This is a genomic window from Bradyrhizobium sp., from assembly GCF_004799405.1.
Classification (GTDB): domain Bacteria; phylum Pseudomonadota; class Alphaproteobacteria; order Rhizobiales; family Xanthobacteraceae; genus Bradyrhizobium.
In genome coordinates this window covers 1-100876 of sequence record NZ_SSMW01000158.1, presented here as the reverse complement: position 1 = coordinate 100876, position 100876 = coordinate 1, and the positions used below count along the sequence as shown (strand labels likewise).

The window sequence follows — 100876 nt, the reverse complement described above, 5'->3', positions numbered from 1 at the left end:
CAAGGACGTGCGTTTGGCGCTTGCCGAGGCAGAGAACGCAGGCGTTCCGATGCCGTCGGTGGGTGTGGTCCGAGACCGGCTGATCACGGGAATCGCGCGCGGTTACGGCGAGCTCGACTGGACGGCCCTCGGGCTGGTCGCCGAGGAGGAAGCGGGACTCTACGCCGTGCACCCGGTCGCTGCCGATTGAGGTCGGACTTGTCCGCCATCCAGAGTCTCAAGGCGCACGCATACAAGGAAAGAACAGGATCATGGCACGTCAAGCAGAAGCGATCAAAATGAACATGGAACGTACCGAGATCCCCGGGACGTCGCTCAGGGTGTCTCCCGTCGCCATCGGCACCTGGGCCATCGGCGGGTGGATGTGGGGTGGAACCGACGAAGCTGAATCCATCGCCACCATCCAGGCCGCCTTCGAGCATGGCATCAACGTTGTCGACACGGCCCCGGTCTACGGTTTCGGCCGCTCCGAAGAGATCGTTGGCAAAGCGATTGCCGAAGCCCGGCTGCGCTCCCAAGTGATTATCGCCACTAAGGTCGGACTTCAGTGGCTGGGTGAACGAGTTTCACGCAATGCCAGTCGCGCCCGCATCATGCGCGAGGTCGACGATTCCTTGTGCAGACTTCAAACCGATTACATTGATATCTATCAGGTTCATTGGCCCGATCCGCTGATTACGATCGAGGAGACCGCGGACGCAATGTACACGCTGCTTGCGCAGGGAAAAATCCGCGCCATCGGGGTGAGTAACTTTTCAGTCGGCCAGATGGAACGGTTTCGCCGCGTCGCGCCACTGCATGTGCTGCAGCCGCCCTACAATCTGTTCGAACGTGGCGTCGAGGCCGATCTTCTGCCCTACTGCCGAAAAAATGGAATTGCGATGCTGGGATATGGAGCGCTGTGCCGGGGTCTGCTGTCCGGACGAATGCGACCGGATACGGCATTCGATGGTGACGATCTGAGGCGCACCGACCCGAAATTTCGCGAGCCGCGGTTCGCCCAATATTTGGCCGCCGTGGGCAAGCTCGATCGGCTCGCGCAACGTTTCGGCAAACGCGTTATTCACCTGGCGATCCGCTGGATGCTCGACCAGGGCGTCACCACGGCATTGTGGGGAGCCCGTCATCCCGGACAATTGCAGCCAGTCAACGAGGTGACGGGCTGGTCGCTGGATGCCTCGACCAAGGCCGAGATCGACCGGATCCTGCGCGAGACCATCAGCGAACCGGTCGGCCCCGAATTCATGGCGCCGCCGGCACGAAGCGTCGCAGCGTAACGCAAAACGGCGCCGAAAAGTTGCTGTTCGATGATGCTCTTGATCCGATCGTCGTAATGTTGGATCGCGCGACCAGCCTGGTTTGCGTTTAGATCCTAACGGCGAATTTAATGGCCGGCGGTTGTCCCGTTGTTACTTTTGCATAATGGCTCTCGTCTCCACGATCGATTTCAAGAGCCAGTGTCATCCAGTTATTGCGACGGGTCCAGGCCAGGAGAATTGCAATGGAAATGACGGCACTTTTCCTGTCGCGAATTCAATTTGCCTTTACGATCACCTTCCATATCATCTTTCCATCCTTCACGATCGGCTTGGCAGCCTGGCTCACCGTTCTCGAAGCCATGTACCTTGCCACCGGCCGTGCGGCCTATCGCGTGATCTTCGAATTCTGGCTGAGGATATTCGGTATTGCATTTGGATTGGGTGTCGTTTCCGGGATCGTCATGGGCTTCCAACTCGGCACGAACTGGAGCGTACTCTCCAGAATGTCCGGACCGATCCAGGGTCCGCTCCTGATGTACGAGACCTTCACGGCCTTCATGCTCGAGGCCACGTTCTTTGGCGTCCTCATCTTTGGCCGCAGCCGCGTGCCGCCATGGTTCTATTTGTTTTCAACTGCGATGGTCGGGCTGGGGACCACGTTTTCGGCGTTCTGGATCATGGTCAATAACAGTTGGATGCAGGTACCAACCGGCTATGTCCTGGAAAACGGCGTCTTCGCTCCCAACGACTGGACCAAGATCCTGTTCAATTCGGTGGTCTGGTCACGATTTCCCCATATGTTGTTTGCTTCCTACCTTACCGGTGCTTTCTGCGTTGCAGCGACCGGTGCATGGTATCTGCTGCGGAAGGAATATCACGCCGAGGCGCGTATCATGCTGCGCATGGGTCTTGGTCTCGCGGCCGTGCTGATGCCGATTCAGCTCCTGTTTGGGCACCTGACCGGTGAATACGTCAACACCTACCAACCGTCCAAGATGGCCGCGATCGAAGGTCGCTGGAACGACGAGAAACCGGCTTCCGAAGTGCTGTTCGCGTGGCCGGACGTGGCGAACCGTCGCAACCTGTTCGAGATCAAGCTGCCGCCGCCCTTTGGTAGTCTGATCGATGCCGATAGCCTCACCGCGGGGGAAACCGGACTCAACAGCATCCCTCCGGAGAACTGGCCACCGGTGCTTATCCCGTTCCTCAGCTTCCGGATCATGGTGGGATGCGGACTGGTGATGCTGGGGCTCGCATGGTTCGGTACCTATATGAGTTACAGGCACCGCCTTGCGTACAATCGCCCAATGCTTTGGCTGACGTTCTTCAGCTTTCCGCTGCCCTTCATAGCGATCATTACCGGCTGGTTCACCGCTGAAGTTGGCCGTCAGCCCTGGGTGGTCTTTGGCGTGTTGCGAACCGCTGACGCCGTGACGCCATTCCTGACGACGCGCGAAGCGACGATCTCGCTCGTGATCTTCTGCGCGGTCTACGCCTTCATCTTCCTGTTTGGCACATTCTACATCTACCGGCTCATCCGCAACGGTCCGGCGCGAAGGCTGCTCGAGACACCGCATCTCGCGGTTCCGAACCGGCCGATGTCGCTGGCCGACGAAGAAACAATTCAGGAGCCGAGCTACGGCATCGCTGGAGAATAGTCATGTTCATGCTCTGGCTATCGCTTTTTGCCGCCAGCATTTTGTTCTACGTCATCTCAGGAGTCTAACCGTGGTCATGTTCTGGGTCTCCCTTTTGGCCGTCAGTATTCTGCTCTACGTGCTGCTCGACGGTGTCGATCTTGGCGTCGGTTTGCTGTTCGGACTGGCGAACGGCGAAGCCAGGCGGGGCGCGATGCTGAGCGCTGTCGCGCCGATCTGGGACGGCAACGAGACCTGGCTGGTAGTCACCGCGGTGATTTTGTGGGGAGCTTTTCCGCTCGTTTATGCGACGTTGCTGTCGGCATTCTACCTCCCTGTCATCGTCATGCTGCTGGGTTTGATCTTGCGAGGCGTGGCGTTCGAGTTTCGTTACAAGACGCAACGGCTGCGGTGGATCTGGGATTTCAGCTTTGCCGGCGGATCGCTGATCGCGACCTTCATACAGGGAATGACGGTCGGTGGCCTCGTGGAAGGACTGCAGTTCACCAACGGCGAATACTCCGGCGGTGAGGTCGGCTGGCTGACGCCGTTTGCGGTCCTTTGCGGCATCGGCCTGTGCCTTGGCTATGCGCTTCTTGGCGCCTGCTGGCTGGTCAGAAAATGCGAAGCCGAGGTTCGCGACGTGGCGCGCCGCCAGATCCCCGTACTTGCGGTCGGCGTATTGGCATTCCTCGTGCTTGTGTTCGCTTACGCGCTGGCCGAACACCTTCCGATCCTGCATCGCTGGATCGATCGACCATATTTATTCGCCTTTCCGGCGGTCGGAGCGGTCGCGGCAACAGTGCTCGCGATCAGCATTCTGAACCACAACGACTACTGGCCGTTTCACATGGTCGGACTGATCTTTGTATCGGCATTTGGCACTCTGGCGCTGTCCTTCTGGCCTTACATGATCCCCTTCCAAATCACCGTCGACCAGGCTGCCGCGCCGCAGTCCAGCCTGATGTTCATGTTCTGGGGTGGCGTCGTCGTCTTCCCGCTGATGCTGCTTTACACGGTCGTCAGCTACCGCGTTTTCAGGGGGAAAGTTAGGGCTTCCGCCGGATATGGACACTAACAAATTCCGCGGGTTTTTGCGCTATATCAGGAGCAGGGGCCATGACCGTGCCGCACGCCGAGCTTTGGTGTGTGCCACGGCGCCTTTCCGCAGAGCACGGTGCGGACTATGTCAGAGATAGTTGAACGCCGGACGCCCCGGGTCCGGGCGCACTTGGTGTTGAGCTCACTCAATGCGAAAATGCTTCCGGCCGTGCTCAGCGTTATCGCGGGAAGCGTGGATGCCATCGGCTTTCTCGGGCTTGGCGGTCTGTTTACGGCCCACATTACAGGCAATCTTGTCATCCTTCTCGCGCATCTTGTCACCGGCAGCGGCGCGCCTGCAGCCGCGATACTCGCGCTCCCGGTGTTCGTGACTGCGCTCGGGCTGACGCGAATGCTGGCCGGTGCCCTGGAGAACGTCGGAGTTGCCTCGCTACGGCCGTTGCTTCTGCTGCAGCTACTATTGCTCACCGGGTTCTTTGTCTTGTGCGCCTCCGCCGGTGCGCGCATGGATCCGGACGCAACGAAGGCGATTCTTGCGGGTATGCTCGGCGTCTCGGCGATGGCCGTGCAAAACGCACTCGTACAGATCTCGATGAAAGGAGTGCCGTCAACCGCGGCCATGACGGCCAACATCACGCGCGTCATGATGGATATATGTGAGATGATGCTCGGGCGCGGCCCGGCTGACATGGCCAAGGCGCGCGACCGCGCGATGCGAACCCGGCCGGCGATCGTCGGCTTTGCTGTTGGTTGCTGCCTGGGAGCAACCTGCGAGACGGCAATCGGCCTGAGGGCCCTGGCCTTGCCTGCAGGGCTCGCTCTGCTCGCGGTTGCGATGGGAACGACCGCCAATGTCGAGGGAGTCCGGGATTGATGATCCGGACTGGACTTTGGGCCACCGATTCCTGGGTTGTCTCACCGAGTCGTTGCGGGGTGCGGTAGCGATCGTGGTCCTGACCGCGATGCGTTGTCGGGATTAGACCAATCCAGGCTCATCGTCAGCCGCTTCACCCCGAAGCGCTTCTCGAACTCGACGAAGTTGACGATGCCGCGTCGGTGGGTGCCGTCACCGATCTTGCGGTCGCCGTCCCAGGCCTCGACCTCGAACAGCACGCTCTTGCCGTCGATCTGGATAACGCGAGCAATCGCGCGGACAGTACGACCCTCCGGGGTTGCGGCGAGGTGCCGGACCTTCACGTCCATGCCGACGCTGACGAATCCCTCCGGTAGATGCGAAGCGATGGCGGACCCCGACGCCATTTCCATGTGCAGGATCATCATCGGCGTGGCATAGACCTGCGGCATGTTTGCCACAAAATGATCGACCGTCATCGCATAGCTCACTCTGACGGCCTTCGTGGCGGTCATGCCAATCGTGACGTTATCGAGCGTATCCATTTCTTCCTCGTCTGACCTGTTGCGAACTAACTGCTGTCTCTGGCGTCGCGTGTAACTTTGTCTATGAGGGGCTGAATCGTTGACTCCGCGATCTACGATCCGGGCAGCGGATACGATAGCCTCTCCTATCCAAAATCGATTCGGACTATGTGAGAGATAGGTTCACGATTGTCGTGAGCCATTAAATTAGCGTTCAGAACGTCTTGCGGATCGAAGGGTGCGAGGTCCAGAGCCGCGGTGCGTCAATTCCGCGACGCGCTGTTGGTGTTGAGGTCCGACGCGGATGTCCGGTTCGGTGCACGGATTTCGATCACTCCGTGGTTGAGCGCCTGATGACATGAATTGCATGCGTCAGTCAGGTCGGCATAGGCCTTGTCGAATGCGGGACTGTCTTTGGACCGGATCGCGCTTTCGAGCTCCTTGAACGGTTGCTCAGTCACGGAAGCGATCATGTTGGGAAAGGAGATGTCGTGCTCAGTTGGATGAGCGCGCCCGATGCGACCGAATGCACCGTGTAGATTGCCAAGCTCGTAGGCGGCAAAGTCCCAGTTTCCATCTTGCGCGGCCCGCCAGAGCAGCTCGTGCCGCGGTTGTATCGTCGCGATCATCAGGTCGCTGATGCTTGGCAGATATTCGGTGGCTTGAGGCGAGGGCACCACTTCTGGCCCTGCGGCCACGCTGCGCGTCGTCGCAAAGCCGACCGCCAGGATGGCGGTCGCGGCAATAGTGATCGCACTAGCTATGATCGGGCGGCACCGGATGCCCGCGGCCTCCGCCCCGCTCATGCGCGCACCGGCAGGCTGGAAAGCAGTTTGTCGAGCGTGATCGGGTAGTCCCGTATGCGCGCACCACAAGCGTTATAGATCGCATTGGCGATCGAGGCGCCGGCGCCGCAAATCCCGAGTTCGCCGATGCCCTTGCTCTTTAGCGGGTTGGATCTGTCGTCCAGCTCGGCCAGAAAGATGGCGTCGATGGCCGGAATGTCGGCATGCACCGGCACGTGGTATTCGGCGAGATCGTGGTTGACGAAATAGCCGAAGCGCGGATCGAGGGTCATCGCTTCATGCAGCGCCGCGCCAATGCCGAACACCATTCCACCGATCGCCTGCGACCGTGCCGTCTTGGCGTTCAGGACGCGGCCGGCGGTGAATACGCCGAGCATGCGCCGCACACGCACTTCGCCAGTATCCGCGTCGACGCCGACTTCGGCGAAATGCGCGCCGTAAGATTGTTGCGAGAACTCCTTGTTGTTGCGGCCCGGGCGAATTTCGCCGTCGGCTTCCATCCCGGCGCCCACCAGGTCCGTTAGTTTTCTGGACAGTTCGCCGGATGCGATGCTGCCGTCATCGAAGCGCGCGGTTGCCGGATCCATACCGGCGGTCCGTGCCAGCTTTTCACGTAGCGCATTGCAGGCCTCGAAAAGGGCCGAGCCCGAACTCCCGGCGCCCCAAGATCCACCTGAACCCGCTGCCTGTGGAAAGTCGGTATCGCCGAGTTCGACCCGGATGCGTTCAGTCGGCAGGCCAAGCATCTCGGCGGCGATCTGCGCCAGGATGGTATAAGTGCCAGTGCCGATGTCGGTCATCGCCATCTTGACGGTCGCGGTACCATCAGGATCCAACCGGACATTCGCCTTGGAGAGCAAAAGCGGGTTGCCGCGCGTTGCCGCGGCCATGCCCATTCCTACCAGCCAGTGCCCGTCACGAACCTGCCCCGGCTTAGCATTGCGCTTGTCCCATCCGAACCGGCGCGCGCCTTCGTGCATGCAGGCGATCAAATGGCGGCTGGAATAGGGGATATGTTTTTCCGGGTCCTCGCTCGGCTCGTTTCGGACGCGCAATTCGACCGGGTTTAGATCGAGTTTTTCGGCGAGTTCATCCATTGCGCATTCGAGTGCCATCAACCCGACAGATTCGCCGGGGGCCCGCATCGACGACGCGACAGGAATGTCCAGTGGCGCCAGACGGTGCCGTGTCAGCCGATTGGGTCCGGCATAGAGGGTACGGGTCTGGAGCGCGGCGCCTTCGTAGGTTTGCTCACTGGGTAAATTTCCCGAAAACACATCGTGGCCGATCGCGAGGATACGGCCGTCACGATCGCTTCCCAGGCGCAGGCGCTGAATCGTGTCTGAACGGTGCGTCGTGACGTGAAAGATCTGTTGCCGCGTCAGCGCAACCTTCACCGGTTGCTTGAGCTCTCGCGAAGCGATCGCCGCCAGGATAGCGTCGGCATTGACCCAGAGCTTGCCGCCGAATCCGCCGCCGATGAACGGACTGATCAGGCGTATGTTTTCGGCAGGAATCTTGAGGGTTGTCGCGATGGCCCGCTGACCCTGGTTCAGCATCTGGTTTGCGGTGTGCAGGATCAATTTGTCGCCGTCCCACATTGCAATCGTGGCATGGGGTTCCATCATCGCGTGACTTTGCAAGGGGGTGGTATAAGTCACATCAATCCGCACCGGGGCGCTTTCGAACGCACCTGCGAAATCACCCACCGCGCTGTCAGCCGCCGGCGCATCGTTTGGTTTGGGAACGCGCACCTCCTTGAGGTTGCTGCGGAGCGCGTATTTTCCGTCCGAACGGTGATATTTCAAATCGACCAGATAGGCCGCCGCTCGGGCCTGCTCGAAAGTCTCGGCAACCACGAAGGCGACCGGTTGCCCGTAAGCCATCACCTGCGAGCCGGTGAGCACCGGGTGCGCTTCACGGTGATTGCCGGTGCCCTGCGCCGGCGCGTTGCGATGGGTGAGAACCAGCACGACACCCGGCGCCTTCTCCGCAGCACGGGTGTCAATCGATCTGATCGTTCCCTTTGCGATCGAGGCTTCGACCACAAAGCCATACAGCACGCCCTCCTGCTGCATCTCATAGGCGTAGCGCGCGCCGCCGGTAACCTTCAATCGGCCGTCCACGCGGTCGAGTGGTTTCCCGACAACACCCGGTTTATCAAGAGCGTTAGGGCCGATGGGTGAGTTCATTTCCATGAGTTCGCTTCCTCAGGTCCGGGTGATCTCTGCCAGCACGCTATGCAGGGTGCGCCGCGTCAGCGGTATCTTGAAATCGTTGCCGCCGAACCCGCGCGCGCCTTCGAGGACGGCATTTGCGGCTGCATTGAAGGTGGCAGTGTCCGCAGAGGCGTCGGACAATATCTGATCCGCCTTTGCCACACGCCACGGCTTATGCGCCAGACCGCCAAAGGCGAGCCGGGCCGAACGGATCCGGCCGCGCGTGCTATCGAAGATCGCGGCGACGGAAACCAGCGCAAAGGCATAGGAAGCGCGGTCACGGACCTTGCGGTAGACCTGCACGCCCGGCGGCGGTGGCGGCAGCGTTACCGCGGTGATGATTTCACCCGGTTTGAGCGACGTCTCGATCTCGGGAGTGTTGCCTGGAAGATAATGAAACTCTGCGATCGAAGTGACTTTGGTTTTGCCCTCACCATCGACTGTCTCCACATTGGCGTCGAGCGCCCGCATCGCCACCGCCATATCCGACGGATGTGTCGCGATGCAGTGCTCGCTGGTGCCCAGGATGGCATGAATGCGGTTGAAGCCGGCGATCGCCGCGCAGCCGGAGCCGGGGCTGCGCTTGTTGCAGGGTTTTGTGACGTCGTAGAAATAGTAGCAGCGGGTTCGCTGCAGCAGATTGCCGCCGGTCGTGGCCTTGTTGCGCAACTGGGCGCTGGCGCCGGCCAGCAATGCGCGGCTAAGGACGCCATAACGCTGGCGTACCCGCGGGTCGGCGGCAAGATCACTGTTGCGAACCAGCGCGCCGATACGCAGACCCCCCTCGGCCGTCTCTTCGATCTTGTCGAGCGGCAGGCGGTTGATATCGACCAGATCGGATGGCGTCTCGACCTGCAATTTCATCAGGTCGAGCAAATTTGTGCCGCCGGCAATGATTTTTGAGCCGGGCTTGATGGCAGCGGCGGCCGCGTGCGTGACGGAGTCGGCGCGTTGATAGGTGAAAGCCCTCATGTCGGCGCCCCCGCGGCTTGTTTGATGGCTGCGACGATATTGGGGTAGGCCGCGCAGCGGCAGATGTTTCCGCTCATCCGTTCGCGAATTTCGGTATCGGTAAGTTCAGCAGCCGGTTGCGTCAGGTCGTCCGTCACATAGCTCGGCATACCCTGCCGGCTTTCCGCCAGCATTCCGGCGGCGGAGCATATCTGGCCGGACGTGCAGTACCCGCACTGAAAGCCGTCATGCTCGATGAAGGCCGCCTGAAGCGGATGCAGATCATCGCCTGTTGCGAGCCCCTCGATCGTGGTGATGGATTGGCCATCGTGCATCACTGCAAGGGTGAGACAGGAGTTGATACGGCGTCCTTCAATCAAAACCGTGCAGGCGCCGCACTGGCCGTGATCGCAACCCTTCTTCGAGCCAGTCAGCGCGATGTGTTCACGTAAAGCGTCCAGCAATGTCGTGCGCGGATCCAGCGCCAGTGACTGGACATGACCGTTAATCTGAAGTTCGACCGTTACGGGGAGCGGAGGCGATTCGTCGTCATCGACGGGGCCGGCCGCAAAAGCGGCGCGTGGCAGTGTGGTCAGCAGCAGCGCGGTAGTGCCAATCTCGATCACGGTGCGGCGGCTCACCTCAAACGTGTTCGGCTCCGTATTCGATTCAAGCTCGTCCATGATTGCTCCGTGTTCGCGTAGTCCGTACAGGCAGTCTCGAAGAAGGACATCAGGCTTGCGGCCAGGTATCGTCCGAAAGGTTGACAACGATGGGTGTCGCGGTGCTTCGCACCACTACCCATCGGAATGGCTCCTGTTCCGAAGGGTTGATTTCCAAGTGCGGCAGGAAGGCGGGGACATGAATGAAATCGCCGGCCTTTGCGCGCGCGGCCGATTCGCCTCTTTCGCCCCAGCGGACTTCGCAGATACCCGAGAGGACGTAGGCGATGGTCTCCTGCTCGCCATGATGATGAATTCCGGTCCGCGATCCCGGTGCCACATCGAACAGGCCGCCCCAGATCGCTGACGTTATACCGAGCGCCGGCGCGATAGCGGCGCGACGTTCGGAGCCCGGCGTCTGCGCAGTTCCCCGATCGAATTCAGTTGGGCTGACGATGTGGACTGCTACTGAGGAACTCATGGCATCCCGGATCAATTTGGATCTTCAACCCCAAAGTTATGCAGCCGTTGATTGGAGAGCCACTAAATTGGAGTTTAGTGATCCGCGCCGAATTGAGGCGGAGTCATTCGGGAAGGTGAACGCAGCATGCTCCTCGCCAAGTCGTGATGATCGCTCAAGCCGATGCAGGTCGCGCGCTCATCGAGAGCGCGGAGCCGCGCGTGTCCAGGAATGTTCATTCGGCAGGCGCGGGCTCCGCTTGTGTCGTCGCAGCTTGCTTCTTTTTCCCGAACAGCCAGCTCTGTAAGCGGTCGAGATAGATATAGACGACCGGCGTCGTATAGAGGGTGAGAATCTGTGAGAGGGCGAGGCCGCCGACGATGGCGTAGCCGAGCGGTTGGCGAAGCTCCGACCCAACTCCGCTGCCGAGCATCATCGGAACGCCGCCAAGCAGCGCCGCCATCGTGGTCATCAGGATCGGCCTGAAACGCATGATACAGGCCTGATAGATCGAGTCCTCCGCCGTCAAGCCCTGTTCATGCTCGACGTGCTGGGCAAAATCCACCAGCATGATGCCGTTTTTCTTGACGATACCAATGAGCAGGATAATGCCGACGATCGCGATCACGCTGAGATCGTAGTGAACCGCCATCAGGAGTAACAGTGCGCCCAGGCCGGCCGATGGCAGCGTCGAGATGATGGTGATTGGGTGGATGACGCTCTCGTACAGCACTCCGAGGATCAGGTAGATGACGAAGAGCGCGGCGGCTATCAGAATCGGCGTGCTCGACAGCGACGCTCCGAATGCTTGGGCGTTGCCCTGAAAGCCGGTCTGAAGCGAGAGCGGCTTGCCGAGGTCTTTTTCAATCTGCTGGATGGAGCTAACCGCCTGGCCGATTGCAGTGCCCGGCAGGAGGTTGAAGGAGATCGTGACCGACGGGAACTGGCCCTGATGGTTGACCACGAGCGGCGCGACTTTCACCACCGAGTCGACCAGCGTAGACAACGGTACCTGCTGCCCGCTCGAGGATTTGACATAGATGCCGTTGAGCGCTTCGGGCCCATACTGGAACTTGGGGTCGACTTCCAGGACCACATGGTACTGGTTCAGGGTCGTGTACATCGTCGAGACGATTCGTTGGCCGAAGGCATCGTCGAGCGTGTTGTCGATCGTGTAGGGCAGAATACCGTAGCTGGAGGCGACTTCGCGCTTGATGGTGATATCGAGCAGCGGCCCCGCATTGAGCTGATCGGTAGCGACGTCGGCAATGGCCGGGATGACCTTAATCCTGTCGAGGAACAGCGCCGCCCAATGATTGAGTTCGCCGGGATCGGCGTCGTTCAATGTGTATTGATACATCGTTTTGGAGACACGCCCGCCGATGGTGATGTCCTGCGCGGCCTGCATATAGAGCGTGATGCCCTGGAGTTTGGCGAGGTTTGTCCGCAGCCGTGCGAGCACCTGGTCCATGGTGCCGCGCTGGCTTTTGGGCTTCAGCGCGATGTAAACGCGGCCGTTATTGACCGTGGTGTTGCCGCCGCCGGCGCCGACCGCCGCGCCGATCGAAGCAACGGCAGGATCCCGCATCAGCGCATCGAGCAGAGCTTGCTGGCGCTCGGCCATGGCCTGAAAGGAGATATCCTGCGCAGCCTCGGACAGGCCGATGATCAACCCGGTGTCCTGTTCGGGAAAGAAACCTTTTGGGATCATCACGTAGAGATACCCGGTCAGCGCGATGGTACCGAACATGGTCATCAGCGTGACAAAGCGGTGTCGCAGCACGATCTTGAGGCCGGTCTCATAGAGGTTAAGCAGGCCTTCGAAGCCACGTTCGGACAGTCGGTAGAGCCATCCGTGCTGCTTGCTCTCCGGCTTGAGAAGGTATGCGCACATCATCGGCGTGAGCGTCAGCGAGATCAGCAGCGACAGCACCAGCGCAACGCTGACAGTGATGGCGAATTCACGAAACAACAGACCGACATAACCGCTCATCAGGAACAGCGGAATGAACACTGCGATCAGCGATAGCGTAATCGACGCGATGGTGAAGCCGATCTCGCCGGCGCCCTTCAGCGACGCTTCGAACGGCGCCGCGCCTTCCTCCATGTGCCGCACGATGTTCTCGATCACGACGACGGCGTCATCGACCACAAAGCCGACCGCGATCGACAAGGCCATCAGCGAGAGGTTGTCGAGACTGTAGCCGAGCTCGTAGAGAACAGCGAAGGTTCCGATCAGCGACAGCGGCACGGTCACAGCCGGAATAACGGTCGCCCAGAAATTGCGCAGGAACATGAAGATGACCATAACCACCAGCGCAACCGTCAGCATCAACGTGAACTGCACGTCGCTGACCGAAGCGCGGATGGTCTCGGTACGGTCGGAGATGATATTGACCTTGATCGCGGGCGGGATCGATGCCTGAAGCACCGGCATCATCGCCTTGATCCGGTTTACCGTGTTGATGACGTTGGCGCCGGGCTGGCGCTGGATCGCCAGGATGACTGCTCGCTTCTGGTTGTACCAGCCCGCGATCAGATCATTCTCGGGCGCACTGACGGCGCGGCCGACGTCACGGATGCGAACCGGCGCCCCGTTGCGATAGGCGATTACCAGATTGGCGTAGTCGTCGGCCTTCAGCAGTTGGTCGTTGGTGTTGAGCGTGTAGGTCTGGCGCGGGCTGTTGAGCGTGCCTTTCGGCAAATCGACATTGGCCTGGCCGAGCGCCGTCCGCACGTCCTCGAGATTGATGCCGCGGGCTGCCAGAGCCTGCGGATCGAGCTGTACCCGGACAGCGGGCTTCTGCTGTCCGCCGATGCCCACAAGACCGACGCCGGATATCTGCGATATTTTTTGCAGCAAGATGTTTTCTGCATAGGCATCGACAGTGGTGAGCGGCAGGGTGTCCGATGTCAGACCAAGCACCAGGATCGGCGTATCAGCCGGATTGACCTTCCGGATCGTCGGCGGATACGGCATGCCCACCGGCAAATACGGGGTCGCAGCATTGATCGCCGACAGCGTATCACTTACTGTCCCGTCGATCTGACGATTCAAATCGAACTGCAGGGTGATCTGGGTGTAGCCGAGTGCGCTCGCCGAGGTCATCTGGGACAGGCCCGGGATCTCGCCGAACTGCAGTTCGAGCGGCGTCGCCACCGAAGACGCCATCGTCTGCGGATCGGCCCCTGGCAGCTGGGCAGTAACCTGAAGGGTCGGGAAGTTGACGTTCGGCAGCGCCGCCACCGGCAACAGCGGATAACTGACCAGGCCGCCGACCAGCAATCCGACCATCAGCAGGGCGGTCGCGATCGGCCGATGGATGAACGGCGCAGATATGTTCATGGGATTGGCGCCTGCAGCGCACTTTGTGCGATGGCTTCCTGCGCTGCCTTGCCGTGCAGCATCGTAACACGCGTGCCCGGCTGGAGCTTGTATTGTCCATCGACCACGACCTGCTCGTTGGCTTTCAGACCGGAATCGATGAGCGCCTGACCCGCGCTGATCTGCGCGACCTTGACCGGTCGATTCTCGACCGTGTTGTCGGGATTGACGACGTAGGCGTAGGCTCCACTCGGGCCCTGCTGGACAGCCGATGCAGCGACGGTCAACCCGTTATGCCTTGTATCGACGAGCAGCCGCGCGTTAACGAGTTGGCCGGGCCATAACCGGTGCGCTTTGTTCGAAAAATTAGCTTTGAGCTGAATCGAGCCAGTTGTTTGTAGAATCTCGTTGTTGACGAGGCCAAGCACGCCTTGACCCAGCAGGGTCGTAGCGTCCTGGCTGTAGGCGAGAGCCGCCAGCGGGGCCTTGGTCTTTTCCTGTTGCTGCTGGATTTGAGGCAGATCGGTTTCGGGGAGAGTGAAGATTAGCGAAATCGGGTCGATCTGCGTCACGACGACGAGGCCGTTCGTACTCGACGGGCTAATGATGTTGCCGACGTCGATCTGACGAATTCCGGCCACGCCCTCGATCGGTGACGTCAGGCGCGTGAAGCTGAGCTGCACTTTGGCAGCGTCGATCAGCGCCTGGTCGGCCTTGACCGTCGCCAGCAGCTGTCCCACCTGTGCCTTTTGGGTTTCGAGCAATTGCGGAGTGGCCCAGCCCTTCTCCCCCAATGTGGTGTAGCGAGTGAGATTGGCTTGCGCATTGATGAGCTGGGCCTGATCGCGCTCCAGGTTTCCAGTGTACTGATCGATCAGGGCTCGATAGGGCCGTGGATCGATCTGCGCGAGCAGGTCGCCGGCGTGCACGGTCTGGCCTTCCGTGAAGTTGATGCTGATAATTTGTCCCTGGATCTGGGCGCGCACCACGTCGGTATTGTACGCAATCACCGTGCCGACACCGCTAAGATAAATCGGCACGTCATGCTGGGTGACCACCCCGGCGACGACTGATACCGCGGGTGGTGGGGCTGGCGCGGCAGCGGCCTTGTCCAGTGGGTGCGCATGCGTGAAGTACAAAAGACCGCCGGCCGCTATCACGGCAATCAGTAGCGCCGAGGGGATGATCATTCTCTTTTTCATGGCCGGTCCAGCTCACAGATGAAGGTTGTTTCAGCAGCCGCCCGGAGTGTTCGACGTCCCCGTGAGCCCGGTGGTTGGGCATGGGAAAGTGCTTGTCGTCGCAGATGAAACGGTGGGCGCAGAGGTAATGGCGGGCATCGTTGACAGCGGTCCGACCGTACCCAAAGTGGGCGACACGCTTATCGTCGGTACGGCCGCCGCGGAGCTGACCCCAAGACTGCCAATCTCGGTAGATCCCAACGGAATTCCGGTTCGAGCGACGCCGCCCGGTGTTGTCGGCGTCGTTGGCGTCGACGATGAAGCAATGCTGCTCGAACCGGAACCGCACATTCCCGACATGCCTGAGGTTTGCAGTATCCCTGACGTGGTTGACGTTCCCGATGATGTCGACATTCCCGATGTTGCCATCGTGCCTGACGTTGCCGCGGTGGCGGGTGCGGCGGTTCCCATTGCCATTCCGCCGCCGTCGTAGGTCGCGGTGGATCCGAACATTGACGATGGCGCGGTCCCGATGGTCGAGCATGTCGTGCTGCTGCTCGGCATTGCGATCGTGCCCGTCGCATCGCCGGGAGCCGGACTGACGCCAGGGGACGCAATTTCGGTAGAGCCAAGGGGAATGCCAGTCGGGGAAACCGCCGAACCGGTTCCCATACCAAGCGGCGAAGTAGTACCAAGGGTGGGAGTCGGGCTGGCCATTCCGCTCACTTGCGCCATGGCAACGTTGCAGACGAGGATTGTCGGGAAGATCGCAGCGATCAACGAGATTCTCATGAGCCTTCTCCTCTTGAAGCGACGTTGCCGAAACCGGAGCCTTGGCGGCGGGATTTGCAGATCGGATCTCAATTCAGGCGCCCCACGCCGCCTGCATGGCTGCCGGCGATTTTACGGCGAGGTTCCTGGCTGCTTTTCGTACTTTCTCGAACGCGCGCACTTCGATTTGCCGGATGCGTTCACGTGACACGTTGAATTGTGCGGCAAGATCTTCGAGTGTCAGTGGATTGTCAGCCAGATGTCGCGCCTCAAAAATGCGACGCTCGCGGCCTTGCAGTACATCGATCGCAGCGATCAGCGACTTATGCTGGTGCTCCTTCTCGTCCTGTTCGACGACGATGGCTTCCGGTGAAGGAGACTGATCGACGAGATGGTCTTGCCATTCGCCGGTTTCACCGTCTTCACGAAGTGGCGCGTTGATCGATTTATCGCCGCCGAGCCGTCGATTCATGTCGACGACATCCTGGTTGGTGACATCCAAGCTCTTTGCGATCGATGCAACCTGATCGGGGTGCAGGTCCCCGCTGTCCAAAGCGGCAATCTTGCTCTTTGCCGAGCGCAATTTGAAGAAAAGCTTCTTCTGATTCGCGGTAGTGCCGATTTTTACAAGCGACCACGAACGCAGAATGTAATCCTGTATGGAAGCCCTGATCCACCAAATCGCGTAAGTGGAGAAGCGAAAACCTTTTTCGGGTTCGAAGCGGTTCAACGCCTGCATCAGTCCGATGTTGCCTTCGGAAATGATTTCCGAAACGGGTAGACCGTAGCCGCGGTAGCCCATGGCGACTTTGGCGGCGAGACGCAGATGACTTGTGACGAGCTGGTTCGCGGCATCGCGGTCGCCGCGCTCGCGCCAACGCTTGGCGAGTTCATACTCCTGGCGCCTTTCGAGCATGGCAAAACGCCGGATGTCGTCGAGATAGCCTTTACCGCGTCCGTCTTTGGGAAACGCCGGTTGACGCTGTGTTGGAACTGTAAGGCCTGCGAATTGTCCCTCAATGCCCATGTCAGTCGCTCCCATAGCTTCCTCCGTTCGAAACTCGAACGGATGGCTAGAGGATAGGGACAGCGCAGGGGGGAGCCATTAAATTGAGGTTTAGGAGATTAAATTCGAATTCAGGAAAGCGTCTCGTTGTATGCGGTAACACGGTGCTTCTCGTTGCTTCCGAGAGGCTGCGGGTACTTCCCGCTGGGGCAGCGGAAGCCGCGCGCTCGCGGCTTCCGGATCGATCCGCCAATCAGTAGGCGCAGTTGTACGGCCACATCGATGAGGTGTAATCGTAATACGGGCAACCGAGGCCATCGTCGTAAAGGCCGCCGCCGACGAAACGGCGCCGTCCAGCTCCATAGTGCTCGTGGCCGACATGCGCCAACTGGCCTGCACCAAAACCACCGATGCGATCTCCACCAAGGCCTCCCATGCGGCCGCCGCCAAAGCCGCCCATATGACCGCCGCCAAAGCCGCCGCCCATGTGGCCTCCGCCAAACCCGCCCATACCCCCGCCACCGCCACCACCGCCGCCGCGGGCCTGTGCACCCGTGGCAAGAAGGTTGCCGGCAAGCAGTGCGGTTGCCAAAATCATCATCACTCGTCCTCTCATGACATTCTCCGTTGGGATGGGCGGACTTTCCGCCACAGGTCGTTGCCAAACGCTGGCGTCCTAAGAAGGCAAACGCCAACGTCGCGATCGACTGGACATGGGAATGCTTATTTGTCGTCTCCACTAAATTCGCATTCATCCAGATTGAATACAGGGCGCTCGGAATTCCGGCCCGGAATGAAAAGAAAAAATGGCTGGGCAGAATTGACGCAATAGTGGCTCCATTGATCAGCAAGAGCGTCCGCCGCCGCTATCTCGTGGACATACAGGCGGGCTGGCGAGGCCCACGATCCGCCCGCGCTGCTGCGCATGTATCAGATCAACTGAGACCATCCAAAGGAGACTACAATGCGAAAGACGTTTCTAACCATCCTTGTCGCGTCCGATGACCAGGATGCGGCTTCGGGCAGAGCTTCTCGACGAGGAGGATCGCGCTATGTGGCTGAACGATTTGGAGGAGTTGGATTACATTGCGGACAGCGCGATGCAGCTTGTGCCGAAGAAGCCCAACGGGAAACCAGCCAATTGCTCCGTGTCGATGAAATCATCAGCGAGATCTGTCGGGACCTCGCATCCATGAAGGCATCTGTGACGATCTTCAAGATGGACGTGGTGAAAATTTCATCGGCACCCTTGGCGCTGACGCGGGCCATCAGAAATCTGGCTATCAATGCGGTAACTCACGGCGGCGGTGCCTTTGTCACCGTCGGCCTGGAAGACCGCACCGCCTTGATCACTATCGATGATGAGGGACCGGGCATTCCCGAGCAAAGCATGTCACGCGTATTCGAGCCTTTCTTCCAGGTTGATCCGGCGCGTCGTAAGTCCATGCCCGGTGCAGGCCTCGGCCTCGCGATTGCCAAGGAGATTGTTGAACGTCATGGCGGGAAACTAACGCTGCAAAACCGCTCGGCCAGGGCACTTCGGCAAGAAATAGTATTTCCAGCATTGCTTGATGGTCATTCGACGGCACAGGGCGTGAGAGCGGGCGGTGCCGCCCGCGCTTCCAGCTAGGCCGCGGCCTTCCGGCGGTTCTTGTCGAGCAGTTCGTCGACCAGCGTGACGTTGGCGTCGATCACCGGGTGGCTCAAGCCCTTCTGCTTTGCGATTAGCTGCACCAGCTTGTCGCAGCGTTCGATATTGGGCGCGCCGTTGAACAGCGCGCGCGCGGCGGACGCCGGACGCGACAGGCTATCCGCTGCGGCAGCGTATTTCTCGAAGGGCACCAGCTCGTTCGGATTGGCACCGAGCTTGACGCATAGGTCGAACACGAAATTGTACACCGAGCGAGATTCCTCGATGTTGCTGTACACCGCTTCCTTGGCGGTGCGCATGCCGTCCTTGGTGATGCAGCGATAGTTGCCGGCCAGCAGCATCGACCACTTGGCGAGCGGCACGAAAATCGAATCGTGCACCTTGAGCTTCACCGGCAACTCGATCTTGCCTTCCGGCGTGTCGTAGCGCACCGTCTCGATGTCGGTCTGCAGTTCGCGCAGGATTGCGGTGTATTTGTCATTGTCGAACCTGGCGACCTTGAAATTGGTCGGCAGCGTGACCTGCAGCATGTTGACCTTTTCATCCGGCGGCCGGATCGCCTGCGGGTCGGGGCTGCACAGCGTGAGCAGGCCGGGCTCGAAATTGTGCCACACGGTCGGATCGGTATAGGCCGGCTTGAGCGCGTCGTAATTCAGGCCGGGAATGCGCTTGACGTAAGGCAACGGCGGCATGTTCATGATCGACATGCACGGAACCTTGGACGTCGCCACCAGGTCCAGCAGTTCGCGCACACCGGGCGAGCCGTATTGCGGCTCCTGCATGGCGAGCCCGACCAGGTCGTAATCCTTCGGATTGACGCCCGCGGCGGGGCCGGCCGTCACCTTGCCCGGGAGCTTGCGCGAGTCGAGTTCGATCGGATCCTTGCGGCCCTTCACCGGCAGGCGCACGCGGAAGCCTTCCGAGTTGATCAGATTGGCTTCCGCCGGCAGGCAGACAAGGTGCAGCGAATGCCCGCCGAACATGATCTTCGAGGCCAGCAGCGACCCGTAGGACGCGCCCATGAGGAGGATTTTGTACGATGCCATGCGAGGATTCCTTCCAAAAAAGCCGCGCTCTTCTTGTTTGGTTTACGAAAGCGCATGCATTATGTAAGGCATGTTGAAAGAAAATGCATTCAAAAAATGGCGAGTTCTAAAAGATGGCGTCTTCTAAAAGCGCCCTAGGCTCAGAATCCTCCGTTTGCTGGTCCCGCAAATACTCGCATACGGCCTCGCATTTGCCCTGCATATGCTGAAACATTAGCAACCCGAGCTCGTTAGCAGACCGTCGTTTGAGGGCGTCCATGATCTGCTCATGCTCACGCATTGCATCGCCGAGGCGGTCTCGATTGACCAAATTCGCTGAATATCGGAGGCGACGGACTATCGAATTGAAGCTTGCAAAGTTTGCACTAAGGACGGGGTTTGCGGCCGCATCGACGATCGCCTGATGGATCTTTTGGTTGATTCGAAAGTAGTCGACCAGTTCGCGACGCAGGTAATGCGCATACATTTCGAGATGCATCTTCTCGATCGCAGCAATCGCATCATCGGTAATTCGAGCGCATGCCATTTGACCGGCGACAAAATCCAGGCCTGACAGGACTTCGAACAGGTTTCGAATGTCTGCCTCGGAAAATTGCCGCACGCGGGCGCCGCGGTTGGGCAACAGCTCAATAAGCCCTTCTGCCGCAATAGCTTTCAGCGCCTCCCGAAGAGGGGTGCGCGAAATACCGAATTTTTCGCAGAGTTCGCGTTCGGGAATTCGGCTGCCCGGGGCCAGGTGCCCTTCGACGATGAAATCGCGAAGTTGACTGACGATATCGGCATGCAACGAGGCCGACTCGTGTTCCCCGCGCTTTAGACCGCCGGCGGCCAAGAAATTGGTCAAAGTCGAGGTTCCCTGGTGTTGAAGGCGCCCGGATAGATCGTCGGTCTGTCCCGATGGGCCTTGGACCCAACCAGTTAGCTGTTTTTTCGATTGCAGGGTACTCAATTTTGTATTCAATAAGTCCTTTATTTCTGGATATAGCCAGAGTATATGAGTGCAAAATATCGAGGAGAAGGGTCCAATGGTTCATACAGGAAGGCATTTCTTACAAATTCCGGGCCCCACGAACGTGCCCGACCGGGTGTTGCGCGCGATGGACATGCCGACCATCGATCACCGGGGCCCCGAATTCGCGCAATTGGGACTCGATGTTCTAGAGGGCTGTAAGGCAGTCTTCCGGACTAAAAACCCCGTCGTGATTTACCCCTCGTCAGGCACTGGAGCCTGGGAAGCCGCGATTGTTAATGCGCTATCGCCCGGCGACAAGGTTCTGATGGCCGAGACCGGCCACTTTGCAACGCTCTGGAAGAACCTGGCCGAAAAATTCAAGTTGGAGGTGGATTTTCTGGCCGGCGATTGGCGCCGGGGCGCGCAGCCTGCCGAGATCGAGGCTCATCTGCTTGCGGATCGTGAGCGCCTCATCAAGGCGGTGATGGTGGTCCACAACGAAACGTCGACCGGCGTGACAAGCCGAATTCATGAAGTTCGAAAAGCCATCGATCGCGCAAAGCATCCTGCGTTGCTGCTCGTCGATACAATTTCGTCGCTCGGCTCGATCGAATATGAGCACGATGCGTGGGGCGTCGATGTCACCGTGTCTTGCTCGCAGAAAGGCCTCATGCTGCCCCCAGGCCTGGGTTTCAACGCGGTTTCCGAAAAAGCTCTGTTGGCCGCAAAGGCTAATCAGACCAGTCGCTCCTACTGGGATTGGCATGAAATCATTCAGCAGAACGAGAACGGATCCTGGCCGTACACGCCTGCCACCAATCTACTTTATGGGCTGAAGGAAGCGATCAAGATGTTGATGGAGGAGGGATTGGATAACGTGTTCGCCCGCCACCTGAAACTCGCTGCGGCGACTCGGGCTGCTGTTCGTGCGTGGAATCTGGAAATTCTGTGCCAAGACCCGAAAGAGCATTCCCCAATCCTAACTGCTGTCATGATGCCCGCAGGGCATGATGCGGATCATTTCCGTGATGTAGCGTTGAAGAACTATGACATGTCGCTCGGCGCGGGCCTGTCCAAGGTAAAGGGCAAGGTGTTTCGCATCGGCCATCTGGGCCACTTCAACGAATTGATGCTGATGGGAGCGCTGTCGGGAGTCGAAATGGCGCTCGGTGTCGCCAAAGTTCCGCATAAGACCGGTGGCGTGTTGGCCGCCATGGAAGTTCTCAAAGGAAAGGATGTCGTTCCGGTCTCCACTCACCGGGTTGCATAGAAACAGTCGTCAAAAAGATGATGGACGACGCGTACCTCGCCCGTCGCAAAGACACGGCATTGCCGTTGTAGTGCCGCCCGCATCAAGCAGATCAAGCAGCAAAGCTTGCAGCTCCAAGTTCAAAAAAACGAGGGACATCCCGCCGATCGCGGGCACCTCGATAAAAGAGGGAAACGCAACATGGAACCGGTAACTCGTCGAAGCAAGGGTCGTTGGTACATATTGGCACTGATCAGTCTGATGTACCTCATCACCTACCTTGATCGGGTGAACATCTCGACGGCGGCGCCGATTATCAGCAAGGAATTTGGCTTCGATAAAATAACGATGGGCGTGATCTTCAGCGCTTTCGGCTGGGCCTACGCCCTGTTTCAGGTTCCCGGCGGCTGGCTCGGCGATCGATTCGGTGCGCGAAATGTTCTGACAGTTATTGTCACTTACTGGTCGGCCATGACGGCTGCGACCGCCATGGCCAGCGGCGCAACGTCGTTTATGGTGCTCCGCTTTCTGTTTGGCATGGGCGAAGCTGGCGCGTTTCCGGGCGCAACACGTGCCATGCAGCTCTGGTATCCGCCGCACGAGCGCGGCTTTGTCCAGGGCGTCACTCACAGCGCGAGCCGCCTCGGCGCCGCCATTGCGCCGCCGATTGTCGTGCTGATCATGACTGCGCTCGACTGGCGATCCGTGTTCTATATTTGCGGTGCCGTCGGCATCCTTTGGTCGGTGCTATGGTACTTCGCCTACCGCAATCTTCCCGAAGAACATGCGCTTGTGAATGAGGCGGAGCTCAAATACATCCGCGGCGTCGACGAAAAGGGTAACGCCAAACTTGCCAACGTCGCCCAGAAACCCAACGTGCCGTGGAGCACGATGCTCAAATCCCCTAATATGTGGGCGGTCATGTTGGCCTATTTCACGTATGTTTACTGCCTATGGATATTTCTAAGCTGGTTACCTTCTTACCTCGTGGAATTCAGGCATTTCACTTTGCTCAAGGTCGGCTTCCTGGCTTCACTGCCGCTCGTAGCGGGCGTCGTCGGCGATACTGTCGGTGGCTTGACGACCGACTGGCTGTTGGCAAAAACCGGCAACATCAAGTTCGCTCGACGCGTGGTGGCAATTACGGGCATGTTGGGCTGCGCGGTGTTTATCGTGCCGGCCGCGTTGACCGAAGACGCCTACGTCGCCGTCTATTGCTTGACTGCTTCCATGTTCTTTCTTGAATGCACGATCGGACCTTCATGGGCCGTTCCCATGGATATTGGCGGCGAAGTCTCCGGTACCGTCTCAGGCATGATGAATATGGCGGGAAACTTTGGTGGCGCCCTGTCGCCAATTGTCTTTGGCGTCCTGGTTCAGTTCGGATCGTGGCAAGCACCATTCATTGTTGCAGCCAGCCTTCTCGTAGTCGGTGCCGCGATTTGGGGATTCTGGCTCGATCCAAGTGCCTCGGTTGTAGAGAAAAAGATTGCCTGAGCGCGGCAAGCGTCGCCGGCTTTCGGGTAGATGTTTTTCTCTCCCGGAATTATCCCGTGGCGAAACAATTAGAAAGCTCAAGCGCCGCTTTGCGGAGTCGCGACCACGCGCAGGACGCTCATCCCGCATCCTACCGCGGCGAACACCGCGCCAAGTATCAGTGCGAGCGTGGCTCCCTCGCGGCCGGCGAGACCAAAACAAAGTGCCGCGAGCGCTGCTCCAGTGGTCTGCCCCGTCAGGCGAGCCGTCGCAACCATGCCGCTCGCGCTTCCGCTGCGACCGGCAGGCGCGCTGGACATCAAGGCCTTCATGTTTGGCGCCTGGAAAAAGCCAAATCCACATCCACAGATGGCCATTCGCCAAACGATGTCGACGACATGCGGATTCGCCGGAAGCACTGCCAACAGGGCCATCCCCAGGCTGAGTAACGCGAGACCGATGCCGCCAAGAAACCCTGCGGAATGGCGGTCGGACAAACGTCCGGCGATCGGCGCCATGATGGCCACTACAAAAGGCCAGGGGGTCATGAAAAAGCCGGTCTCGACCTGCGACCGGCCAAGAATGTCCTCGAAGTAGAATGGCAGGGAGACGAAAGCCAGGCCCTGGACCGCGAACGAGCAGATCGCGGTGGCAGCAGACAGCGCGAAAACCGGCCTGCGAAACAGGTCGATCGGCAGCACAGGCGCCGGTGAATCTGCCTGTCTGCGGATCAGGGCCCAGCCAAGCAAAACGGCGGAGGCAAGCTCAGTCGATATAAGCCCGGGCCGCTCGTGATGGGCTGCGCTTCCGATCCCCAGAATGAAGAGGCCGAGACAGCCCGCAGCCATCAGCGCGCCAGGAGAATCGAAGGCATGCGTCGCTCTCGGGGTATGCGGTAATGTCTTCAGGCCGACCAGGATCGCAACAACGCCGAAGGGAATGTTGATCGCAAAAAGCCAGCTCCACGGCCCGATCGCGAGGATGCCGGAGGCGATTGTCGGGCCGAGGGTGAAAGCGGTCGCAACCACCAACGCGTTGTATCCGAAACCGAGGCCCTGGAAGCGGCCCGGATAGACGAACCGAACCAGCGCGGTATTCACGCTCATAATGCCACCGGCGCCGAGACCCTGCAGCGCGCGCGCCGTCAGCAGGGTGGGTAGTGACCAAGCACATGCGCAGAAAAGCGAGGCCAGCGTGAACAGCAGCAGGCCTCCAAGATAAATCCGATGGTGACCGACAACTTCGCCAAGCGCGGCGAGCGGCAAGAGCGTTGCCACCATGGCAATCTGGTAGACATTGACGACCCAGATGACATCCGCTGGGCCGGTATGAAGATCGGCGGCTATAGCAGGGAGAGCGATGTTTGCGATCGCCGTATCGAGCGATGCCATCGCAAGCGCGGTGAAAATGGCAGCGGCGGCCCATCTGCGGCGCTGAACCGGCAGACCATCGATTGCAACCGACCCATTCGCCGAAATTACATCCGTCGACATTTGAAAAGCTCTCCAACTGTCGCGACGTAGTGCGTATGCGGGTCAAGCGGCAGGCGAAACTCTGCATACCGCATATGCGAATTGATTAAATGCTTCGCGTATTGAAGAAGCAAGTTCGAGGCGGCCCCAAACGGTTCAGGCCGCGCGGCGAGGCGGATGACCCTGATCTTCTGCCAATTGGTTGTCGCGTAGCAAGTGTCGGTCGTCGGCGACAGCAAGGCAGTAAATGCTTCTTTATTCGATTTTGCGGTGGCGGCATTCCACATGAATCATGGGTGGCCCCAACCATCGGAGATAACCATGAAGACAATTCCCACGGGCTTCAGGCAGACCTCCGTGCAGAATATTGAGCGCCCCTTGAACGCCTCCCACTCGGACGACCGGTTCAATTTAAAAGGGGGTTTAGCCCCCTCAAGGCAGCTCACGATATATGTAGCCTCGCTGACACAAAGGTTAGTGAACCCGTTCCTGGGCCTTACGCAATGTTTCGATACATTTTTTCAGGCCGATACGCTCATCATTCGATAGTGGAGGGTCAAGAACCTTGAGGCAGCCGCCCCGACCGACGACACCGGGCAGCGAGAGCGTTACTCCAAGTTGTGAGTTATATACCCCGATCGGAATTACGGCGCGTTCGTCGCGCAGCACGATTTCGGCGATCCGCGCGCAAACCATTCCGATTCCGTATTGGCTGGCTCCGATACCCTCGATGATGGTTATATTTGCATAACGTACTTCATTCTCTATCGTCGCGCGAAAGCCGTCGTCGTGCTGAAGGCCGCATTGCCCGAGCGCATCCGAAATTGGGACGCCCCCTACGCGGGCACCGGACCAGTGAAAGATCTGGGACGTTCCGTGTTCGCCGAGGACCTGCGCTTCAATATCCGTGGGAGCTATCTTGAGTTTTCGCCCCAGATGCACCCGGAAGCGCAGACTGTCGAGCAATGTGCCGGTGCTGAGAACGCGATCATGCCCGGCGAGTTCGCGCGTTAGAAAGGCAAGTGGATCCGGAGGATCGGTTACGACGAGCAGCACGGCATCCGGCGCCGCGGCGATGATTTGCGGAATAACCTGGCGATAAACTTCGGCATTCTTGTCGAGAAGGCGCAGGCGCCCTGACGGATCGCTACGATCCGTTGCGCCGCCGGATTTCTCGTTGACGCCGACCGTGACCATGACGAGCGCAGCGCCAGCCAGATTCGCATAATCCCCATCCGTCACCCTGGTGGTGGATGACAGAGGAGCCCCGTAGCCCATGTCCGTAACCATTCCTTTTGCGCGACCACGACCTCGGTTGACGAGAACCAGTTCGCTGGCGCAACCTCTCATGAGAGTGGCCATAGCGCATGCGGCGCCGACTGCTCCCGCCCCAATTATTCCGATCTTCATGATGCGTCCTCGTCTGTGTTTTGGGGTCCTCATTAAAGCTTGGCGAGCGAACCCCGAGCAAGGGGGTCGCCAGGTGCTGGATTCAGAGGAGGAACACTCTCTTCCCGGTCGGAAGGGCGGAATCGTTCCGCGTCAATCGAAATTTACAGGGTGGGTAACGAAAGGCAATTCGCCGATGGATGTTCCTGCGCCGAACCTTATGCAACTAGCCGCCGCGAAAATTTTGAGTAATCGATAGCGGGTCACTGGCCGGGAAGGTGTGTCTGAGCGCTTCGTCGAGTCGTTCGTCTGCAAATTCCCATTCCGTACTTTGCACTCTCGTTTTCGCGGAACGGGTTGTTCCTTGAACCTTGATTGGGCGCTTAATAGCTGGCCGGTCGCTCCTGACATTCATCGGCGTCTCCTTTTTATCGCCTGCCGCACTCGAATAGGAACCAGGTTCGTTTCTCGGTTTCGTCAATCCAGTTCTCCAGCAGGCTTGCGGTGGCCACGTCCCCTGCTTCGTCACATAACGAATGCACCTCACGCATGTACTGCGTCAGGATCGCGTTGTCGTCGCGGAGTTCAGCTATCATGTCGAGCGGCTTAACATATTCAGCATCGTTGTCCACGATGCGCTGAAAACGCGAAATCTGTCCAATCGAGCGAACGGTTGTGCCTCCCAGCTTCCGTGCTCGCTCGGCAATGGCGTCCGTCATGGAGAAAATCTGGTCACTTTGATCGTCGAGCATCAAATGATAGTCCCGGAAATGCGAGCCAGACATATGCCAATGGAAGTTCTTTGTTTTCAGATACAACGCAAACACGTCGGAGAGCAGCACTATCAACGCTTGCGAAATGTCATGAACCGCTTTTTCCGAAAGTGTCGTAGGAGTCGTGAGCGGCGCTCTGTGCAACATATCGGTGACCTCGTTGATCATTGGTCGGGTGCCATGTAAGCACAGGACAAGGCTGTCCAAGCTGCTGTGGACCCAACGGATCACCCGCAAATCTTTCCCGGTCTCAAGGTTTTCAATTAAATAGTAATTTAGCTTTGGGGCCGGCTTCAGGCGAAGGCATGTGCCCATGGCATCGGCCGGCGCCATCGCGCCGAGCGCGGTAGGATTGATCGACATACACTCGGCGCGAGCTGATGCGTTCGGGGTCCGCACCACGGTCATGCCCCCGGGAATTCAATCGGGGGACGAATGACCACTTCTCGCGCAAAGCGCCCATTCGTCTAGTCTCACGGTGCACCATGCGATTTACAATTGATGGGCCGATGGAACAAGGTAACCGGAGAAGGGCATAACCTCTTCCCAAATCCGCTGATGTCGGGTGGTCCCGCCCGCTCTTTAGTCGCAAGTTGGGCTTGGTAATCTCGACCACAGATTGACCACTGAAACCCCGTCAATAAACGTAGATAAAGGTGGTCAAACGCAGGCAAAGGCCATTGTTTTTGTTGATCTTTTCGATTGCTATTTACGTTCGGGACGCAGGGGTCGCAGGTTCAAATCCTGCCACTCCGACCAGATATCATTAGCGTATTTCTTCTGATTTGGATCACTGGTCAAGTTGACCATTGTTTCGGTCGCCGAAAGGTGCCGCCACTTTTGGGTTATTGCTGTTGCCGCCCCGTGCAGCTAGCCGAGTGCGCGACGCATAGCGATCATTTGTAAACCCTAGGCTGTGTATACAAGCGCGCTCATGCGGCATGTCGCCGTCCGTGCACAGCGTTGAACACGCTGGTTGGATCGTTCTCACCTTCGACGATCTTGCCGATCTCTCACGTTTCGCTGCGCTACGATCGTCTCGCAAGGTCAAACGTGGCGTGGCTTCGCTGTCGCTACCACCTGTCGAGCCTTAGTTCCCGGATGGTGATCGGCATATTCCTTGCCGTCGATCGGCGCCACGTGCGGGGGATCCCTGCCGAGATAGGGCCTTCCAATTCCAAACTCTTTCCCGTGGGCATCGATCCATTTCCAGAACGTTTCGCTGGCGGTCAGTCGCTGCGCCCGTGTCGCGCCATTTACGCTCACGACATCCGCCGCAAGTCCGTGGCCGTAGCCGCCGCGGAGACTGCCTCCATGATAGGATCGTTCGTTGGCTGCCTTCAGGCCGCTTGCAATCGATTGGCGATAGTTATCGCGGAACGCACTGGTGATGCCGGGCGACAATCCCGCCTGCTCGGCCGCGTGCAGCAGATGAAATAGCCTCAGCTTGAAATCCCGATCCATCCCGCCGAGGACGTAGTCCACCAGCGGCATGCCGGCGGTTTCGGCGGCCTTGGGGTCCTTCCAGGAAAAATCCTCATCGGCAAGTTTCGCAAAGGTCCTGGTGACATTCACCAGTTTGCCCTTTCTCTTGACGGTCACTTTTCTCTGTTCCTGGGTCTTGACGGTGTCTTCCTTGGGCGTGCGCTGGTAGAGCGCCCAAAGATAGCGGTCGATGCAGGCATCGACGACGAGGCACTCATCGAGAACCTCGGTCGAGTCGAGCGCCGGATTGGCGCGGCCAGGCTCCCGAGTCGCCGGCGATTGAGCGGCCTGCTGCTCCGGCAAAGTCGGCGGCATTTCCGATGAATCCGTCAACGCGGCTGTAACGATCGGTTCGGGCTCCTGGGAAACCGGCGTTGGCCCGGCGGCGGTTGTATCCGCAGCGGCTGTCGCCGTCGCCGGAGCATCGGCAGCCACCGCATTGGCGGCCGCCAACGAGATCGGCGGTAGTTGGTCGGCCAATGTCGCGACGGCGGCAACGGACGGCGCGGGGCGTTCAACGATTGGCGCAGCGCCGGTGTTATCGATTCCCGCAGAACCAAACGCGACGAGCCACGCAAGAACCGAAACAGGTATGGCGACCTCTCGGCACAAAGCCGCCATTGCTGCGAACCGCGGATTCATGGTCACCCTTTCCAATCGGCCCGAAACTACATAGCCAAGAAAAACTGCATAGCCAAGAATCTGACGCCGGCGATTTTTGGAGTGGCGATGTGGACAAGCAATGGCGGAGACCCCGGATATTCAGCTTTTCAACAGGGGTGTTGCCTAAATGCAACTGGTCGTTTTTCGCGATTTCGTGCGGTTGACGGCCGGCGAGAAGTGCACGGATCGGGAATGGCATAAATGGAACCAGATCGGCGCGCCGCCTTATGGCGAAAGCTGTGCGGGGTCACCCGGCCGGCGCTCTTGAAGCCGGGGAACTTCGGAACCAAACCGGCGTTTCAGCTCCAAGGCAATTGATATTCACGGATCAGATCCATGGACCTGGAAACCCAAGAAGCGCCCAAGGGGCGCGAAATCGTCATCATCCTCCCAGACCGATCTCGTGACATCATTCGCCTGTTTGAAGAGCTACAGCGAAAACGCCGACAGGGCGGGCTTGGATCGACTGCAACGATCCTTGGCAACGATCGCTTGATCATAGCCGCGATTGTTTTCTCGATTGGCTTTGCCGGGCTGGCGGTCGCTGAACTGATCCGGCCAATGCCGCCCCAGAGGGCTGCCGTTAGCTTGGCTGCTGAAGGGCCCGTGCGTATCGTGGGGCCTGCCTTCGTCCCCAATATCAAACCAAGTGAACACTGAATCCTGACCGTAGGACAGGACCAAGGGCAAGACAGGAGCCGGAATATAATCGTCGACCGCGACGGTCTTTTATCCGTCCTTATTACCCGTCGATCTTTCGTAGCTTTTGTTCCGACCCGGCGATCAGCTCGTTTGTCCGCAAGCCAAGGCTTGTCGTCCGCAGGCGGCCTTTCGTGAGTTGTTTGTTCCTGATATTTGAAAAGATGTCCGAAATTTGAGGATCGAAGGCCGGTTCCGCATGCGACAGCGACGCGACGCCGCCCTCCGAAGCCTGTGGTTGATGCTCGTGGCGAGCATAGCGCTTCCGGGTCTGCTGTTTTGCTACGCAGCGTTCGCGAATTATCGCACGGCATATACTCTCGCCGACGAGCGCATCGATCGCGGCCTCGATGTCGCGTCGGAACAGGTGTTGCGGGTATTCCAATCGATCAACGTCATATTCGATAGCGTGGAACAGATCACGCAGGGCCGCACCAATCGATCGCTTCGCGCAAGCGAAGCCGAACTGAGCGAGCGACTCAAGCAATTCACCCTGGCTCTTCCAGACATTGCATCGATCTGGATCCTGGATGACCAGTCGGACGCGATGGTGTCGTCACTGTTCTTTCCGCTTCCGGCCGCGGCAAACGCCCCCGATCGTGCGTACCTGAAAGAGCAGCTTGCTACCGACGCCGGCGTCCACATCGGCGATGTGCTTCGTATCAACATGACGGGTCATGTGATATTTCCGGTCAGCAAGCGCCGTTCGGACAGCTCGGGTACGTTCGCCGGATTCACCGAAATCTCGGTCTCACCGCAGGTGTTCGAGAGGTTCTTTGCGCCGCTCGCCGCCAGGAGCAGCGCCAGTTTCGCGTTGATTCGGGCCGATGGCGAGATCTTGGCCCGCTATCCTTTGCCAGCGACGACTGGCGTGAGGCTCGACGCCTCGACCGCCTTTATCCAGCTAATTGCGCGTAGTCCGAATGGCGGCAAATACGCCACGGTCTCCAACGTCGATCAGCGCGAACGCCGGTTTTCCGCGCGCAAGCTGGCAGGGTTTCCGCTCTATGTTACGTCGAGCCTGGAGACCAGCGATATTGTGCAGGGCTGGTTATGGTACATGGCGGGTCATTTGATCTTCGGCATCCCGGCCACACTATTTTTCGTGGTCCTGATCCTGCTGACAATGCAAAGAACATCCGCGTTGTTTGCGGAAGCCGAGCGGCGGGAAATGCTGGAAGCCAGTTTGCGTCAGTCGCAGAAAATGGAATCGGTTGGGCAACTGACCGGGGGTGTCGCCCATGATTTCAACAATCTGCTGACGATCATCATTGGAAATCTGCAAATGGCGCTTCGCCGGGTGTCCGACGACAAGGTGAAGACGTGGCTTGCCAATGCTCAGCAGGGTGCGGAGCGCGCGTCGGAACTCACCAGGCGGCTGCTGGCTTTTTCGCGAAATCAGCCGCTCAATCCCCGGTCTATCGATGCCAATCAACTCGTCGCGGGCATGTCCGATCTGATCGATCGTACGCTAGGCGAGACGATCTCGGTCGAAACGGTGCGAAGCGGCGGACTTTGGCAGACCGAAGCCGATAGCGCCGAACTGGAATCGGCAATTCTCAATTTGGCAATCAATGCGCGCGATGCGATGCCAGCAGGAGGCAAACTTACCATCGAAACGGGTAACGCCGAACTGGATGAGCATTATTGCGAGACAGCCGAGGGCGTGAAGCCGGGCCAGTATGTGATGATTTCGGTGACCGACACCGGTTCCGGGATGCCGGGCGATGTCATCGAGAAGGCATTCGAGCCGTTCTTTACGACCAAACCGGCCGGTTCGGGCACCGGTCTCGGCCTCAGCCAGGTTTATGGATTTGTGAAGCAGTCCGGTGGACACATCCGCATCTACAGCGAAGTCGGTGAAGGCACGACCGTCAAGATCTATCTTCCCCGCAGCTTTGCCCCAGCGAAACCGGTTCCAGTCAGTCCGCCGGCGGAAAAAATCCCAACCGGAAGCCAGGAGACCGTTCTTGTGGTCGAAGACGACCCGGACGTTCGCGCCTACGTCGCCGAAACGCTGTCTAATCTCAATTACCGGGTCAAGCAGGCGGCGGATGCCGAAGCTGCGATCAACATCCTGGACGATGCCAGCCCGATAGACCTGCTTTTGACCGATGTTGTGATGCCGGGCATGAACGGACGCGTGCTTGCCGATCGAGCCATGCAGCGTCGTCCCGGACTAAAAGTGCTGTATATGACCGGCTATTCCCGCAATGCCATTGTCCATCAGGGCCGTCTTGATCCCGGCGTATCGCTGATTCAGAAGCCATTCTCGCAGAACGTGCTTGCCAAACGCATTCGCAAGATTCTAACGGATGCGTAGATCCCAGGCGAACCCATTTCCGGCGCGCCGCTATTCGGCGGCCTGGACCTGCCGGTCGATCTCGGCGGCGCCGGCCCTGACCAACGGGATCAAGTCGCGCCCGATCGCAATCGTGTCGTTCGGGTTTTCGAAGCCGCGCAGCAAAAACGAATGGATACCGAGACGGTAGTACCGCAATAAGGCGGCAGCGATTTGTTCGGGCGTTCCGACCAGGCACGATGTATTGCCGGGTGCGCCCGTGGCGCGCGCTATTCCCATCCACAATCGCTCGTCATGAACATCGCCGCGCGCGGCGAAGCCCATCAGCCGTTCGCTGGAATAATTGGTCGGTTGCGGCGCCGTGCCGGTCTTGCGTTCGATATCGGCCAGCAGGTTCCGGGCCTTGTCCCATGCCTCGCCCTCGCTGGCCGCCATGATCGGGCGCAGCGACATATTGAAGTTCGGCTTCCGCCCGAACCGGGCGGCACGCTTGCGGAAATCGTCGAGCCGGTCCTGCGTCTCGGCGAGAGGCTCGCCGAACAATGCAAACACGTCGCAGTGTTCGGCCCCCATTTGCAGCGCGCCGTCCGACGAGCCGCCGAAGAACAGCGGCGGGTAGGGTTGCTGATAGGGTTTGACGTCGGCATAGGCGCCTTCGAGGCGGTAGAATTGGCCATGGTGATCGAACGGGCGGTCGCTGGTCCATATCCTGCGCATGACGTCCAGGTATTCGCCGGCGCGCCGGTAGCGCTCCTGTTTCGGCAGGAAGTCACCCTCGCTCGCCTGATCCTGGTCGCTGGTCCCGGCAATGACGTGCAGCGACATGCGACCCTGCGTGAGCTGGTCGAAGGTGGCGATCTGTCGTGCCGCCAGCGCGGGTGCGACCGAGCCGGGCCGATGCGCGATCAGAAACTTGATCCGCTCGGTGTGGGTCGCGGCATAGAGGGCGATGCCAAATCCTTCGGCCGCCGCCGCGTAATAGCCGACCAGCACCGAATCGTAGTCCCACTGCTCGTGCAGGCGGGTAAACTCGACCACGAAGTCGCGGGATATTTTTCCCTTGATAAGGTGAACCGCGACGCCTTCCATCTGAGCGCCGATCATACCGATGATTTTTACGGGCATGGGTGCTCCCTCGATACTGGCCGTGGCGTCACACCAAACAACGTGCGTGAACATATCTCAAGTGTTTGGCGAATGGCATTGGCGCTATTCGCAAGCCGCGGCGAAATATGCCTTCGGACGTTGCAGCGCAGCACACGCTGGGAGGTCGGGTCTGCTGGAATTTTCGCCGCCGGCTTCCTAAATGACGGTTATTGACTTTCTTCGTATTTTGACGAGGCCACCCATGGTCCTGAAAAACGTGGTCCTGAAAAACATGGTCCTTAAAAATGTTCTCGCCGCCGTTGGCGCGGTGCTGCTGGCGTGCAGTGGTCCGTCGATGGCGGATCAATACCGGGCCGACGAGTTGTTCGGCCTCGATCTTTCAAAGGCGCTGCTTTCACCGAAGCCGCTGGGGCCGGCCACCCAATTCACGCCGGTTGCGGTCGGGGTGAATGCCGATCGCGAAAGCCATGCCACCCCGGCGCCCGCGGAACCGAAGACCGCTGCGAGGATCGTTACCCGCAAGACCCGCGTTGCGCATCTGCGTCCGGAGAAACCGCATGGCGCGGTTGGCATCAGGCTGGCGCGACGACACGGCAATCCGCTCGATGCCCAGGCGTTCGATACCCGGATTCAGGTCTGGCCGTGCAAGTCGGGTGGCATCTGCAATTGGCGGCGGAATTAAGCAGCGGCTCGCGCGCGCAGTTCGCGCGAGTCATCCGGCTGTCGCAAAACCTTCGGCCCGGAGTCAAGAAACTTTCGGCTGGCAGTCAAGTTGAGCGGGCACCCTTCGTCGTGATTCGACGAGGGTGCCGAAAATGGCGATCGCGGTTGGCGTAAAGCAAGGTCTGACCCGGCGCCACCTGCTGGTGCGCTCGGCATCCACGCTGGCGCTGGCAGGAATCGGAGGTCTCGCCAGGCCTTGTCTCAGCCGGGCCGCTGACCGTCCGCGGATTGCCGGCGGGCTTCAATCCGGCGACGTGTCGATCGATTCTGCGATGGTGTGGGCGAGGGCCGATCGGCCGGCGCGCATGCAGGTGGAATGTTCGACCGTCGAGAGCTTCAAGACCATCATTCGCGCCGCCTCATCGGATGCATTGCCGGAACACGACTTCACTTCGAAAATCCTGCTCGATGGTCTTCCGCCCGGGCAGGACATTTTCTATCGGGTCCGGTTTGATGATTTTGGCGAGGCCGGGACATCGGGAGAAATGCAAGTCGGCCATTTCCGGACGGCGCCGCAAGCGCGGCGCTCGATCTCGTTTGTCTGGTCGGGCGATACCGCCGGCCAAGGCTGGGGTATCGATCCGTCGCTCGGCGGCATGCGCACCTACCGGACCATGCTCGACAACCGTCCGGACTTTTTTATCCATTCCGGCGACCACATCTATGCCGATTGTCCGGTGCCTTCCGAGTTGAAGCTGCCGGACGGCAGGATCTGGCGGAACATCGTCACCGAAGAGAAATCCGCGGTCGCCCACAGCCTCGCGCAATTTCGCGGCAACTATAAATACAATTTGCTCGACGACAATCTGCGCGCCTTCAATGCGCAGGTGCCGATGTTCGCCCAGTGGGACGACCATGAAGTGACCGACGACTGGTCGCCGCTCGGTACCGCCGACGAGACGGGTTATGCCGAGGACGGCTCTTCGAGATTGGTGGCGCGCGCCCGGCAGGCGTTCCACGAATTCATGCCGATCCGCGCCATCCCGGGCCAGGCCGGCCGTATCTATCGCAAGGTCGGATATGGGCCGCTGCTCGATGTTTTCCTGATCGACATGCGCAGCTACCGCGATTCCACCTGGAACAAGCGCGACGACGATAGCGAAACCTGCATCCTGGGATCGGTCCAGTTGGCCTGGCTGAAGCGCGAACTCGCGGCGTCCGATGCGACCTGGAAAGTCATAGCCGCGGACCTGCCGATCGGGTTGATCAGCGAGGACGTCATCGCACTTGGCGACGGACCGCCGCAGCGGCGCGAGCACGAGATTGCCGATCTGCTGTCGTTCCTGAAACGCGCCGGCGTCAGGAACACCGTGTGGCTGACGGCCGACATGCACTATACGGCGGCGCATCGTTACGATCCGAACCGCGCGATATTCGACGATTTCGAGCCGTTCTGGGAATTCGTCTCCGGCCCGCTGCATGCGGGCACATGGAGTCCGGGCGAACTGGACAATACGTTCGGACCGGCGGCGATGTTTCAAAAGGGTTGCAGCGCGGAACAGGGCGAAAACCTGGCACCGTGTTTCGGACTGCAGTTCTTCGGCCGGGTCGATATCGATGGCCGGTCGGGGGTCATGACGGTGACCTTGAAGGATGTCGGTAACCGCGATTTGTGGTCGGTCGATATCGATCCGCGGCCGGACGCGCGACCGGGGCGAATGCTGGCTCAGCATATCTGAGCCGCGCGGGGACGCCGTTCCGACCCGATCTTGATTTGGACTCTGCGCTGAAAGCGGACTATCAAGCGGGCTGACCGCCGTACCCGCCTGTCCTCTCAACGGAACATCCGTACACGCGGCATGGTCTGGACCGATCCGGCGATTTACGCCTTCAGGAGTAACCATGGAAAATCTGCAAACCCAGGGCATCAGCATGCCGCGGCTTGGCCTCGGCACCTTTCGCATGCAGGGCGAGGTCTGCCGCGCCGCGGTGGAAAGCGCGCTAGGCCTCGGCTACCGGCATATCGACACCGCGGAAATGTACGCCAATGAGGAGGCCATTGGCGCCGCCATCGCGGCATCCGGCGTCGCGCGCAAGGATCTGCACGTCACCACCAAAGTCTGGAACGAGAACCTCGCGCCCGACGCGATGCGCCGGGCATTCGATACCAGCCTGAAAAAGCTGCGGCTCGACCGCATCGATCTCTATCTGGTGCACTGGCCGGCGCCAAGGATGAACCTGCCGGTTATGTTCGAGACCTTGATGAAACTGAAGGAAGAGGGCCGCACCCGCGCCATCGGCGTCGCCAATTTCAACATCGCGCTGCTCAAGACCGTGGTCGAACAGATCAAGGCCCCGATCGCCTGCAACCAGGTCGAGTACCATGTGATGCTGGACCAGACCCCGCTGCGAAAATATATGAGCTCGAAATCGATCCCGCTGGTGGCCTATTGCCCGCTGGCGCAGGGCCGGGCGGCGTCCGACGAGACCTTGATGGCGATCGGCCGCAAGCATGGCGCCAGCGCGGCCCAGGTGGCGCTGAAATGGCTGCTCGATCAGGACGGCGTCGCCGCGATCCCGAAGGCGTCGCGCCGCGAGAGCCAGCAGGCCAATCTCGGTGCGCTGCATGTCGGGCTCGACGACGAGGACGTCAAGGCCATCGCGGGGCTGCCGAAGAACAAGCGGTTTGTAAATCCGGGCTTCGCACCGGCATGGGATTAGGCCATACTGGCCACTTCAAAGGGAGAAAACAATGCGTGAAGCCGTTATCGTTTCGTATGCGCGTACCGGGCTGGCAAAATCCGGCCGCGGCGGGTTCAATATCACTCCGCCGATGTCGATGGCGGCCCATGCCATCAAGCACGCCGTGGAGCGTGCCGGCGTCGACAAGGATTACGTCGAGGATTGCTATCTCGGCAATTGCGCGCATGGCGCGTCCAACATCGGCCGCCAGGCAGCGTTGCTGGCCGGCATGCCGAAGTCGACCGCCGGGGTATCGGTGAACCGTTTCTGCTCGTCCGGATTGCAGACCATCGCGATGGCGGCCAACAGCATCCGCTCCGACGGCGCCGATTGCATCGTTGCCGGCGGCGTCGAGAGTATTTCGGTCGCCGGCGGCGGCGTGCCAAAGGAAGCGGTCGATCCGGCGCTGCTGAAAGTCGCACCCGACATCTTCATGGCGATGATCGACACCGCCGATATCGTCGCCGAGCGTTACAAGCTCAGCCGCGAATACCAGGACGAGTATTCGCTGGAATCGCAGCGCCGCATGGCTGCCGCCCAGCAGGCCAACAAGTTCAAGGACGAAATCGTCCCGATGAAGACCACGATGAAAGTGGTCGACAAGGCGACCAAGGCCGAGAGTTTCGTCGACTATGTGGTCGACCGCGACGAGTGCAACCGGCCTGATACGACCATAGAAGGCCTCGCCAAGCTCGAGCCGGTAAAAGGTCCGGGCAAATACGTCACCGCCGGCAACGCCAGCCAGCTATCGGATGGCGCGGCAGCCGTCGTGCTGATGGAAGCCAAGGACGCTGAAAAACGCGGCCTCGAGCCGCTTGGTCGCTTTGTCGCCTGGGCGGCGGCGGGTTGCGAGCCGGACGAGATGGGCATCGGCCCGGTATTCGCGGTGCCGAAGCTGCTGAAGCGCCACGGCCTGAAAATCGGCGACATCGATCTCTGGGAGCTCAATGAAGCCTTTGCCAGCCAATGCCTCTATTCGCGCGACCAGCTTGGCATCGACCCCGAAAAGTACAACGTCAATGGCGGCTCGATTGCCATCGGCCATCCCTTCGGCATGACCGGTGCACGGTTGACCGGCCACATCCTGCAGGAGGGTCGCCGGCGCAAGGCCAAGTGGGGCGTCGTCACCATGTGCATCGGCGGCGGCCAGGGTGGTGCAGGCCTGTTTGAAATCTATAACTGACCCTCGGTTCGGTTCGGCGTCAGCCAAACCCAAAAATGGCCCCTTACGGGGCCATTTTTGCGTCGGCATCGTCTCGCGCCCGCTTCTCCACATTGGCAATTCGCGCCGGCACGCCGAACTCCTTGCGGCATACTTCGGCGAGCACGGCGATGCCTTCGCGGATCTGCGCGTGCGAGGGGCTGGCGAAGCATAGCCGCAGCCGGCTCTTTCCGTAATTTTTGTCGGTGGACCATTCCGGCCCCGGATTGATGGCGACGCCGGCGGCAAGTGCTGCCTGGTTGAGCTTCAGCGTATCGACATTGTCGGGCAGCTTCACCCACAGGAAGATGCCGCCCTTGGGATCCTCGAACTCGGCCGAGGTGCCGAACTGTTCGTTGAGCGCTTCCATCAGCGTGTCGAGCTTGACGCGCAGGCCGCGCGTCAGCTTCGGCACGTGGGTGGCGAAATGCGGCGCGCAATATTCCGCCAGCACCATCTGTTCCAGTGCGCCGGAGCCGGCGTCGGTCTTCAGCGCCAGCATCCGCGACATGACATCCCATCCCGCGACGATGTAGCCCACCCGTAGCGCCGGCGCGATCGACTTGGAAAACGAGCCGATATGGATGACATTGCCGGTGTCGCTCATCGCGTGGAGCGCGGGCGGGCGCTTTCCGTCCCAGATCAGGTCGGCGTAGCAATCGTCTTCGAAGATCGGGACGCCATATTGCTGCGACAGCTTGAGAAGCTCGGCGCGGCGCGTCTCGGGCATGATGGTGCCGGTCGGGTTCTGCACGGTCGGAATGATGTAGATATATTTGGGCCTGATGCCGCGTGCCCTGAGATCGGCGAGTGCCGTCGCCAGCGCGTCCATTCGCATGCCGTCGCCATCGAGCGGGATGCCGACCATGTTGACGCCGAGCCGGGTCAGCCGGTTCAGCGCGCCCTGATAGCTGTCCCGCTCGATGATGACGGTATCGCCGCGGGCGAGCAGCGTCGCGTTGACGAGGTCGAGCGCCTGCAACGAGCCGGAGACGATCAGGATGTCGTCGGCGGTGCAGTTGATGCCGGCATCGGCCTTGAGCTTGGCGGTAAGGAACTCCCGCAACGGGCGGTAACCCTGCGGCCCGCTGGCGAGGCCGTAGGTGGCAAGCGTCCTGCCCTCGCGCCGCAGCACGGCATCGACCGCCTCGATCAGGCCTTCGACCGGCACCTGGTCCGGATCGTTGTTGCCGCCGATGAAGCTGTACTTCGCAAGTCCCGTCCATTTCGCCGCGGCCGCCGGCAGTCCCGCCGGGAACAGTGGTGCGAAGTCGAATGGCGTTGATGTCATGAACGGCGTCTCCCATATTCCTTGTTGGTTCTGACCATGGCGATTGAAACCGGACCTCGTCAACGATTTTTCCGCCTCCGGCCGCTCATGACACCGCCGCAGGGCGATGCCCCGCCAGCGACGTTCTGTCCTGCGTATTGAAGCTGGCGCGGCTTGCCGAGTCCGGCTAATGCTCCCTGCACCATGTGAGACCTCTTGATGGCCGATCCGATCCAGGAAGTATTGCAAGCCTTCGCCAACGGCGAACTCGTCGTCGTTACCGATGACGACGACCGTGAGGGCGAGGGCGATCTGATCGTGGCGGCGTCGCTGTGCACCGCAGAGAAGATGGCGTTCATCATCCGCCATACCTCAGGCATCGTCTGTGCGCCGATCACCACCGAAGATGCGCGCCGGCTGCGGCTCGATCCGATGGTGGCGCATAACGAGTCCAATCACACCACCGCCTTCACGGTGTCGATCGACTACAAGCCCGATGGCGGCACCGGGATTTCGGCGGATGAGCGGGCTTCCTGCTGCCGCGCGCTCGCCAATCCGAACGCCGGCGCCAGTGATTTCGCGCGGCCGGGCCATGTGTTTCCGCTGATCGCGCGCGACGGCGGCGTGCTGTTGCGCTCGGGCCATACCGAGGCCGCGGTCGATCTCTGCAAGCTGAGCGGCCTGCCGCCGGTCGGCGTCATCAGCGAATTGATGAACGACGACGGCACAGTGATGAAGGGCGAGCAGGTGGCGCGGTTCGCGAGCACCCACAAGCTCAAGCACGTCACCATCGCCGACATGATCGCGTACCGCCAGGCGCGCGAGAAACTGATCGAACGGGTCGCGACGTTCACCACGGACAGCCCGATCGGGCCGCTGCAGGGCTATGCCTATCGCTCTCCGTTCGATTCCATCGCGCATGTGGCGTTTGTCTACAACAGCATCGGCGACGGCAAGAACGTGCTGACCCGGTTCCACAAGCCCAATATCGTCAAGGACATCTTTACCGGGCCGCGACGCATGCAAACCGTGCTCGAGCATTTCCGGAAAGCGGGCAGCGGCGTGCTGGTGTATTTGCGTGATGGCGCGGCCGGCGTTCCGGTGGCGCCGCTGGGCGAGGAGAAAACCGCCGAAGCCGATCGCAACAAGCAATGGCGCGAAGTCGGCGTCGGCGCGCAGATCCTGCGCGATCTCGGCGTCACCTCGATCCGGCATCTCACCTCGTCGACGCATGACTACAAGGGACTGTCCGGATTCGGCATCGAGATCGTCTCCAACGAACAGCTTGAAGGCTGACGGCTGCCGACCTAATCTGTTCCTCGACAACATCCGTTGCGATCCGAAAGGAAATTCTCATGAGCGTGCGCCCTCAGACCAAGGACAAGCCGTCCCCGGTGAGTTTCCAGTGGGACGATCCGTTCATGCTGGACGAGCAGCTCACCGAAGACGAGCGCATGATCCGCGACACCGCGCGCGCCTATGCGCAGGACAAGCTGATGCCGCGCGTCACCAAGGCCTATATGGAAGAGAAGGTCGATCGCGACATCTTCCGCGAAATGGGCGAATTGGGCCTGATCGGCATCACGCTGCCGGAGGAATATGGCTGCGCCAATGCCAGCTACGTGGCTTACGGCCTGGTGGCGCGCGAGATCGAGCGCGTCGACTCCGGCTATCGCTCGATGAATTCGGTGCAGTCGTCGCTGGTGATGCACCCGATCTATGCCTATGGCGACGAGAACCAGCGCAAGAAATACCTGCCCAAGCTTGCGACCGGCGAATGGGTCGGCTGCTTCGGCCTCACCGAGCCCGATGCCGGCTCCGATCCCGGCGGCATGAAGACCCGCGCCGAAAAAACTTCCGACGGCTACCGGCTGACCGGCACCAAGATGTGGATTTCCAACGCCCCGATCGCCGACGTGTTCGTGATCTGGGCGAAATCGGCCGAACACAACAACCAGATTCGCGGCTTCATCCTGGAAAAAGGCATGAAGGGTCTTTCGGCGCCGAAGGTCGGGGGCAAGCTTTCGCTGCGCGCCTCGGTGACCGGCGAAGTCGTGATGGAAGGCGTCGAAGTGCCTGAAAGCGCGCTGTTGCCCAACGTCTCCGGACTGAAGGGACCGTTCGGCTGTCTCAACCGGGCACGCTACGGCATTTCCTGGGGCGCGATGGGCGCTGCCGAAGACTGCATGCATCGTGCGCGGCAATACACGCTGGACCGCAAGCAGTTCAATCGCCCGCTGGCAGCCACGCAACTGATCCAGAAGAAGCTTGCGGACATGCAGACCGACATCGCGCTCGGCCTGCAGGCCTCGTTGCGCGTGGGACGGCTGATGGACGAAGGCAAGATGGCACCCGAGATGATTTCCATCGTCAAGCGCAACAATTGCGGCAAGGCGCTCGACATCGCCCGCATGTCCCGCGACATGCACGGCGGCAACGGCATCCAGATCGAATATCACGTGATGCGTCACACCGCGAATTTGGAAACCGTGAACACCTATGAAGGCACCGCCGACGTTCATGCGCTGATCCTGGGCCGCGCCATCACGGGGATTCAGGCGTTTTCGTGAACTCGTCGGAAGGGCGCAGCCGTGACCATACCCCGCTGCCGTCATCGCCCGCGAAAGCGGGCGATCCAGTATTCCAGAGACGACAGATATCTATCGAGAGGCCGCGGCGTACCGGATACCCCGCTTTCGCGGGGTATGACAGTTGCGCGGTTTTGTCAGCCTGCGATCGACTTTGAGTAGGAGTTCCATGTCCGAGAACGACGACGTCCCGTTCAACCGCAACTTTTCGCTCACGCCCGGCGTGGTGGAGCAGGTCCGTCCCGGCGTGCGGCGAATTCTTTGCAACAATCCGAGCCCGTTCACCTTTACCGGCACGGTGAGCTACATCGTCGGCAGCGGCAAGGTCGCGATCATCGATCCCGGCCCCGACGATGAAGCCCATGCGGCGGCGCTACTCGACGCCGTGCGCGGGGAGACCGTGACGCATATCCTGGTCACCCACACCCACCGCGATCACTCGCCGAACACCGCGCGGATCAAGGCCGCCACCGGCGCCACCGTCTATGCCGAGGGGCCGCACCGCGCATCGCGACAGCGTTATGAGAACGATGAAATCCGGTCCGAATCCGGCGCCGATCGCGAGTTCAAGCCGGACGTGCAGGTGAGGGATGGCGATACCATCGAGGGTTCCGGCTGGGCGCTGCAGGCGGTGACGACCGCGGGCCACACCGCCAATCATACCGCGTTTGCCTGGCGCGAGCGCAAGACATTGTTCGCCGGCGATCATGTGATGGGCTGGTCGACCTCGATCGTGGCGCCGCCGGACGGATCGATGCCCGACTACATGGCTTCGCTCGAAAAATTGACGGCGCGGACCGAGGATTTGTATTTCTCCGGCCATGGACCGGAAATCTTGGATGCACGGCGCTATGTGAGCTTCCTGATCCGGCATCGCCAGGCGCGCGAAGCCTCGATCCTGCATCGCCTTGCCAAGGGCGAAGCGGACATTCCGACGCTGGTGCGCGCGATCTATATCGGCATCGACCCGCGGCTTACGGGCGCCGCCGGCTATTCGGTGCTGGCGCATCTGGAAGATCTGGTCGCGCGCGGGATCGTGGCGACCGAAGGCGATCCGGTGATCGGCGGCATGTACAGAATGGCGGCCGCTTCTTAACCTGTCCCCGCAAGCGCGGGGCGAGGGAGTGCACCTTCGCTATTCGCCCCTGTTACTTCTTGCCGCTCTTGGGCGGACCCTTGACCGGCACTTGCGGTTTCTTCACCGGCTTGAGGTTGGCGTTGTCGACGGCGGTGTTGATGTCGTCGATCAGCCGGGAGATGCGCGCGGCGTTACTGCCGAGATCGCTCTCGAAATAGCGTGACGACGAGCGGATATCGACACGCGAGCCGTCGTCGCCATCGGCCGTGATGCGGATCGAGACATCCTCGCGGAATCCCATGATCGGAGTCCGCGCCACCGCCTCGATGCGGCCGATCCGGCGCGGCGGCTGCGGGGCGCGTTCGTCGATCACCAGCCATTTGCGCTTGGTGACCAGTTGCGAGGTTACGTCGTAGGCGCGCTGGACCGGGACGTCGAGTTCCACCGTCTCGATATCGGGATAGGCCTGCCGCTGCTGTTCGGCCGAGTACAGCCCGGCATAGACGGCGGTATTGGCGCCGTCGCCGGTGCGCAACCGCGCCAGCGCCTCGAAGCGCGGCGGGTCGATCGGATCGGTGGTGATGTCGTGGATCGGCGGCAGCCTGCGATATTGCAGGCCGAGATAGGCCGGGTAGGCCAGCACCACCGCGTCGATCAGCATCGCCAGCAGGATGCGGCTCATGCCGCGCGATCCGTTCCGCCAGATCGCGACAAAGGCGGCAAGCCCGACCAGGATGGACAGGCCGGCGCAGGCCAGCGCGCCGAAGAACGTCGCCAGCGCCGGCCTCATCTCAAGGAAGCCGAAGCGGACGATGACGATCGAGACCAGCACCGCGACCACCGAGAACACCGCGAGATTGCGCGCCCATGACGCAAGGCTGGAGACGGGCTCCTTCTGATAGGGAGCGGAAAACCTGCGGGCCATCGCTTCAATTCTGCCGGGTTGGAACCTGGCCGGCGACACGCGCCGGGCTGCAAACTGGCCCGTTTGAGACCACGGACCTGCGGCGAATTCAAGGGACTTTGGCTGCCATGTTCGTGCCGTGGCGAAGGGTACCGGACGTTCTTCTCCCTCGCCCCGCTTTTGCGGAGAGAGGGTCGGGTGAGGGGCTGCATTCGTGAGTTCTGACGATGACGTGGGCGCGGTGCCCCCTCACCCGGATCGCGTCGCGATCCGCCCTCTCCCCGCAGGCGGGGAGAGGTTAAGGGCCCTACGCCGCGGCGTTGGGGAAACGATAGGCCTTGAACGTATCGCGCAGCGCGGTCTTGAGGATCTTGCCGGTGGCGGTGTGGGGAATGCCCTCGACGAACACGACGTCATCCGGCATCCACCATTTGGCGATCTTGCCGTCCATGAATTTCAGGATGTCTTCCCGTGTCGCGGTCTGGCCCGGCTTGAGCTGAACGATCAGGAGCGGCCGCTCGTCCCATTTGGGGTGATGGATGCCGATCACCGCGGCTTCGGCGACCGCGGGATGTCCGACCGCGAGATTTTCCAGATCAATCGACGAAATCCACTCGCCGCCGGACTTGATCACGTCCTTTGAGCGATCGGTGATCCGCATGTAGCCATACTGGTCGATGGTGGCGACGTCGCCGGTGTCGAAATAGCCGTCCTTGTCGAGAATCTCGGTATCGACGCGGAAGTAAGCCTTCGATACCGCCGGGCCTGCCACCTTCAGCCGGCCGAAGGTCTTGCCGTCCCATGGCAGGTCCTTGCCGGCATCGTCGGTGATCTTCATCTGAACGCCGAACGGCGGATAGCCCTGGGTCTGCAGGATATCGAGCCGGGCCTCGCCTTGCAGTTCGGCAAACGGCGGTTTCAGCGCGGCAAGCGTGCCGATCGGGCTCATCTCGGTCATGCCCCAGGCATGGCGCACCGTGACCCCCATGTCGACGAACGCCTTGATCATCGAGCGCGGCATGGCCGAGCCGCCGCACACCACGAATCTCAAGTGGGGCAGTTTCAGCCTGTTGGCGGCGATATGATTGAGCAGCATCAGCCACACCGTCGGAACCCCGGCGGTATGCGTCACCTTCTCGGTATCCAGCAGTTCGAACACCGACGCGCCGTCGAGCTTGGCGCCGGGCAGCACCAGCTTGGTGCCCATCGAAGGCGCCGAGAAGGCGATGCCCCAGCTATTGGCGTGGAACAGCGGAACCACCGGCAGCATGGTATCCCCGGCATTGGCGCCCAGCGAATCGCCGGTGTTGGCCATCAGCGCATGGAGTACGTTGGAGCGATGCGAATACAGCACGCCCTTCGGGTCGCCTGTGGTGCCCGAGGTGTAGCACATCGCGGCCGCGGTGTTTTCGTCGAAGGTCTTCCACTTGAAATTGCCGTCCGCCTGCGCGATCCAGTCCTCATAGGCGACCGCATTCTTCAGCGTGGTTTCCGGCATATGCGCCTTCTCGGTGAACACGATGTAGCGCTCCACGCTCGGCAGCTTGTCGGCGATCTTTTCCAGCATCGGCACGAAGGTGATGTCCACCATCACCACGCGGTCTTCGGCATGGTTGATGATCCAGGCAATCTGGTCGGGGAACAGCCGCGGGTTGACGGTGTGGCAAATGGCGCCGATGCCCATGATGCCGTACCATGCCTCGAGATGCCGCCAGGTGTTCCATGCGATGGTGGCGACGCGGTCACCGAGCTTGATGCCGTCGCGATCGAGCCGCTGCGAGACCTTCACGGCGCGGTCGCGGATTTCGGCGTAATTGGTGCGATGGATGGGACCTTCGACCGACCGCGTGACGACCTCTTGCGTGCCATGAACTGTCGCCGCGTGCTCGATAATCCGGTGGCAAAGCAAAGGCCAGTCTTGCATCAAACCGAGCATACGTACGTTCCTCCCGATGGTGTTATCGCTTGTCGCCGATCTCTTAGGAATTGCCATGAACTTTAGCGCGGGGAAAGCGAGCCGCAAATGGCCTTTTGACGTCCCGGCCTGCGGCGAAAGGGCAATGGTTACCGCCGGGGTCGCCCTGCTGCTGGTGTTCTGCGCGCCAGGCGACCCCGCGGTGGCGCGGAAGTCCGATCAGGGGGTGTGGAGCGACTTGTTCGGGCAGCGCCGGCCGAGGCTGCGCGGGGCCCTGTTGCCGGCATCGGTGCCACTGCCGAAGCCGCGGCCGGCGGATGCCCCGGCGATCGAAATCGACAAGCCCGCGGCGGCAAAACAGGCGTCCCCGGAAGCCGACAAGCCCGCCTCCGAGCAGGCCGCGCCCGCGCCGCCCTCTGCCTGCCGGCTGGCGCTGTCGGATGCCATTGCCGTCGCCCCCAGCATTCCCGACATCCATGGCCCCGGCGGTTGCGGCGGCGAGGACCTGGTCCGGCTGGAGGCGGTGCTGCTGCCGGACAAAAATCGGGTGGCGCTGAAGCCCGCGGCGATCCTGCGCTGCGCCATGGCGTCGGCGGTCGCCGACTGGATCCGCACCGACATGGCGCCGCTGGCGGCCAGCCTCGGCAGCACCATCAGCGACCTCGACAATTTCGACTCGTTCGAATGCCGCGGCCGCAACCGCGTTGCCGGCGCGTTATTGTCCGAGCACGGCCGGGCCAATGCGCTCGACGTTCGCGCCCTCAAACTGGCCGACGGCCGATCGGTTTCGTTCACCGACCGCAACGTGTCGCGCGAATTGCGCGAGAGCGTGCTGCATTCGGTGTGCGCAAGGTTTTCGACGGTGCTGGGACCGGGCTCGGACTGGTATCACGAGGACCACATCCACCTCGACCTGATGGAGCGGCACAACAACTACAAGATCTGCCAATGGAACGTGTGGGACCCGCTGCCGCAGGTCGCGCCGCTATTGCCGGCGGAGCGGCCGGCCGAGGCGCCGCCGAGCGAAGCTGCCGCCAAACCCGACGCTGCCGCAACGCCGCAGCCCAGCGATACCCCGCCGCCGCCAACAAAAAAGCGCCGGTAAACCGGCGCTTTTATTTATCGTGACGCGCTGTCGGTTACGAGATCACTGCACCGAGCTGCCGCCGCCCTGCAACGCCAGGGTCGAATTGAACGGCGAGTCGCCATGATGCGGCTCCAGCACCACGACAATGGTGCCCATCTTCACCCGGTTGTACAGATCGATCACGTCCTCGTTCGTCATCCGGATGCAGCCGGAGGAGATCGACGCGCCGATGTATTCCGGCTGGTTGGTGCCGTGAATCCGGAACAGGGTGTCCTTGCCGCCGGAGTAGAGATACAGCGCGCGCGACCCCATCGGATTGTCCGGTCCCGGCGGCACGAAAGTGGGAACGCCGAGCCGTTCGATTTCGCTCTTGGTCGGATGCCAGGGCGGCCACTCGGTCATGCTGCCGATCTTGGCGATGCCCGACCACGCCATCGCTTCCTCGCCGACGGTGATGCCGTAGCGGATCGCCTTGCCGTCATTGAGCACGTAATAAAGATAGTGATTGTCGGAATCGACCACGATCGAACCGGGCGCTTCCTTGCGATGATAGTCGACGATGGCGCGGCGGAACGGTTCGGCTACGGGAACGTTGGTGTAGCGAATCTTCGCCAGCAATTCCTTGTCGCGCGGCTTGAAGTTGGCCTGATTGGTCGCTTCATAGGTCGTGGCCTCCATGCAGCCCGATAGCAGCAAGGCGGCAGCGAGAACTCCCAGTTTTACTTTCAGCGACGACATTGCATACTTCCAATCGAAAGGCTTTGCGCTCGCGGCGTCGATATTACGCCCCAAGCACCACGATTCTGTTAAGCCCATTATCGCCGAAATCGGCCGCAATTCCAGTGTTTAGATGGCTGTCCCGCAATGCGGGATTGTCCCTGTGGCCTTTTTGCCTCAGGTCTTGCATTTACGGCTCATTTTTGGGCACGGCCACCCTGCCTGCCGAATCCAGGCCACGCGGCTGCCATTCGGTTGCCGCAAATGACACCTGCCGGGGCTGTCATGGCGATGAAGCGCTTGCCAGAATCGAGCTAATTCCTGTTGGGTAGGCTTCGCGCGCAATTTGCCGGAGTCCGCCATGTTCTCGGTGTTCGTCCCTGCCGAATCCTCGCTGAAGAAGGCCGGCTCCGTCGATCTTGCCGCCCTGCCGCCGAACGCGGTGTGGATCGACATGGTCAAGCCGACCGCGGCCGAGGATCAGGCCGTGGAGGGGCTTGCCGGCATCGCGGTGCCGACCCGCGAGGACATGCAGGAGATCGAGATTTCCAGCCGGCTCTATGTCGAGAACGGCGCCCGCTACATGACCGCCAGCCTGATGTGCGCGGCCGACACCGAATCGCCCCGGATCACGCCCGTCACCTTCATCCTGTCCGGCCATCGCTTGGTGACGGTGCGCTACGACGTGCCGAAACCGTTCACGCTGGTGGAGAACAAGCTGGCGCGCAGCGCTGCAGCCGGCATCAACGGCGAGACCGTGCTTCTGGAACTGCTGGATGCCGTGATCGACCGCTGTGCCGACATTCTGGAGCGCGCCGGCGCCGACGTCGACGCGGTCAGCCACGCCATCTTCGAGCCCGAGGGTGCCGCGCGCACCGGCCATGCCAAGCGCTATTCCGACATCCTGATCGCGATCGGGCGCAAGGGCGATTTGACCTCCAAGGTGCGCGAGAGCCTGGTCTCGATCGGCCGCCTCGTCACCTTCGTCACCGCCGAAGCCGACAGCGTCAAATGGTCGAAGGAGATGCGCGCGCAGCTCAAGACCATGCAACGCGACGTCGCCTCCCTTACCGACCACGCTTCCTATCTCTCCAACAAGATCACCTTCGTGCTGGACGCCATGCTCGGCGTCGTCAATCTCGAGCAGAACAACATCATCAAGCTGTTTTCGGTAATGGCGGTGGTGCTGATGCCGCCGACCCTGATCGCATCGATCTACGGCATGAATTTCAAGCTGATGCCGGAGCTGGAATGGGAGCACGGCTACCCGATTGCCCTGGTCATGATGCTGCTGGCCGCGGTCGGGCCTTATGTGTTTTTCAAGTGGAAGAAGTGGTTGTAGACCCGGTGCGGATACCCGCGACCGTCAACCGCTGCCTCAATTTCTCTGCTAAAATTTGAGCGTTGGGCTGAACCTTTACGCGACGCCTTTCTGCGATAACGCCGGCTCACGCGGCGAGGATACAATGGTTGAAAAAGTCATAACGCCCGGAAGAAATGTCGTGGTCGATTTCGCACGCTATCAGGCCGGACGCAACGCGGCCGGCAAGGCGCTTGCGATCTCGGCGCGGGCCTGCCGGTACTGCGGCGCGGCGCTATTGGAGGGCGAGAGCGAGGACGAATGCTCCAGCGCCTTCAATTTCAAGAATTTCAAGGCGCCGCCGCTGCGCGATATGCCACGCAAGTCTTACGCGGATTGAATTTCCAACGCCCGTCATTCCCGGATGCGCCGATTGGCGCAGGCCCGGAATGACGATTAAACGTGCTGGCCGCCGTTGATATGGATTTCGGCGCCGTTGACGTAAGAGCTCGTCTCCGTGCACAGCACATAGATGATCTTCGCCACCTCGTCCGGTGTGCCGAGCCGGTGCAGCGGAATCTGCTGCTCGACGATCTTCTCGGTCCCTGGCGACAGGATCGAGGTGTCGATCTCGCCCGGCGCGATCGAATTGACGCGGACGCCGACCCGGCCGAAATCCGACGCCATTTCGCGGGTGAGCGAGGCCAGCGCCGCCTTGGAAGTCGCATAGGCCGCGCCCGCGAACGGGTGCACCCGCGAACCCGCGATCGAGGTGACGTTGACCACCGAGCCCCTCGCGGCCTTCAATTCCTCGATCAGTCCGCGCGCCATCATGATGGGGGCGAAGAAATTCACCCGGAACACATGGCTCCAGGTGTCGATATCGGTATCGACCGAGCCGAGCCTTCCGCCGCCTTCGGCCTTGGGCGAAATCGCGGCGTTGTTGACCAGCGCGTGCAGTTCGCCGCTTTCCAGCCGCCGGCGGATTTCCGAAATCGCCCGCGTGGTGTCGGCATGGTCGGCAAGGTCGACCTGGATGTGATCCTCGGGGCCGGCGCCCCACGGGCATTCCTCAGGGAAGGGATGCCGCGAACAGGTGATGACGCGCCAGCCCGCGCTGGAGAACCGGATCACGGTGGCATGGCCGATGCCGCGGCTGGCTCCGGTCAGAAGCAACGTACGCCGCGGCGTATTGGCGGAAGTCGGCATGGCGGTCCTTCAGGCTTTCGGCATCAGGGATAAAGCCGCGTCTTGGCCCACGGCTGGTCGGGCGCGGCGCGGCGAAACTCGATGCGGTCGTGCAGGCGGAACGGGCGGTCGTGCCAGAATTCGAACTGCGCCGGCGCAACCCGCCAGCCGCTCCAGCCCGGAGGCCGCGGCACCTCGCCGACGATGTGTTTGGCGGCGACCTTTGCAATGGCTTGTTCGAACGCAAAACGGCTTTCCAGCGGCTGCGATTGCTTGCTGGCCCAGGCGCCGATCTGGGCCTGTTTCGGCCGGGTGGCGAAATAGGCGTCGGCTTCAGCCTCGGTTACCGGCGACACGTTGCCGCGGATGCGCACCTGCCGGCGCAGCGACTTCCAGTGAAACAGCAATGCCGCCTTGGGATTCGCGGCGAGTTCGCGGCCCTTGGGGCTGGCGATATGGCTGTAAAACACGAAACCATCGGCGTCATAGCCCTTCATCAGCACCATCCGCAGGTCCGGCAAGCCGTCGGCGTCGACGGTGGCGAGCGACATGGCGGTGGGATCGTTGGGTTCGGCCTTCACGGCTTCCGCGAACCACTCCTCGAACAGCGCAAACGGCTCCTCGGCCGCGGTGAAATCACCGGATGTTAACGATGTTGGGTGTTTGATGGAGGTCGTGTCGGTCATGTTGGAGTCCAAAGTTGCGTCCGCCCGCGGTCCAGTTGCGGCCCCAGTCCGGGCCCAGTCCGTATAGGCCCAGCCTATATAAGACATGGGGACGCGTTGGCCTATCGGCGATGCGGCCGGCGGGCGCCGTGATGACATTGATTCTAATCGGCCTGAGCTCGGGCGGTTGCAGCCTGTCCCGCACCGACAACTCCTTTGCCAGGATGGACGACAGGGACATTACGGGTTCGCTGGGCTCGGCGCCCGGACCTGCGCCCACCGAGGGCGATCTGGCCTTTGCCCGCAACGCCGCTTCCGACGTGCTGACCAAGGGCGACAAGGATTCCAGCCAGCCCTGGGAAAACCCCGAGACCGGCGCGCGGGGTTCGGTGACGCCACTGGCCCAGGCCTATGTCTCGGAGGGACGCACCTGCCGGGATTTTCTGGCAAGCTACGTCAACGGCCGTTCGGAGAGCTGGCTGCAGGGGGCGGCGTGCCAGTCCAGCCAGGGCCGATGGGAGATCCATACCCTGAAGCCGTGGCGGCAGAGCTGACTTTCCGGGGCACAGGCTGCCGTTGCAAAAATGCCACGAAGACCCCAGATGAAGGCCAAGGGCTGCAAGCCCACCCATTTTTGATTCCCTGAAGGAGACGTGACGGATGCGCGACCCCTATGAGGTCTTGGGGGTGCCGCGGGGCGCCAGCGCTGCGGCGATCAAGAGCGCCTATCGCAAGCTTGCCAAGAAGCATCACCCCGACAACAACAAGAACGATCCGAAATCCGCGGCGCGTTTTTCCGAGATCAATTCGGCCAACGAAATCATCGGCGACGAGGACAAGCGCAAGCAGTTCGATCGCGGCGAGATCGACGCCGAGGGCAAGCCGCGCTTTCAGGGCTTTCCCGGCGGCGACCCGCGGGCGCGGGGAGCATCCCCCGGCGGCGGCTTCGAGACCCATACCTTCCGGACCGGCAGCGGCGGTCCCGGCGGCTTCGGCGGGGGCGCCGGTTTCGAGGACATCCTCAACAGCATGTTCGGTGGCGCTGCACGTGGCGCGCGGCCGGGTGGCGGCACGACGTTCGAATTCGACCCCGGCGCCATCGCGCTCGATCTCGATCTTTCCGTCGCCATGACGGTGTCGCTGGAAGAGGCGGTCAAAGGCGGAGAGAAGCGAGTCCGGTTGCCGACCGGCAAAGAACTCAATGTCAAGATTCCCGCCGGCGTCACCGCCGGCCAGCAGATCCGCCTGAAGGGGCAGGGCGAAACCGCGCCCGGTCACCCGCCCGGCGATCTGCTGATCACCGTGAGCATCGCGCCGCACCCCTTCTTCAAGGTCGACGGCAGCGACCTGCGCGTCGATCTGCCGATCACGCTGTACGAAGCCGTACTCGGCGGCAAAGTCCGCGTGCCAACGGTCGGCAGCGCGGTCGAACTGTCGATTCCGAAGAACACTTCGAGCGGCCGCACTTTTCGCCTCAAGGGCAAGGGGCTGCCGAAAGCCGACGGAGCCGGCGACCTGTTCGTCACCACCCGCATCATGTTGCCGGACGGGAACGATGCCGAACTTGAGGCGTTGATGCAAAAGTGGCGCGACGGACACCCCTACAATCCGCGCAGCGATCTATAGCGCTTTCGAACGTAGTGGGTGTAACGAAAATCCCAAAAAGGTGCAGCCTCGACCGGGGGACCAGCGCGGTACCAAACCCCAGTCGAGGCCGCTTGCGCCGATCGGCGGATCGAACGCGCAGCATCTTCGACTCAGCACCCGGTGCGATAATGAGACGCGCCAATGTTCCAATTCCAGATTTTCAAAGTCCGAATTGGGGCGCGCGCCAAGGCACGATTTCACAGGCACAACTTCAAGGCGTGATCGCAGCCATCGATACAAGTCGCGGTTTAGCCGCCGGTTTTCTCGGTCTGGTCGTAGACCAGCCGCGCCACCTGGTTCAGCCGGTCCTTGTCGGTCGGGCCTGACAGCACGTAACCGACGCCGTCTTCGGACCAGTACATCGCGCCGCTGTTCTCCGCAGCGGTGTAGCGCATTTGCGCCGACTTGGTTTTCGCGCGCGACGTATAGAGCGTGAATCGTTCACCCGAGGCGCTCTCGTACATCAGGAACGATGCCGGTCCGGTGGGGCCGGGCAACAGCCGCCCTCCAACGAGTTTCAGGCCGGTTGCGTCCAATTCCGGCGCACGGACATCCCAGCCGCAGCGCTTGGTCAGCCATTGCTGCAGATGGGCGCGTTCGTTGCCCGGCACCTCGACCGGATGGCGAACCTCGACGACATAAAGCCGATGCGCGTCCAGCGCATCCACGGTCAAATTCTGGAACGCCGACGGCGAAGCCGCGACCCCGCGCGCTACCCAGCCGACGCCGCCGCCGGCGATGAACGCCACCAGCGTCGCTGCGATGGCGCCGTAGATCCATTTCCGGGGTTGTCGCACCAGCCGTTCGATCTCGAGACGTTTCGGCACCGGCTCGTCGGCGACGGAATCGTAGCGCGCGTGCAGGGCGTCCGCCATCGCGCGCCATGATTGCACCCGCCCGGCATCATCGGGATGCGCCGCCAGCCACGCCTCGACATCGCCGCGGCGCTCGGCCGGCAACTCATTGTCGACATAGGCGTGCAGTTCGTCTTCGGTGACGGGAATCCTGTGGTCGGTCATTGTCTCTGACTCTGTTGGGTCTCGATCGAAACGGTTGTCCGGCGGAGGCCGGGGTGAGGGGTGGTCAACACGCTGACGCGGTCACATCGCCACTCAAACTCGTTGAACGCATTCGTCACGCAGCCATGCATAATGCTTGCCATCATTTCACCCGCCGCAGCGCCGGGCGCTCGCCCTCAAGCGAGGCTTTGACATGGGCGCGCGCACGGGCGAGGCGGGACATCACGGTGCCGATCGGCACGCCCTGAATATCGGCGACCTCGCGGTAGCTCAATCCTTCCAGCATCACCAGCAGCAGCACCGCGCGCTGCTCCTCTACCAGCGTGGCCAGCGCACGCGCGATGTCGCGGCCTTCGGCCTCGGTCCCGCTGGCGTCGGGATTGTTGTCGAGCAGCGGCATGAATTGCGGCCGCCGCGCCAGCGATCGCCGCCTGTTCTTGTTGAGGTTGGTCAGGATGGTATAAAGCCAGCTCCTGACATCACCACCGAGAAACAGCCGTTCCGAGCGCAGCGCCCGCACCAGGGTGTCCTGCACCAGATCGTCGGCGACGTCGCTGTCACGCGCGAGCGCGCGGGCGTAGCGGCGCAGGGCCGGAATCATGGCTTCGACACTCTGGCGAAACGCGGTCATTCGGCTCGATCTTTGGCTCGATTTTCGGGTCTGTCCGGTAGGCGTCCCACGCCCATGCCTTACACCAGATAACACCGAAATGATGCGGCTATTCCGCCTGTTAAGGTTGTAAGGCAAACCCCGAAATCGCGGTGAATTTGGGCTGTACCGGCCGGGGGCGCTGGTGTACCTCCAGACCCGATCAACGCTGGATTGGAAACCGGATGCCGCAAACTTCAGGTCTGATGCAGGGCAAGCGCGGGGTGGTTCTCGGAGTTGCCAACAACCGCTCGATCGCCTGGGGCATCGCCAAGGCCTGCCGCGCGGCGGGTGCGGAAATCGCACTCACCTGGCAGGGCGATGCACTGAAGAAGCGGGTCGAACCGCTGGCGGCCGAACTCGGCGGTATCCTGCTCGGCCATTGCGACGTCACCGATCCCGCCACCATCGACGCGGTGTTCGAGGTGTTGAAGCAGAAATGGGGCAAGATCGACTTCGTGGTCCACGCCATCGCGTTCTCCGACAAGGACCAGCTCGACGGCCGCTATCTCGAAACCACTGCCGACAATTTTTCCAAAACCATGCTGATCAGTTGCTTCTCGCTGACCGCGATCGCCCAGCGCGCCGAAAAACTCTTGACCGACGGCGGCTCGATCCTGACGCTGACCTATTACGGCGCCGAGAAATGGATGCCGCATTATAACGTGATGGGCGTTGCCAAGGCGGCACTCGAGGCCAGCGTGCGCTATCTCGCCGCCGATCTCGGCGAGAAGAACATTCGCGTCAACGCCATTTCGGCCGGACCGATCAAGACGCTGGCGGCGTCGGGCATCGGCGATTTCCGCTACATCCTGAAATGGAACGAATACAACGCGCCGATGCGCCGCACCGTGTCTATCGAGGAAGTCGGCGACAGCGCGCTGTATCTGCTGTCGGAGCTGTCGCGCGGCGTCACCGGCGAGGTGCATCACGTCGATTCCGGTTATCACATCGTCGGCATGAAGCGCCCGGACGCGCCGGACATCGCGCTGAGCAATTCGCTGGCGAAAGAATGATAGATGAGCGGCTACAAAGATCGGCTCGTGAAGCTCTACAGGTTGTCCACGGACCTTATGGACAAGAAGCTCTGGGATGAAGCGGTCGAGGCCCTCGATCAGACGATCGAACTATCGGAGGAGATGCAAGATCCCTTCTTTCTAGAAGAATCCCGATTTAGAACAGCGCTCTGTTGCAAAATATTAGGCCGGCAAGCCGAGTTCCTGAAACAAAAGCAGATGATCTCCCCGGACAAGACCTTTTTCATCGAAGACAGAGCGTTAGGTCTTAAAGATTTGGGTTAAGTCATGCCCGCGCCCACCGTCTACTACATCCGCCACGGCGAAACCGAGTGGAACGCGGAAGGCAAGCTGCAGGGCGGGCAGGACATTCCGCTCAACGACCTCGGACGCAGGCAGGCCGCCGATGCCGGCGGCATCCTCGCGGACCTGTTTGCGCGCGACGGGCGCAGCGAACAATCCCTGGCATTCGTGGCAAGTCCGCTCGGCCGCGCGCGCGCGACGATGGAACTGGTGCGCGGCGCATTGAGATTGCCGGCGGGCGGCTATGCCATCGACGACCGGCTGCGCGAAATCGGCTATGGCGATTGGGAAGGCTCGACATTGGCGCAGATGCAGGCCGCCGACCCCGATGTCTTCGCCGCGCGCCAGGCCGAGAAATGGACGGTGCCGCCGCCTGGCGGCGAGAGCTATGCCGCGGTGCAGGCCCGGGTGCTCGACTGGTACGACCAGTTGACGGCGGACACGGTCGCGGTGGCCCATGGCGGGACCGCGCGGGCGCTGATGGTGGCGCTCGGCATCGAGACACCCGACAGCGCCGCCGACCTGACCATCGAGCAGGGCGCGGTCTACGTGTTCGGCGATAGCGGGCTGGAGAAGTATTGCTGATACTTTCTGTTCCCTCCCCCTTGTGGGGGAGGGTTAGGGAGGGGGCCCCCCACAAGGGGGAGAGAGCCGAGAACGCTTGTTGCAACAGCGTGGTTAACTCTCGTTATTTGACGCCTCGGACCTTGCGAGTTACGACACGTCGCCTTTTGGTACTAATGCTAATTGTCACCATAACCGGGCTCAGCGTCATGTCCTTCAACACCTTCGGCCACATGTTCCGGGTCACGACCTTCGGCGAGAGCCACGGGGTCGCGATCGGCTGCGTGGTCGATGGTTGTCCGCCGCTGCTGCCGCTGACGAGCGAAGACATCCAGCACGATCTCGATCGCCGCCGCCCCGGGCAATCGCGCTTCACCACCCAGCGCCAGGAACTGGATACGGTAAAGATCTTGTCCGGCACGATGGCGCATCCGGACACCGGCGTGCAGGTCACCACCGGCACGCCGATCGCGCTGTTGATCGAGAACACCGATCAGCGCTCCAAGGACTATTCCGACATCAAGGACAAGTTTCGCCCCGGCCACGCCGATTTCACCTATGAAGCCAAATACGGCCTGCGCGATTATCGCGGCGGTGGCCGCTCCTCGGCGCGCGAGACCGCATCGCGCGTCGCCGCCGGCGCCATCGCCCGCAAGATCGTGTCCGGCATGACCGTGCGCGGCGCGCTGGTGCAGATGGGTCCGCACCGGATCGACCGCAAGAAATGGGACTGGGACGAGATCGCGCGCAATCCGTTCTTCTGCCCGGACAAGGACAAGGCCGCGTTCTTCGAGAGTTATCTCGACGACATCCGCAAAAAAGGCTCGTCGATCGGAGCGGTGATCGAGGTCGTCGCCGAAGGCGTGCCGGCGGCCCTGGGCGCGCCGATCTATGCCAAGCTCGACGCCGAATTGGCCGCGGCTTTGATGAGCATCAATGCCGTGAAGGGCGTCGAAATCGGCGCGGGCTTTGGCGCCGCCGAACTGTCCGGCGAGGAAAACGCCGACGAGATGCGGATGGGCAATCAGGGCGTGAGCTTCCTGTCCAATCATGCCGGCGGCATTCTGGGCGGCATCTCCACCGGCCAGCCGGTGGTGGCGCGCTTTGCGGTCAAGCCGACGTCTTCAATCCTGTCGCCGCGCCGAACCGTGGATCGCGGCGGCGCCGACACCGACATCATGACCAAAGGCCGCCACGATCCCTGCGTCGGGATCCGCGCGGTGCCGGTCGGCGAGGCCATGATGGCCTGCGTGCTGGCGGATCATTTCCTGCGGCATCGCGGGCAGGTCGGCGGATAGAGTTTGTAGGACGGATCAGCGTTGGCGCGCCTTGACGTTTCCCGGCCTTGCACTGCAAATGCACATCCGATGAACGCACCCGAACTGCAGAAGCTGACCGACTGGCTGATCGACGGCGCAAGATCCGCCGGGCCGTTGCTGATGGCGCAGACGTGTGAGCGCCTGGTGCAGGCCGGCTTACCGCTCTGGCGCGTCGGTGTCTTCGTCCGGACATTGCATCCCGATATTTTCGGCCGCAATTTCATCTGGCGGCCGGGAGCCGAGGTTGTCGTCGGCAGTGTGGACTTCGATATTCAGAATTCTCCGGAATTTGTGAACAGCCCGCTCGCGATCGTGTTTGGCGAGGGGCGAGAGGTAAGAATCCGGGTCGACGATCCCGAGAGCAAGCGCTTTCCTTTTTTCGACGATATGCGCGCGGAAGGCGTCACCGACTATATCGCGCTGCCGCTGCTGTTTATCGACGGCACCATCAATGCTTCGAGCTGGACCACCAAACAGCCGGGCGGATTTAGCGATGACCAGTTGGCCGCATTGAGAGCGATAGTGCGGCCGCTGGCGCGGGTGATCGAGATCATCAGCCTGCGCCGCACCGCCTCAATCCTGCTCGACACCTATGTGGGTAACCGCGCCGGTGAACGCATTCTCGGTGGCCAGATTCGCCGCGGCCATGCCGAGACCATGCATGCGGCGATCTGGCTGTCGGACCTGCGCGGCTTTACCGCGCTGTCGGACCGGCTGTCGCCCGGAACCGTGGTGGAGATTCTCAACCTCTATTTCGATTGCCAGGTGGCGGCGATCCGCAAGCACGGCGGAGAAATTCTGAAATTCATGGGCGACGGGCTGCTCGCGGTGTTTCCGATCGCGGAGGACGACAGCAATATCGCCGAGGTTTGCGCCCGGGTACTGGAAGCCGCGCGCGAATCCCGCGCCGGCGTCGAGGCCTTGCATTATCCAAGCGGCGAGGCCGTCGAGCGTTTTCGCTTTGGCGTCGCGCTGCATGTCGGACCAATCCTGTTCGGCAATATCGGTGGCGGCAACCGGCTCGACTTCACCTGCATCGGTCCGGCCGTCAATCTCGCCGCGCGGCTGGAAAAGATTGCCGGCCGCCTGCATCGCATCGTCGTCGCATCCGAGCGATTTGCCGGAATTTGCGACGGCGGCTGGACAGATCTGGGCGAGTTTCCGATCGCGGGCTTCTCGAAGGCCGAACGCGTCTATGGCCTGGCGGACGAAGTGTCGATGCCGTCGCCCTGAGGCACGAGCATGACGGCGCATCCGGCCGGTCGTATTTGTTGTCATTGCGAGGAGCGAAGCGACGAAGCAATCCAGCTTTTATTTGGCAAAGCAAGTTGGATTGCTTCGCGGAGTTTATCATCGGGCGCGCATTCGCGCGACCCGTTGGCTCGCAATGACGGTTTTCCTATTCCTCAGGTTCGGTGGTGAACAATAGCGGATAGCCCTTGGCGCGGCCGGCGTCGGTGGCGCGTGTCGCCTTGGTCTCGGCAACGTCCTTGGTGAAGACGGCGACCACGCATACCCCGCGCCGGTGCGCGGTTATCATGACCTTGTGGGCCTGGTCTTCGGTCATGCGGAATTCCGCCTTCAGGACCGTGACCACGAACTCGCGCGGCGTGAAGTCGTCGTTGACCAGAATGACCTTGTGCAGGCGCGGGCGTTCGGTCTTGGTCTTGACCTTGGTGCGCGGCTTAGTGACGGTCTCGGGCATCGCGGCGGCGCCTCCTGACGTTCCGCTGGGCACATCGGCAGTTTATCGCCTATCGCACGCCAACGGAACTGGCAGTTTTGCGATGGCTTCGTTGCAGCCGCGGTACGTCGCGCAGACAGGCGGTGATATCGGCGAGGTCGACAGGTTTCAGTCCGGCACGCTGTGCCGCAGGCCAATCGAGGCGAGGCCACGGTCGCCAAAATTGAGGCAGCCGCGCCTGATTTGCGGCTAACTCGAATGTGAAGCGCGGACCGTGTTCCCGCTTTGCGCAATGCGGTTTGCGTGTCACCATCGCTGCAGACGGGAGAGTCCATGCGCTGGTGTGTCTCGATCGGAGCGGTGCTTGTCGCTGGCGCGTTGGCCGGAGGCGACGTTGCCAGTATTGCCGCGCCGAATCCCGGCCATCGATTGACCGATAAGGACGCCGCGCCATCCGTCGACATCGAATTGATTCTCGCCGTCGATGTCTCCTATTCCATGGACATGGACGAACTCGCGGTTCAGCGCGAGGGTTACGCGCAGGCCATCGTCTCGAAGGAGTTCCTGCAGGCGCTGAAGACCGGCCCGAACGGCAAGATTTCGGTGACCTATTTCGAGTGGGCCGCAAGCTACGACCAGAAGATCATCATTCCCTGGCGGGTGATCGATGGCCCGGAAACGGCGGATGCGGTCGCCGACGAGATCATGAAAACGCCGATCCGCCGGGCGTCGCGCACCTCGATCTCGGGCGCCATCAATTTCGCCATGCCGCTGTTCGACCAGAATCCGTATCGGGGCTTGAGGCGCGTGATCGATATTTCCGGCGACGGTCCCAACAACAACGGCTCGCCGGTCACGATCGCGCGCGACACCGCGGTCGAGAAGGGGATCACCATCAACGGGCTGCCGATCATGGTGAAGGAGCCGTCCTATTCGACCATGGACATCGAAAACCTCGATTTCTACTACGAGGATTGCGTGATCGGGGGGCCGGGTTCCTTCGTGGTGCCGATCAAGGATCGCGACAAGTTCAAGGAGGCGATCCGCAGCAAGCTTGTTCTCGAGGTCGCCGGCCGAACGCCCGGGCGCCGGATCGTTCCGGTGGCCGAAAAGCAGTCGCGCATTCCCTGCTTGATCGGCGAACAAATGTGGCAGGAGCGGCAGGAAAGGTGGGGGCGTTAGCGTCAGCGCACGAACCGCGCCACCAACTCGACATGAGGGGTGTGGCGGAACTGGTCGACCGGTGTCACGTTTGCGATTTTGTAGCCGCCATCGATCAGGATCCGCGCGTCGCGCGCAAACGTCGTCACGTTGCAGGACACCGCGACCACCAGCGGAATCCTGCTGGCCGCAAGCTGCTGCGCTTGCGCCTGCGCGCCCTGGCGCGGCGGATCGAACAGCACCGCGTCGTAGTCGCGCAACTCCTGCGCCATCAGCGGCCGCCGGAACAGGTCACGCGTCTCGGCCTTGACCGGTTTCAGTCCGGACGTCGAGGTCGCTGCCTTCTGCAGCGCCATCACCGCGCCCGCATCGCCGTCGAACGCCGAAATTTTCGAATTTGCCGCCAGCCGCAAGGCGAACGGCCCGACCCCGCAAAACAGATCGGCGATGTGCTTTGCGCGCCGGCAATGTTCCGATACCAGCGTCGCCAGCGCCGCCTCGCCGGCGGCGGTGGCCTGCAGGAATGAGCCCGGCGGCAGGGTGACCCGTGCGGTGCCGATCGTCACCGTCGGCGGGTTGCGCATCAGCACCAGTTCGCCGTGCCGCGTCAGCCGCGCCAGCCGATGCTGCTGTGCGACGCCGGACAACGTCGAGATCATTCCGGCCGGCAGCGGCCCCGAGCCGCGCACGTCGACATCGAGGCCACCCTCGGTGGCGGTGATCTGGATATCGAGCGGCTTTGCGGTTGGCGCCAGCGGCTCGGCGATCGCCCACGCCGCATCGAGCGCACCGGCGAGACCGGGATCGAGGATCGGGCAGCGGTCGACCGGAATGATGTCGTGCGAATTGGCGGCGGCAAAGCCCACCTTCAGCACCTCGTGGGTGCCCATCCCGGCGTGCAGGGTGATCCGCCGGCGGCCGAGGCCGTGGGCATCGATCAATGCCGCCACTTCACTATCGAGTTTCGCCTGCGCCAGCGTCTCGACCACGAGCCCGCGTTTCCATGCGCGATAGCGCCCGGCATCCCAGTGCTGGATCGCGCAGCCGCCGCAAACGCCAAAATGCTGGCAAAATGCCGTTATCCGCTCCGGGCTCGCGCGTTCGACCGCGAGCAGCCGGCGGCGGTCGGGATGATGGCCCGGCACGGCGGCAACTTCGACCGTCTCGCCGCCAAGCGTGTACGGCACATACACGTTCTCGCCGTCGACAATGGCGACGCCGTCGCCGCGATGGCCGACATGATCGATGACGAGGTGCTCAACCACGGCGCGCGCCGATGAAGAATTCGACATTGCCGTCGCCGCCCGTGATCGGCGAGGGGAACAGCTGGATGCCGCTGCATCCCAGCGAGGCTACGAATGCCGCGATGTCGTCGCACACCGCCTGATGCACCGCCGCGTCGCGGATGATGCCGCGCCTTGAATGTTTCCGCGGTGCTTCGAATTGCGGCTTTATCAACGCCAGTAGATGCATCGGCGCGGCGGCAAGCGAAAGCGCCACCGGCAGCACCGCCTTCAGCGAAATGAAACTGACATCGACGACCACGACATCGGGCCGCATCGGCAGGCGCTTGCCTTCGAGCTTGCGGATATCGGTCTCCTCCATCGACACGATCCTGGGATGGCCGCGCAGCGAGGCATGCAACTGCTCGCGCCCGACATCGATGGCGAATACCAGGTTGGCGCCGGCCGCGAGCAATACTTCGGTGAAGCCGCCGGTCGATGCGCCGACGTCGAGGCAGACGTGATCCTCGATCTCGATGGGATACCGTTCCAGCGCGCCGGTCAGCTTGACGCCGCCGCGCGAGACAAAGGGATGCGCAGGCTGCGCCTGCAGCGCCGCATCGGCGGCTATGCCCTCGGACGGCTTTGTGACCGGCTTGTTATCGGCCGTGACGAGGCCCGCTTCGATCGCGGCCTGCGCGCGGGCCCGGCTTTCGAACAGGCCACGCTCGACCAGCACGATATCCGCGCGCTTGCGGGCAGGGGGTGTGCTGCGCTCGCCCTTGGCCAAGTTCAACCCGGAGCGCGCGCGTGGAGCGCTGCCAGCCGCTCGGCCGCCATCCGCACGCAGGTCTCGAACGCGGCAAAATCGTGCCAGACGTCCAGCGGCACCTGCCGCGGCGTGACCAGCAGGCAGCCGTGCAGATCGAGTGCATGAATCATCATCAGATTGTCGCCTAGGCCGAAATCCTCGACCGCCAAACCCTGCGCGTCGGCAAGACGACCGTCGCGCGACGTCACGGCGGAAAAGCGGCGCACGCGCTCGGCGTACGATGCGGGATCGTTGGAATAACCGAGGCAGAGCTTGCCGCGAGCCGCCATGTAACCCAACTCATAAGCCGTACCGGCATCGGCGCCCGGTCCGCGAAACGGCGTCAGGTTGGCGATGATGGCGTCGGCGCTATTCATCATGGCCTCGTTGCCGCGAAATATCGCCAGCGAGGCGACCCTGGCCGCGGTGTCGATGGCGTTGTCCAGCGGATACAATCCGGTCAGCCCGTGACGCGTGCAAAGCCCGACCTTGCGCCGTCCGACTTCAATGGCGTCCGGCAGGAACACGTCGGGACCTGCCAGGTAAATTTTCATCGCTCACCGGATGGCGCTTTCCGATAATCTCAGGCCAGCTTGACCGTTTCGGCCTTGAAATCCTTGCCGAGCGTTTCGAACACCTTGGCGACGATGCCCTTGGCGTCGAGGCCGGCGCGCGCGTACATCGCGTTCGGCGAGTCGTGGTCGAGGAACACGTCCGGCAGCACCATCGAGCGCACCCGCAGCAGGCCGCTGTCGAGCATGCCATGCTCTGCCAGCATCTGCATCACGTGCGAGCCGAAGCCGCCGATCGCGCCTTCCTCGACGGTGAGCAGGATTTCGTGTTCGCGCGCGAGCTTCAGCACCATGTCGACATCGAGCGGCTTCATGAAGCGCGCATCCGCGATGGTGGTGGACAATCCATGCGCCGCCAGTTCGTCGGCCGCCTTCTCGCATTCGGCGAGCCGGGTGCCAAACGACAGCAATGCGATCTTGCTGCCCTGGCGAACGATGCGTCCCTTTCCGATCTCGAGCGGAATTCCGACTTCGGGCATCTCGACGCCGCGGCCTTCGCCGCGCGGATAGCGAACCGCGCTCGGCCGATCGTTGATCCCGACCTGGGTCGCGACCATGTGCACCAGTTCAGCTTCATCGGAGGCCGCCATGATGATGAAATTGGGCAGGCAGCCGAGATAGGCATTGTCGAACGAGCCGGCATGGGTCGCGCCGTCGGCGCCGACCAGGCCGGCGCGATCGATCGCAAAGCGCACCGGCAGGCTCTGGATCGCCACGTCATGGACGATCTGGTCATAGCCGCGCTGCAGGAATGTCGAATAGATCGCGCAGAACGGCTTGTAGCCTTCGGTTGCGAGACCGGCGGCAAATGTCACCGCATGCTGCTCGGCGATGCCGACGTCGAAGGTGCGGTCGGGGAAGGCCTTGGCGAAAATGTCGATGCCGGTGCCCGAAGGCATCGCCGCGGTGATGCCGATGATCTTCTCGTCCTTCTCGGCTTCCTTGACGAGGCTCTGGCCGAACACGTTCTGATACGCCGGCGCATTCGGCTTGGCCTTGGCCTGGGCCCCGGTGGCGACGTCGAATTTTACCACCGCATGATATTTGTCCGCGGAAGCTTCCGCCGGACCATAGCCTTTGCCCTTTTGCGTGACGACATGGACCAGGATCGGGCCGTCCTTCATGTCGCGCACATTCTGCAGCACCGGCAGCAAATGATCGAGGTTGTGGCCGTCGATCGGGCCGACATAATAGAAGCCGAGTTCCTCGAACAGCGTGCCGCCGCCGACCATGAAGCCGCGGGAATATTCTTCGACACGGTTGGCGCGGTCCGCCAGCACCTTTGGCAGACGCTTGTTGATCTGTTTGGCGGCCTCGCGCAGCGAGCGATAGGTTTTTCCCGAATAGAGCCGCGACAGGTAGGCCGACATCGCGCCGACCGGCGGCGCAATCGACATGTCGTTGTCGTTGAGAATGACGATCAGCCGGGAATTCATCGCGCCGGCATTGTTCATGGCCTCGTAGGCCATGCCCGCGGACATCGCGCCGTCGCCGATCACGGCGATGACATTGTTCTTGCCGCCCGACAGATCGCGCGCCACCGCCATGCCGAGTGCGGCCGAGATCGAGGTCGAGGAGTGGGCGGCGCCGAACGGGTCGTAATCGCTTTCGGTCCGCTTGGTGAAGCCGGATAGTCCGCCGCCGGTGCGCAAGGTGCGAATGCGGTCGCGGCGGCCGGTCAGGATTTTGTGCGGATAGGCCTGATGGCCGACGTCCCAGACCAAACGGTCGCGCGGGGTGTCGAACACATAGTGCAGGGCGGTGGTCAATTCGACGACGCCGAGGCCGGCGCCGAAATGTCCGCCGGTGACCGAGACCGCATCGATGGTCTCCTGGCGCAGCTCATCGGCGACCTGCCGGATTTGTTCCACCTTGAGCCGGCGCAGGTCGGCGGGGGTGCGGATCGTATCCAGAAGCGGCGTTTTACTAAATGCGGTCACGGCGATATTCCAATTTTGCATGTCGGAACCAACGGTCCGACGTGAGACGGGTTGCGCAATTTTGACGCGGCGAAATCCCAGACACCGGGTGTCATCCAGGCAGACCGAAACCTGATCTTAAAGCCTAGAAACGCTCCGGATCGATCAGTGTGATGTACATCACCTTTGGCGGCTTCACCCTTCCAAATCATTTTTGTCAGCTATTTGAAGCGCTTACAGCTGTCAGCCAACCGCGGCAGGCCGCATTCGATAGCCCATAGGACGGAAAGCTTTACACCAAAGCATCGCTCAAAGCCAACCCGCCGGCGTCGCTGGGCGGGCGGGGAGGGTCCGGACCTCAACATTGGTGCGGCGCCGATGGTTCCGTCGTGCCTCAATCGGCGGCGGCATCCGCGCCGTCGGCGGCTGTTGTTTCGAGCATTTTCCAGGCGCATTCGCGCGCGGCAGCGTCGCCCGTCGCGATCGCCAGCGCCGCCTCGGGGCGAGCCATGCGTTCTCTTAAGGGAACGGGTCCGCAAACGATCATGAAAAAATCGTAGGCGTGCGGTCGCTCATTGGCCATGACGAACTGGAAATGGACGCGAAAGAATTTCCAGCGAAACAGGTTGTAGTGCTCGGGCTTGATGATGTCGCGGAACCGGATCAGCACGACGGTGGGATTGCGTCGGGCGGCGCCGGCGTCGATGCCGTGGCTGGCGATCGGATCGAACAGATGGAAGTTCATCACGTCCTTGCGCGCCTGGCAGTCGATCCAGTCGATCGAAGGCTCGATCGCCAGCAGCCGCAAGTGATCGTGGAAATCCTGGGATGCGGCATGAAAGCCGGCGATCGGAAGGTTGGCGCCGACGGTGAGAAAGACGATCCGCGGGCCGTGCCGTCCGAGTTCCGGATCAAGCTTGAGCGCGCGGGCCACAATTTCGGCGCCCAGGAACGAACCCGAACTGTGGCCGACCACGACGATTTCCCCGGCGTCGCTGCTGCGTGCGATCTCAGCTAGGTACCGGGCAAAGCGATCGATGCGCGTGTCCCATTCCGGCCGCCGGCCGTGAGCGAATTCATAGGTCCAGATAATGTCGGACAACAGATAGAGCACATAGGTCAGGCTTTCGGTGTATTTTAGCATCGCGCCGAGCGCGGCGACGAACACAGCGGCCGCGGCGGCAATACCTAATGCGTCGGGAACCCCCAGCGCCGCGAGGCCTCGTTCCAGGGACCACGCAACGCCCAGCGAAACCAGCGCCTCCAGCAACAGCAGGATATACGAGTAGCTGACGAAGATCGCGAAGCGCCAGGTTGCTTGCCAGAATCTCGCAAGAGTGCCTTCGAACCCAAGGCGCCAGTAAACCCATACGGCATGTAAAACCGTGCGCCAGATCGGGGCGGCAAGATCGCGCTGCATCAGGTCTTCCCAGCGCAGGAAATCGTAAGTGGTGCGGGTCTGCCAGTCGCCGGCCCTGGTTTCGATGGTCCAGGACGCGATCTCGCCGTCCACGGCAACTTGCGGGCGGCCGACGATGGCGGTCAGTTGATACAGTTGGCCAAACTTGCGCAGTTCGGTGCGAAACATGCGGTAATACTGCGCCAGGCCGCGCGGATCGTATCCCTGCACATAGACGACATGGCGGTGCTGGACGCGCACGAACGATGATCCCCAAACTGGTGCCGGGGTTATATCAGGCCGCGCAACGCACCAAGCGCTATTTCGGCCCTCGTTGGGATCCGGCGGCGAGGGAGGTTATTGCACGTCGAGCGGCTCGGTCCCCGTCACCTGGCCGTTGGCGTCGGTGGTGATCTTGTCGACCCGCGCCTCGGCCTGCCGCAGCAATTCCTCGCACCGCCGTTTCAGGGCTTCGCCCCGCTCGTAGATGGCCACCGATTCCTCCAGCGGCACCTTGCCGTCCTCAAGCCGCTTGACGATGGTTTCGAGTTCCTCGATCGCGCGTTCGAAGCTCAGCTTCTTGACGTCCACTTGGGTGTTTTCGGCCATATTGCTTTTCCCGGATGCGCCCTTCACCGGCGCGGACTTGAGTGAATTTTTGCGGGCGTATTGTGGCGGGAATCATGCACCCATCAAAGCGGTCACGTGTTCGGCGACCGACTCTTTCAGACCTTGCAGATCATAGCCGCCTTCGAGCACCGCGACAATTCGCCCCCCGGCGCTTCGATCGGCAACGTCCATCAGTTTGCGCGTCACCCAGCCGAAATCCTCGGCCTTGAGATTGAGCGAGGCCAGGGGATCCAGGTAGTGGGCGTCGAAGCCGGCGGAGACGATGATCAGTTCGGGGCTGAATTTCTGCAATTGCGGCAGGATCAGGTTTTCGAATGCGGCGCGGAATTTGGCGCTGCCGTCTTCCGAGGCCAGCGGCGCGTTGACGATATTGTCGTGCTCGCCGCGTTCGCCGCTGGCGCCGGTGCCGGGAAACAGCGGCATCTGGTGCGTCGAGCAATACATCACCGTCGGGTCGGCCCAGAATATATCCTGGGTGCCGTTGCCGTGGTGCACGTCGAAATCGACCACGGCTGCGCGCGCGATACCGTATTTGCGCTGGGCGTGGCGCGCGGCAATGGCGGCGTTATCGAAAAAACAAAAGCCCATCGGCTTGCTGTTTTCGGCGTGATGGCCCGGCGGTCGGGTGGCGACGAACGCGTTGCGATGGGTGCCTGACATCACGGCATCGGTGGCGGCGACCGCGCCGCCGACGCCGCGCATCGCCGCTTCCCAGGTGCCCGGCGACATCGAGGTGTCCCCGTCGAGATAGACAAGACCGCTCGACGGCGCGACGTGACGGAGTTCCTCGACGTAATGCTCGTTGTGGCAAAGCGTGACCTGGTCGAGCGAGCCTTCAGGCGCTTGATCGCGGACCAGCTTGTCGAAGCGGGTTTCGCCGAGCACCTGATTGACCGCGCGAATCCGGTCGGGCCGTTCGGGGTGCCCCGGCGGCGTCAAATGATCGAGGCTGGCCGGATGTGTCAAAAGAAGCGTGGTCATGCAATGCCTTGGGTGCCGACGTCGGGAGTTCGGAGCGATCGCGCAACAAGATGGTGGTTAATCTAGGGGTTCGGGCGCGGTTCGGAAAGAGCCGCCAGCCGCCATGCGCGTTTCAGTTCAGCCGCGCGATGCGGTTCAGCGTGGCAGGACCGACCGGACTGTTGGCTTGAAAAAATCCATACAGCGCATCGATGTCATAGCCGCCGAACTGCTGCGCGAGCCCTTCCTTCAGCACCGTGAAGCCGTCGCCTCCGACCGACAGGAAGTTGTTCACCGTCACGCGGTAGCTCACCGCGGGATCGATCGGACGTCCGTTCAGCGACATCCGATCGGCCATCACATGGTCGCCATATGGCCTGGCGGCGTCCCAGGCATAGTTGAAGCCCTTCGACACCTGCAGAATCCGGGGCTGGTCCGGGCTGAGCCATTGCTGCTCGAGCGTGTCCTTGATCTGCTTTCCCGTCAGCGTCAGCGTGACCAACTGGTTTCGGAACGGCTGGCTGGCGAATAGATCGGCATAGGTCACCGCGCCGTCGTCTCGCCTGGGAATGTCGGTGCGGATGCCGCCCGGGTTGGTGAAGGCGATCACGGCGCCGCCGTTGGCCTCGGTGCTGGTGGCGGCGAGCTGGGCGTCGGCGATGATATCGCCAAGCGCGCTCTCGCCGGCATTGTTGGGTCGGTGCGACAGCGTCTCGGTGACCGATCCCGCCGGACGATTGGCGATCGGCGCGGCCAGTTTGTCGTAGGATAGCAGCAATGCGGTCTGTTCCGAATCCCTGGCATAGGCGCCGGTGCGGACGATGACATTGTCGGCCTTGGCGCTGACGACGTCGCGGGTTGCGGGATCGAGCTTCAGGTCGATCGCGGTGACGATGGTGCCGTACTTGTCGGCGCTGGTCACCAGCCGCCCGTCGATCTCGCAGACATAGGGCTGATGTGTGTGGCCGCTGATCACGACGTCGACCGCGCGATCGAATTTCCTGACGATGTCGACGATCGCGCCGGAAATAGCCGGACACTCATTGTAGTCGCCGGTCGGATAGCCGCCTTCGTGAATCAGGACGACGATGGCCTCGATCCCGCGCGCCTTCAACTCCGGCACCAGCGCGTTGACGGTTTCGGCTTCGTCCCTGAATTCGAGACCGGCGACACTCACCGGCGAAACGATGGTGGGAGTGCCCTTCAATGTCAGGCCGATGAAGGCGATGGGAATGCCATCGAATTCCCTGATTTCGTAAGGCGGGAACACGGTCTTCCCGGTAGCCTTGTCGATCGTGCTGGCCGCGAGATAGTGAAACGTCGCGCCGGAAAACGGATGCGGCCCCTGGCATTTGTCGGTGGGATGACAGCCGCCATTCTGCATTCGAAGCAGTTCATCCTTGCCTTCGTCGAATTCGTGGTTGCCGACGGACGTGACCGCAAGCCCCATCATCGACAGCGATTCGATGGTCGGCTCGTCGTGAAACGCCGCCGACAGAAACGGGCTGGCGCCGATCAGGTCTCCGGCGGCGACGAAGATGGTGTTCTTGCGCCCCTGGCGCAGTTGCTGAACCAGGGTGGCCATGGTCTCGACGCCCCCGGCCGGCACCGCCATCTTTCGGGTCTTGTCGTCGGGATCGGCGATCCGGATGCCGCCCGGCGGCGGCCGGAGGTAGCCATGCAGGTCATTGATGGCGAGAATCCGTACATCGACCGTATCCCCCGCGTTTGCGGGATACCGCAAGGCCGGCTCACACAGTGCGAACAGCAGCATCGCGGCTGCGAGGAGAAAAAGTGAGCGTCTCATGACGTTACGATAAAATGCCAGCACGACAATTTCACGAAGCCTCGTTTCTTCGTCATGGCCGGGCTTGTGCCGGCCATCCACGTCTTTCCTCGCTTGAGCGAAGCCAAGGCGTGGATGGCCGGCACAAGGCCGGGCATGACGATTTTCGCTATTCCGGAGAGCAGCTTTATGACTTCTTGCGCGAAAAGAATGCCTTGAAAGCCGCCACCGCTTCCTTCGATCGCATGCGTTCGCCGAACAAATGACTTTCCTGGTCGATCCTGCGGGTCAGTTCTTCGGGCGGCAGTTTCAGAAGCTTGCGCGAGATCGCCACCGCTTCGGCCGGCAGCGCGCAAATCTCGCGCGCGACCTTGCGCGCCTCGGCTTCGGTATGGCCGGGCGCCACCACGCTGTTGACGAAGCCGGCGACTTGCGCGTCGTCGGCGCTGAAGGTGCGTCCCATCACCAGCATCGCAAACGCGCGCTGATGCCCCATGGTGCGGGGCATCAACAGACTGGAGGCGCCTTCCGGAACCAGGCCGAGATGGATGAACGGGGTGGAAAACGTCGCCGTCGTGCTGGCGAGAACATAGTCGCAATGGAATAGCATGGTGGTGCCGATGCCGATCGCCACGCCGTCGACCGCGGCGATGATCGGCTTGACGTTGTGGGCGAGCGAATAGAGGAACTTGACGGCGTTGGAGGCGCGCGGCGTGTCGGTGTTGGAGGTGCCTTCCTTGAGAAAATCCTCCAGATCGTTGCCGGCGGTGAACACGCCGGAGCCGCCGGTGATGATGAGGCAGCGGACGTCCGGGTTGTTCTGCGCGGTATCGATCGCCTCGCTCATGGCGCGATACATGTCCTGCGTGATCGCATTCTTCTTTTCGGGCCGGCGCAGCTTGATCATGCGTGCGGCGCCTTCGTCGGTGACTATCAGATGCCCGGTCATGGTGCTGTCCTTGAAACAGGCGGCAAAAGGCAAGAGTGGGGTATGGCTGGCGAGTCTGCAAACCATATCCTACATGATCTGCAATCAGCCCCAAATGCTCCTGCCGATTGTCCACGGGAGGTGGCCATAAGGATAATGCGATGCAATTGACGGGGATTCATCACCTGACGGCGATTTCGGCGAAACCGCGCGAAAATCTCGCGTTTTATACCGGTCTCTTGGGCATGCGGCTGGTCAAGAAGACCGTCAATCAGGATGATGTCAGCGCCTACCACCTGTTTTATGCCGACGGAAAGGCCAATCCCGGCACCGACCTCACTTTCTTCGATTTTCCGGCCGCTCCCGAGCGGCGCGGAGCCAACAGCATTTCCCGCACCGGTCTGCGCGTCGCCGGCGAAAAAAGCCTGGGTTACTGGAAGGATCGGTTGAAGAAAGCCGGCGGCCATAGCGGCGACGTCACCGAAGTCGACGGACGGTTGACGCTGCCGTTTGAGGACGGCGAGGGCCAGCGGCTGGTGCTGGTGGACGATGGCGGCGCCGGACCCGCTTTCCCATGGGAGAAGAGTGCGGTGCCGGCGGAGCACCAGATTCGCGGGCTTGGCCCGATCGTGCTCAACGTCCACGATCTGGCGCGGCTGGAACAGGTGCTGACCGGCGTCATGAACATGCGCAAGGTTCGCGACTACGCGGCGCCGGACGCGCCCGCGCAGGTTCATGTGTTTGCGATGGGCGAGGGCGGCCCGGCGGCGGAACTGCACGTCGTCGAGCAGAAGGATTCGCCGATGGCGCGGCAGGGCGCCGGCGGCGTGCATCACGTCGCGTTCCGCACGCCCGACAACGCGCAGTATGAAGCCTGGGCGCAACGCTTGAACGAACTCGGCATCCGCAACTCCGGCGAGATCGACCGGTTTTACTTTCGCAGCCTTTATTTCCGCGAACCGAACGGCATCCTGTTCGAGATCGCCACCGACGGCCCCGGTTTCGCCACCGACGAGCCGATGGACGCGCTCGGCGAAAAACTCGCGCTGCCGCCATTCCTCGAGCCGCGCCGCGCGCAGATCGAAGCGGGGCTGAAGCCGCTGGGATGAAAGGTACGCCGTCGCGCGCAACGCGAAGGTTCGCTTCCAAATTCCAGGAGCGGGTGCTAACTTTCTTGCGGATGGTCCCGGCAAGTTGAACCGCTGCGCATGACGGCGGCAGCCGGGCGTCCGGGGAGAGAGATGGCCGATCTTTCGCTTGACGCCCAAGGCGTCGCTAAAGGCGTCGCAGGTGGAATCCGGACAGCCGCCCCGGGTCATTCCAAAGGAGGTGCACAGGACTGGCTCAGCGGCATCGAGCAGTCGAGGCTCACGCCGCGCTATTATCTGACCATCGGCCTAATGGTCTTGCAGGAGATGTTCGAGTTCTACGATTTCTTCCTGGTCGGATATCTGGTGTCGGTACTCGCGCCGAATTGGCATCTCACTTACGGCCAGAGCGCGGTGATGCTGTTGTCGTCCGGCGTCGGCGCCATCGCGGGCTCATTCGCCGGCGGCATGCTCGCCGACGTCATCGGCCGCAAGAAGATGGTCTGGGGCGGGGGGGTGATCTTTTCGCTCGGCGCTGCTGGATGCGCACTGATACCGGACGGCGCCTGGATCCTGTTTTCAATATTGCGTTTCGTCGTCGGCTTTGGATCGATTGCCGCTGTCAGCGCCCAGAATCCGCTGATCGTCGAAATCACGCCGACCAGATTCCGCACCTTCATTTCCAGCATGATGGTGGCGCCGGTGGCGCTCGGCACGATGTTTGCCGCGATGATTTCGGCGAGCCTGCTGCCGGTGATCGGCTGGCGCGGCGTCGCTTTCACCGGCGCGATGCCGATCGTAACCTCGCTGTTGATCGCGTGGATTGCGCCGGAGTCGGTGCGCTGGCTGTTGTCGCGCGGCCGTAATGCCGACGCGCGACGCGAGGCCGCAAAGCTGCTCGGCGTTCCCGAAACCAGCGTCACGCTGCCGAACGCAATCGAGCCGACCACCCGGCCGGGGTCGTTGTCAGAGCTATTCCAGGACCAGAAGCGGTTCTGGTGGGTCGTGGTCATCTGGACCGGGATTTCGACCGGCACGTATGGCGTGTTCCTGTGGGGACCCACGATTCTGTCCCAGCTTCTGAAGATTACCGCGCATGAGGCTGCGCATTACTTCGTCTATGCGAGCATCGCCTCATTTGTCGGCCGCGTGCTGTTTTCGGTGCTGCCGCTCTATATCGGACGCCGTGGCGCAGCACTCACGGGAACGTTGATCTCCGTGCTGGTGATGCTGGCGATTGTCGCTTTCTATCGCGAGTTCGTCGCGGGCTGGTCGGTGTTTGCGCTGCTCGTGATCTTCGGCGCGGCGTTTTACAGCGGCGCGTTTTCCAACATGTCACCCTATGTCGTCGAAGTGTTTCCGGTCTCGCTTGGTGGGCGGGCGTTTGGACTGGCGCAGGCCGCCAACGGCGTTGGAAAAATCCTGGGGCCGGTGTGTCTGGCGCTGATCGCGGGAAGCAGCGATGTGGTTTCGCCGAAGGCGACCACGGATGCGATCGCGCCGGCGTTCCTGTTCCTGGCGGCCTGCGAATTCGCCGCGCTGATCGCGATCTTTGCCTATCGCAGGGAGCCCCACGGCAAGCCAATGGACATCGGCTGATTCCGCACGGGATCAAAAAGGAAAAAGATGCTCGACATTCCCGTTCTCATCTCCGGTGGCGGTCCGGTCGGCCTCACCGCCTCGTTGCTGCTCTCCCGGCACGGCGTGCGCTCGCTGCTGGTCGAACGTCACCCGGGCACGGCGCTGACGCCGAAGGCGCGCGGGATCAATGCCCGTACCATGGAAGTCTTCCGGCAATGCGGCATCGATGCCGCGGTCAGGGCCGCCGGGCTCGCGGAAGGAGGCACGGGGCTGATCGTCTGGACCGAAACCCTGGCCGGCCGGGAGATCGAGCGTCGCGTGCCTGGCCGCGCGATCACGAAGAACCTGGCAGTGACACCCGTCAAGAATTGTCTTTGCGCCCAGGACGACCTTGAACCGGTTATTCGCCGATTTGCGGAATCGGCGGGGCCGGGGACCTTGCGCTTCAATACCGAGCTGACCTCGTTCAGCCAAAAGCCCGGCGCCGTTGCCGGCACGTTGACCGACCGCATAACGGGCGAAGAGATGCCTTTCACCGCGCGTTATTTGATCGCTGCCGAGGGTGCGCAAAGTCGGGTGCGCCGCGAGCTCGCCGTGAACATGATCGGCGAAGAGAAAGTCTACGACAGCGTCAATATCCTTTTCCAGGCTGATCTCACCCGATGGGTCGCGCACCGGCCCGCCGCGCTCTATTTTGTCGAGCAGGAAGACTTGCGCGGCACATTCCTCACCATCAACGGCAGCGACCGCTGGGGCTTCCTGATTCACGGCCCCAAGCAATACGGCTGGAAACCGCAGGACTTCACGCCGGAATTCTGTGCGGAGTTGATCCGCAAGGCCGTCGGCGTGTCCGATCTCGACATGTCGGTGCTTGGCATCAGCCCGTGGGAGGCGTCCGCCATCGTTGCCGACCGCTATCGTTTCGGCAACGTTTTCCTGACCGGCGATGCCGCTCACGAGATGCCGCCGACAGGGGGCTTCGGCCTCAACACCGGGGTTCAGGACGTTCACAATCTGACATGGAAGATCGCCGCCGTGTTGCGCGGGAACGCGGATGAAAAGCTTCTCGACAGCTACCATGCCGAGCGCCAGCCTTTGGGGCAGATCATCACCCGGAATTCGCTGGCCAACGCGCTGTCGATGGGACGCACCGCGCGGCAAAGCAACGTCTTGCCCCGGCGGGAATTCCTCAACGAACAGGGTTTGATCTTCGGGGTCAGCTACGAATCGACAGCGGTCGTGCCGGACGGTACGGCGCCGCTCGCCGTTGAGGATCCCGTCACCGAATATGTGCCGTCTGCGCGGCCCGGCAGCCGCGCTCCCCATGCCTGGCTCAGGCGCGGCGACGAGCAAATCTCAACCATCGACCTGTTCGGCCCGCACTTTGTGTTGCTGGCCGGTCGCGATGGCGACGCATGGCGCCGCGCCGCGCAAGCCATTGGTCCATCGTGGCCGCCACTGATTGCCTATACCGTCGGCGGCGATAGCGCCCTCGGCGATCCAGACGACAACTGGCACCACGCTTACGGCGTCGACATCGATGGCGCGGTGCTGGTTCGGCCGGACGGCCATGTGGCGTGGCGCAGTCGTTCAAGCGCTTCGAGCCCGCAACAAGTCTTGCGCACCGCGCTCGATTGCCTGCTCGGCCGGATGCCGGCGATTGCGTAAGTTGCAGGATGGACGTTACATAACGCTCGCCATTCTCAACCGGTTCACACGCCGGCCGTGAGGGACTATCCGTCCCATTCCGCATGACGGGCTGGAATCGGCATTGCCAGAGGGCTTCGATCAGGTCCCAGCCAGGGCATTTACAGGTGTGCAGGCGGCCTCGGCAGCAATATAGTGCGCTTCATGAAGTGCGCGATTGCCATGCACCAGGACATTCGTTTCTGCACGGCCGATGACGGCGTGAAGCTGGCCTATGCTGCCACCGGCAGTGGACCACCGCTGGTCATGGCATCGACCTGGCTGACGCATCTTGAACATCAATGGCGCAGCCTCGCCTGGCGTCCGTGGCTCGACGCCTTCAGCGAATTCACCGTGTTGCGACACGATTCGCGTGGCTGTGGCCTGTCGGACCGCGACACCGAGAAGCTGTCGTTCGAGAACTGGGTGAACGACCTTGCTTGCGTGGTCGACGCGGCGGGACTGGACCGTTTTCCGATCCTTGCGACCTGCTGGGGCGGGCCGGTCGCCATCGAATACGCTGCGCGCTATCCCGAGCGCGTCAGCCACCTTGTTCTCTATGGCACCTATGCGCGCGGACGGTTTCAGGTTGGCCAGCCGGAAGTGACCAGGAAGGCGCGGCTGATGCTTGAACTCACGCGACAGGGATGGGGTCAGCAGAACGACGCCTTCATGCAGGTCTGGTCGTCGACGTTTCAGCCCGGCGGCACCATGGACTATCTGCGCTCCTGGGCTGAACAGATGCGGCTTGCGACAACCGCCGAGAAGGCCGTTCGCTTGCTCGAAATCGGCTGGAGCGTGGACGTGCGAAAAGCCGCGCGCAAGCTGAAATGCCCGGTCCTGGTGATGCATGCCGAGCGCGATTGCGCGGTTCCGATCGCGGAAGGCCGCCTTCTGGCGAGCCTGATCCGGGACTGCCGTTTCGTTCAGTTCGACAGCCAGAATCACATGCCGCTGCTTGATGAACCGGAATGGCCGCAGTTGATCGCTGAAATCCAGTCGTTTCTGGCGAAGCCGAATGCGGCGACCTCCATGCGCAGCGTCCTGCCGCTCGATGAGCTCACACCACGCGAACGCGCCGTTCTCGAAGCGATCGCCGACGGCCTCGACAATTCCGAGATCGCAAGCGCCCTCGGCCTCTCGGAGAAGACGGTTCGCAATCACATCACGCGCGTATTCGACAAGATTCAGGTCCAGCACCGTTATCTGGCGATCGTACGCGCGCGCGATGCCGGACTCGGCACCCGGTTAGGCGCTCGCTGAGATCGGGACAGCTGTCCCTGTTTTCCGGCACGACAAGTTTGTGCGGCCGGGACTTTCGCCTCACTCCAGGCGCGCCGCAAATTCGCATCCTTGCAGGCGAGAGCGCAAATCCGCGCTTTCGTGAACCTGAGGTGCGAAAAATGCCCAAATTCGTGATCGAGCGCGAACTCGTCGGCGCCGGCAAATTGCCGACCGAGGAACTGCAAGCGATTTCCCGGAAATCCTGCGGCGTGCTGCAGGCCATGGGCCCGCAAATCCAGTGGGTGCAGAGCTTCGTGACGGATGACAAGATCTATTGCGTCTATGTCGCGCCGGACGAGTCGGCGGTGCGGGCGCATGCCCAAAAAGGCGGATTTCCGGCCAACAGTATCGCCCGGGTACGCTCGGTGGTCGATCCGACGACCGCGGAAGCCGCGGCGTGAACCCAACCGGCCGAATCTGACAATTGGCCTCGCAAGCAGCAAATCTTGCGAGGCCGTTTGTCGAGAACACCAAGGCCCGTCCGAACCGGCCAAGCGCCGCAACCCCAGGGCTCCATGGCATTCCCCAAAATCGTCAGATTTCAGATTTAATCTGGGGCTGGCGACAGAACAGGACTGCAGTGGTCAAGGAAGCAAAAACCGACACCGAACTCGAAGACATGATTCTTCAGAGGTTGTTGATCGGCGGGGTGTTCGTTTCGGTCCGCAGGGATCCGCTGCTCGGCTGGCGGCCGACGGTGGTAACTGCGCCGAAGCACACCAAGAACGCGCAGGAACTCGCCGACAAGATAGCTGCCGAGCTGCGCAAGAAGTTCACCCTGAAGGACTAGGATCACGCTTAGGTGCGACGCCCTCGCGCGCCCGGCAAGCCTTCACGCCGCCGCAGCGAGCCCGCGCGGGTTCAGCACGTATTCCTTTAGGACCGTGCCTGCAGCGTCGACTTCGACCAGCGAGACGTCGTAGCTCCAGAGATCCGCAAGATGCTGAAGCACGCGCCGGGCGTCGGTCTCGTTCAGCTGCGCGCCCTTGATGACGGCGTGGCGCAACATCAGGCGGCGATCGCCCGCCAGGTCGACATCGACCACTTCGATATTGGGATCGATGTAGCCGACGTCGTACTGCCGGGCCAGTTCACGCCGAATGCGACGGTAGCCGCGCTGGTCATGGATCGCATCGACCCTGATGCCGGCGGTCTGCTCCGGGTCGTCATGCAGGTGAAACAACCGCAGATGCCGCATCAGTCGCGGGCTGAGGAACTGACTGATGAAGCTCTCGTCGCGATAGTTGGCCCAGATGTCGCGCAGCACCGTCATCGCGTCGCCGGTCCCGGCGATATCGGGAAACCATTCCCGGTCCTCGTCGTCGGGATTTGTGACGATGCGCTCGATGTCCTGCATCATCGCAAATCCGAGCGCGTAGGGGTTGAAGCCGGAGAAGCGCCGGTCGTCGAACTCGGGCTGGAACACCACGTTGGTGTGCGACTGCAGGAATTCGAGGAAATTGCCGTCGGAAATCCGCCCCTGTTCGTGCAGCCGGGTCATGATGCGATAATGCACATAGGTCGCGGTGCCCTCGTTCATGACCTTGGTCTGGCTCTGCGGATAGAAATACTGGGCGATGTGCCGCACGATCCGCAGTAGTTCGCGCTGCCAGGGCTGCAGTCGCGGCGCCGTCTTTTCGAGGAAATACAGCAGATTTTCCTGCGGCAGCCCGAGCAGCTTGCGGCGCCGTTCCGCGCTCAGCAGTTCCACGCTCTTGGCAGGCCCGGTCGGCACGGTGCGCCACAAATCGTTGAACGCGCTCTCCTCATGCCGGCGGCGGTCGCCGGCACGCTTTTCCTCGGCGCGAAGGTCGAGCTTCTTCTTGCCGGGATAGCGATCGATGCCGTGCGACATCAGCGCGTGCGCGGCATCGAGCGTCTGCTCGACCGCCTGCCGGCCGTGGCGTTCCTCGCATTGCGCCGCGTAGTTCTTGGCGAAATCGAGATAGTCCAGAATCCCTTCGGCGTCGGTCCATTGCCGGAACAGATAATTGTTCTTGAAGAAATGATTGTGGCCGAACGCGGCGTGGGCGATCACCAGCGTCTGCATCGTCGCGGTATTCTCCTCCATCAGATAGGAGATGCACGGCGAAGAGTTGATGACGATCTCGTAGGCGAGGCCCATCAGCCCCTTGCGGTAGAACGCCTCCTGATGGGCGAAATGCTTGCCGAACGACCAGTGCTTGTAGAACAGCGGCATGCCGGCCGAGGAATAGGCATCCAGCATCTGCTCGGCGGTGATGACCTCGATCTGGTTGGGGTAGACGTCAAGACCGAGTTCACCGCGCGCGATTTCCTCGCAGGCGTCGTGGATGCGCTGCAGCTTCGCGAAGTCCCAGTCCGCTGCCTCAAACAGACGATCGGGCGTCACGGTCATGGCGCGGCTCTCTCCTGCTTGCGGCGGCGCTGAAACAGATCGTGAAATACCGGGAATATTTCGCTTCGATCGCTGACCTTGCGCATCGACAGCACCGCGCCCTCGGCGCGCAGCCGCTGGTACAGCGCCCAAAGCGACGAATCCGACATATCGAAGGTGCTGCCGCCGGCCTCGCCGACTTCCAGATAGGCAAAGAACTGGCACACCGGCAAAATCATCTCGGTCAGCAGCCGGCCGGCGACCTCGTTGTCGGAATGGGAATTGTCCCCGTCGGAGGCCTGGGCGGCATAGATGTTCCAGTCCGCGGGACGAAACCGCGACCTGACGATCTCATGCATCGCCTGCAGCGCACTCGATACCATGGTGCCGCCCGATGCCGGGCCGTGAAAGAAGGTGTCTTCATCGACTTCTTCCGCCCGGTCGGTATGGCGAATGAAGACGATCTCGACGTGGCGGTAGCGCCGCGTCAGGAACACGTAGAGCAGCATGTAGAAGCGCTTGGCGAGGTCCTTCATGTGCTCGGACATCGAGCCGGACACGTCCATCAGACAGAACATCACCGCCTGGGCCACCGGCTTCGGCATGGTCTCGAAGCGGCGGTAGCGGATGTCGATCGGATCGATGAACGGAATCCGGCGGACCTTCGCCTTCAACCTGTCGATCTCGGCCTGCAGTTCGGCGCGACGCGCTTCGTCGCAGCCGTCCAGCTCTGCCTCGAGCTGTTCGATTTCCTGCGGTCGCGGCCGTCGCAGCGCGACCCGCCGCGCCAGAGCGAGGCGAACGGTGCGGCTCACCGAAATGTTGGCGGGCGATCCCGAGGTCGAATAGCCGGCGCGATGCAGCCCCTCGCTTTCCGCCTCGGCGAGCTTGCGCTTGGCGAGATCCGGCAATTCGAGGTCGTCGAGGAACATGTCGACGAATTCGTCGCGGCTCAGAACGAAGCGAAACGCGTCTTCGCTGTCGCCTTCACCCGGCTGGTTCGCCTTTCCGCTGCCTTCGCCCGAGCGCGGCAGGATGTCACCCTCGATGAACTTCTTGTTGCCGGGCAGCACCATGTCGCGGGTGCCGCCCTCGCGGCGAAAGCGCGGCTCGTCCATTCCGTCGAGCGGGATGCTGACCTCGCCGCCTTCCAGGACGTCCTTGATGTCGCGTTCCTGCGACGATTTCTTGACCGCGCCCTGGACCAGCGCCTTGGCACGACGCAGGAAACGCTGGCGGTTCTCAAGGCTCTTGCTGCCCGGATTCAGACGCCGATCGACAATGTGCATGACCACGCTTGCATCCGCCTCAGCCGGCCTGTTTTACCCGCATATACCATTCGACCAGCCGGCGAACCTGACGCTCGGTGTAGCCCCGCTCCACCATCCGTTCGACGAACTCGCCGTGCTTCTTTTCGGTTTCGCCGTCTTTTTTCGAGCCGAACGAAATCACCGGCAGCAGGTCCTCGACCTGCGAGAATATCCGCTTTTCGATCACCTCGCGGATTTTCTCGTAGCTGGTCCAGGACGGGTTCTTGCCGCCGTTCTGGGCCCGCGACCGCAGCGAGAACTTGACGACCTCGTTGCGGAAGTCCTTGGGGTTGGCGATGCCCGCGGGCTTCTCGATCTTGGTCAGTTCCTGGTTGAGCAGCTCGCGGTCGAGCAGTTGGCCGGTGTCGGGGTCCTTGAAGTCCTGGTCCTCGATCCAGGCGTCGGCATAGTCCACGTAGCGGTCGAACAGGTTCTGGCCATAATCCGAATAGGATTCCAGATAGGCCTTCTGGACCTCATGGCCGATGAATTCGGCGTAGCGCGGCACCAGTTCGGCCTTGATGAATTCGAGGTAGCGTTTCTCGACTTCCTCGGGAAGCTGCTCGCGGCGGATCGCCTGCTCCAGCGCATACATCAGATGAACCGGATCCGCACCGAGTTCCGAAGTATCGTGATTGTAGGTGGCGGCCAGGACCTTGAACGCGAAGCGCGTCGAAACGCCGTCCATGCCTTCATCGACGCCGGCGGCATCCTTGTATTCCTGGACGCTGCGCGCCTTCGGATCGGATTCCTTGAGGCTTTCACCGTCATAGACCCGCATTTTCGCGAACACGGTCGAGTTTTCGTGCTTGCGAAGGCGCGACATCACCGAGAAGCGCGCCAGCGTCTCCAGGGTCGCCGGCGCACACGGCGCGGTGGCGAGTTCGGACCCCGAGATGAGCTTCTCGTAGATCTTCTGTTCCTCGGTCACCCGCAGGCAGTAAGGCACCTTGATGACGCAGATGCGGTCGATGAAGGCTTCGTTGTTCTTGTTGCTCTTGAAGCTTTGCCACTCGGATTCGTTCGAATGCGCAAGAATCACGCCGGTGAAGGGAATCGCGCCGATATTCTCGGTGCCGATGTAGTTGCCCTCCTGCGTCGCCGTCAGCAGCGGGTGCAGCATCTTGATCGGCGCCTTGAACATCTCGACGAATTCAAGCACGCCCTGGTTGGCACGGTTGAGGCCGCCGGAATAGCTGTAGGCGTCGGGATCGTTCTGCGCGAAGGTTTCAAGCTTGCGGATATCGACCTTGCCGACCAGCGAGGAGATATCCTGATTGTTCTCGTCGCCGGGTTCGGTTTTCGCAATCGCGATCTGCCGCAGCCGCGAGGGCTGGATCCTGGCGACCCGGAATCGGGAGATGTCGCCGCCGAAAGCTTCGAGCCGCTTGTAGCACCACGGGCTCATCAACCCGCTGAGGCGCCGCCGCGGAATGCCGTATTTCTCCTCGATCATCGGACCGAGCGATTCCGGATCGAACAGGCCGAGCGGGCTCTCGAACACGGGACTGAGTTCGTCGCCGGCCTTCAGCACATAGATCGGATGGACCTCCATCAGCGATTTGAGGCGTTCGGCCAGTGACGATTTTCCGCCGCCGACCGGTCCCAGCAAATACAGAATCTGCTTGCGCTCCTCAAGGCCCTGGGCCGCGTGCCGGAAGAAGCCGACGATGCGCTCGATGGTTTCTTCCATGCCATGGAATCCGGCGAAGGCCGGATAGACGCGCATGGTGCGGTTCAAAAAAATACGGCCAAGGCGGGGGTCCTTGGCCGTGTCTATCATCTGAGGCTCGCCGATCGCCGCTAGCAGCCGTTCAGCCGCATTCGCATATCGCATCGGATCGCCTCGACACGATTCGAGGTATTCCGCCATCGACATGTCGGTTTCGCTTCGCGCCTCGAACGACCGGGCAAAAGCATTGAACAGAGAGTCGTTGTACATGATCCTTCTCCCCATATGCTTGCAGCATTGCTGCAACGCGGCAAGTTCCCCATCGAGGGAGCACCACGCTCCCCGCCCACGAATCAGTGTGGGCACATACGCTCGATTAAAAGCGCGGCAGACTCCGCCACGCAATACGCAACGCGGGCAGCGACTGGGTTATAAGGAGGCAAGCTGCCAAATTGTTGTGCGAAACGCACCGCAACACCTGATCGCCCCGAACTGGCGGAGATTTGTTCCCGACCGCGTGACGATTACCGAATCAAGGGCCCAACGGGTTCCCTTGCTGCGTGGACGAGCGTGCGACTTCATAGGTTAATTAATTGTTAACGACATCTTTGTGGCGCCGCCGCCCGGTGCTGCTCTTCCTACCACGATCGAAAACGGGGCCCGGAAACCCCGGACAGGCATTCCGCGGGTTGGCGTTGTCGTTCAGCACTCTGCGGAGAGCCGGGTGAAATCCGCCAGCACGGCTGCGACCAGGTCGCGGTGACGGGTATCGGCGGGCGCCAACTGGGCCGCGTAGAGATTGAGCACGTAACGCGCCTTGGCCGCGGCCTCGATCCATGAGGTGGCCGGCGCAGCGAGCAGCTGGATTTCGACAACGTCCTGATGGTCGCGCAGCAATTTTGCATTGGCCTCGACGTCGGCGAGGATGCGGCGGATATCGGTGGCCTTTTGCGCGGCCATGCCGCGATGCTTGTCGAGATCGACCGGATGTTCATTCACGCGCCGCACTCGCATCATGGCGTTGTGCGTCCGACAGATCGGCCGGGCTGATCGAGATCATTTCCATCGACGAGTTCCGCGGTGCCGCGCCGGGGACCATGATCATGGTGGCGACGCGCCGGAAACTGGCGAATGACAGACCCTCGATCATCTCCTCGTCGGTGATGACTTCATAAGCGCCTGGCGCCAGCACGCGGTCGATGCCCTTGATCCGGAATGGATGCTCGAAACGAACCGTCTCCCGGCGCGAGCGCGTCGTCATATCGATACGCCGGCGTTTCTGCGCATGGGGACGCGAACATGTCTGGACATCTGCCGATCATGCGCGCTTTCGCGGCAATTACCTATCGCTTTCTCCGGCCATGCGGGTATTTGACCGCGCAAAGCGCTTGATATCGGCCCAAACGGCTTGTATTTGGCGGCTTCGTCGCCATCTCGGATGTATGTGGGGAAGGTATTTCGAATGAAGCTGCGTGTCGGATTCGAAATGAACTATGATTTCCCGCAAACGACTCCGATGATCATGGTGTTGGGGACGCATTTCACGCGCGCGTCCGACATCATCGTGCCAGATCACCTCACCACCATGCCTTCGGTGCCGATCGTGCCGTATCGCGATATGTTCGGCAACTGGTGCAGCCGTATCGTGGCGCCGGCCGGACCGATGCGTCTGGCCGCCGACGGCATCATCCGTGACAGCGGCTTGCCCGATCCGGTCGTTACTTCGGCGATTCAGCATGCGATCGAAGACCTTCCATCGGACACGCTGGTTTATCTGTTGGGCAGCCGTTACTGCGAAACCGACCGGCTGTCGGAAACTGCATGGCAATTGTTCCACAACACGCCGCCAGGCTGGGCGCGGGTGCAGGCGATCTGTGATTTCGTTCACCGCCATATCGCGTTCGGCTACCAGCACGCTCGCGCCACCATGACGGCGTGGGAAGTCTACAATGAAGGCAAGGGCGTCTGCCGCGACTATGCCCATCTCGCCATCGCATTCTGCCGCTGCATGAATATCCCGGCGCGCTATTGCACCGGCTATCTCAGCGACATAGGCACGCCGCAGCCTTGGGCGGTGGGGGACTTCGCCGGCTGGTTCGAAGCCTATATCGGCGGGCGCTGGCAGATGTTCGATCCGCGCAACAACGTGCCGCGGATCGGTCGCGTCCTGATCGCGCAGGGGCGCGATGCCTGCGATGTTCCGATCACCCAGACGTTCGGGCCGAATACGCTGGTCAGCTTCAAGGTGTGGACGGAGGAGGCCGCATGACGAATGATCGCCCCCCGGCTTTGAGTCCGGACGAATTCGATTCCTTGCGCGAGGTCGGCAAGGGCGCCGCGCAGCGCGAAATCCCGCAATTGCACTGGGAACGTCTGGTCGGCCTCGGTTATGCAGTAAGACGGCTAGGAGAGCTTGGCCTGACCGCATCCGGCGTTCGTCGTCTGGCGGCGGGCAACTAGCCGCTTCCCGGCCCATGTTCTCACAGGCGACATGCGCTATGCGTTCGCAGCGAACAAGTCCCATCGGCCCGGCAGGCCTTTGAGGTCATGCGACCCGCGCTCGGTAAATTTCAGTCCGGCGCCGGCGACGAGGTCCGTCACCACTCTTGAAACAAGAACTTCGCTGGACTGAGACTGCGCCATCACGCGGGCTGCCGCATGCACCGCGATGCCGCCGATATCCCGGCCCCTGATTTCAATCTCACCGGTATGGAGTCCGGCGCGGAGCGGCAGGCCAATCTGCTTTGAGGCGTTGCTGAGCGCCAAAGCGCAGCGAACGCCGCGGCCCGGTCCGTCGAAAGTCGCCAGTATGCCGTCCCCGGTCGACTTGACCAGAATGCCGCGATGCTTCTCGACCATCTGTTTTGCCAGTTGATCGTGACTGTCCAGCAGCCGGCGCCATGTCTGATCGCCCATTTCGGCGGCGCTGCGCGTCGAATCCACGATGTCGGTAAAGAGAACTGTCGCCAGCGTCCGCTCAAGATCGGCTTCGTGGCTTTCACGATGTCCGGTGATGAACTCCTCGATGTCGCCATGCAGCGCTTCAACGTCTCCGATAAAGTAAATATGGTCGCCGGCGGGATATTCGATGTACCTGGCGCCGGGAATCCGCGAGGCCAGATCGCGGCCTAACTTCACCGAGATCTGTGCATCGGTAGTCCGATGGAGCACGAGCGTTGGAACGCGCACGCTGGGAAGGATTGGCCTGACGTCGATCTGCATATTCACGTTTTGAAGCGCCTTGAGGGCACCAGGACTGGTCGAAAGCCGCTCGAACTTGGCGAAGTGAGCAACGGCTTCCGGATCGCCTGCCAGGCTGGGAGCAGCACTGTTTATAAAAGCGCCTGTTCCCCACACTTTCATGCGCTCCGAAATGACGTGTTCGAAATCGCGACCGGCAAAAAGATCAGCATAGCGTGCAAAGCCGCCAAAACAAATCAGGTGCGATACGCGTTCGGGATAGGAGGCGGCGAACATCGCGCTCATCGCACAGCCTTCGGAAAAGCCCATCAACGCCGCTCGCGACGAACCAACAGCGTCCATCACGGCACGAACGTCGTCCATCCGCTGCTCAAGCGAAGGAGCGCCGGATATTCTGTCCGACAGACCTTGCCCCCTTTTGTCAAACGTGATGACGCGGAAAAATTTTGCCAGACGCCGCAGGAACGCAGTGTGTCCCGCAAACTCGTGCGCGAATTCGATGTGCGAAACGACTCCCGGGACCATCACAAGATCGATGGGGCCTTCGCCGATCGTCTGATAGGCGATATTGACGTCGTCGCTGAGAGCGTAGCGCGTTGCCGGCAAAACGAAGTCGTTCACGCTTGACCAACCTCTCGATTCGGCGGGAGCCATGAGACTGGAGTGCTGGGCCGGTATTATTCACAGCATATCGGCTCGAGCGCAAGCCGGAGCGGATGTCCGTTCGGGGTCCAGACTGTATGAAAACGACGAGAGTTACTAATGCGGCACATGCAAGAAATCGCTCAAGCACCGGCAACTATCCGCTTCTCGGCACATGCTTCATGTCCTAGATGGCTCAACAGGCGAACTGACGGTACTGAAGTGCCGACAACCATCGGCGTGGAGGCCCCACGACAAAAACCAAGGAAAGCATCGAAAGGGCGGAGAACATGATGAGCAGACTCTCTTGGCGCTGGCGGTCACGAAACAAGAACAAATCCCTGGACGACGCGGAGCTTGCCAAAGCGAAAGACTTGAGCGACCTGCCACCCCCCAAACGGGTACTGACTGGGCGCGATGAAGCCGGCAAGTCGGTTTTCAAGTCCTTTGACGTAACTCCCATGGTGGTGGAAATCGACGCCAATCCGGGACTGACATTCTACGAACTCTATATGACTGAGGGTGTGCCACAGCTCACCGGCCTGGAATCGGATCCGATGCTCAAGGGAACGAAAGCCTTTCCCGGTCCGGGGGGCACGATGTTTCGCCTTGTCTCGTATCCGCCCAGGCGGCCTGAAGGCTGGAAGCCGCCACCTGGCGTCACTTTCGAGAGTGGGCTGAGGGAAATGTCGGAGAAGGTCCCTGGCATGGGTGACCATTTCGAACGCGACGCCCCAGGTATGCACACATCCGATACCATCGACTATGGGATCGTGATTCGTGGCGAGATGACGCTGGAACTGGACGACGGACAGACGGTCCATTTGCGCCAAGGCGATTGCGTCGTGCAAAACGGAACCAGACATCGTTGGCGCAACCCGTTGCCGGAGCCCTGTCTCATGGCCTTCGTCTCGTTTGGCGGAAAGCGTGGCTGCGACGTGGGTCGCTTAACTGCCCGAAACAGTGGCCTTCCGGCTTGCCTGCGGCCGAATCGGCAGTAGGCTTGTTGTCGCCTGACAATCAAACGAACAAGGGAGGGGTCTTGCGGTGCATTCGTGAACTCGTTGGTCTGACCGTCGGAGCGTTTGCGTTCGCGCTGATCGGATTGCAGCCGTGCGGCGCGGCGGAGCCGGCGCCGAGGGACGGTGGCTCGCTCATCATGGCGACACGCGGTCAAGTCCAGGGCTTCGACCCGCTCACCACGCGGGCTGCCAATCGCGAGACGACCATGGCCGGCGCACTGGTATTCTCGAAATTCTTCACGTTGGACGAACAAGGCAAGAGCATCCCGGACCTCGCCACCTCGCTTGACAACTCGCCTGACGGCCTGACCTGGCAGTTGAAGCTGCGGCCGGGCGTGAAGTTCTCCAACGGGGCGCCCTTTACCGCGCGCGACGTGGCGCATCACTTCCAGCGCATCCTTGACCCCTCGAAAAACCAGGCGTTCGCCGCCGCTCTCGGCGCGCTGAAGGAGGCTGTGGCGATCGACGACGCCACGGTGGAATTCCGCCTGGCCTATCCCTGGGCCGCATTCCCGAGCATCTTCTCGGCCGACAGCTATCTTTTCTGGGTGATGCCCGCCGAGCATGAGGACAGCGCCGGCCCCGACCTCAACCGCCGTCCGATCGGCGCCGGTCCCTATGTGATGACGGAGTGGAAACAGGACGACAGCATCACCTTCGAGAAGAACCCGAACTACTGGAATCCGAACGCCCAGCATCTCGACAAAATCGTGATCCGCTTCCTGCCCGATCCGACCGCGCGCTTTACGGCGGTGAAGACCGGCGACATCGACATTTTCTACGAGCCGCTCGGCAAGCAGGTGATCGAAGCACGGAACGACAAAACGCTGAAGGTCATGGAATACACCGGCACCGGCGCCTACACCCTGAATATCAACACGTCGTCGCCGCCACTCGACGACGTCAGGGTACGACAGGCACTGGCCTACGCGCTGGATCGCAACGTCGAGCTCAAGGTCGCCTACGACGGCGTCGGTTATCTCGCCAGCAGCTTCTGGGGCCCGGGCTCCGAGTGGAACTGCCCAGACGTCGGCTACCCCGAATACAACCCGGAGAAAGCCAAGGCTCTGCTCAAGGACTACGGCAAGCCGGTGAAGGTCGTGCTGCAGTCGCAGCCGACACCGACGATGACCATCCCTGCACAACTCTACCAAAGCTTCTGGCAAAAGGTCGGCATCGAGACGGAGATCAGGAACATCCAGGGCGGGCCGTCCTACATCAGCCCGGTATTGCGCGGCGACTACCAGATCGCACTGTGGGAAGTGGCAGACGTGCCCGACCCCGACTTTCAGGTCTACCAGGCATTCTTTTCGAAAAGCGGCGGCAACCTCACCAGGATCAACGATCCGAAGCTCGACGAGGCCATCGAGACCGGCCGCCGCAATCTCGATATCGACGTCCGCAAGAAAGCGTATTGCGATTTTAGCAAGGAGATGGCGAGGCAGATGCCTATCATGCTGCGCATCCAGTCGATCTACTTCGCCATCACGCAACCGCGGGTTCACGGCATTCCGCCGCTGCGGCGCGGCGTGGTTCGGCTCAACGAAGTGTGGGTCGACCCGAAATAATTTCAGCCTTTGAGATTGCGCTGTAAGGTGTATGTGATGTTGCCCTTCTTTCTGCGCAAGCTGCTGCGCCTGATCCTGGTATTGCTGCTGGTCGCCGCGGCGACTTTCCTGCTCTTGAACCTGCTGCCGGGCGACGTCGCGCTCTCCCTGCTCGGCAATGAGGCGACGCCGGCCGCGATAGCGCAGGTGCGGGCCGAACTCGGCCTCGATCAGCCGCTAGTCCTGCGTTACCTGCACTGGCTGATCGGTCTCTTGCATGGCGACCTCGGCCGCTCCTACATCACTCAGGTGCCGGTCATGGAATCGATCGTCGATCGGCTCCCGGTGACGATCGAACTGATGCTGCTGAGCCAGGGATTTGCGCTGCTGCTCGCGGTGCCGGTCGGCGTTTGGTGCGCCTACAAGGCCGGCAGCCGGATCGACCGCCTCATCAGCTCGGCGGCGCTGTTGCTGCTCGCCGCGCCCGTTTTCATCACGGCCACCGTGTTGATGTTCCTGTTCGCGCTCAAGCTGCGCTGGCTGCCCTCGACCGGCTACGTACCGTTCATCGCGAGTCCCTTGAGTAATCTTGCGCATCTTGTGCTGCCCGCGCTCGCGATCGGATTGTCGGAATGGCCGCCGCTTTTTGCGGTGTTGCGCGCCGATATGATCAAGACATTGCAACAGGACTATATCGCGCTTGCCAAGGCCAAGGGCCTTGGTCCTGCTTTCATCCTGCTGCGGCACGCGCTGCGGCCGTCATCTTTCACTCTGGTGACGGTCTCCGGCCTGCAGATCGCCGCGGCGATCACCGGTGCGCTCGTGGTCGAGACGATCTTCGGCCTGCCGGGAGTCGGCCGCATGTTGACGGGGGCCGTCTACAATCGTGACATGATGCTGGTCCAGGGCTGTGTCGCGGTGATCTCCGTCGGTTACGTGCTGATCAATTTCGGCGTCGATTTGATCTATGCGACGCTCGATCCGAGAATCTGCCGATGACGGTGGCGGCTGATAGTGAAGCCCGAACCACGGTGCTGGCGAGCGGTATGCCGAACCCTCAGTTCGTGCGCCATCGGCTGGGCCTGAGCTTCTGGATTCCGGTGGCCTGGACCACGATGGTCGTTGTGCTGGCCGCGACCGCCAGCCTGCTGCCGTTGCGCAACCCGATCGAAACTGATTTCACCGCCATCGCCAACTGGCCCGATGCAACATACTGGTTCGGTACCGACCAGCTTGGTCGCGACGTCTTTTCGCGCTCCGTGTTCGGCGCACGGATTTCCCTCATCGTCGGGCTGTTTGCACCGGTGTTCGGACTTGGCGTGGGAATTCTTCTTGGCATGACGGCCGGCTATTTCGGGGGCCGCACCGAATCCATCATCGTCGCCGCCATGGACGCAATCATGGCGTTTCCCGGAATCATCATCGCCCTTGCGGTCACGGCCTATGTCGGCGCCAACACCGCTATCCTGATTTTCCTGCTCGGCTTCCTGACGATCCCGGCGTTCATGCGGGTGGCGCGCGCCAACACGCTGGTGTTTGCCCAGCGCGAATTTGTGCTGGCGGCCCGTGCCATGGGTGCGACCCATAACCGGGTGCTGACGTTCGAAATCCTGCCGAACGTCATCATCCCGATGCTGATCTATGCGCTGCTGGTGGTCTCGCGGATCATCGTCGTCGAGGGCGTGCTGTCCTTCCTCGGTTTAAGCGTGCCGCCACCGCAGCCGACGTGGGGCAACATGATCGCTGACGGCCAGACCGATCTGGCAACATTGCCCTACATCTGCTTCATACCCTCCGCGCTGATGTTCCTGACGGTGCTGTCCATCAACCTGATCGGCGAGAATCTGCGCGCCCGAACGGATTTTCGTGGCAGCGCGCTATGACAAAAGCAAGCGCTGCCCTTCTTGATGTCACCGGTCTCAGGACGCGCTTTCATACGCCTCACGGCATTGTGCAGGCGGTCGATGGTGTATCGTTCTCGATTCAGCGGGGTCAGACTGTCGGCATCGTCGGCGAATCCGGGTCCGGCAAGAGCGTGCTGGCGCGAACCATCATCGGCATTCTAGCAAAGGACGGCTCCGTCACCACAACCGGCTGCCTCGCATTCGAGGGCCGTGATCTCCTGAAGCTGCCGGAGCGAGAGATGCGCGACGTTCGCGGCAAGGACATCGCCATGGTCTTCCAGGATCCGATGTCGTCGCTGAATCCGGTCAAGCGGATCGGAGCCCAGATCGGTGAAGTGCTAAAGCGTCATCTCGGCTTGCGCGGTCGCGCCGCCGAAACTCGGTCGGCCGAGCTTCTCGCCTCCGTCGGAATTTCGCTGCCGGCGGAGCGCCTGCGCCAATATCCACACCAGCTATCCGGCGGCATGCGCCAGCGGGTCGCCATTGCAGTCGCACTCGCCGGCGAGCCGAAACTACTGATCGCCGACGAGCCGACCACCGCGCTCGACGTCACCATCCAGGCGCAAATTCTCGATCTGCTGCGGCGTCAGCAACTCGCGCGCAACATGGCGATGATCCTGATCTCGCACGACCTCGGCGTGATCGCGGGGCGCGCCGATGCGGTGGCGGTGATGTATGCAGGGCAGATGGTCGAACGCGCGTCGACGCGGTCGCTGTTTCACAGTTGCTGCATGCCCTATACCCAGGCCCTGATCCGGTCCGCGCCGAAACTGCCCGATCCGCCGCATACACGGCTGCGCGCGATCCCGGGGCGGCCGCCGGACATGCTGCGCCCGCCGGCCGGTTGCCGCTTCAACCCGCGTTGCGATTACGCGACCGACGTGTGTCGGGCCACTCAGCCAATGTTGTCGGCGGCCGATGCCGACGGAACGCATCTGTATGCCTGCTGGCATCCGGTCGGCGGGCATGGAGTATTGCCGTGAAGCCGGACGAACTTCTCATCGTCGACGACCTGTCGGCGACCTGACTCCCTCGAAAGAAAACGCCGCGCGATAAACACGCGGCGAAGAATGTCGATGAAGTCGTACCTGACTACTTCAGAGACGAAAACCAGGTATCGACATCTTTGCGAGCCTGATCCTTGGCATATCCATATCGCTGTTGCAGACGGCCCTCTAACTGTTCACGCCGTCCGTTTATGGCGCTAAGATCGTCGTCCGTTAGTTTGGCCCATTTCTCCTTGACCTTGCCTTTGACCTCTTTCCAATTTCCCTCAACACGGTTCCAGTCCATGACGATCATCCTGTGTGGTTGAAGCTCGATCAACGTCGTCAAGGAGCGAACAGTTCCACAGAATGACTGCTTGGACGGTTCAAGTTCCTTCGATCCCGGATACCGTGTTCGTCTGCCGTGAGGTACGCCGATGGCGGTCGGCGGGTTGTTGCCAGCTTCGATGATCAAAAACGCAAATCGAAAATCCCGGTTCCGTAACCGGAACAACGATACCGAGGGCAATGTCAGGAACCGGACACGTCAAGGCCGGTTTATCCCGGTGATCTTCTGATCCGGGCTTCAACCGGCAGCCTCAAAATACCGACCGTTATTGATCGGGCTTGGGAACCTGGTCGCAACGACATTCAAGATCACAGAAATCAAATCTAGATGCGGTCGCGCGCGACCATTTTCAGCACGTCCTTCGAAAACAAGCGCACGTGACGCCTGTTCGGCGTCGAACCCGCGCTTAAGCAGGTCGCCGTGGAAGCCCGCTATATTCCGCCTCGTCGCTGGCGCGATAGGACACCGCGCCGTCCGCGGGACAGCTTCGCTGTTCGAAGACTCGCGCCTGCCGCCATCGGGATCGTTCTTGCGTTGATCGGGCTTGTTCTGATTTATCGGCGCGCATGACGAACGATGCCACGACCGCCACCGTTATACTGGCTTTCGCGGATATCGGCGATGGCATTGCGCTGCAGCTTGACCCGTGCTTTTTATTTCTGAATTTCGGAATTAGACTTGACAGCTGACCCAAATCAAATCTATACCTTTAAGCGTCCTGTCCCACAGAGGGGCGGCTCGCGATCGTCACGGACGCGGGGCGGGATGCGGTGGACGCTGATGGCGCTTTGACGAATGCGCCAGAGGCGGACGGCGAAGTCGTGTGGTCCTGACACCCCGACGCTGGTGTCAAGCTGGCGGAAGACAATTCCGCTGGCGACGGTGGCAAACAAGCCCGGTCACCGGGGAGAGCGCGAAGGAAACCGTTAAAACCATTGTGCGGGGAATGCCGGGTGATTTTCCCGGTGTGACCGGTGTGACCGTGGTGACTGTTACTGGCATGGCTTGTTTTTTCTGCCCTGCCAGGCTGCGGGCGCATTGGGCGCCCGGCATTCCCTGCGCCCTCTGTTCTCAGAAGGCAAAAGGTTCTTGGCAAAACTCGGACGCATCGCGCCGCGAGACCGTGGAGTCATATTCCGACGTCATCGCCCGCCATCGGGTCTCGCCCTCGGCGAGCCCGACGACAGGCTCCGGCGGGCGATCCAGTATTCCAGAGGCATCAATGATTGAACCGATAGGCCGCGGCGTACTGGATGCCCCGCTTGCGCGGAGCATGACGGCTTCATTTGGAGCAGCACGTTGCATCACTCGCGGCGTCGTCCCTGCGTTCGCAGGGACGACCGCGTTGGGGAGGAACCGCAGATGCCGCTACGCCAGCAGCACCGCGTCCGCGCCGTTGACGGCTTCCGCGCTGTCCATCACCGTCCGCTCCAGCGAGCCCGCCTGCACCGTGATGTTTTCGGCGAAGAATCTTGCCAGCATGACATAACGCTCGGGGTCGCCGGCGCCTTCGAGATCACGCGCGGCGAGCGCTTCACCGGCCAGCATGCAGCCGCCGACCGTCGAGCCGAACAGTCGCAGATAGGGCGTGGCTCCCGCCAGCGCTTCGTTTGGCGCGGAGGCGACGCGCTCCAGCAGCCAGCGGCTGGTGCGATCGAGCGACATCAAGGCGTCGCGCAGCCTGGCGCCGGTGGTGCCGAACGCCGGATCGTTCGAGGTTTCGACGCGGATGACGATTTCGGTGAGTTCGGCCAGCAGCGCCCAAACCGACTCGCCGCCGTTGGCTGCAAGCTTGCGGGTGACCAGATCGATCGACTGGATGCCGTTGGTGCCTTCATAGATCGAGGTGATGCGGGCGTCGCGATAATGCTGCGCGGCGCCGGTTTCCTCGATAAAGCCCATGCCGCCATGCACCTGCACGCCGAGCGAGGTGACCTCACTGCCGATGTCGGTGGAGAATGCCTTGGCGATCGGCGTCAGCAGCGCGCCGCGCGCCGCGGCGAGGCTGCGCACCTTCGGATCGGCGGCGCGCACCGACACGTCGAGGGCGACCGCGGTGGCGTAGCAGATCGTGCGCGCCGCCGCCGTCAGCGCGCGCATCTGCATCAGCATCCGCTTGACGTCGGGATGCACGATGATGGGATCCGAGCCGTCGCCCTTCTTGCCGATGGCGCGGCCCTGGCGGCGCTCCTGCGCGAACGCCAGCGCCTGCTGATAGGCGCGATCCGCGATGCCGACGCCTTCGAGGCCGACGCCGAGCCGGGCCTGGTTCATCATCGTGAACATGCACTGCATGCCGCGGTTTTCCTCGCCGATCAGGTAACCGACCGCGCCGCCATTGTCGCCCATGGTCATGGTGCAGGTCGGCGAGGCGTGCATGCCGAGCTTGTGCTCGACGCCGCTCGGATAGATATCGTTGCGCTTGCCGAGCGAGCCGTCGGCGTTGACGAAGAATTTCGGAATCAAGAACAGCGAAATGCCCTTGGTGCCGGCGGGCGCATCCGGCAATCGGGCCAGCACGAAATGCACGATGTTGTCGGTCATGTCGTGATCGCCGTAGGTGATGAAGATCTTGGTGCCGGTGATGCGATAGCTGCCGTCGGGCGCGCGCTCGGCGCGGCTGCGCAGCGCGCCGACATCCGATCCGGCCTGCGGTTCGGTGAGTTGCATGGTGCCGGTCCATTCGCCCGACACCAGTTTCTCGAGATAGATCTTTTTCAGTTCCTCTCTGCCGTGGGCGGCGAGCGCCTCGATCGCGCTCAGCGTCAGCAGCGGGCAGAGGCCGAATGCGATGTTCGAGGCGCTCCAGATTTCGGTGCAGGCCGCGTTAATGGCGAGCGGCAGGCCCTGGCCGCCGAACGCTTCGGGGCCGGATACCGCATTCCACCCCGCCGCGGTCCAGCGCCTGTAGGCGTCGGGCCAGCCGGGAGCGGTGGTCACTTTATTGTCCGCAAGCTTGATGCCGTTCTCGTCGCCGATCCGGTTGAGCGGCGCCAGCACCTCGGAGGCAAATCGTCCGGCCTCCTCCAGCACGGCGGCGGCGATGTCGCTGTCGAAATCGCCGTAATGGCCGGCTTTCACCGCCGCCTGCAGGCCGGCGCCATGATTGAGGGCGAGCAGCATATCGTTGATCGGTGCGCGATAGGTCATGACGATGTCTCGCAAGGAGGGAAGGGCCCCAGGCTGCCGTCTTCCCACGAAACCGCCGTTCTCTCAACTCTCCGATGGAGGGAATCCGGGGTGGAATTTTCGGGCCGAAACCGCGGGTTTAGGCGGTTGAAATGGCCGGAATCTCTCTATAGACCGGCGGTGCCGGAAAGGATTCCGCAACGGGCGTGGTCCCGCCGCTTTCCCGACAGGTTATTGGGGCGTCGCCAAGTGGTAAGGCAGGGGATTTTGATTCCCCCATGCGGAGGTTCGAATCCTCCCGCCCCAGCCAGGCACTCAAGCGTTCGGCCGGGTTCCCCAAGAAACGGGAGAAAAGGCCGGAAATCCCGGCTTTTCGCGTATTCGATTTCGTCTCCAGACTCCCAATTCTCCGATCTCAACGGGGAAATCCCTGAAAGTCTCCGGCCTTGTCTGAGAATATTCCCGTTTTGCGGAGACTATCGGCGGAGACTGGTTTGATCACGACTGCGGCCGAGGGCGGCATCCGATTTTGCCCACTGATAGTGCTTCGAGCAAAAGCTCGTCAGTCTATGACTGGATAGGTTTTTAACAAAAGATAGTCAGCTATCCGCCGCCTCCGATTGACAACACAGCTTTCGGCGACGGCACGAAGTACCGCCAGCATGCCGCGCGACCCATCCAGCAGTGCACCAAGTACGACGCTGCCAAGGCGGTAGGACAGCCACGTGATCGTGACCCGCGCTGGCGTCGTCCCGATGTGCCCTCGGCGGTCGACGTAGTGTACTATAATGACCGCAGCACTATTGCGGGTGCGCGCTCCTCGTGCCATCGTGATCTCTCGCAACCTGGACCTCTGATGCCGTCTCAGCTCAAAAAGAAACCCGTTAAGGCCCGTGCTCGTGCGCCTGCGGGGAAACGACAGGTGCTGATTATCATGGACCAGGATGTCATAAAGTCGGTCAAGGTCGCGGCTGTTGAGGACGACATCAAGATGTCCCACGCCGTGGAAAAGGCAGTACGGGATTGGTTAAGCAAGAGGAAGCGCGAACGAGCGGCAAGTAAAGCGGTCTAGGCTGCGCGCAAAGGGGAGGCCTGGGATTTGTTAGCTGCGCATCATGGGAAATCCCGTGACCATCGTTGACGATTTGGGCGAGCGGGGCCGACTGACGGAGGTGTACGGACGCCTCCGTCTAAAACTGCTTGATCTCTCCAAAAAGAACCGGATGCTAAACTACAACCTCGGTAACAGGTCCAAGAGGCACCTTCAGATTGTCGACGAGGTGATGGACGAGATCTACAAGAAGTTGGCTGGCGACGACGCGACGCTCCGGATAGAGCCTCTTGACGAGCCGGAAAACGTGCCACCGGAAGAAAAAACAGAAGAGTTCGTAGGCGCCCTAGAGCATGCAAAGGTCTCGAATCTTGAGTATCTGACGAAGTTGGAGGCACTCGAGAGCACCGGACGCGATGACGAATTGGCGTTGGCCAAACTCGAACGCGAACTTCGCGACCATATCAGAAGCGAATTCGGACTTCCTCCTCGTCCCAAGAAGGCCGAAATAAACCGGGCAGACCTCGCTCGTCAGGCAGGCATCGATCCGAATTTCGAGCTCAGCCCCGTGAAGACAAAGCCGTCGCATAGCGACGCAGCACTTCAGACACTCAAGTTTCCGGACGAGCTCGATCGGATAATGGGGAAAATAGTCGCCGACGCGAAGCTTGCGGAACAGGAAATGGGTATTTCAACCCTGTTCCTCTCGTTCGGTTTTCTCGAATGGTATGATTCGGACGCATCCGACAAAAAGGCCTTCGCACCGTTGTTGCTTCTTCCGGTGACAGTAGACGTAAAGAAGCAGTACGGTAAAAACACGTACTCATTGTCGGCGAGCGAAGGCTCGGCGGAATCAAACCTCAGCCTTCAAAAGCTTCTCGAAACCCATGTATCTTTTCACCGCAAACTCCCCGCATTTGAAAATGGCGACGAGGAGGGGGTGGGCTCGATCGAAGCCTATTTCGAGGGCGTCAGAGAAGCCATCGCGGGGCTCGGACGATGGCAGATACATCGATGGATGGTCCTGGGCCACTTCGCGTTCGGTAGATTTGCGGTCTATGCGGATTTGAGTCCGGACAATTGGACAGTGGATCCCGTTGATCACCCCCTCGTGGGGTCGATCTTGCGGGGGACCGATGCGACCGGAGACACCGGAGATGGCGCTCTGCTTCCGGGCGATCCGACGGACTACTCAATAGATGACCCGCAAATCGAGGCGCTCGCTCCGTTTTTGATTCAGGACGCGGATGCATCGCAGCACAGCGCCCTCATCGACGCGATGAAGGGTCATAACCTTGTGATTCATGGTCCGCCCGGTACGGGTAAATCACAGACGATCGCGAACATCATTGCGAACGGCCTGGCAGCGAACAAGACGATTCTCTTCGTGGCGGAAAAGCAGGCTGCGTTGGAGGTCGTGAAGCGCAGGCTCGGCAAAGCCGGGATTGGTGAGTTCTGCCTCGAGCTTCATTCGGACAAGGCTTCGCCCAAGGCGGTACTTGAAAGCATTGAGGAGCGATTAAAGGTTCAGCCGATTGCGGTGCCGGCGGCACCTGGTCGTTCACTGCGTGAAAACAGGGTTGAGATTGCCAGGTATCTTGATGCCTTGCACGCTGTTCAGGCGAGCGGTCGGACCCCGTTTGACCTGATTTGGCAGGCACTGCGAGGATCGACCTTGAACTCGGGCGCCGTTGAAGCTCTGTCTGGGGTGAGGTTGCCGGCGGAGTTGCTGAACAGCGCTGCCAATCTTTCACAAGTCGAGGGCGATCTTGGTCGATTTGTAGGTGCCAGCGAAACCTTTTTGCGTTCGTTTGGTCATCCGGCCGACTCCCGCTGGAACAAGGCTGGGTTCGGTAATGTCCAGAGTGCCCAGTTGGACGATCTCCTTGTGTGCCTCGTCAAAATCGACGGATCGGGGCGCACGCTTTCTTCCTGCATTGCCGACAACTCCGACTTTGAGATCGGATCCATTGCAGACCTGCGAACAACGGTTCGCGCTAGTAAGGCGCTTGATGACGGGCCCGTTCCCGAGATGGTGGGGGTGGTTTCGCAGCTCGTCCCGGATCAGCTTACCGAAGCTCTGAATGCCCAAAGAGAACTGGACGCTCGTCCGGCAATCCATCAGGGGGAACTCATGGGCCGCAAGCCAAAGATCACCGGACCGACCGCCCGTGACCCCGGGTCGTTCAAATCTGTACTGACCCGCATAAATGCCGATGGCTAGCGCGCCCTGCGGCTCCTGGCGGTGGAAAAGGACACCACGCTAAACGCCCTGGCAGTCGAGGCGTTCAATGATTTGCTGAAAAAACACGGCAAACGGCAATCGGTCGAAAACCCGCTTCTCGACTAGTGACGCATTGGCCGCGTCAAAACGCTCTTGCCGTCGCCCCGGCCTGCCGACTGGGACCCGCGGGATCGGCCGCCGCAGGCGTCATCATCGCAACGCACCACGACAATATGGAGGATTTCACCGATTTCCGAGCTGGCTATTTTGACGCCTCGGAAGTCCGCATTCTCGCAGAGGCTAAGTTAAAAAGCGATATGAGGCGGCTCGTGAAAAGCGGCTCGGCGCTAAGAGCACCGTCATCAAGCTCGTACCGACGGGAAAATAAAGAAACGGCCCCAGCGCTGGACAGGACTGAGGCCGTCATTCCATCGGAATTGCATTGGGCGGGTGCATCCGGTGGTTCAATTAGTAAGTTGCACCGGCAAAATTGGTTCCAGCGGACTGTCCTAATCTGCCGCCGCGAGTGTCCTAATTAGGACAGTACCCGATTTTGAGAGTGGCCCCTTTTGGAGCCTTTCGTGATGCTCAGTTGTGGAACAATCCACTCCAAGGGCTCTTGGTTCACGAGGATGGGATCACTTCGTGATGGTTTACCTTTACCAAGAGAAGATCACGCCACCTGGTCCGCTGCCAGCCCGCACCAAGCCGCCCGATGTGCTGACGCTCCAACACACCATCAAATCCCTCAAGCAAGAGAACGCATGGCTGAAAGAACAGCTAGCTCGCATTGTTAGAGATAAGTAAGGGCGCCTCAGTCGGCACGGGTATTGCTTCAATCCAACACAGGCCGGGCACGCCCTTATAACCCGGCTAGGCCCGGCGCATGCACATTCCCGGCAAGTGTGCGTCGGGCCGCCTCAGTTGGCGGCCTCTTCATCAGGTTCCGCAGTTAACCGCAATGACAAGGCGCGGATCGCGGGAGCAGCCAAGACTACAATCGGGAGCATCGCGGCCCACGCGATCAGCCAAGAGACCGTCCAGTGCTGAAGGAAGTGCAGCAAGCTCTGCGCAGGAAAACTCGCTATCCCCGCCGCGATTAGCGAGGTCAGGCCGGATTGGATGACTCCAAAGACGAAGTGACTATAGCGACGGGAAATGCCCACCGTAGTAACCCTCCAAATAGCTTTCCGCCGCGCGGGCGCGATCAACTCATGCGAACATTACTTGGCGGGGGTTATTGGCAGTTCGTCGAGGACATGCCCCCGCCCATTGCCATGGTGGTGCAGTTTACCTGCGGTCGGGAGTAGTTTTGTTGGTCCCGCTGGAACTGCTGGACTCGTTGAGCCTCTTGAGCGCGCATGTCCCCCGCGAGCTGCGCCATTGCGGCCTGTCTTTGCTGATCGGCGGCCATTCGGCACTGACCATATTCAGGGGTTCCGTAATTTAGGCCATACGACGAGCACCGCGCGTCGTCGTTTGCCGCCATTTCCGCAGGAGACATGCACCCAGATAACAGCAGAAGCGCCAGGATCGCCGTAGCCGCTCTTGCGAGGCACGTCACGTCGCAGCGCCGGGCAGTAAAGCCAATAGGAGGACCGTTCGGATCATCGTCCTTTCCTCCGTTTGGCACGAGGCCGTTTGAGCTAGGCAACCAATGCTAGGCCGGCGTAGTGGCTGACACAAGTCAGACTACACCAACCAGCCGCTTTCGACGGCGCGGTATTGCGGTGCTTCGTCCCGGCGCGCCATGCGGGCCAATCCATTGATGTAACGCGATGCCTCGGTGACTTCCTTCGTGCGACCGCCAAGCCTAGCGCGTGCGCTTCGCTTTGTGCTTGCCCCTCACGCCAACACCCTCGTCCGTCTCAGGCAAGAACGTGACGCCGGCCGCAATGAGGGTCTTATAGACGGCCTCGATATTACCGCCCCGCGCCGCCGGAAAGCCGTCATCCAATTCCATGCGCTGGATGGTAGACAGACCTACGCCTGCTTTCTCCGCCAGCTCAACAGCCGACCACTTCAAAAAGGATCGAGCCATTCGGAGCCCCGGTCCGCTTTTATAATAAACGCCGCCGCATAGGTTCGGCTGGTTTTGGCGACAACGGCGGAGGCGGCGGCGGAGGGTACTGGCCTGTTTCGACCCTCAGTGGCCTAATTTGATTTTCGCAGTGGCCTGTTTTGCTTAAATTACGGTCTGCTGCGGTGCGGCAATCGAGGCTAGTGTGCCTGTTATGGCACCCGATCCGATCAACGATTATGTCGTCATCCTCGACGCGGGGAGCACCCGGATCACTGGAGCTGGGAGATACACCGCAAGAGCAGGCCGCTCGGCATTAAGATGACCGGTGACGGATACCAATCGGACGCGGCTGCGCGATTTGCCGGAAAGCAAGCGCTGGAGAGTTTTCTGTCCGATCTATCGAAAGAAGAAAAGCGCCCACGGAAGTAAGGCCCATTGAAATGTCCGAACAGGAGGCATCTCGATTTCGAGCGCAGGCCGATGAATGCCGAGAGCAAGCGGCCCAGTTCTGCCCACTGCGGCACGCCATTAATGTCGAAAGCGCAGCGGGCGGCGGAAGCGATAGCGGCCAATCCGCAGATGTCGGATCGGGCGATTGCCGCAGAACTTGGAGTGGCAAAAAACACCGTCCGAAATGCCCGCAATGAACTGGTTAACGCTGACCAGTTGGATGACGACCAACCCCGCGTCGGCCTCGACGGCAAGCAGCGCAAGATGCCGGCGCATAGGCGGGGCGCTGCCCAATAATTCCGCACACCGGTTCGTGAGCGACAACGTCAGGGCCACTGTCTATTCAGTTTCCAATTTCGAGAGCACAAGGGCGTGGGGGATTGAGGAGTGACTCTCATGATCGATCTTACCGACTGCAGAGGAATGGAGCGGTTGTTTCGTGAGCGTGCCAAGGCGGACCCCGAACACGGCAGCAAATGGCTAGGCCAAGCAGAGCGGTGGCAGGAACTAGCCCGCCACGAGAGCGCGTGGCGTTTCCAGCGGCGTGACAAGATACAAATGCACGCCGGTCCGATGGCTGTTCAGCCACGGGGTAGTGACAAGCCGTGGCGTCAGATGGCGTAGTCCGGCCTAACTGAATGCGACGGTGGCGACGAAGACGGCCGTAGCTGCGGCGATGGTACCGAGTGCGCTTCGACGAGTTACAGACGTGTTTGTCCGTGGCGTGCTATGCACGCTGTCAGCCTGGGTCATTTGATTAAGCTCCTCGTGGCTCGGGTTAGAGCCGGGGCGGAAGTTGCTGCTTCCCCTCGGCTTGCTTTAGTGGTAACCCGAATTTTATGGCCAAGTCAATTCCGGTTACCACTAAAAAGAAAAGAGGGCGTCCCGCCACAACCGGGCGCGGTACCCAAGTCGGCGAGCGCTGGCATCCCTCCGAGCTTGCGGCGATCGATGCTTGGATCGCGGCATCAACAGACAAGACAATTAGTCGGGCACACGCCATCCGCCGCCTTGTCGCGCTCGGGCTCAAGGCGAAGGCGAAATAGCCGCTTGCTCTCGCGTTAAAGTTGCTCGACAATTCCCTTTGGGCTTGGGGTGGATCAGCAAGCCTTGAGGGCGGAGCAAACGCAAATGTTCCAGATATTGGTAAATGTAGCGTCCTGGGCGGTGTTCATCGGCCTCGCAATGCTGGCTTTGGCACTGATCTCAGCCGGCATCGGCTCCCTGATAGGCAACGTGTTTGCCTCGATTAAGCGGAATCAGCGCGCCGCGCCCTAGGCTGAAGGCAAAGGGAAATTGAGATGCGGATGTTCGTGGCTTCGTTGATCGTCCTCGCAGTCCTCTTTTTTTGGGATCAGCAATATTACGACGGCAAACTATTCAGCGGCCTGGAGAGCATGGTGCAGTCTATTTCCCACGGCATATTTCATTGAGGGCGTAGGGGAAATGTCAGCGCGAGAGCCAGAGCCGACACGTAACCCTG

96 protein-coding genes, 1 tRNA gene and 2 pseudogenes are annotated in these 100876 nt (G+C 61.3%); 52 read left to right on the top strand and 47 right to left on the bottom strand.

The genetic code is table 11. The features are described from left to right. From E7813_RS25725 to E7813_RS25705, 5 genes and pseudogenes are all read left to right on the top strand, one after another. A pseudogene (locus E7813_RS25725) lies at positions 1-190 on the top strand (hypothetical protein); the annotation flags it as partial. A gap of 61 nt (positions 191-251) precedes the next feature. Further along, on the top strand, positions 252-1277 hold the full coding sequence (locus tag E7813_RS25720) for an aldo/keto reductase (RefSeq protein WP_291578109.1): 1026 nt from the start codon (positions 252-254) through the stop codon (positions 1275-1277). Positions 1278-1501: 224 nt separating this feature from the next. After that, positions 1502-2917 carry a cytochrome ubiquinol oxidase subunit I gene (locus E7813_RS25715; protein WP_291578108.1) on the top strand — a complete coding sequence of 472 codons (1416 nt, stop codon included), beginning with the start codon at positions 1502-1504 and terminating at the stop codon, positions 2915-2917. 70 nt (positions 2918-2987) lie between these two features. Beyond that, on the top strand, positions 2988-3974 hold the full coding sequence (gene cydB / locus E7813_RS25710; RefSeq protein WP_291578107.1) for a cytochrome d ubiquinol oxidase subunit II: 987 nt from the start codon (positions 2988-2990) through the stop codon (positions 3972-3974). Between the two features lie 159 nt (positions 3975-4133). Further along, complete coding sequence (locus tag E7813_RS25705) at positions 4134-4832, top strand: YoaK family protein (protein ID WP_291578106.1); 699 nt, start codon at positions 4134-4136, stop codon at positions 4830-4832. A gap of 41 nt (positions 4833-4873) precedes the next feature. Here E7813_RS25705 and E7813_RS25700 read toward each other — a convergent pair whose 3' ends face one another. The 8 genes from E7813_RS25700 to E7813_RS25665 form a co-directional block, all read right to left on the bottom strand. Next, on the bottom strand, positions 4874-5356 hold the full coding sequence (locus E7813_RS25700; protein ID WP_363331216.1) for a thioesterase family protein: 483 nt from the start codon (positions 5354-5356) through the stop codon (positions 4874-4876). A gap of 242 nt (positions 5357-5598) precedes the next feature. Next, positions 5599-6141 carry a cytochrome family protein gene (locus E7813_RS25695; protein ID WP_291578105.1) on the bottom strand — a complete coding sequence of 181 codons (543 nt, stop codon included), beginning with the start codon at positions 6139-6141 and terminating at the stop codon, positions 5599-5601. Further along, positions 6138-8339, bottom strand: coding sequence for a xanthine dehydrogenase family protein molybdopterin-binding subunit (locus E7813_RS25690; protein ID WP_291578104.1), 2202 nt, complete (start codon positions 8337-8339; stop codon positions 6138-6140). The genes E7813_RS25695 and E7813_RS25690 overlap by 4 nt, the downstream gene beginning before the upstream one ends. 12 nt (positions 8340-8351) lie before the next feature. After that, positions 8352-9332: a xanthine dehydrogenase family protein subunit M gene (locus E7813_RS25685; protein WP_291578103.1), complete on the bottom strand. Its 981-nt coding sequence runs from the start codon at positions 9330-9332 to the stop codon at positions 8352-8354. Beyond that, positions 9329-9994 (bottom strand): 2Fe-2S iron-sulfur cluster-binding protein, encoded by a 666-nt coding sequence (locus tag E7813_RS25680; protein ID WP_291578102.1) that lies wholly within the window; start codon positions 9992-9994, stop codon positions 9329-9331. The genes E7813_RS25685 and E7813_RS25680 overlap by 4 nt, the downstream gene beginning before the upstream one ends. 49 nt (positions 9995-10043) lie before the next feature. Beyond that, complete coding sequence (locus E7813_RS25675; protein ID WP_291578101.1) at positions 10044-10454, bottom strand: cupin domain-containing protein; 411 nt, start codon at positions 10452-10454, stop codon at positions 10044-10046. A 214-nt stretch (positions 10455-10668) separates the two neighbouring features. Continuing rightward, positions 10669-13779 (bottom strand): efflux RND transporter permease subunit, encoded by a 3111-nt coding sequence (locus E7813_RS25670; protein ID WP_291578100.1) that lies wholly within the window; start codon positions 13777-13779, stop codon positions 10669-10671. After that, positions 13776-14960, bottom strand: coding sequence for an efflux RND transporter periplasmic adaptor subunit (locus E7813_RS25665; RefSeq protein WP_291578099.1), 1185 nt, complete (start codon positions 14958-14960; stop codon positions 13776-13778). The genes E7813_RS25670 and E7813_RS25665 overlap by 4 nt, the downstream gene beginning before the upstream one ends. A 46-nt stretch (positions 14961-15006) precedes the next feature. On the opposite strand from E7813_RS25665, the gene E7813_RS25660 reads away from it, so the two are divergent. Then, positions 15007-15432: a hypothetical protein gene (locus E7813_RS25660; RefSeq protein ID WP_291578098.1), complete on the top strand. Its 426-nt coding sequence runs from the start codon at positions 15007-15009 to the stop codon at positions 15430-15432. Positions 15433-15804: 372 nt separating this feature from the next. Here the strand turns inward: E7813_RS25660 and rpoH are convergent, their stop codons facing one another. Beyond that, a complete protein-coding gene (rpoH, locus tag E7813_RS25655) occupies positions 15805-16737 on the bottom strand; it encodes an RNA polymerase sigma factor RpoH (protein WP_291578097.1) in 933 nt (310 codons plus the stop codon). A gap of 232 nt (positions 16738-16969) precedes the next feature. Further along, positions 16970-17317 carry a hypothetical protein gene (locus E7813_RS25650; RefSeq protein WP_291578096.1) on the bottom strand — a complete coding sequence of 116 codons (348 nt, stop codon included), beginning with the start codon at positions 17315-17317 and terminating at the stop codon, positions 16970-16972. A gap of 363 nt (positions 17318-17680) precedes the next feature. On the opposite strand from E7813_RS25650, the gene E7813_RS25645 reads away from it, so the two are divergent. Next, the gene (locus E7813_RS25645) at positions 17681-18346 is read left to right on the top strand and encodes an ATP-binding protein (RefSeq protein ID WP_291578095.1); all 666 of its coding nucleotides are present in this window, start codon (positions 17681-17683) and stop codon (positions 18344-18346) included. On the opposite strand, the gene E7813_RS25640 is transcribed toward E7813_RS25645, so the two are convergent. Next, the gene (locus tag E7813_RS25640) at positions 18343-19413 is read right to left on the bottom strand and encodes a hypothetical protein (protein WP_291578094.1); all 1071 of its coding nucleotides are present in this window, start codon (positions 19411-19413) and stop codon (positions 18343-18345) included. The two genes, E7813_RS25645 and E7813_RS25640, sit on opposite strands and share 4 nt — an antisense overlap. A 106-nt stretch (positions 19414-19519) precedes the next feature. Then, positions 19520-20257, bottom strand: coding sequence for a GntR family transcriptional regulator (locus tag E7813_RS25635; RefSeq protein ID WP_291578093.1), 738 nt, complete (start codon positions 20255-20257; stop codon positions 19520-19522). Positions 20258-20438: 181 nt separating this feature from the next. Here E7813_RS25635 and E7813_RS25630 point away from each other — a divergent pair, with 181 nt between their 5' ends. Beyond that, complete coding sequence (locus tag E7813_RS25630; protein ID WP_291578092.1) at positions 20439-21635, top strand: aminotransferase class V-fold PLP-dependent enzyme; 1197 nt, start codon at positions 20439-20441, stop codon at positions 21633-21635. A 105-nt stretch (positions 21636-21740) separates the two neighbouring features. Next, positions 21741-23111 (top strand): MFS transporter, encoded by a 1371-nt coding sequence (locus E7813_RS25625; protein ID WP_291578091.1) that lies wholly within the window; start codon positions 21741-21743, stop codon positions 23109-23111. 77 nt (positions 23112-23188) lie between these two features. Here the strand turns inward: E7813_RS25625 and E7813_RS25620 are convergent, their stop codons facing one another. From E7813_RS25620 to E7813_RS25605, 4 genes are all read right to left on the bottom strand, one after another. Then, positions 23189-24583 (bottom strand): MFS transporter, encoded by a 1395-nt coding sequence (locus tag E7813_RS25620; protein ID WP_291578090.1) that lies wholly within the window; start codon positions 24581-24583, stop codon positions 23189-23191. A gap of 453 nt (positions 24584-25036) precedes the next feature. Continuing rightward, positions 25037-25972, bottom strand: coding sequence for an L-lactate dehydrogenase (locus E7813_RS25615; protein ID WP_291578089.1), 936 nt, complete (start codon positions 25970-25972; stop codon positions 25037-25039). Positions 25973-26379: 407 nt separating this feature from the next. Further along, a complete protein-coding gene (locus tag E7813_RS25610; protein WP_291578116.1) occupies positions 26380-26892 on the bottom strand; it encodes a DNA starvation/stationary phase protection protein in 513 nt (170 codons plus the stop codon). An 879-nt stretch (positions 26893-27771) separates the two neighbouring features. Continuing rightward, the gene (locus E7813_RS25605) at positions 27772-28851 is read right to left on the bottom strand and encodes a D-alanyl-D-alanine carboxypeptidase family protein (protein ID WP_291578088.1); all 1080 of its coding nucleotides are present in this window, start codon (positions 28849-28851) and stop codon (positions 27772-27774) included. A gap of 357 nt (positions 28852-29208) precedes the next feature. On the opposite strand from E7813_RS25605, the gene E7813_RS25600 reads away from it, so the two are divergent. Continuing rightward, positions 29209-29532 (top strand): hypothetical protein, encoded by a 324-nt coding sequence (locus E7813_RS25600; protein ID WP_291578087.1) that lies wholly within the window; start codon positions 29209-29211, stop codon positions 29530-29532. Between the two features lie 82 nt (positions 29533-29614). Here E7813_RS25600 and E7813_RS25595 read toward each other — a convergent pair whose 3' ends face one another. After that, positions 29615-30058 carry a hypothetical protein gene (locus E7813_RS25595; RefSeq protein WP_291578086.1) on the bottom strand — a complete coding sequence of 148 codons (444 nt, stop codon included), beginning with the start codon at positions 30056-30058 and terminating at the stop codon, positions 29615-29617. Between the two features lie 69 nt (positions 30059-30127). After that, positions 30128-30250 carry a hypothetical protein gene (locus E7813_RS25590; RefSeq protein ID WP_291578085.1) on the bottom strand — a complete coding sequence of 41 codons (123 nt, stop codon included), beginning with the start codon at positions 30248-30250 and terminating at the stop codon, positions 30128-30130. Between the two features lie 135 nt (positions 30251-30385). On the opposite strand from E7813_RS25590, the gene E7813_RS25585 reads away from it, so the two are divergent. Then, positions 30386-31894, top strand: coding sequence for an ATP-binding protein (locus E7813_RS25585; protein WP_291578083.1), 1509 nt, complete (start codon positions 30386-30388; stop codon positions 31892-31894). Between the two features lie 30 nt (positions 31895-31924). Here the strand turns inward: E7813_RS25585 and E7813_RS25580 are convergent, their stop codons facing one another. After that, positions 31925-32998 carry an LLM class flavin-dependent oxidoreductase gene (locus E7813_RS25580; RefSeq protein WP_291578082.1) on the bottom strand — a complete coding sequence of 358 codons (1074 nt, stop codon included), beginning with the start codon at positions 32996-32998 and terminating at the stop codon, positions 31925-31927. A gap of 223 nt (positions 32999-33221) precedes the next feature. On the opposite strand from E7813_RS25580, the gene E7813_RS25575 reads away from it, so the two are divergent. The 4 genes from E7813_RS25575 (at position 33222) to E7813_RS25560 (ending at position 37568) form a co-directional block, all read left to right on the top strand. Next, positions 33222-33662: a hypothetical protein gene (locus E7813_RS25575; RefSeq protein WP_363331215.1), complete on the top strand. Its 441-nt coding sequence runs from the start codon at positions 33222-33224 to the stop codon at positions 33660-33662. 133 nt (positions 33663-33795) lie between these two features. Beyond that, on the top strand, positions 33796-35382 hold the full coding sequence (locus E7813_RS25570; RefSeq protein WP_291578081.1) for an alkaline phosphatase D family protein: 1587 nt from the start codon (positions 33796-33798) through the stop codon (positions 35380-35382). Positions 35383-35545: 163 nt separating this feature from the next. Further along, the gene (locus tag E7813_RS25565; protein WP_291578080.1) at positions 35546-36364 is read left to right on the top strand and encodes an aldo/keto reductase; all 819 of its coding nucleotides are present in this window, start codon (positions 35546-35548) and stop codon (positions 36362-36364) included. A gap of 31 nt (positions 36365-36395) precedes the next feature. Further along, positions 36396-37568, top strand: a complete 1173-nt coding sequence (locus tag E7813_RS25560; RefSeq protein WP_291578079.1) for an acetyl-CoA C-acyltransferase — start codon at positions 36396-36398, stop codon at positions 37566-37568. Between the two features lie 43 nt (positions 37569-37611). Here the strand turns inward: E7813_RS25560 and E7813_RS25555 are convergent, their stop codons facing one another. Further along, complete coding sequence (locus tag E7813_RS25555) at positions 37612-38877, bottom strand: PLP-dependent aminotransferase family protein (protein WP_291578078.1); 1266 nt, start codon at positions 38875-38877, stop codon at positions 37612-37614. A gap of 198 nt (positions 38878-39075) precedes the next feature. Here E7813_RS25555 and ribB point away from each other — a divergent pair, with 198 nt between their 5' ends. From ribB to E7813_RS25540, 3 genes are all read left to right on the top strand, one after another. Then, complete coding sequence (ribB, locus tag E7813_RS25550; RefSeq protein ID WP_291578076.1) at positions 39076-40152, top strand: 3,4-dihydroxy-2-butanone-4-phosphate synthase; 1077 nt, start codon at positions 39076-39078, stop codon at positions 40150-40152. A gap of 59 nt (positions 40153-40211) precedes the next feature. After that, the gene (locus E7813_RS25545; RefSeq protein WP_291578075.1) at positions 40212-41426 is read left to right on the top strand and encodes an acyl-CoA dehydrogenase; all 1215 of its coding nucleotides are present in this window, start codon (positions 40212-40214) and stop codon (positions 41424-41426) included. A 187-nt stretch (positions 41427-41613) separates the two neighbouring features. Continuing rightward, positions 41614-42540, top strand: a complete 927-nt coding sequence (locus E7813_RS25540; protein ID WP_291578073.1) for an MBL fold metallo-hydrolase — start codon at positions 41614-41616, stop codon at positions 42538-42540. Between the two features lie 52 nt (positions 42541-42592). Here the strand turns inward: E7813_RS25540 and E7813_RS25535 are convergent, their stop codons facing one another. Next, positions 42593-43447: a DUF1499 domain-containing protein gene (locus E7813_RS25535; protein ID WP_291578072.1), complete on the bottom strand. Its 855-nt coding sequence runs from the start codon at positions 43445-43447 to the stop codon at positions 42593-42595. 286 nt (positions 43448-43733) lie between these two features. Then, a complete protein-coding gene (locus tag E7813_RS25530; RefSeq protein ID WP_291578071.1) occupies positions 43734-45362 on the bottom strand; it encodes a fatty-acid--CoA ligase in 1629 nt (542 codons plus the stop codon). Positions 45363-45486: 124 nt separating this feature from the next. On the opposite strand from E7813_RS25530, the gene E7813_RS25525 reads away from it, so the two are divergent. Further along, the gene (locus tag E7813_RS25525) at positions 45487-46446 is read left to right on the top strand and encodes an extensin family protein (protein WP_291578070.1); all 960 of its coding nucleotides are present in this window, start codon (positions 45487-45489) and stop codon (positions 46444-46446) included. Positions 46447-46488: 42 nt separating this feature from the next. Here E7813_RS25525 and E7813_RS25520 read toward each other — a convergent pair whose 3' ends face one another. After that, complete coding sequence (locus E7813_RS25520) at positions 46489-47166, bottom strand: L,D-transpeptidase (protein ID WP_291578069.1); 678 nt, start codon at positions 47164-47166, stop codon at positions 46489-46491. A gap of 340 nt (positions 47167-47506) precedes the next feature. On the opposite strand from E7813_RS25520, the gene E7813_RS25515 reads away from it, so the two are divergent. Next, a complete protein-coding gene (locus E7813_RS25515; protein ID WP_291578068.1) occupies positions 47507-48487 on the top strand; it encodes a magnesium transporter CorA family protein in 981 nt (326 codons plus the stop codon). 124 nt (positions 48488-48611) lie between these two features. Then, complete coding sequence (locus tag E7813_RS25510; protein WP_291578067.1) at positions 48612-48845, top strand: hypothetical protein; 234 nt, start codon at positions 48612-48614, stop codon at positions 48843-48845. 56 nt (positions 48846-48901) lie between these two features. Here E7813_RS25510 and E7813_RS25505 read toward each other — a convergent pair whose 3' ends face one another. Both E7813_RS25505 and pdxH read right to left on the bottom strand, forming a co-directional pair. After that, positions 48902-49654, bottom strand: a complete 753-nt coding sequence (locus E7813_RS25505; protein WP_291578066.1) for an SDR family oxidoreductase — start codon at positions 49652-49654, stop codon at positions 48902-48904. A 23-nt stretch (positions 49655-49677) separates the two neighbouring features. Continuing rightward, positions 49678-50319 (bottom strand): pyridoxamine 5'-phosphate oxidase, encoded by a 642-nt coding sequence (gene pdxH, locus E7813_RS25500; RefSeq protein ID WP_291578065.1) that lies wholly within the window; start codon positions 50317-50319, stop codon positions 49678-49680. 110 nt (positions 50320-50429) lie between these two features. Here pdxH and E7813_RS25495 point away from each other — a divergent pair, with 110 nt between their 5' ends. Beyond that, positions 50430-50852, top strand: a complete 423-nt coding sequence (locus E7813_RS25495; protein WP_291578064.1) for an RT0821/Lpp0805 family surface protein — start codon at positions 50430-50432, stop codon at positions 50850-50852. 106 nt (positions 50853-50958) lie between these two features. Further along, on the top strand, positions 50959-51924 hold the full coding sequence (locus E7813_RS25490; protein WP_291578063.1) for a J domain-containing protein: 966 nt from the start codon (positions 50959-50961) through the stop codon (positions 51922-51924). A 269-nt stretch (positions 51925-52193) separates the two neighbouring features. Here the strand turns inward: E7813_RS25490 and E7813_RS25485 are convergent, their stop codons facing one another. Together E7813_RS25485 and E7813_RS25480 are read right to left on the bottom strand one after the other, a co-directional pair. Further along, complete coding sequence (locus E7813_RS25485) at positions 52194-52964, bottom strand: anti-sigma factor (protein ID WP_291578062.1); 771 nt, start codon at positions 52962-52964, stop codon at positions 52194-52196. A 142-nt stretch (positions 52965-53106) separates the two neighbouring features. After that, complete coding sequence (locus E7813_RS25480) at positions 53107-53595, bottom strand: RNA polymerase sigma factor (protein ID WP_291578061.1); 489 nt, start codon at positions 53593-53595, stop codon at positions 53107-53109. A gap of 203 nt (positions 53596-53798) precedes the next feature. Between E7813_RS25480 and fabI the strand changes: the two genes are divergently transcribed. The 5 genes from fabI (at position 53799) to E7813_RS25455 (ending at position 58048) form a co-directional block, all read left to right on the top strand. Continuing rightward, positions 53799-54629, top strand: coding sequence for an enoyl-ACP reductase FabI (gene fabI, locus E7813_RS25475; RefSeq protein WP_291578060.1), 831 nt, complete (start codon positions 53799-53801; stop codon positions 54627-54629). Positions 54630-54632: 3 nt separating this feature from the next. Next, positions 54633-54914 carry a hypothetical protein gene (locus E7813_RS25470; protein ID WP_291578059.1) on the top strand — a complete coding sequence of 94 codons (282 nt, stop codon included), beginning with the start codon at positions 54633-54635 and terminating at the stop codon, positions 54912-54914. A gap of 3 nt (positions 54915-54917) precedes the next feature. Continuing rightward, complete coding sequence (locus E7813_RS25465) at positions 54918-55517, top strand: histidine phosphatase family protein (RefSeq protein ID WP_291578057.1); 600 nt, start codon at positions 54918-54920, stop codon at positions 55515-55517. A 188-nt stretch (positions 55518-55705) separates the two neighbouring features. After that, complete coding sequence (gene aroC, locus E7813_RS25460; RefSeq protein ID WP_291578056.1) at positions 55706-56794, top strand: chorismate synthase; 1089 nt, start codon at positions 55706-55708, stop codon at positions 56792-56794. Between the two features lie 69 nt (positions 56795-56863). After that, positions 56864-58048: an adenylate/guanylate cyclase domain-containing protein gene (locus tag E7813_RS25455; protein WP_291578055.1), complete on the top strand. Its 1185-nt coding sequence runs from the start codon at positions 56864-56866 to the stop codon at positions 58046-58048. 166 nt (positions 58049-58214) lie between these two features. Here the strand turns inward: E7813_RS25455 and clpS are convergent, their stop codons facing one another. Further along, a complete protein-coding gene (clpS, locus tag E7813_RS25450; protein ID WP_291578054.1) occupies positions 58215-58520 on the bottom strand; it encodes an ATP-dependent Clp protease adapter ClpS in 306 nt (101 codons plus the stop codon). A 312-nt stretch (positions 58521-58832) separates the two neighbouring features. On the opposite strand from clpS, the gene E7813_RS25445 reads away from it, so the two are divergent. Beyond that, positions 58833-59681, top strand: coding sequence for a DUF1194 domain-containing protein (locus tag E7813_RS25445; RefSeq protein ID WP_291578053.1), 849 nt, complete (start codon positions 58833-58835; stop codon positions 59679-59681). Positions 59682-59683: 2 nt separating this feature from the next. On the opposite strand, the gene E7813_RS25440 is transcribed toward E7813_RS25445, so the two are convergent. The 9 genes from E7813_RS25440 to E7813_RS25400 form a co-directional block, all read right to left on the bottom strand. Beyond that, on the bottom strand, positions 59684-60925 hold the full coding sequence (locus tag E7813_RS25440; protein ID WP_291578113.1) for a methyltransferase: 1242 nt from the start codon (positions 60923-60925) through the stop codon (positions 59684-59686). Further along, the gene (locus E7813_RS25435; protein WP_291578052.1) at positions 60918-61673 is read right to left on the bottom strand and encodes a TlyA family RNA methyltransferase; all 756 of its coding nucleotides are present in this window, start codon (positions 61671-61673) and stop codon (positions 60918-60920) included. The genes E7813_RS25440 and E7813_RS25435 overlap by 8 nt, the downstream gene beginning before the upstream one ends. Positions 61674-61675: 2 nt before the next feature. Further along, complete coding sequence (locus E7813_RS25430; protein WP_291578051.1) at positions 61676-62248, bottom strand: nucleoside 2-deoxyribosyltransferase; 573 nt, start codon at positions 62246-62248, stop codon at positions 61676-61678. Positions 62249-62277: 29 nt separating this feature from the next. Further along, entirely contained in the window at positions 62278-64227 is a 1950-nt protein-coding gene (dxs, locus tag E7813_RS25425) for a 1-deoxy-D-xylulose-5-phosphate synthase (RefSeq protein WP_291578050.1), read from the bottom strand. A 352-nt stretch (positions 64228-64579) separates the two neighbouring features. After that, a complete protein-coding gene (locus tag E7813_RS25420; protein ID WP_291578049.1) occupies positions 64580-65845 on the bottom strand; it encodes an alpha/beta fold hydrolase in 1266 nt (421 codons plus the stop codon). 96 nt (positions 65846-65941) lie between these two features. Then, a complete protein-coding gene (locus E7813_RS25415; RefSeq protein WP_291578048.1) occupies positions 65942-66193 on the bottom strand; it encodes an exodeoxyribonuclease VII small subunit in 252 nt (83 codons plus the stop codon). A gap of 72 nt (positions 66194-66265) precedes the next feature. After that, complete coding sequence (locus tag E7813_RS25410; protein WP_291578047.1) at positions 66266-67195, bottom strand: histone deacetylase family protein; 930 nt, start codon at positions 67193-67195, stop codon at positions 66266-66268. A 112-nt stretch (positions 67196-67307) separates the two neighbouring features. Then, a complete protein-coding gene (locus E7813_RS25405; RefSeq protein WP_291578112.1) occupies positions 67308-68948 on the bottom strand; it encodes a bifunctional metallophosphatase/5'-nucleotidase in 1641 nt (546 codons plus the stop codon). Positions 68949-69147: 199 nt separating this feature from the next. After that, complete coding sequence (locus E7813_RS25400) at positions 69148-69909, bottom strand: crotonase/enoyl-CoA hydratase family protein (RefSeq protein WP_291578046.1); 762 nt, start codon at positions 69907-69909, stop codon at positions 69148-69150. A 140-nt stretch (positions 69910-70049) separates the two neighbouring features. On the opposite strand from E7813_RS25400, the gene E7813_RS25395 reads away from it, so the two are divergent. The 6 genes from E7813_RS25395 (at position 70050) to E7813_RS25370 (ending at position 76317) form a co-directional block, all read left to right on the top strand. Next, positions 70050-70997, top strand: a complete 948-nt coding sequence (locus E7813_RS25395) for a ring-cleaving dioxygenase (protein WP_291578045.1) — start codon at positions 70050-70052, stop codon at positions 70995-70997. A 132-nt stretch (positions 70998-71129) separates the two neighbouring features. Continuing rightward, positions 71130-72575: an MFS transporter gene (locus E7813_RS25390; protein WP_291578044.1), complete on the top strand. Its 1446-nt coding sequence runs from the start codon at positions 71130-71132 to the stop codon at positions 72573-72575. Between the two features lie 27 nt (positions 72576-72602). Then, positions 72603-74225, top strand: coding sequence for an FAD-dependent monooxygenase (locus E7813_RS25385; RefSeq protein ID WP_291578043.1), 1623 nt, complete (start codon positions 72603-72605; stop codon positions 74223-74225). A 201-nt stretch (positions 74226-74426) separates the two neighbouring features. Continuing rightward, on the top strand, positions 74427-75506 hold the full coding sequence (locus E7813_RS25380) for an alpha/beta fold hydrolase (protein ID WP_291578042.1): 1080 nt from the start codon (positions 74427-74429) through the stop codon (positions 75504-75506). Between the two features lie 140 nt (positions 75507-75646). Continuing rightward, positions 75647-75928 (top strand): DUF4242 domain-containing protein, encoded by a 282-nt coding sequence (locus tag E7813_RS25375; RefSeq protein WP_291578041.1) that lies wholly within the window; start codon positions 75647-75649, stop codon positions 75926-75928. A gap of 179 nt (positions 75929-76107) precedes the next feature. Next, entirely contained in the window at positions 76108-76317 is a 210-nt protein-coding gene (locus tag E7813_RS25370; RefSeq protein WP_291578040.1) for a hypothetical protein, read from the top strand. A 42-nt stretch (positions 76318-76359) separates the two neighbouring features. Here E7813_RS25370 and E7813_RS25365 read toward each other — a convergent pair whose 3' ends face one another. The 5 genes from E7813_RS25365 to E7813_RS25345 all read right to left on the bottom strand — a co-directional run bounded on the left by E7813_RS25365 (position 76360) and on the right by E7813_RS25345 (position 82126). Continuing rightward, positions 76360-77904, bottom strand: a complete 1545-nt coding sequence (locus E7813_RS25365; RefSeq protein ID WP_291578039.1) for a SpoVR family protein — start codon at positions 77902-77904, stop codon at positions 76360-76362. Beyond that, positions 77901-79172 carry a YeaH/YhbH family protein gene (locus E7813_RS25360; RefSeq protein WP_291578111.1) on the bottom strand — a complete coding sequence of 424 codons (1272 nt, stop codon included), beginning with the start codon at positions 79170-79172 and terminating at the stop codon, positions 77901-77903. The genes E7813_RS25365 and E7813_RS25360 overlap by 4 nt, the downstream gene beginning before the upstream one ends. A 19-nt stretch (positions 79173-79191) precedes the next feature. Next, complete coding sequence (locus E7813_RS25355) at positions 79192-81135, bottom strand: PrkA family serine protein kinase (RefSeq protein ID WP_291578038.1); 1944 nt, start codon at positions 81133-81135, stop codon at positions 79192-79194. A 432-nt stretch (positions 81136-81567) separates the two neighbouring features. Next, positions 81568-81864 carry a hypothetical protein gene (locus E7813_RS25350; protein WP_291578037.1) on the bottom strand — a complete coding sequence of 99 codons (297 nt, stop codon included), beginning with the start codon at positions 81862-81864 and terminating at the stop codon, positions 81568-81570. Then, complete coding sequence (locus E7813_RS25345; protein WP_291578036.1) at positions 81857-82126, bottom strand: hypothetical protein; 270 nt, start codon at positions 82124-82126, stop codon at positions 81857-81859. The genes E7813_RS25350 and E7813_RS25345 overlap by 8 nt, the downstream gene beginning before the upstream one ends. A gap of 201 nt (positions 82127-82327) precedes the next feature. Here E7813_RS25345 and E7813_RS25340 point away from each other — a divergent pair, with 201 nt between their 5' ends. Both E7813_RS25340 and E7813_RS25335 read left to right on the top strand, forming a co-directional pair. Further along, positions 82328-83134, top strand: coding sequence for a transglutaminase family protein (locus E7813_RS25340; protein WP_291578035.1), 807 nt, complete (start codon positions 82328-82330; stop codon positions 83132-83134). Further along, positions 83131-83325 carry a hypothetical protein gene (locus E7813_RS25335; RefSeq protein ID WP_291578034.1) on the top strand — a complete coding sequence of 65 codons (195 nt, stop codon included), beginning with the start codon at positions 83131-83133 and terminating at the stop codon, positions 83323-83325. The genes E7813_RS25340 and E7813_RS25335 overlap by 4 nt, the downstream gene beginning before the upstream one ends. A 36-nt stretch (positions 83326-83361) precedes the next feature. Here E7813_RS25335 and E7813_RS25330 read toward each other — a convergent pair whose 3' ends face one another. Continuing rightward, the gene (locus E7813_RS25330) at positions 83362-84720 is read right to left on the bottom strand and encodes an adenylate/guanylate cyclase domain-containing protein (protein WP_291578033.1); all 1359 of its coding nucleotides are present in this window, start codon (positions 84718-84720) and stop codon (positions 83362-83364) included. A 281-nt stretch (positions 84721-85001) separates the two neighbouring features. Between E7813_RS25330 and E7813_RS25325 the strand changes: the two genes are divergently transcribed. From E7813_RS25325 to E7813_RS25305, 5 genes are read left to right on the top strand one after another with little or no spacing between them, the layout of a single operon-like run. After that, entirely contained in the window at positions 85002-85709 is a 708-nt protein-coding gene (locus E7813_RS25325) for a cupin domain-containing protein (protein ID WP_291578032.1), read from the top strand. A gap of 41 nt (positions 85710-85750) precedes the next feature. Next, entirely contained in the window at positions 85751-87298 is a 1548-nt protein-coding gene (locus E7813_RS25320) for an ABC transporter substrate-binding protein (RefSeq protein WP_291578031.1), read from the top strand. A 36-nt stretch (positions 87299-87334) separates the two neighbouring features. Then, positions 87335-88276 (top strand): ABC transporter permease, encoded by a 942-nt coding sequence (locus E7813_RS25315; RefSeq protein WP_291578030.1) that lies wholly within the window; start codon positions 87335-87337, stop codon positions 88274-88276. Next, a complete protein-coding gene (locus E7813_RS25310) occupies positions 88273-89160 on the top strand; it encodes an ABC transporter permease (RefSeq protein WP_291578029.1) in 888 nt (295 codons plus the stop codon). Before E7813_RS25315 ends, E7813_RS25310 begins: the two co-directional genes overlap by 4 nt. Further along, a complete protein-coding gene (locus E7813_RS25305; RefSeq protein ID WP_291578028.1) occupies positions 89157-90164 on the top strand; it encodes an ABC transporter ATP-binding protein in 1008 nt (335 codons plus the stop codon). The genes E7813_RS25310 and E7813_RS25305 overlap by 4 nt, the downstream gene beginning before the upstream one ends. Before the next feature lie 109 nt (positions 90165-90273). Here the strand turns inward: E7813_RS25305 and E7813_RS25300 are convergent, their stop codons facing one another. Continuing rightward, entirely contained in the window at positions 90274-90474 is a 201-nt protein-coding gene (locus E7813_RS25300; protein ID WP_291578110.1) for a CsbD family protein, read from the bottom strand. Between the two features lie 1410 nt (positions 90475-91884). Next, positions 91885-93666: an acyl-CoA dehydrogenase gene (locus E7813_RS25295; protein ID WP_291578027.1), complete on the bottom strand. Its 1782-nt coding sequence runs from the start codon at positions 93664-93666 to the stop codon at positions 91885-91887. Positions 93667-93880: 214 nt separating this feature from the next. Between E7813_RS25295 and E7813_RS25290 the strand changes: the two genes are divergently transcribed. The 5 genes from E7813_RS25290 (at position 93881) to E7813_RS25275 (ending at position 97727) form a co-directional block, all read left to right on the top strand. Beyond that, positions 93881-93955: transfer RNA gene (locus E7813_RS25290), tRNA-Gln, on the top strand. A 612-nt stretch (positions 93956-94567) separates the two neighbouring features. Next, positions 94568-94717, top strand: a complete 150-nt coding sequence (locus E7813_RS25285; RefSeq protein ID WP_291578026.1) for a hypothetical protein — start codon at positions 94568-94570, stop codon at positions 94715-94717. Between the two features lie 55 nt (positions 94718-94772). Next, entirely contained in the window at positions 94773-96920 is a 2148-nt protein-coding gene (locus tag E7813_RS25280) for a DUF4011 domain-containing protein (RefSeq protein WP_291578025.1), read from the top strand. A 6-nt stretch (positions 96921-96926) separates the two neighbouring features. Next, positions 96927-97046: a ribbon-helix-helix domain-containing protein gene (locus E7813_RS26255; protein ID WP_363331217.1), complete on the top strand. Its 120-nt coding sequence runs from the start codon at positions 96927-96929 to the stop codon at positions 97044-97046. Between the two features lie 519 nt (positions 97047-97565). After that, entirely contained in the window at positions 97566-97727 is a 162-nt protein-coding gene (locus tag E7813_RS25275) for a hypothetical protein (protein WP_291578023.1), read from the top strand. 113 nt (positions 97728-97840) lie between these two features. Here the strand turns inward: E7813_RS25275 and E7813_RS25270 are convergent, their stop codons facing one another. Continuing rightward, positions 97841-98086: a DUF2798 domain-containing protein gene (locus tag E7813_RS25270; RefSeq protein ID WP_291578022.1), complete on the bottom strand. Its 246-nt coding sequence runs from the start codon at positions 98084-98086 to the stop codon at positions 97841-97843. A 647-nt stretch (positions 98087-98733) separates the two neighbouring features. Next, positions 98734-98961, bottom strand: a complete 228-nt coding sequence (locus E7813_RS25265; protein WP_291578021.1) for a transcriptional regulator — start codon at positions 98959-98961, stop codon at positions 98734-98736. A gap of 252 nt (positions 98962-99213) precedes the next feature. On the opposite strand from E7813_RS25265, the pseudogene E7813_RS26250 reads away from it, so the two are divergent. The 5 genes and pseudogenes from E7813_RS26250 to E7813_RS25245 form a co-directional block, all read left to right on the top strand. Further along, positions 99214-99372, top strand: a pseudogene (locus E7813_RS26250) (hypothetical protein); the annotation flags it as partial. 51 nt (positions 99373-99423) lie between these two features. Further along, on the top strand, positions 99424-99690 hold the full coding sequence (locus E7813_RS25260) for a hypothetical protein (protein ID WP_291578019.1): 267 nt from the start codon (positions 99424-99426) through the stop codon (positions 99688-99690). Positions 99691-99789: 99 nt separating this feature from the next. Beyond that, positions 99790-100017, top strand: coding sequence for a hypothetical protein (locus E7813_RS25255; protein ID WP_291578018.1), 228 nt, complete (start codon positions 99790-99792; stop codon positions 100015-100017). A gap of 507 nt (positions 100018-100524) precedes the next feature. Continuing rightward, the gene (locus tag E7813_RS25250; protein ID WP_291578017.1) at positions 100525-100671 is read left to right on the top strand and encodes a hypothetical protein; all 147 of its coding nucleotides are present in this window, start codon (positions 100525-100527) and stop codon (positions 100669-100671) included. 23 nt (positions 100672-100694) lie between these two features. Beyond that, positions 100695-100826 (top strand): hypothetical protein, encoded by a 132-nt coding sequence (locus E7813_RS25245; protein ID WP_291578016.1) that lies wholly within the window; start codon positions 100695-100697, stop codon positions 100824-100826. Positions 100827-100876 lie beyond the last annotated feature (50 nt).

Coding starts and splice junctions, on each gene's coding strand:
- E7813_RS25375 (WP_291578041.1), top strand. CDS start 75,647: ATGCCCAAATTCGTGATCGAGCGCGAACTCGTCGGCGCCGGCAAATTG.
- E7813_RS25495 (WP_291578064.1), top strand. CDS start 50,430: ATGCGGCCGGCGGGCGCCGTGATGACATTGATTCTAATCGGCCTGAGC.
- E7813_RS25650 (WP_291578096.1), bottom strand. CDS start 17,317: ATGATGATTTTGGCAACCGCACTGCTTGCCGGCAACCTTCTTGCCACG.
- dxs (WP_291578050.1), bottom strand. CDS start 64,227: ATGCAAAATTGGAATATCGCCGTGACCGCATTTAGTAAAACGCCGCTT.
- E7813_RS25405 (WP_291578112.1), bottom strand. CDS start 68,948: ATGCTGCTGTTCGCACTGTGTGAGCCGGCCTTGCGGTATCCCGCAAAC.
- pdxH (WP_291578065.1), bottom strand. CDS start 50,319: ATGACCGACACGACCTCCATCAAACACCCAACATCGTTAACATCCGGT.
- E7813_RS25360 (WP_291578111.1), bottom strand. CDS start 79,172: ATGCACATTGTCGATCGGCGTCTGAATCCGGGCAGCAAGAGCCTTGAG.
- fabI (WP_291578060.1), top strand. CDS start 53,799: ATGCCGCAAACTTCAGGTCTGATGCAGGGCAAGCGCGGGGTGGTTCTC.
- E7813_RS25325 (WP_291578032.1), top strand. CDS start 85,002: ATGAGCAGACTCTCTTGGCGCTGGCGGTCACGAAACAAGAACAAATCC.
- clpS (WP_291578054.1), bottom strand. CDS start 58,520: ATGCCCGAGACCGTCACTAAGCCGCGCACCAAGGTCAAGACCAAGACC.
- E7813_RS25400 (WP_291578046.1), bottom strand. CDS start 69,909: ATGACCGGGCATCTGATAGTCACCGACGAAGGCGCCGCACGCATGATC.
- E7813_RS25490 (WP_291578063.1), top strand. CDS start 50,959: ATGCGCGACCCCTATGAGGTCTTGGGGGTGCCGCGGGGCGCCAGCGCT.
- E7813_RS25515 (WP_291578068.1), top strand. CDS start 47,507: ATGTTCTCGGTGTTCGTCCCTGCCGAATCCTCGCTGAAGAAGGCCGGC.
- E7813_RS25620 (WP_291578090.1), bottom strand. CDS start 24,583: ATGTCGACGGATGTAATTTCGGCGAATGGGTCGGTTGCAATCGATGGT.
- E7813_RS25510 (WP_291578067.1), top strand. CDS start 48,612: ATGGTTGAAAAAGTCATAACGCCCGGAAGAAATGTCGTGGTCGATTTC.
- E7813_RS25310 (WP_291578029.1), top strand. CDS start 88,273: ATGACGGTGGCGGCTGATAGTGAAGCCCGAACCACGGTGCTGGCGAGC.
- E7813_RS25535 (WP_291578072.1), bottom strand. CDS start 43,447: ATGGCCCGCAGGTTTTCCGCTCCCTATCAGAAGGAGCCCGTCTCCAGC.
- E7813_RS25530 (WP_291578071.1), bottom strand. CDS start 45,362: ATGCTCGGTTTGATGCAAGACTGGCCTTTGCTTTGCCACCGGATTATC.
- E7813_RS25390 (WP_291578044.1), top strand. CDS start 71,130: ATGGCCGATCTTTCGCTTGACGCCCAAGGCGTCGCTAAAGGCGTCGCA.
- E7813_RS25395 (WP_291578045.1), top strand. CDS start 70,050: ATGCAATTGACGGGGATTCATCACCTGACGGCGATTTCGGCGAAACCG.
- E7813_RS25580 (WP_291578082.1), bottom strand. CDS start 32,998: ATGCCCGTAAAAATCATCGGTATGATCGGCGCTCAGATGGAAGGCGTC.
- aroC (WP_291578056.1), top strand. CDS start 55,706: ATGTCCTTCAACACCTTCGGCCACATGTTCCGGGTCACGACCTTCGGC.
- E7813_RS25695 (WP_291578105.1), bottom strand. CDS start 6,141: ATGAGCGGGGCGGAGGCCGCGGGCATCCGGTGCCGCCCGATCATAGCT.
- E7813_RS25485 (WP_291578062.1), bottom strand. CDS start 52,964: ATGACCGACCACAGGATTCCCGTCACCGAAGACGAACTGCACGCCTAT.
- E7813_RS25670 (WP_291578100.1), bottom strand. CDS start 13,779: ATGAACATATCTGCGCCGTTCATCCATCGGCCGATCGCGACCGCCCTG.
- E7813_RS25680 (WP_291578102.1), bottom strand. CDS start 9,994: ATGGACGAGCTTGAATCGAATACGGAGCCGAACACGTTTGAGGTGAGC.
- E7813_RS25615 (WP_291578089.1), bottom strand. CDS start 25,972: ATGAAGATCGGAATAATTGGGGCGGGAGCAGTCGGCGCCGCATGCGCT.
- E7813_RS25605 (WP_291578088.1), bottom strand. CDS start 28,851: ATGAATCCGCGGTTCGCAGCAATGGCGGCTTTGTGCCGAGAGGTCGCC.
- ribB (WP_291578076.1), top strand. CDS start 39,076: ATGGCCGATCCGATCCAGGAAGTATTGCAAGCCTTCGCCAACGGCGAA.
- E7813_RS25505 (WP_291578066.1), bottom strand. CDS start 49,654: ATGCCGACTTCCGCCAATACGCCGCGGCGTACGTTGCTTCTGACCGGA.
- E7813_RS25250 (WP_291578017.1), top strand. CDS start 100,525: ATGTTCCAGATATTGGTAAATGTAGCGTCCTGGGCGGTGTTCATCGGC.
- E7813_RS25565 (WP_291578080.1), top strand. CDS start 35,546: ATGGAAAATCTGCAAACCCAGGGCATCAGCATGCCGCGGCTTGGCCTC.
- E7813_RS25260 (WP_291578019.1), top strand. CDS start 99,424: ATGAATGCCGAGAGCAAGCGGCCCAGTTCTGCCCACTGCGGCACGCCA.
- E7813_RS25340 (WP_291578035.1), top strand. CDS start 82,328: ATGAAGCTGCGTGTCGGATTCGAAATGAACTATGATTTCCCGCAAACG.
- E7813_RS25305 (WP_291578028.1), top strand. CDS start 89,157: ATGACAAAAGCAAGCGCTGCCCTTCTTGATGTCACCGGTCTCAGGACG.
- E7813_RS25470 (WP_291578059.1), top strand. CDS start 54,633: ATGAGCGGCTACAAAGATCGGCTCGTGAAGCTCTACAGGTTGTCCACG.
- E7813_RS25300 (WP_291578110.1), bottom strand. CDS start 90,474: ATGGACTGGAACCGTGTTGAGGGAAATTGGAAAGAGGTCAAAGGCAAG.
- E7813_RS25265 (WP_291578021.1), bottom strand. CDS start 98,961: ATGGCTCGATCCTTTTTGAAGTGGTCGGCTGTTGAGCTGGCGGAGAAA.
- E7813_RS25690 (WP_291578104.1), bottom strand. CDS start 8,339: ATGGAAATGAACTCACCCATCGGCCCTAACGCTCTTGATAAACCGGGT.
- E7813_RS25640 (WP_291578094.1), bottom strand. CDS start 19,413: ATGGCATCGTACAAAATCCTCCTCATGGGCGCGTCCTACGGGTCGCTG.
- E7813_RS25330 (WP_291578033.1), bottom strand. CDS start 84,720: ATGGCTCCCGCCGAATCGAGAGGTTGGTCAAGCGTGAACGACTTCGTT.
- E7813_RS25590 (WP_291578085.1), bottom strand. CDS start 30,250: ATGACCCGTCATGTTGATACGAAGCACATCGCCGATGTGGACGCCGGC.
- E7813_RS25545 (WP_291578075.1), top strand. CDS start 40,212: ATGAGCGTGCGCCCTCAGACCAAGGACAAGCCGTCCCCGGTGAGTTTC.
- E7813_RS25355 (WP_291578038.1), bottom strand. CDS start 81,135: ATGTACAACGACTCTCTGTTCAATGCTTTTGCCCGGTCGTTCGAGGCG.
- E7813_RS25610 (WP_291578116.1), bottom strand. CDS start 26,892: ATGATCAACGAGGTCACCGATATGTTGCACAGAGCGCCGCTCACGACT.
- E7813_RS25720 (WP_291578109.1), top strand. CDS start 252: ATGGCACGTCAAGCAGAAGCGATCAAAATGAACATGGAACGTACCGAG.
- E7813_RS25575 (WP_363331215.1), top strand. CDS start 33,222: ATGGTCCTGAAAAACGTGGTCCTGAAAAACATGGTCCTTAAAAATGTT.
- E7813_RS25570 (WP_291578081.1), top strand. CDS start 33,796: ATGGCGATCGCGGTTGGCGTAAAGCAAGGTCTGACCCGGCGCCACCTG.
- E7813_RS25630 (WP_291578092.1), top strand. CDS start 20,439: ATGGTTCATACAGGAAGGCATTTCTTACAAATTCCGGGCCCCACGAAC.
- E7813_RS25255 (WP_291578018.1), top strand. CDS start 99,790: ATGATCGATCTTACCGACTGCAGAGGAATGGAGCGGTTGTTTCGTGAG.
- E7813_RS25555 (WP_291578078.1), bottom strand. CDS start 38,877: ATGACATCAACGCCATTCGACTTCGCACCACTGTTCCCGGCGGGACTG.
- E7813_RS25675 (WP_291578101.1), bottom strand. CDS start 10,454: ATGAGTTCCTCAGTAGCAGTCCACATCGTCAGCCCAACTGAATTCGAT.
- E7813_RS25295 (WP_291578027.1), bottom strand. CDS start 93,666: ATGACCTATCGCGCACCGATCAACGATATGCTGCTCGCCCTCAATCAT.
- E7813_RS25415 (WP_291578048.1), bottom strand. CDS start 66,193: ATGGCCGAAAACACCCAAGTGGACGTCAAGAAGCTGAGCTTCGAACGC.
- rpoH (WP_291578097.1), bottom strand. CDS start 16,737: ATGGGCATTGAGGGACAATTCGCAGGCCTTACAGTTCCAACACAGCGT.
- E7813_RS25540 (WP_291578073.1), top strand. CDS start 41,614: ATGTCCGAGAACGACGACGTCCCGTTCAACCGCAACTTTTCGCTCACG.
- E7813_RS25480 (WP_291578061.1), bottom strand. CDS start 53,595: ATGACCGCGTTTCGCCAGAGTGTCGAAGCCATGATTCCGGCCCTGCGC.
- E7813_RS25665 (WP_291578099.1), bottom strand. CDS start 14,960: ATGAAAAAGAGAATGATCATCCCCTCGGCGCTACTGATTGCCGTGATA.
- E7813_RS25315 (WP_291578030.1), top strand. CDS start 87,335: ATGTTGCCCTTCTTTCTGCGCAAGCTGCTGCGCCTGATCCTGGTATTG.
- E7813_RS25560 (WP_291578079.1), top strand. CDS start 36,396: ATGCGTGAAGCCGTTATCGTTTCGTATGCGCGTACCGGGCTGGCAAAA.
- E7813_RS25385 (WP_291578043.1), top strand. CDS start 72,603: ATGCTCGACATTCCCGTTCTCATCTCCGGTGGCGGTCCGGTCGGCCTC.
- E7813_RS25445 (WP_291578053.1), top strand. CDS start 58,833: ATGCGCTGGTGTGTCTCGATCGGAGCGGTGCTTGTCGCTGGCGCGTTG.
- E7813_RS25380 (WP_291578042.1), top strand. CDS start 74,427: ATGCACCAGGACATTCGTTTCTGCACGGCCGATGACGGCGTGAAGCTG.
- E7813_RS25700 (WP_363331216.1), bottom strand. CDS start 5,356: ATGGATACGCTCGATAACGTCACGATTGGCATGACCGCCACGAAGGCC.
- E7813_RS25520 (WP_291578069.1), bottom strand. CDS start 47,166: ATGTCGTCGCTGAAAGTAAAACTGGGAGTTCTCGCTGCCGCCTTGCTG.
- E7813_RS25335 (WP_291578034.1), top strand. CDS start 83,131: ATGACGAATGATCGCCCCCCGGCTTTGAGTCCGGACGAATTCGATTCC.
- E7813_RS25525 (WP_291578070.1), top strand. CDS start 45,487: ATGGTTACCGCCGGGGTCGCCCTGCTGCTGGTGTTCTGCGCGCCAGGC.
- E7813_RS25715 (WP_291578108.1), top strand. CDS start 1,502: ATGGAAATGACGGCACTTTTCCTGTCGCGAATTCAATTTGCCTTTACG.
- E7813_RS25685 (WP_291578103.1), bottom strand. CDS start 9,332: ATGAGGGCTTTCACCTATCAACGCGCCGACTCCGTCACGCACGCGGCC.
- E7813_RS25645 (WP_291578095.1), top strand. CDS start 17,681: ATGCGAAAGACGTTTCTAACCATCCTTGTCGCGTCCGATGACCAGGAT.
- E7813_RS25410 (WP_291578047.1), bottom strand. CDS start 67,195: ATGACCACGCTTCTTTTGACACATCCGGCCAGCCTCGATCATTTGACG.
- E7813_RS25465 (WP_291578057.1), top strand. CDS start 54,918: ATGCCCGCGCCCACCGTCTACTACATCCGCCACGGCGAAACCGAGTGG.
- E7813_RS25430 (WP_291578051.1), bottom strand. CDS start 62,248: ATGAAAATTTACCTGGCAGGTCCCGACGTGTTCCTGCCGGACGCCATT.
- E7813_RS25245 (WP_291578016.1), top strand. CDS start 100,695: ATGCGGATGTTCGTGGCTTCGTTGATCGTCCTCGCAGTCCTCTTTTTT.
- E7813_RS25455 (WP_291578055.1), top strand. CDS start 56,864: ATGAACGCACCCGAACTGCAGAAGCTGACCGACTGGCTGATCGACGGC.
- E7813_RS25600 (WP_291578087.1), top strand. CDS start 29,209: ATGGACCTGGAAACCCAAGAAGCGCCCAAGGGGCGCGAAATCGTCATC.
- E7813_RS25365 (WP_291578039.1), bottom strand. CDS start 77,904: ATGACCGTGACGCCCGATCGTCTGTTTGAGGCAGCGGACTGGGACTTC.
- E7813_RS25345 (WP_291578036.1), bottom strand. CDS start 82,126: ATGACGACGCGCTCGCGCCGGGAGACGGTTCGTTTCGAGCATCCATTC.